103 protein-coding genes, 2 tRNA genes and 2 pseudogenes (1 of these 107 cut by a window edge) are annotated in these 113,944 nt (G+C 65.3%); 51 read left to right on the top strand and 56 right to left on the bottom strand.

Annotated features, from left to right (window positions below; genetic code table 11):
• The 4 genes in view from NGM29_RS02505 to NGM29_RS02490 are tightly spaced (at most 5 nt apart) and all read left to right on the top strand, a layout consistent with a single transcriptional unit that may run on beyond the window.
• Positions 1-156, top strand: the end of a protein-coding gene (locus tag NGM29_RS02505; RefSeq protein WP_254158687.1) for a glycosyltransferase family 2 protein. The gene continues 888 nt to the left of window position 1, outside the view; only the last 156 of its 1,044 coding nucleotides appear in the window; the start codon falls outside the window, past its left edge; its stop codon occupies positions 154-156.
• A complete protein-coding gene (locus tag NGM29_RS02500) occupies positions 157-1,224 on the top strand; it encodes a DUF354 domain-containing protein (RefSeq protein ID WP_254158685.1) in 1,068 nt (355 codons plus the stop codon).
• 5 nt (positions 1,225-1,229) lie between these two features.
• The gene (locus NGM29_RS02495) at positions 1,230-2,201 is read left to right on the top strand and encodes a glycosyltransferase (protein ID WP_254158683.1); all 972 of its coding nucleotides are present in this window, start codon (positions 1,230-1,232) and stop codon (positions 2,199-2,201) included.
• Positions 2,194-4,173 (top strand): hypothetical protein, encoded by a 1,980-nt coding sequence (locus NGM29_RS02490; protein ID WP_254158681.1) that lies wholly within the window; start codon positions 2,194-2,196, stop codon positions 4,171-4,173. Before NGM29_RS02495 ends, NGM29_RS02490 begins: the two co-directional genes overlap by 8 nt.
• 531 nt (positions 4,174-4,704) lie before the next feature.
• On the opposite strand, the gene NGM29_RS02485 is transcribed toward NGM29_RS02490, so the two are convergent.
• Both NGM29_RS02485 and NGM29_RS02480 read right to left on the bottom strand, forming a co-directional pair.
• A complete protein-coding gene (locus NGM29_RS02485) occupies positions 4,705-5,283 on the bottom strand; it encodes a metal-dependent hydrolase (protein ID WP_254158679.1) in 579 nt (192 codons plus the stop codon).
• Entirely contained in the window at positions 5,284-6,267 is a 984-nt protein-coding gene (locus tag NGM29_RS02480) for a DUF1616 domain-containing protein (protein ID WP_254158677.1), read from the bottom strand. It abuts the gene before it with no gap.
• A gap of 391 nt (positions 6,268-6,658) precedes the next feature.
• Here NGM29_RS02480 and NGM29_RS02475 point away from each other — a divergent pair, with 391 nt between their 5' ends.
• Positions 6,659-7,249 (top strand): DUF7344 domain-containing protein, encoded by a 591-nt coding sequence (locus NGM29_RS02475; protein WP_254158675.1) that lies wholly within the window; start codon positions 6,659-6,661, stop codon positions 7,247-7,249.
• A gap of 134 nt (positions 7,250-7,383) precedes the next feature.
• Here the strand turns inward: NGM29_RS02475 and NGM29_RS02470 are convergent, their stop codons facing one another.
• Both NGM29_RS02470 and NGM29_RS02465 read right to left on the bottom strand, forming a co-directional pair.
• Entirely contained in the window at positions 7,384-7,728 is a 345-nt protein-coding gene (locus NGM29_RS02470; RefSeq protein WP_254158673.1) for a hypothetical protein, read from the bottom strand.
• A gap of 431 nt (positions 7,729-8,159) precedes the next feature.
• Positions 8,160-9,887: an asparagine synthetase B family protein gene (locus NGM29_RS02465; RefSeq protein WP_254158671.1), complete on the bottom strand. Its 1,728-nt coding sequence runs from the start codon at positions 9,885-9,887 to the stop codon at positions 8,160-8,162.
• Between the two features lie 279 nt (positions 9,888-10,166).
• Here NGM29_RS02465 and NGM29_RS02460 point away from each other — a divergent pair, with 279 nt between their 5' ends.
• A complete protein-coding gene (locus NGM29_RS02460) occupies positions 10,167-11,531 on the top strand; it encodes a polysaccharide deacetylase family protein (RefSeq protein ID WP_254158670.1) in 1,365 nt (454 codons plus the stop codon).
• A gap of 241 nt (positions 11,532-11,772) precedes the next feature.
• On the opposite strand, the gene NGM29_RS02455 is transcribed toward NGM29_RS02460, so the two are convergent.
• The 3 genes and pseudogenes from NGM29_RS02455 to NGM29_RS02445 form a co-directional block, all read right to left on the bottom strand.
• Positions 11,773-12,261 (bottom strand): PKD domain-containing protein, encoded by a 489-nt coding sequence (locus tag NGM29_RS02455; RefSeq protein ID WP_254158669.1) that lies wholly within the window; start codon positions 12,259-12,261, stop codon positions 11,773-11,775.
• A 368-nt stretch (positions 12,262-12,629) separates the two neighbouring features.
• Positions 12,630-12,881: pseudogene (locus NGM29_RS02450) on the bottom strand (hypothetical protein); the annotation flags it as partial.
• Between the two features lie 262 nt (positions 12,882-13,143).
• Positions 13,144-14,145: a glycosyltransferase family 2 protein gene (locus NGM29_RS02445; RefSeq protein WP_254158668.1), complete on the bottom strand. Its 1,002-nt coding sequence runs from the start codon at positions 14,143-14,145 to the stop codon at positions 13,144-13,146.
• A gap of 140 nt (positions 14,146-14,285) precedes the next feature.
• On the opposite strand from NGM29_RS02445, the gene NGM29_RS02440 reads away from it, so the two are divergent.
• Positions 14,286-15,587 (top strand): polysaccharide deacetylase family protein, encoded by a 1,302-nt coding sequence (locus tag NGM29_RS02440; protein WP_254158667.1) that lies wholly within the window; start codon positions 14,286-14,288, stop codon positions 15,585-15,587.
• Between the two features lie 248 nt (positions 15,588-15,835).
• On the opposite strand, the gene NGM29_RS02435 is transcribed toward NGM29_RS02440, so the two are convergent.
• The 7 genes from NGM29_RS02435 to NGM29_RS02405 all read right to left on the bottom strand — a co-directional run bounded on the left by NGM29_RS02435 (position 15,836) and on the right by NGM29_RS02405 (position 25,337).
• Complete coding sequence (locus NGM29_RS02435; RefSeq protein WP_254158666.1) at positions 15,836-16,279, bottom strand: response regulator; 444 nt, start codon at positions 16,277-16,279, stop codon at positions 15,836-15,838.
• 239 nt (positions 16,280-16,518) lie between these two features.
• Positions 16,519-18,153, bottom strand: a complete 1,635-nt coding sequence (locus NGM29_RS02430; protein ID WP_254158665.1) for a flippase — start codon at positions 18,151-18,153, stop codon at positions 16,519-16,521.
• Positions 18,154-18,313: 160 nt separating this feature from the next.
• A complete protein-coding gene (locus NGM29_RS02425) occupies positions 18,314-19,795 on the bottom strand; it encodes a right-handed parallel beta-helix repeat-containing protein (RefSeq protein ID WP_425499246.1) in 1,482 nt (493 codons plus the stop codon).
• A 636-nt stretch (positions 19,796-20,431) separates the two neighbouring features.
• The gene (locus tag NGM29_RS02420) at positions 20,432-21,091 is read right to left on the bottom strand and encodes a helix-turn-helix domain-containing protein (protein ID WP_254158663.1); all 660 of its coding nucleotides are present in this window, start codon (positions 21,089-21,091) and stop codon (positions 20,432-20,434) included.
• An 85-nt stretch (positions 21,092-21,176) separates the two neighbouring features.
• Positions 21,177-22,865, bottom strand: coding sequence for an alkaline phosphatase family protein (locus NGM29_RS02415; protein ID WP_254158662.1), 1,689 nt, complete (start codon positions 22,863-22,865; stop codon positions 21,177-21,179).
• 273 nt (positions 22,866-23,138) lie between these two features.
• Positions 23,139-24,650 carry a sulfatase gene (locus NGM29_RS02410; protein WP_425499206.1) on the bottom strand — a complete coding sequence of 504 codons (1,512 nt, stop codon included), beginning with the start codon at positions 24,648-24,650 and terminating at the stop codon, positions 23,139-23,141.
• 63 nt (positions 24,651-24,713) lie between these two features.
• Complete coding sequence (locus NGM29_RS02405) at positions 24,714-25,337, bottom strand: HVO_2922 family protein (protein ID WP_254158660.1); 624 nt, start codon at positions 25,335-25,337, stop codon at positions 24,714-24,716.
• Positions 25,338-25,452: 115 nt separating this feature from the next.
• Here NGM29_RS02405 and NGM29_RS02400 point away from each other — a divergent pair, with 115 nt between their 5' ends.
• The 6 genes from NGM29_RS02400 to NGM29_RS02375 all read left to right on the top strand — a co-directional run bounded on the left by NGM29_RS02400 (position 25,453) and on the right by NGM29_RS02375 (position 30,213).
• Complete coding sequence (locus NGM29_RS02400) at positions 25,453-26,163, top strand: DUF2270 domain-containing protein (protein WP_254158659.1); 711 nt, start codon at positions 25,453-25,455, stop codon at positions 26,161-26,163.
• 107 nt (positions 26,164-26,270) lie between these two features.
• The gene (gene truA, locus NGM29_RS02395) at positions 26,271-27,257 is read left to right on the top strand and encodes a tRNA pseudouridine(38-40) synthase TruA (protein WP_254158658.1); all 987 of its coding nucleotides are present in this window, start codon (positions 26,271-26,273) and stop codon (positions 27,255-27,257) included.
• A gap of 68 nt (positions 27,258-27,325) precedes the next feature.
• Positions 27,326-27,565 carry a hypothetical protein gene (locus NGM29_RS02390; RefSeq protein ID WP_254158657.1) on the top strand — a complete coding sequence of 80 codons (240 nt, stop codon included), beginning with the start codon at positions 27,326-27,328 and terminating at the stop codon, positions 27,563-27,565.
• Between the two features lie 43 nt (positions 27,566-27,608).
• Complete coding sequence (gene eif1A, locus NGM29_RS02385; RefSeq protein WP_253431206.1) at positions 27,609-27,896, top strand: translation initiation factor eIF-1A; 288 nt, start codon at positions 27,609-27,611, stop codon at positions 27,894-27,896.
• A gap of 467 nt (positions 27,897-28,363) precedes the next feature.
• Positions 28,364-29,941 (top strand): Na+/H+ antiporter NhaC family protein, encoded by a 1,578-nt coding sequence (locus tag NGM29_RS02380; protein WP_254158656.1) that lies wholly within the window; start codon positions 28,364-28,366, stop codon positions 29,939-29,941.
• Positions 29,938-30,213, top strand: coding sequence for a DUF7513 family protein (locus NGM29_RS02375; RefSeq protein WP_254158655.1), 276 nt, complete (start codon positions 29,938-29,940; stop codon positions 30,211-30,213). The genes NGM29_RS02380 and NGM29_RS02375 overlap by 4 nt, the downstream gene beginning before the upstream one ends.
• Positions 30,214-30,267: 54 nt before the next feature.
• Here NGM29_RS02375 and NGM29_RS02370 read toward each other — a convergent pair whose 3' ends face one another.
• From NGM29_RS02370 to NGM29_RS02355, 4 genes are all read right to left on the bottom strand, one after another.
• Positions 30,268-31,380, bottom strand: a complete 1,113-nt coding sequence (locus NGM29_RS02370; RefSeq protein ID WP_254158654.1) for a pyridoxal-phosphate-dependent aminotransferase family protein — start codon at positions 31,378-31,380, stop codon at positions 30,268-30,270.
• 126 nt (positions 31,381-31,506) lie between these two features.
• Positions 31,507-32,541, bottom strand: a complete 1,035-nt coding sequence (locus NGM29_RS02365) for a DMT family transporter (protein ID WP_254158653.1) — start codon at positions 32,539-32,541, stop codon at positions 31,507-31,509.
• A 269-nt stretch (positions 32,542-32,810) separates the two neighbouring features.
• Positions 32,811-33,161 (bottom strand): hypothetical protein, encoded by a 351-nt coding sequence (locus NGM29_RS02360; protein WP_254158652.1) that lies wholly within the window; start codon positions 33,159-33,161, stop codon positions 32,811-32,813.
• Positions 33,162-33,341: 180 nt separating this feature from the next.
• Positions 33,342-34,568: an MFS transporter gene (locus NGM29_RS02355; RefSeq protein WP_254158651.1), complete on the bottom strand. Its 1,227-nt coding sequence runs from the start codon at positions 34,566-34,568 to the stop codon at positions 33,342-33,344.
• A gap of 166 nt (positions 34,569-34,734) precedes the next feature.
• On the opposite strand from NGM29_RS02355, the gene NGM29_RS02350 reads away from it, so the two are divergent.
• The 3 genes from NGM29_RS02350 (at position 34,735) to NGM29_RS02340 (ending at position 38,462) form a co-directional block, all read left to right on the top strand.
• Positions 34,735-36,084 carry an O-acetylhomoserine aminocarboxypropyltransferase/cysteine synthase family protein gene (locus NGM29_RS02350; protein WP_254158650.1) on the top strand — a complete coding sequence of 450 codons (1,350 nt, stop codon included), beginning with the start codon at positions 34,735-34,737 and terminating at the stop codon, positions 36,082-36,084.
• 4 nt (positions 36,085-36,088) lie between these two features.
• Entirely contained in the window at positions 36,089-37,330 is a 1,242-nt protein-coding gene (metX, locus tag NGM29_RS02345; RefSeq protein WP_254158649.1) for a homoserine O-acetyltransferase MetX, read from the top strand.
• Positions 37,331-37,421: 91 nt separating this feature from the next.
• A complete protein-coding gene (locus tag NGM29_RS02340) occupies positions 37,422-38,462 on the top strand; it encodes a hypothetical protein (protein ID WP_254158648.1) in 1,041 nt (346 codons plus the stop codon).
• Here NGM29_RS02340 and NGM29_RS02335 read toward each other — a convergent pair.
• Together NGM29_RS02335 and serB are read right to left on the bottom strand one after the other, a co-directional pair.
• Positions 38,459-38,869, bottom strand: coding sequence for a hypothetical protein (locus NGM29_RS02335; RefSeq protein ID WP_254158647.1), 411 nt, complete (start codon positions 38,867-38,869; stop codon positions 38,459-38,461). The two genes, NGM29_RS02340 and NGM29_RS02335, sit on opposite strands and share 4 nt — an antisense overlap.
• Positions 38,870-39,063: 194 nt before the next feature.
• The gene (gene serB, locus NGM29_RS02330; RefSeq protein ID WP_254158646.1) at positions 39,064-39,714 is read right to left on the bottom strand and encodes a phosphoserine phosphatase SerB; all 651 of its coding nucleotides are present in this window, start codon (positions 39,712-39,714) and stop codon (positions 39,064-39,066) included.
• A 275-nt stretch (positions 39,715-39,989) separates the two neighbouring features.
• Here serB and NGM29_RS02325 point away from each other — a divergent pair, with 275 nt between their 5' ends.
• The 3 genes from NGM29_RS02325 (at position 39,990) to NGM29_RS02315 (ending at position 42,636) form a co-directional block, all read left to right on the top strand.
• Positions 39,990-40,850 (top strand): ParB N-terminal domain-containing protein, encoded by an 861-nt coding sequence (locus tag NGM29_RS02325; RefSeq protein WP_254158645.1) that lies wholly within the window; start codon positions 39,990-39,992, stop codon positions 40,848-40,850.
• A gap of 61 nt (positions 40,851-40,911) precedes the next feature.
• Positions 40,912-41,015: transfer RNA gene (locus NGM29_RS02320), tRNA-Arg, on the top strand.
• Positions 41,016-41,544: 529 nt separating this feature from the next.
• Positions 41,545-42,636, top strand: coding sequence for a putative sulfate/molybdate transporter (locus NGM29_RS02315; protein WP_254158644.1), 1,092 nt, complete (start codon positions 41,545-41,547; stop codon positions 42,634-42,636).
• Between the two features lie 104 nt (positions 42,637-42,740).
• Here NGM29_RS02315 and NGM29_RS02310 read toward each other — a convergent pair whose 3' ends face one another.
• Positions 42,741-43,853 carry an aminopeptidase gene (locus tag NGM29_RS02310; RefSeq protein ID WP_254158643.1) on the bottom strand — a complete coding sequence of 371 codons (1,113 nt, stop codon included), beginning with the start codon at positions 43,851-43,853 and terminating at the stop codon, positions 42,741-42,743.
• 190 nt (positions 43,854-44,043) lie between these two features.
• Between NGM29_RS02310 and ltaE the strand changes: the two genes are divergently transcribed.
• Entirely contained in the window at positions 44,044-45,060 is a 1,017-nt protein-coding gene (ltaE, locus tag NGM29_RS02305; protein WP_254158642.1) for a low-specificity L-threonine aldolase, read from the top strand.
• Positions 45,061-45,179: 119 nt separating this feature from the next.
• Here ltaE and NGM29_RS21120 read toward each other — a convergent pair whose 3' ends face one another.
• Complete coding sequence (locus NGM29_RS21120) at positions 45,180-45,311, bottom strand: DUF7859 family protein (RefSeq protein ID WP_256498863.1); 132 nt, start codon at positions 45,309-45,311, stop codon at positions 45,180-45,182.
• Positions 45,312-45,853: 542 nt separating this feature from the next.
• Positions 45,854-46,369 (bottom strand): metallophosphoesterase, encoded by a 516-nt coding sequence (locus tag NGM29_RS02300; protein ID WP_254160382.1) that lies wholly within the window; start codon positions 46,367-46,369, stop codon positions 45,854-45,856.
• A gap of 104 nt (positions 46,370-46,473) precedes the next feature.
• Between NGM29_RS02300 and NGM29_RS02295 the strand changes: the two genes are divergently transcribed.
• From NGM29_RS02295 to NGM29_RS02275, 5 genes are all read left to right on the top strand, one after another.
• Positions 46,474-47,034 carry a metal-dependent hydrolase gene (locus NGM29_RS02295; protein ID WP_254158641.1) on the top strand — a complete coding sequence of 187 codons (561 nt, stop codon included), beginning with the start codon at positions 46,474-46,476 and terminating at the stop codon, positions 47,032-47,034.
• Positions 47,035-47,091: 57 nt separating this feature from the next.
• Positions 47,092-47,460 (top strand): universal stress protein, encoded by a 369-nt coding sequence (locus NGM29_RS02290; protein WP_254158640.1) that lies wholly within the window; start codon positions 47,092-47,094, stop codon positions 47,458-47,460.
• A gap of 2 nt (positions 47,461-47,462) precedes the next feature.
• Positions 47,463-48,050: a GNAT family N-acetyltransferase gene (locus NGM29_RS02285; RefSeq protein WP_254158639.1), complete on the top strand. Its 588-nt coding sequence runs from the start codon at positions 47,463-47,465 to the stop codon at positions 48,048-48,050.
• 55 nt (positions 48,051-48,105) lie between these two features.
• Positions 48,106-49,002 carry a decarboxylating 6-phosphogluconate dehydrogenase gene (locus tag NGM29_RS02280; protein ID WP_254158638.1) on the top strand — a complete coding sequence of 299 codons (897 nt, stop codon included), beginning with the start codon at positions 48,106-48,108 and terminating at the stop codon, positions 49,000-49,002.
• Between the two features lie 200 nt (positions 49,003-49,202).
• The gene (locus tag NGM29_RS02275; protein ID WP_254158637.1) at positions 49,203-49,961 is read left to right on the top strand and encodes a hypothetical protein; all 759 of its coding nucleotides are present in this window, start codon (positions 49,203-49,205) and stop codon (positions 49,959-49,961) included.
• On the opposite strand, the gene NGM29_RS02270 is transcribed toward NGM29_RS02275, so the two are convergent.
• Positions 49,955-50,455, bottom strand: a complete 501-nt coding sequence (locus tag NGM29_RS02270; protein WP_254158636.1) for a DUF7344 domain-containing protein — start codon at positions 50,453-50,455, stop codon at positions 49,955-49,957. The genes NGM29_RS02275 and NGM29_RS02270 overlap by 7 nt on opposite strands.
• A 289-nt stretch (positions 50,456-50,744) precedes the next feature.
• On the opposite strand from NGM29_RS02270, the gene NGM29_RS02265 reads away from it, so the two are divergent.
• Positions 50,745-51,230 carry an Lrp/AsnC family transcriptional regulator gene (locus NGM29_RS02265; protein ID WP_254158635.1) on the top strand — a complete coding sequence of 162 codons (486 nt, stop codon included), beginning with the start codon at positions 50,745-50,747 and terminating at the stop codon, positions 51,228-51,230.
• Entirely contained in the window at positions 51,227-52,426 is a 1,200-nt protein-coding gene (locus NGM29_RS02260; protein WP_254158634.1) for a pyridoxal phosphate-dependent aminotransferase, read from the top strand. Before NGM29_RS02265 ends, NGM29_RS02260 begins: the two co-directional genes overlap by 4 nt.
• A gap of 99 nt (positions 52,427-52,525) precedes the next feature.
• On the opposite strand, the gene NGM29_RS02255 is transcribed toward NGM29_RS02260, so the two are convergent.
• Positions 52,526-52,975, bottom strand: a complete 450-nt coding sequence (locus NGM29_RS02255) for a DUF1467 domain-containing protein (protein ID WP_254158633.1) — start codon at positions 52,973-52,975, stop codon at positions 52,526-52,528.
• A gap of 206 nt (positions 52,976-53,181) precedes the next feature.
• On the opposite strand from NGM29_RS02255, the gene NGM29_RS02250 reads away from it, so the two are divergent.
• The gene (locus NGM29_RS02250) at positions 53,182-53,580 is read left to right on the top strand and encodes a hypothetical protein (protein ID WP_254158632.1); all 399 of its coding nucleotides are present in this window, start codon (positions 53,182-53,184) and stop codon (positions 53,578-53,580) included.
• Positions 53,581-53,586: 6 nt separating this feature from the next.
• Here the strand turns inward: NGM29_RS02250 and NGM29_RS02245 are convergent, their stop codons facing one another.
• Complete coding sequence (locus NGM29_RS02245; protein WP_254158631.1) at positions 53,587-54,393, bottom strand: mechanosensitive ion channel family protein; 807 nt, start codon at positions 54,391-54,393, stop codon at positions 53,587-53,589.
• Between the two features lie 431 nt (positions 54,394-54,824).
• On the opposite strand from NGM29_RS02245, the gene NGM29_RS02240 reads away from it, so the two are divergent.
• Positions 54,825-56,042 (top strand): GNAT family N-acetyltransferase, encoded by a 1,218-nt coding sequence (locus NGM29_RS02240; protein ID WP_254158630.1) that lies wholly within the window; start codon positions 54,825-54,827, stop codon positions 56,040-56,042.
• 37 nt (positions 56,043-56,079) lie between these two features.
• On the opposite strand, the gene NGM29_RS02235 is transcribed toward NGM29_RS02240, so the two are convergent.
• The 6 genes from NGM29_RS02235 to NGM29_RS21395 all read right to left on the bottom strand — a co-directional run bounded on the left by NGM29_RS02235 (position 56,080) and on the right by NGM29_RS21395 (position 62,447).
• Positions 56,080-57,150, bottom strand: coding sequence for an ABC transporter permease (locus NGM29_RS02235; protein WP_254158629.1), 1,071 nt, complete (start codon positions 57,148-57,150; stop codon positions 56,080-56,082).
• Positions 57,147-58,367, bottom strand: a complete 1,221-nt coding sequence (locus tag NGM29_RS02230) for an ABC transporter permease (RefSeq protein ID WP_254158628.1) — start codon at positions 58,365-58,367, stop codon at positions 57,147-57,149. The genes NGM29_RS02235 and NGM29_RS02230 overlap by 4 nt, the downstream gene beginning before the upstream one ends.
• The gene (locus NGM29_RS02225; protein WP_254158627.1) at positions 58,364-59,956 is read right to left on the bottom strand and encodes an ABC transporter ATP-binding protein; all 1,593 of its coding nucleotides are present in this window, start codon (positions 59,954-59,956) and stop codon (positions 58,364-58,366) included. The genes NGM29_RS02230 and NGM29_RS02225 overlap by 4 nt, the downstream gene beginning before the upstream one ends.
• 14 nt (positions 59,957-59,970) lie before the next feature.
• A complete protein-coding gene (locus NGM29_RS02220; RefSeq protein ID WP_254158626.1) occupies positions 59,971-61,026 on the bottom strand; it encodes a BMP family lipoprotein in 1,056 nt (351 codons plus the stop codon).
• Between the two features lie 104 nt (positions 61,027-61,130).
• On the bottom strand, positions 61,131-62,108 hold the full coding sequence (locus NGM29_RS02215; protein ID WP_254158625.1) for a nucleoside hydrolase: 978 nt from the start codon (positions 62,106-62,108) through the stop codon (positions 61,131-61,133).
• Between the two features lie 174 nt (positions 62,109-62,282).
• A complete protein-coding gene (locus tag NGM29_RS21395; protein WP_425499205.1) occupies positions 62,283-62,447 on the bottom strand; it encodes a DUF7576 family protein in 165 nt (54 codons plus the stop codon).
• Between the two features lie 516 nt (positions 62,448-62,963).
• Here NGM29_RS21395 and NGM29_RS02210 point away from each other — a divergent pair.
• Together NGM29_RS02210 and NGM29_RS02205 are read left to right on the top strand one after the other, a co-directional pair.
• On the top strand, positions 62,964-63,446 hold the full coding sequence (locus NGM29_RS02210; protein ID WP_254158624.1) for an Lrp/AsnC family transcriptional regulator: 483 nt from the start codon (positions 62,964-62,966) through the stop codon (positions 63,444-63,446).
• A gap of 373 nt (positions 63,447-63,819) precedes the next feature.
• Complete coding sequence (locus NGM29_RS02205) at positions 63,820-65,697, top strand: sensor histidine kinase (RefSeq protein ID WP_254160380.1); 1,878 nt, start codon at positions 63,820-63,822, stop codon at positions 65,695-65,697.
• Between the two features lie 21 nt (positions 65,698-65,718).
• Here NGM29_RS02205 and NGM29_RS02200 read toward each other — a convergent pair whose 3' ends face one another.
• Both NGM29_RS02200 and NGM29_RS02195 read right to left on the bottom strand, forming a co-directional pair.
• Positions 65,719-66,876 (bottom strand): MFS transporter, encoded by a 1,158-nt coding sequence (locus NGM29_RS02200; protein ID WP_254160378.1) that lies wholly within the window; start codon positions 66,874-66,876, stop codon positions 65,719-65,721.
• Between the two features lie 135 nt (positions 66,877-67,011).
• The gene (locus NGM29_RS02195) at positions 67,012-68,103 is read right to left on the bottom strand and encodes a methyltransferase domain-containing protein (RefSeq protein WP_254158623.1); all 1,092 of its coding nucleotides are present in this window, start codon (positions 68,101-68,103) and stop codon (positions 67,012-67,014) included.
• A 164-nt stretch (positions 68,104-68,267) separates the two neighbouring features.
• Here NGM29_RS02195 and NGM29_RS02190 point away from each other — a divergent pair, with 164 nt between their 5' ends.
• The 3 genes from NGM29_RS02190 to NGM29_RS02180 all read left to right on the top strand — a co-directional run bounded on the left by NGM29_RS02190 (position 68,268) and on the right by NGM29_RS02180 (position 70,027).
• On the top strand, positions 68,268-68,828 hold the full coding sequence (locus NGM29_RS02190; RefSeq protein ID WP_252700267.1) for a TATA-box-binding protein: 561 nt from the start codon (positions 68,268-68,270) through the stop codon (positions 68,826-68,828).
• A gap of 92 nt (positions 68,829-68,920) precedes the next feature.
• On the top strand, positions 68,921-69,313 hold the full coding sequence (locus NGM29_RS02185) for a DUF7473 family protein (protein ID WP_254158622.1): 393 nt from the start codon (positions 68,921-68,923) through the stop codon (positions 69,311-69,313).
• 309 nt (positions 69,314-69,622) lie between these two features.
• Positions 69,623-70,027 carry a DUF7344 domain-containing protein gene (locus tag NGM29_RS02180; RefSeq protein ID WP_254158621.1) on the top strand — a complete coding sequence of 135 codons (405 nt, stop codon included), beginning with the start codon at positions 69,623-69,625 and terminating at the stop codon, positions 70,025-70,027.
• 106 nt (positions 70,028-70,133) lie between these two features.
• Here NGM29_RS02180 and guaA read toward each other — a convergent pair whose 3' ends face one another.
• The 6 genes from guaA to NGM29_RS02150 all read right to left on the bottom strand — a co-directional run bounded on the left by guaA (position 70,134) and on the right by NGM29_RS02150 (position 75,561).
• The gene (guaA, locus tag NGM29_RS02175; protein ID WP_254158620.1) at positions 70,134-71,051 is read right to left on the bottom strand and encodes a glutamine-hydrolyzing GMP synthase; all 918 of its coding nucleotides are present in this window, start codon (positions 71,049-71,051) and stop codon (positions 70,134-70,136) included.
• Positions 71,051-72,736: a glutamine hydrolyzing CTP synthase gene (gene pyrG, locus NGM29_RS02170; RefSeq protein ID WP_254158619.1), complete on the bottom strand. Its 1,686-nt coding sequence runs from the start codon at positions 72,734-72,736 to the stop codon at positions 71,051-71,053. Before pyrG ends, guaA begins: the two co-directional genes overlap by 1 nt.
• A gap of 76 nt (positions 72,737-72,812) precedes the next feature.
• The gene (locus NGM29_RS02165; protein WP_253431094.1) at positions 72,813-73,025 is read right to left on the bottom strand and encodes a DUF8149 family protein; all 213 of its coding nucleotides are present in this window, start codon (positions 73,023-73,025) and stop codon (positions 72,813-72,815) included.
• A gap of 59 nt (positions 73,026-73,084) precedes the next feature.
• A complete protein-coding gene (locus NGM29_RS02160) occupies positions 73,085-73,321 on the bottom strand; it encodes a HalOD1 output domain-containing protein (protein ID WP_254158618.1) in 237 nt (78 codons plus the stop codon).
• 163 nt (positions 73,322-73,484) lie between these two features.
• Complete coding sequence (locus tag NGM29_RS02155; RefSeq protein WP_254158617.1) at positions 73,485-74,594, bottom strand: pyridoxal-phosphate dependent enzyme; 1,110 nt, start codon at positions 74,592-74,594, stop codon at positions 73,485-73,487.
• Between the two features lies 1 nt (position 74,595).
• Positions 74,596-75,561 (bottom strand): succinylglutamate desuccinylase/aspartoacylase family protein, encoded by a 966-nt coding sequence (locus NGM29_RS02150; RefSeq protein WP_254158616.1) that lies wholly within the window; start codon positions 75,559-75,561, stop codon positions 74,596-74,598.
• 139 nt (positions 75,562-75,700) lie between these two features.
• On the opposite strand from NGM29_RS02150, the gene NGM29_RS02145 reads away from it, so the two are divergent.
• Positions 75,701-77,098, top strand: coding sequence for an MFS transporter (locus tag NGM29_RS02145; protein WP_254158615.1), 1,398 nt, complete (start codon positions 75,701-75,703; stop codon positions 77,096-77,098).
• Positions 77,099-77,147: 49 nt separating this feature from the next.
• Here the strand turns inward: NGM29_RS02145 and hmgA are convergent, their stop codons facing one another.
• Positions 77,148-78,380: a hydroxymethylglutaryl-CoA reductase (NADPH) gene (hmgA, locus tag NGM29_RS02140; RefSeq protein WP_254158614.1), complete on the bottom strand. Its 1,233-nt coding sequence runs from the start codon at positions 78,378-78,380 to the stop codon at positions 77,148-77,150.
• A gap of 207 nt (positions 78,381-78,587) precedes the next feature.
• Between hmgA and NGM29_RS02135 the strand changes: the two genes are divergently transcribed.
• Complete coding sequence (locus NGM29_RS02135; RefSeq protein ID WP_254158613.1) at positions 78,588-80,234, top strand: amidohydrolase; 1,647 nt, start codon at positions 78,588-78,590, stop codon at positions 80,232-80,234.
• Between the two features lie 39 nt (positions 80,235-80,273).
• On the opposite strand, the gene NGM29_RS02130 is transcribed toward NGM29_RS02135, so the two are convergent.
• A complete protein-coding gene (locus NGM29_RS02130; RefSeq protein WP_254158612.1) occupies positions 80,274-80,945 on the bottom strand; it encodes a class I SAM-dependent methyltransferase in 672 nt (223 codons plus the stop codon).
• Positions 80,946-81,065: 120 nt separating this feature from the next.
• On the opposite strand from NGM29_RS02130, the gene ygfZ reads away from it, so the two are divergent.
• Positions 81,066-82,199, top strand: a complete 1,134-nt coding sequence (gene ygfZ / locus NGM29_RS02125; protein ID WP_254158611.1) for a CAF17-like 4Fe-4S cluster assembly/insertion protein YgfZ — start codon at positions 81,066-81,068, stop codon at positions 82,197-82,199.
• A gap of 94 nt (positions 82,200-82,293) precedes the next feature.
• Here ygfZ and NGM29_RS02120 read toward each other — a convergent pair whose 3' ends face one another.
• Positions 82,294-82,641, bottom strand: a complete 348-nt coding sequence (locus tag NGM29_RS02120; protein ID WP_254158610.1) for a nuclear transport factor 2 family protein — start codon at positions 82,639-82,641, stop codon at positions 82,294-82,296.
• A 189-nt stretch (positions 82,642-82,830) separates the two neighbouring features.
• Here NGM29_RS02120 and NGM29_RS02115 point away from each other — a divergent pair, with 189 nt between their 5' ends.
• Positions 82,831-83,190, top strand: a complete 360-nt coding sequence (locus NGM29_RS02115) for a hypothetical protein (protein ID WP_254158609.1) — start codon at positions 82,831-82,833, stop codon at positions 83,188-83,190.
• A 127-nt stretch (positions 83,191-83,317) separates the two neighbouring features.
• On the opposite strand, the pseudogene gfo6 reads toward NGM29_RS02115, so the two are convergent.
• A pseudogene (gfo6, locus tag NGM29_RS02110) lies at positions 83,318-84,396 on the bottom strand (D-xylose 1-dehydrogenase Gfo6).
• 182 nt (positions 84,397-84,578) lie between these two features.
• On the opposite strand from gfo6, the gene nadA reads away from it, so the two are divergent.
• Positions 84,579-85,712: a quinolinate synthase NadA gene (gene nadA, locus NGM29_RS02105; RefSeq protein ID WP_254158608.1), complete on the top strand. Its 1,134-nt coding sequence runs from the start codon at positions 84,579-84,581 to the stop codon at positions 85,710-85,712.
• Positions 85,713-85,715: 3 nt separating this feature from the next.
• Positions 85,716-87,230: an L-aspartate oxidase gene (locus tag NGM29_RS02100; RefSeq protein ID WP_254158607.1), complete on the top strand. Its 1,515-nt coding sequence runs from the start codon at positions 85,716-85,718 to the stop codon at positions 87,228-87,230.
• A gap of 39 nt (positions 87,231-87,269) precedes the next feature.
• Here NGM29_RS02100 and NGM29_RS02095 read toward each other — a convergent pair whose 3' ends face one another.
• On the bottom strand, positions 87,270-88,409 hold the full coding sequence (locus NGM29_RS02095) for a mechanosensitive ion channel family protein (protein ID WP_254158606.1): 1,140 nt from the start codon (positions 88,407-88,409) through the stop codon (positions 87,270-87,272).
• A 192-nt stretch (positions 88,410-88,601) separates the two neighbouring features.
• On the opposite strand from NGM29_RS02095, the gene nadC reads away from it, so the two are divergent.
• Positions 88,602-89,450: a carboxylating nicotinate-nucleotide diphosphorylase gene (nadC, locus tag NGM29_RS02090; protein ID WP_254158605.1), complete on the top strand. Its 849-nt coding sequence runs from the start codon at positions 88,602-88,604 to the stop codon at positions 89,448-89,450.
• A gap of 32 nt (positions 89,451-89,482) precedes the next feature.
• On the opposite strand, the gene NGM29_RS02085 is transcribed toward nadC, so the two are convergent.
• Positions 89,483-89,998, bottom strand: coding sequence for a GNAT family N-acetyltransferase (locus NGM29_RS02085; protein WP_254158604.1), 516 nt, complete (start codon positions 89,996-89,998; stop codon positions 89,483-89,485).
• Positions 89,999-90,051: 53 nt separating this feature from the next.
• Entirely contained in the window at positions 90,052-90,315 is a 264-nt protein-coding gene (locus NGM29_RS02080; protein ID WP_254158603.1) for a hypothetical protein, read from the bottom strand.
• A 177-nt stretch (positions 90,316-90,492) separates the two neighbouring features.
• Between NGM29_RS02080 and NGM29_RS02075 the strand changes: the two genes are divergently transcribed.
• Positions 90,493-92,451 carry an ATP-binding protein gene (locus NGM29_RS02075; RefSeq protein WP_254158602.1) on the top strand — a complete coding sequence of 653 codons (1,959 nt, stop codon included), beginning with the start codon at positions 90,493-90,495 and terminating at the stop codon, positions 92,449-92,451.
• A 27-nt stretch (positions 92,452-92,478) separates the two neighbouring features.
• Here NGM29_RS02075 and asnB read toward each other — a convergent pair whose 3' ends face one another.
• From asnB to NGM29_RS02060, 3 genes are all read right to left on the bottom strand, one after another.
• The gene (gene asnB / locus NGM29_RS02070; protein ID WP_254158601.1) at positions 92,479-94,347 is read right to left on the bottom strand and encodes an asparagine synthase (glutamine-hydrolyzing); all 1,869 of its coding nucleotides are present in this window, start codon (positions 94,345-94,347) and stop codon (positions 92,479-92,481) included.
• Between the two features lie 123 nt (positions 94,348-94,470).
• Positions 94,471-95,787, bottom strand: a complete 1,317-nt coding sequence (locus NGM29_RS02065) for a cytochrome P450 (RefSeq protein WP_254158600.1) — start codon at positions 95,785-95,787, stop codon at positions 94,471-94,473.
• Positions 95,788-96,087: 300 nt separating this feature from the next.
• Positions 96,088-96,171 (bottom strand) — tRNA-Leu (locus NGM29_RS02060).
• Positions 96,172-96,323: 152 nt separating this feature from the next.
• Here NGM29_RS02060 and NGM29_RS02055 point away from each other — a divergent pair.
• The 3 genes from NGM29_RS02055 (at position 96,324) to NGM29_RS02045 (ending at position 99,794) form a co-directional block, all read left to right on the top strand.
• Complete coding sequence (locus tag NGM29_RS02055) at positions 96,324-98,021, top strand: DUF255 domain-containing protein (protein WP_254158599.1); 1,698 nt, start codon at positions 96,324-96,326, stop codon at positions 98,019-98,021.
• Positions 98,022-98,100: 79 nt separating this feature from the next.
• Positions 98,101-98,904, top strand: coding sequence for a TrmB family transcriptional regulator (locus tag NGM29_RS02050; RefSeq protein ID WP_254158598.1), 804 nt, complete (start codon positions 98,101-98,103; stop codon positions 98,902-98,904).
• A gap of 83 nt (positions 98,905-98,987) precedes the next feature.
• A complete protein-coding gene (locus NGM29_RS02045; RefSeq protein WP_254158597.1) occupies positions 98,988-99,794 on the top strand; it encodes an ABC transporter ATP-binding protein in 807 nt (268 codons plus the stop codon).
• A gap of 18 nt (positions 99,795-99,812) precedes the next feature.
• Here the strand turns inward: NGM29_RS02045 and NGM29_RS02040 are convergent, their stop codons facing one another.
• Entirely contained in the window at positions 99,813-101,477 is a 1,665-nt protein-coding gene (locus tag NGM29_RS02040) for a hypothetical protein (RefSeq protein ID WP_254158596.1), read from the bottom strand.
• Positions 101,478-101,691: 214 nt separating this feature from the next.
• Positions 101,692-102,627: a GTP cyclohydrolase MptA gene (mptA, locus tag NGM29_RS02035; protein WP_254158595.1), complete on the bottom strand. Its 936-nt coding sequence runs from the start codon at positions 102,625-102,627 to the stop codon at positions 101,692-101,694.
• A 423-nt stretch (positions 102,628-103,050) separates the two neighbouring features.
• Here mptA and NGM29_RS02030 point away from each other — a divergent pair, with 423 nt between their 5' ends.
• The 3 genes from NGM29_RS02030 (at position 103,051) to NGM29_RS02020 (ending at position 107,772) form a co-directional block, all read left to right on the top strand.
• Positions 103,051-104,502: an ATP-binding protein gene (locus tag NGM29_RS02030; RefSeq protein ID WP_254158594.1), complete on the top strand. Its 1,452-nt coding sequence runs from the start codon at positions 103,051-103,053 to the stop codon at positions 104,500-104,502.
• 185 nt (positions 104,503-104,687) lie between these two features.
• Positions 104,688-106,778: a CocE/NonD family hydrolase gene (locus NGM29_RS02025; RefSeq protein ID WP_254158593.1), complete on the top strand. Its 2,091-nt coding sequence runs from the start codon at positions 104,688-104,690 to the stop codon at positions 106,776-106,778.
• Positions 106,779-106,947: 169 nt separating this feature from the next.
• Positions 106,948-107,772, top strand: a complete 825-nt coding sequence (locus NGM29_RS02020) for an MBL fold metallo-hydrolase (protein WP_254160376.1) — start codon at positions 106,948-106,950, stop codon at positions 107,770-107,772.
• A 58-nt stretch (positions 107,773-107,830) separates the two neighbouring features.
• On the opposite strand, the gene NGM29_RS02015 is transcribed toward NGM29_RS02020, so the two are convergent.
• The gene (locus tag NGM29_RS02015; protein ID WP_254158592.1) at positions 107,831-108,847 is read right to left on the bottom strand and encodes a DUF5787 family protein; all 1,017 of its coding nucleotides are present in this window, start codon (positions 108,845-108,847) and stop codon (positions 107,831-107,833) included.
• A 57-nt stretch (positions 108,848-108,904) separates the two neighbouring features.
• Entirely contained in the window at positions 108,905-109,237 is a 333-nt protein-coding gene (locus tag NGM29_RS02010) for a BsuPI-related putative proteinase inhibitor (RefSeq protein WP_254158591.1), read from the bottom strand.
• A 148-nt stretch (positions 109,238-109,385) separates the two neighbouring features.
• On the opposite strand from NGM29_RS02010, the gene NGM29_RS02005 reads away from it, so the two are divergent.
• The 3 genes from NGM29_RS02005 (at position 109,386) to NGM29_RS01995 (ending at position 110,998) form a co-directional block, all read left to right on the top strand.
• On the top strand, positions 109,386-109,562 hold the full coding sequence (locus tag NGM29_RS02005) for a hypothetical protein (protein ID WP_254158590.1): 177 nt from the start codon (positions 109,386-109,388) through the stop codon (positions 109,560-109,562).
• Between the two features lie 46 nt (positions 109,563-109,608).
• Positions 109,609-110,487, top strand: a complete 879-nt coding sequence (locus tag NGM29_RS02000; protein WP_425499203.1) for a DUF2797 domain-containing protein — start codon at positions 109,609-109,611, stop codon at positions 110,485-110,487.
• A gap of 91 nt (positions 110,488-110,578) precedes the next feature.
• A complete protein-coding gene (locus tag NGM29_RS01995; RefSeq protein ID WP_254158589.1) occupies positions 110,579-110,998 on the top strand; it encodes a hypothetical protein in 420 nt (139 codons plus the stop codon).
• Between the two features lie 145 nt (positions 110,999-111,143).
• Here the strand turns inward: NGM29_RS01995 and NGM29_RS01990 are convergent, their stop codons facing one another.
• Together NGM29_RS01990 and NGM29_RS01985 are read right to left on the bottom strand one after the other, a co-directional pair.
• A complete protein-coding gene (locus tag NGM29_RS01990) occupies positions 111,144-111,980 on the bottom strand; it encodes a phosphatase PAP2 family protein (RefSeq protein WP_254158588.1) in 837 nt (278 codons plus the stop codon).
• Entirely contained in the window at positions 111,980-113,788 is a 1,809-nt protein-coding gene (locus NGM29_RS01985) for an ABC transporter substrate-binding protein (RefSeq protein ID WP_254158587.1), read from the bottom strand. The genes NGM29_RS01990 and NGM29_RS01985 overlap by 1 nt, the downstream gene beginning before the upstream one ends.
• Positions 113,789-113,944 lie beyond the last annotated feature (156 nt).

Genomic DNA, 113,944 nt, shown 5'->3' with positions numbered 1-113,944 from the left:
TTCGCCGGTAGCGCGAGCGCGAGCGCCCTCGAGGGCGAGACGTCGCTTCGCGATCTCTTCACGACCGGGCTCGCGTTCGTCGCGAGCGCAGTCGTCTTCCTGGTTGCGATGGTGACCGACGCCGGTGAGAACGAGGGGAAGGAGGTGCGCCGTTAGATGCGCGTCATCGTGACGATCCAGCACCCCGGACACGTCCACTTCTTCAAGCACGCAATCGCCGAGCTCGAGTCGGACGGCCACAGCGTCCACGTCTTCGCGCGTGAGAATGAGGTCGTGACGGACTTACTCGAGTCCTACGACATCGACCACGAGATCCTGGCCGGCGAGTCGAACTCGCTGCTCTCGCTGGCGGCGGTCCAGGCGACCTACGAGGCGAAACTGCTGGCGCGAGCGCGTCGCATCAAGCCCGACGTCATCACCGCGATCGGTGGCGTCGCCGCCGCCCACGTCGCGAAACTCGTCGGTGCGAAGAGCGTCGTCTTCTACGACACCGAACACGCGACGATCATCAAGGCGCTCGCGTACCCGTTCGCCGACATCGTCTGCACGCCGGAGTGTTACGACGGTGACATCGGTTCGAAGAAGGTCGAGTACCCAGGCTATCACGAACTCGCGTACCTCCACCCCGACCGGTTCGAACCCGAACCCGGGATCCTCGAGGAAGCCGGGCTGGAACCCGACGACACGCTCGTCGTGATGCGCCTGAGCAGCTGGGACTCCTCACACGACATGGGACAGGGCGGCTTCGACGATCCGGTCGAGGCCGTCGAGCGACTCGAGGACGCCGGCGCCGAGGTCGTGCTCACGTCGGAGGTCCCCCTCCCCGAGGAACTCGAATCGAACCGACTCACGACGTCGCCCGACCGGATGCACGACCTGCTCGCGTACGCCGACTGTTTTGTCGGCGAGGGCGCGACGATGGCCGCCGAGGCCGCGGTGCTCGGCACCCCAGCGGTGTACGTCAACTCCCTGTCGCTCGGGTACACGACCGAACTCGAGGAGACGTACGGCCTCGTGTTCAACTTCAACGGCTTGGATCGCCACGCTCGCTCGCTCGAGAAGGCGATCTCGGTGATCGAGGAAGACGACACCGAGAAGTGGGCCCGTCGACGTGAACGGCTGCTCGCCGATCGGATCGACGTGACCGACGTCATCGTCAGGGAGGTAGAAACCGTCTCCGGGACCGGCCCCGAACGGCCGACGCTCGCTGCCAACGCTAACTGACACGAATGCACGTACTACACCTCATCACCTCTACGCGTTCGTTCTTCGAGCAACAGATTTCCGTCCTCGAGGAACGTGGCGTCGAGTGCACCGTCATCGGCGTCCCCGGCGAATACACTGCCGATTCGCCGCGGACGCCCGTCGACTACCTGCGGTTTTATCCGAAGGTGCTCTCGCACGTCTGGTCGGGCGAGTACGACCTGATCCACGGCCACTACGGCCTCGTCGCGCCGTTCGCACTCGCCCAGCCGACGCGCCCGGTGGTGATGAGCCTGTGGGGAACTGACCTGATGAGCGACATGCGCTGGCTCGAGTCGATTAGCCGCTACGGCGCCCGCTTTGCGGACGCCACGATCGTTCCGAGCCCCGCGATGTCGCGCGAACTCGACACCGACCACGTCGAGATCCCGTTCGGCGTCGACACCGAGCAATTCAGACCCGTCCCACGTGCGGACGCCCGCGAGCGCGTGGGCTGGAACCCCGACGAACGCATCGCGCTCTTTCCGTACGATCCAAACAGGGATGAGAAGGACTATCCGCGGGCCGAACGCATCGTCGAGCGCGCTGACGCCGACCTCGAGTTGCGAACGATCGACGGCGTCCCCTACGAAGAGATGCCTTACTACATGAACGCCAGCGACGTCCTCCTCGTGACCTCGAAGCGCGAGGCCGGCCCGATGGTCATCAAGGAGGCCGCCGCCTGCAACGTGCCTGTCGTCTCGACCGACGTCGGCTTCGTTCGCGACACGATCGGCGAGGTCGACAACTGCGTCGTTAGCGACGACGACGCCGACCTCGCCGCGGGCCTCGAGACCGTCCTCGCTGGCGACCGTCGTTCGAACGGCCGCAAAGTCGTCGACGGACTGAGTCTGGACGCCATGGGCGACCGTCTGCTCGAGTGCTATCGCGACGTCCTCGGACGACGGGCCCGACCCACGGGCCAGCACCGCGACCTCGAGGTGACGGAGAATGCGTAACTCGTCGTTTCTGTCGAGGATCCGGCCGTTGCGCCTCGATACCGTCGCCGCGATCCTCGGGCTCCTCCTGGCATCGGCGATGTTGCCACTCCGATTGCTGGCTTCCCAGATATTCATCAAAACCGTGCCAATCGTTCTCGGGTTAGCCTGTGGGTTGTATCTGCTGTCGCTGTACGCCGAGACCAACAATTCGGCGATGCCGACGCTGTCCAGACCAGCCCTGATGACGCTGCCGACGCTCGTGTTGTTCGGCCTGTCTGCCCTCGTCGTGCTGTCGTTCGTGCAGGGCGAGCGGACAATCGTGTTCTTCGTGTTGTCGGGTCTCGTCGGCACGCTGTTGATCGCCCAGATCGTCTTCTCCGAGGACGAGACGTTCAACACGGGGATCGTCTTGCTCCAGCTCGTCCTCTTCGCGTTCGTCTTCCGGTTTACGGCGCTTTACGCCACACCGGGGTTCATCGGCATCGACATCTGGACGCACATGGAGTTGGCCGATGCGATCTTCGAGGAACGGTCGCTGAGCGCCATTTCCAACAACAAACACTACGGCTCACCGCTGTATCACCTGCTCGTGGCGTCAAGCGCGCTCGTCTTCGACGTTCCGCTGCGGGCAGCGCTGTACCTGACCGTCGGCGTGGTAATGCCGCTCTCTATCCTGCTCGTCTACGCGACGGCGAACCTGTTGATCTCGCCGCGCTGGTCGGCGCTCGCAGCCGGCCTGTTCGCCATGGCGAATTACGTCGCCCAGTGGGGAATGCACCTGATCCCGACCAGCATGGGGCTCGTATTCTTCCTCGGTGTTCTCTACGCACTGATTCGCGTCATGCGGATCGAGTACACGATCAGGGACTTCATGTTACTCCTGGTGTTGAGTCTCGCGGTCATCCTCACCCACCAGGTGTCGACGTTCATCATGCTTGTGGTGCTCGTAACCGCGTTCCTCGCCCAGATCGTGTTCATGATCGGCCCGTTCGGCCTCAATCGCCTCGATACGAACACGTTCCGGACGAAGAAGCCGGTCAACCTGATCGGCCTGGTCGTCTTCAACTTCGGGCTGACGATCTTCGTCTGGTCGCTCACGCCGTATCGCGAGGATTCGTTCCTGAAGACTGTCCTGAGCTTCCTTTCCCAGACGATCGAGGAGAGTGCCGGCTTCCTCAACATCGCCAGCGGAACGGGGAGCGAAGAATCGGCTGGCGAAGTTGCGGCGCCGACGCTTCTCGACCAGGTCGTCCCGTACGTCGACGAACTCGGATTCTTGATCCTGCTCGGACTGACGTTCGCGGGTTGTCTGTACGTCATCCACCGACGACGGGCGGAGCAGTCGGTCTTCACCCTGTTGCTCGCGTCGGCGATCATGCTCTTCTTCGTGATGGGGCTGCCGATGTTCGGCATTCGGAACTTCATTCCGACGCGCTGGTTCGCCTTCCTCTACGCGCCGATGGCGATCCTCGGAGCGATCGCAATCCGAGTGTTCGTTCGTGACCTCGATCCTCGCCTCGCGATGGTCACCATACTCCTGGTGGTCCTGGTCTACCCCGGGGCAATGGCCTTCGCCGCCGAGAGTAACACCGAGAATCCGATCTTCGAACAGCAACACGAGCAATTGGCCTACGACGAGTCGGAACTCACCGCCGTCTCCTCGATCGGCGAGATGACCGGCTCCCCGGCTGGTTCCGAAATTCGAGCCGACCAGCAACTACACACCGACCATCCGTACTTCACGGTCTTCGATCGGACGGGCGCCTACTCGTCCTCGTCGTACGTGACGTTACCCGAAGACGGCGTCGCCGACCACGACTACACGGTCTACCGGACCAGCCAGACAGAGTCCGTGGCCTACTTCGTCGACGAGAACGGACAAGCGCAACTCAAGTCGGTCGACCGCGCACAGATCTGTCGTCCGACCCAGGCGACGGTGTACGATAGCGGCGACGTCAATTTCTGTACGCCGTCGCCAGCTTCGAACTGACGGGGCGGTCACACCGTCTGCGCGCAGCGGCTTTTCACTCGAGTACGACGTCACGAGCGCTCGAGTCGCTTCGACTGAGTCACTACCGCCCGAGTAACCACTACTCGAGCGAGCGCAAACGTGTTGTGTGTACGTGCCCAGGGTGAGAGAACCGCACAGCCTGCTCGAGTGGAACTCGTCCAGGAGCGAGTCATCCTCGAGTCCATGAGCGACGGTATGACTGGTGTGGACCCGCCCACAGATCGTGCCACGAGCGCTTCGGACGGCTTCGGACGAACCTCATTCGAGACGTGAGAAGCGTTTGGCCGCTTCCATCTCCCTCGCCCAGTACAGGTGTCGATCTTCGTTCTGATAGACGAACAGTGTGACCTCCTCACGCATCGGACGTCGTTGCAAGGTGGATCCGTTCGTTTCCGTGGGGCGTCATCTCGAGCGCTTACCCGTCGTCCCTATACTGTGTGGACGACGAGTGTCGAACGTGAGCGGACGACGACTGAAGACGCTCCGAGCGTGTGTGGTCGGATGATCGAACTACGTTCGCCGGGACACCCACCGCCAGCAGTCGGCGGCGACCGGCGCCCCGTCGTACACCCACAGGACGACAGTGAGGGCCAACAGACCGAGCAGCACCGTCAACTCCTGGGGGGTCTCGCCGCTGAGAAACAGCTCGAGAGATCGGTGGCCGTAGATGACGACGTGATCGAGGAAGCTCCCCTGATCGACCGCCGGGGGTGAAGCGACCGGCCACGTGACGGCTCTCGGCTTCAAGTGGCCACCCGTGAGCCACGGATAGACGATGTCCCCGGCGAGGTGAGACAGAATCGCGATCGAGAACGCAGTCGCCTGTCGGACCGATCCACGCTCCCAGCGATGAAGGAGTACGTATACTGCCAGGCAGACGAACGGAACGACGAAAATCGAGTGGGCGACGGAGAGCCCCGTCTGTGTGACGTCGAACGTCCAGGCCAGCGGCTTGTCGACGAGATCCGGCAGCTGTGAGCCAATGGCGACCGCGAGCGTTTCAGGCCCCGACGGACTGCGTCTCCGAACGACGTTGGTGTAGAGCGAGTACAGCAGGTACGCGAACAGCAAATGCTCCCACGGCCACATTCACTCCACCACGATCGGTGCATGCACCGCCCGGTAGGCATTTTCGGTCGAGGGGTTGGACGGCGGCTCGCCCTCGTACAGCAGCACTGTCAGTCGGAGGTCGTCTCCTTGCATCGATGGTGTCATCTCGAGCGTCTGGTTTCGCTGTTCGCCGTCGGCGACCGTAACGGATTCGCTCGTGAGCTGTGTCCGTTCTTGGACGGTTGCGTTCGACTCCCCGTAGCTCACCCGCTCGAGAAGAACCACGGTAGTGTACGTTTGTTCCGTTCCCTCGTGGTTCGTGATCGAAACGGTCACGTCCGAGGCCTCGCCCGCTGCGTAGTTGGTCTGGTACACCGTGTCGCTATCGGCCGTGACCGGTTCGGTTTCCAACGCGAACTCCGTGAACGACTCCGAAGTCGGTGGGTTGGCGACCGCGAAGCCGGTCGTCGCGACGAGAACCAGGAGTGCGATGACGATTGCGATGTTGAATGGCCGCGTGGACACGCCAGTGGATCGACTCGGTCGACTGAACAGGAGACCGGACGTACCGACCGTCAACGCGAATCGGCGATCGGGTGCGCATCGGTACCGTGCGACGATCGCGAAAAGCGTCAATAATCCTGTCAATCCTGCAATACCGAGGATGGCCGTTTCCGGAGCAATACCCCCAGGGGCTACGCTCGCAATGAGGGCAATCACGGGAACGAGGAAAATACTCGCAACGATTGATAGGATAATCCGCTCCGTGGACGCCAGGCCGCCAGAGACTAAAAGCGGGTTTCGAAGCCCAGTACGGTCGATATCGAACGGTTGGTAGTCGTCGCTCGGCGCGTCCGGGAACAGTACGGCGATCAGCGCGTACCCCGGCAAGAATAACACGAGCGGCAGGGCGAGTGCCACTCGAGCGACGCCTGGAACGCCGAGCAGGAGGCCGAACGAGAGGAATCCGGTCGCCGCGACGACGGCGGCCAGATCGAGAAACCACCAGTTGTTGTCGCTCATTGCTTCTCGAGAGGTCCTCGCGGCCATTTATTATCTGGACGGTAATTCTCGGGGGTCACAGGCGGAAAAAACGGGGAATGTGACCCGGAATGTAACGTTCCAGACACTGTTTTGCTATCTTCGGCCCTCTCTCGAGACTGGCCTCTCACATGGCCAAAAAATGGTATTGAACAGTGGCTAATATCGTCCTACACTGGATGAAATCAATAATTAGTTGAATATCTAATATAAAGGCAATTCTGGTGTTATGGGGCCTATTGCTGCTGGTAATGCGGTAATGAAACGACAAAAAATGTCTGGGACGGCCCGTGAACTCAACTAAAATAAATCGTTCACTGGTGGACGGTTTCTATCCTTTATTACCCGGAACTGTTTCCAGAAGACTGGTGCGATGAAGTCCGAATATATCAGCCCTGAAGAAGAGGACGAGCAGTCGACTGATGGGAGCGCCGATGCTCCGGAAGAGGACGTCCCATTTTCGAAGGACGAACTCTTTCACCTGCTGCAAAACGAACGTCGCCGGCTCGTGCTTGAGTATCTGCGCGATGCGGAGGGGAGTGTCCGCATGCGCGACGTTGCAGAGCAAGTCGCCGCGTGGGAACACGAGACGACTGTCGACCAGCTCACGTCCGCACAGCGCCAGCGCGTGTACATCCCGCTTTACCAGTCACACCTGTCGAAACTCGACGAGGCCGGTATTATCTCCTACCAGAAGAACCGGGGGGTCGTCGAGCGAGAGCCGCTGGCCGATTACGTCGACCAGTACCTCCAGGTTGGAGAACCGACGGACGAGGAGTCCGCAGAGCCCACCGCGAGCGGCGGATGGGACGATTACTATCTGGGAGCGACTGCGCTGTGTTACCTGGTCTTCCTGGGCGCGATCTTCGAACTGCCGTTCGTCTCGCTGCTCTCTGGCATCGGCCTGAGCGCATTGATCTTGTTGTTGTTCACGGTGCTCACGGCCGGGCGATTCGTTAACTGAGCTCCCTGTTGATCGGACGACGGTCGTCTCACCGTGCTGACGACGGCCCTCCTTTCTGTGACAGCTCCTTTCCCTCGAGAAGACCGCCGCTATCACCTTGAGGCGGCCGTCAGATGCGACGAATACTACGGACGTTAGAACGGGGTCGCCGTGACGACGACGGTCGAGACGAGAAACAGCATCGTCGCGAGCAAGACGAGCGAGAGTAATCCGAGGACCGGCCGAGAAAACCAGACTTCTTTGGCGTGATCCTCGGTCTCTCGTACGTGTTCGATCATTCCTTTTTCCGAATCGAACGCCAGCAGTCCACGTGCTTCGAGTGTGGGAAGCCGTTCGTCGTAGAGGAGTTCGTGGACGTCGGCCCACGTTTCGATCGGCGGATCAGCCGGCCAGATGAGGTGGTCCGCGAGTTCATCGACCGTGACAGGTGCTTCTAACTCGGCGATTTCCTCGAGGAGCGCCATATCGGATTCTGGCACGAACGAGGCGGCCGAGACCGACGGAGTCGACGACGAATCCGTCGACTCGTCGGTCGCGTAATAGATTGGTACCTCGGGTGCGGGTGAAGCGCTGTCGTCGGGGGCGGACCGATTGCCCGAAGACGCGTCTCGCGACGAACGAACCCAAGACGGCGTCAGACGCATATTCCAACCAAACAAGTGATGGGTTATAAGTATTCTCCTCATTTTTCGATTCTGAACAGTACTACGAGTCCATTAGAGAGCGTTGAGACGAGCAAAACCGAGTAATGAATCATGGTTCCGTACGTTCACCAATTCGGACACCTTCGCGAACGAATGTGTGTGAAAGACGGTGACAGAACCATTGTTGAGTAATGTGAAACCGACTGCGGAGCGTCTGTCGGGTATTACTCACCGAAACGGTCCACTACTGTCACACGTGTGCGTCGTTACAGGGGGAGTGGCCGCGTCGAACGGTCGCCGCTCCCGTCTCCCGCGACCGACTCCCGGTAAAGCCACGAACGGGCATTGTTGGCGTCGTCGGTCGAAGCGCCGATCCATCGGTTGAGATCGTTCAATCGTAATTTGTGTCTCACCGGTAGCCCGTGTACGTGCTCGAGATCAGGGAGGAGCTTTTGGTCGAGCCCGTAGTGTTCGAAGATCCACCTGCGGTCCGGCCACGGCGGTTCGAACGGCTCGAGCAGCGGCGTCTTCCGGCGGACGAACCGCTCGGCCTCGTTGAGCAGGGTCACGTCGTGTGGTCGATCGGGTGGACGGTGGTGGAGAATGTCGGGATCGAGGCGTTCGCAGGCCTCGAGGAAGGTCTCGGTCGTTCGGTGGGCCGGCGGCGTCTCGAGGTGCCACCGGACGAGTTCGATGTCGGCCGCGAGGAACGACGCGAAGAAGTTGTCCGCGAGGTGATTGTGAAACGGGATCGACGGCTGGTTAGCGATGCCACAGCACGTCAGCGAGTTCTGGGTCGTCACGGCGCGGTCGCCGACGGCGTCGAACTCCGCCGCGATCGCGTCCCGGACGAACGGCTCGGGATCCTCGTCGAAAGCGATGCGCTCGGCGAGGGCTTCACTCGACTCCCGGTCGTACCCGAACTTTCCGAGGAGGGAGTCGACTGGATTGGGGTCCGGATCGAGTCTGTTTCGCGGCACTTCCGTCCCGAAGAGTTCGATCGTGTCCTGTGCGGTGAAGTGACCCCGGAAGAACGTATCACAGAGTAAGCCGTGATACATCGTATCGACGTTTATTTCGTCGGTGTACCCGGCGTGGTGGATGTGGAGCGACTCTTTGATCCCCTGTCCGTACCGGGTCTTCGACTCGTCGGCCAGCAGATATCGCTCGTCGGGTTCGAAGGCGACGTGGTCGGCCCCGTACTGGGTCGCGACGCGCCGTGCGCCGGTGACTTCCTGGGCTGACGACGTTCCGACCGTGTAACAGCGCTCGATGTCAGGTATCGTCGGCAGGAAAATGCGGGAGTCGTAGCCAGCTGATAGGAGCAGCCCCTTCCGTCCCGGGAGGATCGACCGGCGTTCCAGTGCCCGTTTCAGCCGATTAGCCAGCTCTTCGACGTAATCGAACTGGTGGGGTCGGTAGACGAAGCGTTCGAACGATTCTACCCCGGATTGGGTCAGTCGGCTATCTATCGGCAGTCGCGAGAGCTCCTCGAAGGCAGCCTTTTCCCCGAGCGTCACGCCCAGGTGGAGGTACTCGAGGACGGCGTTTCGATTCACCGACGGTGCGTCGACCGTCTGAGCGACGCTGGCCGCGTCGGTCCCGAACGTTCGGACGCCGGGCTCGTCGGTGTAGAAACACTCTCGCGAGCGAACCGGGTCGGTCGCGACGAACGCGTCGTCATCGACTGGGTCGACGACGGCGAGGTAGGATCCGTTCAGCACGTCGAACGCTGCCTCGCCTTCGGAATCGTACTGCTCGAGCAGCCAGCGAGCCGCGTTGGTTTCGTCGCCGGGAACGTAGGCTTCCCCCCAGACGACGCAGATACCGCGTTCGTCGGCGTATCGGGCGCTCCAGCCGGGAGTGACGAGATCGTGGTCTCTGATACCGACGGTAATCTCCGTTCCTGTGAGTACGTCGTCGAACGCCTCGACCGACCGGTAGCGTTCGAACACCTCGATGCTTCCAAACACGCCGAATAGTTCCTTGTTCATCGTCGAATGTCTCCCTCGAACGAACCATCGACGGCGTCCTGACGATCGTGGTGGGGCCGTCGCGCGTTCGCCTGTGTACCTACCAGTAGCTGACGCCGCGTCGTTTACTATGGCGTCATTAAGCATCGAGCGAGCGGCGGGCTCGGTTCGAGTCGCGCCCGATTTCGGGGACTCTGGGGCCAGAGCCTGCTGTGGTGGTCTGATGCGGTATCGGATGGGTGCTCGAGGGGTCTATCGCGTCTATAATAATGGGGCCGTTGCCGGTACTGCCGGGTACCAATGACGCGAGACAATACGACGCGGCGACGCTTCCTGGCCACCTCGGGTGCGGCTGCGATGGCGGCCGGGCTCGCGGGCTGTACTAATCGCCTGAACTCCGTGAGAGGTAACGGGGACGGGAACGGGAACGGGAACAGCACTGGCAATGGTAACGACACCGATTCCGACTCAGACGGCGGTAACGAGTCCGAGGGAGACGAGAACGGAAACGGCGTACCCGCGCTCGAGACCGAGTACAACAGCCGCGAGGAGTACCGCCAGGCGGGCGACTCCATCGACGACTTCGAGGACCTCGGACCGTGGGAAGTCGTACAGGGGTCGGGCGAAGCGGACACGGAGATCGCCTTCGACGGGTCACAGAGCCTCCGCCTCACGGGGGGAGAGGGCGAAAACATCGTCGTCGAACGTGAACTCTCGGACGTCGACCTGACCGATCTCGACCTGTCGTTCGCCGTGCGAACGACGACCCCGGACAAGATCACCATCAACATCCGTGTCGTCGACTCCTACGGAAGCGAGCGAATCTACTCCCTTCGGGAGATCACCTACCGCACACCCGACGTCGGGTGGTTCCGCTCGAGCCCCGGCGTGTTCGAGGAGAGCTCGATCGAGCCGATGATGAACGACATCGCCACCCTCCAGATCCAGGTGCTTCACTCGATGCCGGAGGCGGAGGTGTGGGTCGACGACCTGCGTGCAGTTCCGACGGCAGACAGTGGATACGTGATGTTATCCTGGGACGACGGGTCCCTGGACTTCCTCGAGAAAGCGAGCCCCCTTCACGACGAGTACGGGTTCAATGCGGTCCAGGCTGTCGTCCCCCGGTGGTCCGAGGAGGCTCGCGAGGGGATCATGTCGACCTCGCAGCTCAAAGAGCGACAGGAAGCGGGCGACCAGATCGTTACCCACGGGAGACACGACCGGATGGCCGAGTACGAGAGCGAGGACGAACTGGACGGTCGCCTCAAGGGGGCCAAGAACTGGCTCATCCAGCACGAGTTCACGGGCGCGGATTTCATCGTCTACCCACACAACAGCTACGACGCCACCAGCCTCGAGTACATCTCGAAGTACCACTACTGTGGCGGCTTCAACCAGGCCGGAAACGTGAATACCACGAACGTCCACGGCTTCGATCCGCTGGCACTTCCCCGGACGATCGGCCACGACCTCGACATCGCCAAACGCTGTGTGGACCTCGCTGGCGCGTACAATCAGTGTACGATCCTGAACTTCCACGAGTTCTCCGCAAACAACACCATGTCCGAGGAGGACTACGAGGCGTTGCTCGCGTACATCGACGAGTCCGACGTGGAGGTCATCACGTTCGACGAACTCTGGAAGATGCGCACGTCCGGAAACTGATCCAACCGAATCGCCAGGAGTCACTCGTCTCGCCGTTTATCGTTTGACGACGCTCGAGCGAGTACCAGTCCGTCGAGAGCGATTGTGTGAGAGAGCCTAGTTCTCCGAGAGCTATCGTGTGGAGGGTCCTGCTCGATAGCGAGTACTATCCCGTCCGAACGAACCGTCTCGAGGCACCAGACCGCGCCACCTCACCACACGACCGGAGGTGGTGCAGCCAGTCGCTCTCTTCGAGTGGAACTCAGGAACTCTCCGCCGAGAGCGTGATCTCCGCGGTATCGGTTCGTCCGCCGTCATCATCGACGCGGAGGACGATTGGGTAGTCACCCCCGCCGCTGATGGTTACGTCGATCGTTCGTCCGGTTTTGTCGAAGCTACCCTCGCCGTAGATACTCCACTCGTAGCGAACGATCTCACCCTCCGGCGCACGCGAACAGGAGGCGTCGAGCGTGACGGGATCGTCGACCGAGAACGTCCGCTCGGTCGCATCCTCAGGCGTCGTTCGGATTTCGTCGATCGGATCGCGACCCGGTTCGCCCGCATCGGGCTCCGGTTCGGGTTCGGGTTCCTCCGCCTCGTCGACGTCAGGGTCCTCGACGTCGGTCTCGTCGTCTTCGCCACCTTCGTCGTCGTCCGCAGCGAAGAGCCCGTCTCCGACGAGCGACTCGACGATCGCCAGATGCCACTGGACGCGCGTCTCGAGGTCGACGTCGACCCAGAGCGTCTCCACCAGGAACGCAGGTATCTCCAGTTCGCGCGCCGCCTTCTAAGCGACCAGTCCTGACGGCGAGGCGTCCGGCCCCGCGAAGCCGTCCGTCTGGAACGCGAGGTCGGCGTCGTCGACGTAGTCCTGGTTGACGAGGTCCGCCGCTTCCTCGGTAGTGGCCGCCGCCCCGTCGTCGCTCGGTGGAAAATTGCCTGCTCGACCCCGTCGACGTCGTCGCCGGTGTAGATCCCGACCGACTCGTGGAGGTCGACGAGGGCGTCGGGTTCGTACTCGAGGAGTACGTTCCAGACCGCGCGGGCGAGGTCGGTTCGTGGCTCCCCACCTTCGGGGAACTGCTGGTTGAGGTCGACGCCCGCCTCGTCGGTTCGCGTCCCGCGTTCGATCGCGGCGGCGTTCACTTCGGGGATCGACACGAGCGTTCCAGCCGTAATCTCCCAGTTGGCGATCTCGGCGGCGGCCGTGTATCCGGCAACCTCGTTCCCGTGTATACCGCCGAGAACGACGACCGTCGGCCCGTCGGCCGCCGCCTGCGCGACGTACCCGGTCGTCTCCCAGTCAGTGCCAGACAGGATAGTGAAAGGTGTCTCGAGTGACAGCCGTTTCCTCGGTCGTTGTGCTTCCATCGTTCGCGGTACCTTTACTCCGCGTATGCGACGCCGGCACTCGCCAGCGCACAACTGCCAGCAGCAGTCAGTAGCGATCGGCGTGAGAGTGAACCTCGGTCCATGCTGGCCCGGACTCACGCTCGAACTGGCTTTACCTAAATCGAGGCGCTAACGCTACCGAGCGACCAGGCCACTCGAGACGTCCATTTCCGGGAAAAATCCTACCTCGTGAAACCTTTGCCGTATCGTTCCCAACGCGTGGGCTACTCGACGGTAGACGTTACCGCGACGACGACCGATCGAGAACGCGGTTCGTGAGCGTCCGTCGGCCGAGTGCGCTGGCAACGAAGATTAGCGCGAGCGAGGCGACGATTGGAAGCGGCCGTCGTCGGACACCAGATCCCGTCGCCCAGAGGAGGCCAGGATAGTGCCGGGCGGAGACGGCGGCCTTTCGCAGGTGCCAGGCTCCCCGGAGCAGTCGCCCCTCCGCGAGGTACCGCTTCGCAACGACGAGTTCGTGTCTCGAGCGAATCTCGTAGCCCTCGGCCTCGTAGCGCTCGACCAGGTCCTCGTGTTTCGAGAGGTACTGCTGGTCGGCTCGACGGACGACGTCCGCTGGCGGGTGGCCCGTCTCCTCGCGGACGACCAGCTTTTCGTCCACGTACGCGAGTTTCCCCTGCTCGAGGACGCGGAGACAGAACTCGGGATCCTGGAAGCGATCCAGGTCCTCGTCGAAGCCGCCGATCTCGCGGGCGACGTCGGTTCGAACGAGGAGCGTCGAGCCGGCACCTGGCTGGACGCCGTCGGACAGGATCTCGCCGATCAGGTCGTCGTTGCCCTCCATCGTCGGCTGTTCGTCCGTCCGCGAGAGGAGACTCGCGGCGACCCCCCGGAGTCGGCCGCTGGTCCCCTCGAGGTCGAACGCCGTGTCGCAGTAGGTACCGATCCAGTCGTCGCCGCGGTCCTCGATCGCCGCGAGCTGTTTCTCGAGTTTGGTGGGGTCCCACTCGTCGTCAGAGTCGAGGAACGCGACGTACTCGCCGCGAGCGTGCTCGATGCCGGTGTTGCGAGCGACGTTCGCTCCTTGGTTCGTCGCGTGGACGACCGGACGAACCCGTGGGTCGTCGTAGTCGGCGAGGACCAGTCCGGTGTTGTCCGTCGAGCCGTCGTCGACGACGACGACCTCGAGGTCGTCGACCGTCTGCTCGAGCGCGCTGTCGATCGCGCGTACGAGCGAGCCGGCCCGATTGTACGTCGGGATGATAACGCTAACGCGTGGCATCTACCCCGGATAGCGACGCTGCGTCCATTATTATCAGGTGGATAAGCACCGTATACGGCGTATTTCCACCACATAAGGTGTTTCGCCCGAGCCACCTATTACCTCTATAAGAAAGGCGCAACGTGTTGACGACTCTGGTGATGACGTACCGAAATCGACGATCGTTCATTCGTACTGCTGGGACGGTTGGTGCACTCGGACTGGCGGGCTGTCTCTCGAACGACGGGGGCTCGTCTCCGTCCGACTCGAGTGACAACGAGACGAACTCGTCGGACGGCTCTGACACCGGCAACGGTAACGAGACCGAGTCCCCCCAGGACAACTCGAACGGCGAACTCGATCACCTTCCGGGCGAGACGCTCGAGGACTTCGAATCCCTCGACAACTGGGCTACGTTGCTCGACGGCGGCTCCATCGAGGCAACGACTGACGACCCCTACGCGGGATCTCAGTCCGCCCGGCTGCACGCAGGTGAGAACAACGAGTCCGCTGGTTCCTCGTTCATGCTCCCCGAGAGCATGGACCTGTCCAACGCGGCCTTCTCGATGGCCGTCAAGTACTCGGGCCGAGAACAGTTGATGATCACGCTGGAAGTCCTCGCACCGAACGCGCGGAACAAGGTTGCGTTGCGTCGGACGCTCACCGGACCGGTCGACCGCTGGGTCCGCGTCGACTTCGGGACGACGAACGTCGATACCTCGCCCGACCTCACGGACGTCCGCGAATTCCGGGTCATCGCTCACCGACGCGGCTCGAACGAGGGTCCGATCGACTTTGCGATCGACGACCTTCGCGTGACCGAGCGCCCGGACCAGGGATCGGTGCTGTTCCTCTTCGACGGCACCCTCGAGTCACACCACGTAAACGCGTTCGAGCACATGGAGTCGTTCGGCTTCGCTGGTGTCGAGGCTGTTATCCCCGAAGCAGTCGGCGAGACCGGACGCCTCACCCACGACCAGATGCAGGACCTCGAAGAAGCCGGCTGGGACATGGCCGCTCGCCCGCGAACCGGCTCCAGAAACATCAACGAGTTCACGCGCGAGCAACAGGAGGGCGCGATGGAACGGACGAAGAAGTTCCTCGAGCACCGCGGGTTCGAAGACGGAGCCAACTACTTCGTCACGCCGCGTAACATTATGGGACCGAACACCTACGACCTGGTCCAGGACCACTACAAAGTGGCGTTCCGCTACGGAGGCGGCCCGAACGGACTTCCGCTCACCGACCCGCACAACGTCGGTACGTTCTCGGGAACGGCTGGCTCGGAAGTGACTCGGTACATCGACTACGCCGCCCAGTACGGTCAACTCGCCGTGATCCGCTTCGAGGAGATCGGCGGTGCCGACGGGATGTCCGAGGACGCGTTCGTCGACCTGCTCGAGTACGTCGATTCGACCGACGTCCAGGTCGTGACGGCCTCGGAGCTGTCCGGTGACGCGTGATGGGAGGTGCGGACCATTTGTCCAGGGTCGGAGTGAGACGTCGAGTTCGACCGCGAGCGTGATCTCACCTCGACCACGACTACGACCACGACCACGATCCTCCTGGTGACCGCAATCGGCACGGCACCCGTGCTGTTCGCGATGATTTTCACCGTGTTCGTGCTCGTACTCGTGTTCGTGTTTATGCTAATCTCGTGCTCGAGAACGAACTCCTCGAACACTAGATCGAGTGACTGCCGCGTTCTCCCTCAACTGTCAGGGAGTCTAGCGGTCGACAGCCAGAACTCCCTGACTGACTCGATAATCTCGAGGAACGCGCTGGGGTCGATCGGCTTCGTGAGAAACGCGTTTGCACACTTGTCGTACGTCCGCAGCACGTCTTCGCGCGCCTGTGAACTGGTGAGCACGACGACCGGAATCCGCCGGAGCGTCGGTTCGTTCTTCATCTCCTCGAGGATTTCGTCGCCATTTTTCCGCGGGAGGTTGAGGTCGAGCAAGACGAGCCCCGGGGTGGGACTGTCGGCGTACTCCCCACGTTGAAAGAGAAAGTCGAGCGCCGCGATACCGTCGTGGACGACGGAGAGCGTTACGTCCTCGCTGTGTGCCCCGAAGGCTTCCTCTATCAGGCGGATGTCGCCAGGATTGTCTTCGATCAGCAGCACGTCGGTGTGTTCGTTCCTGGTAGCGTTCATTGCAATCTCTTCACGGTGATGCGTCTGCGGGTAATCGGGACTTCCCATCGATCCGGCCCGCCAGTCGCCGCCCCTGTCGCGTCTCGATCGGTGGTCCCACCGATCACGGGCACCACAGCCGCTTCAGCCGAATGTCCATTGTGGAAACTAGGAACGTCCCTCTTGTAAACCCTTCTTCCAAAAATATTCGTGTTAGCTGTCTACGGCTGCAGTCGCGGGCCTGTGAGAGCGCCTGCCGATCAGGGGTGGGCCATCCCGATTCCCGGGCCGACCAGGCTGAGAACGAGGCCGGAAACCAGCAGCGATAGTCCGATCGCGACGAGCAGACTCTGTCCCATCGCGATCGGTGACTCACCCGGCGTCGTCTGGAGGCGCCGACAGAGCTTGCCCGCGACGGAACCGATCGGATCTGGCGCGATCGCGAGAATTTCGAACGGTTCGGAGGGCTCGAGTGCACCGAGCAGAATCGCGAACCCGACGAATATGGCGAGTCCGACCGGCGGAACCACGACGAGCGCGATCCACGGGTTCTGGATGGCGGTTGCGAGCGCGAAGATCGGCAGCCCTGCGAGTCCGGCGGTCGCCATAGCCTGACTGAGTCGTGCGTCCGAGAGCGGGTTGAATCCGATCGTTCGAGCACTCACGATGTGGAAGGCGAACATCGATCCGTACCCGATGCTCGTCGCGACCGCCGCGCCGTGCATGCCGAATCTGGGAATCAACAGGAAGTTGAGGACGACGTTGATTCCGGCGGCGACGCCGGTCGAAGCAACGGGATACCGGAGCTGTCCGTTCCCCTGTGAAATCGCGAGGATTGGGCGTGCAAGTGCGAATCCGAGTGCGCCGGGCAACAGGAGTATGAGTGGTTCGACGGCAGGTTCCGCGTCGGACCCGAAGTAGAGCGGTACGGCGACGTCTGCCAGCGCGGCGAGGCCGATGGCCATGACGGCCGTCAGGAGGAACGTGTACCGAGTCGTTCGGGAGGCGAGCGACGATATCTTCTGGTACCGGTTTTGTGACCAGAGTTCCGACGTCGAGTGAACGTACACCGTCTGCAAGGCGAGCGGGACGAACCAGAGGAACTCCGCGAGCGTGAGCGCCGCTTTGTAGTTCCCGACCTCCGAACTGACCCTGAATCGCTGTAACATGATGATGTCGACGTGATACAGCGACATCAGGAGGAAGACGAGGACGATGCTCATCGAGTTGAACGTGAGCATCTCGCGCCGGGGAAATCGCGACGACGGCGTGGTGAACACACTCGACAGCGACTGTCGTCGATTGATCACGTACAGCCCGGCGAGCCCGACCGACAGACTCGCGATCAGGTGGCCGGCGAGCGCCCCCGCCACGCCGAATCCGAGAGCCGTGAGCGGAATCGCGATGAGGACGAAGCCGACCGTATCGAGGACCTTCAACGGTTCGGAGTAGCGCTCGAGGCCAAAGCCCATGAGCGTCTTTCGAGCGTAATCGCGGAACTGGGCCGTGATGACGAGGAGGGCAAGTACGTAAAAGTACGGAACGAACCGCTCACCGAACGCTGCCGAGACGAGGCCGAACCTCGCTGCGACGACCATGAGTGCGGCGCCCGTAATGGCGAACACGATTGCGAGTCGAAAGTAGAAACCGACGACGTGGGCTTCCCAGTTATCGGCACCTCGATCCTCGGCGAGGAACTTTCGAACGCCGTCGGTGATTCCGGAACTCACGAAGATCATGTAGATGGCGAACACCGAGAGCAGGAACGAGTATTCGCCGAACTGGGAGACTCCGAGTAGTCGGTACAGAAGCGGGGTCGAAATGGCCGTCACCACGAGAACGACGACCTTGCCGCTGACGACTGAGAGGACACCGCTGGCAATACTCCGGTTCATGGCTGCCTCCGGAACCTGAGACGTGGTTCCACCGCCCCACCTCGATCGATATCCGACACAGTCACTGGGTGGACAAACAGCCTGACAGCGTGTTATTATAGGGGGACTAAGTAGCGTTTCCCGGCAGCTATTACGCCCGAACCAGGCTCCCGTCTGGCGTTCAGGATGACGTGTTCGAGTAGGTGTAGACGTTACTCGCGCCGAAGTCGCGGATGCCGTTGACGAGACGGTTGTACTTGAACGAGACACCGTTCACCGAATCGTACAGGCAGGCCGCCTGTTTGCCGCCGGTCGATTCGAGATCGGAAGACATGACGAGATTGTCGTCTCCGAGGTCGACGTAGGGGTACTTGCTCGCGCGAAGGGTACTCTTCCAGACCGTCAGGTCGTCGGCGGTCGACGTGATCGCGTTTCGGGTGGCGCCACTGCGCGCGGACTGGTTGACCTCGGTCACGTTGAACCGGCAGTTGTCTCGCTCGACGCGGATGCCGTCACGGAATCCGGAGGCGTCGCCTGCCTCGCCGGTGATCGTGAGGTATTCGGCGAGCACGCGGTCGGTCGCGTTCGTGTTGCGGATCCACAGCGGGTAGCCGCCGGCGGTTTCGTGGTTGATCTGCGTCTCGACGATGATGACCTCCCCGCAGTTGGGGGAGACGACGATGCCGTGATTGACGTCGTTGCCCTGCATGTCAATGCGGACGCGCTCGATTCGAGTGCTGTCACAGGTGGGCATCACCGAGATCGCGTGACTGGTCGGCATCGGGGAGGTGGTTTCGACGGCCGCTCCCTTGATACGCAGGTTCTTGCCGTTCTCGATCCGGATTCCGCGCTGGCCCTCGTCCTCCGGACGGGTGTCGTCGATTTTGACGCTTGGCCAGTTGATCTCGCTGCCGTTGCCACCGACGCGGATGTTCGCGCCGTTACTGTTCCGGTAGGTGCCACCACTCACGATGATTTTCCCGCTTCCGCCGGCGGCGTAGAGACCGTTGTCGGGGAAGGCACCGAGCGTACAGTGTTTGAACTCGAGGGTGCCGGCGTTCTGGTTGGCCAGGATGCCGGTCGGCCCGCGCCAGCGTTCGCCGGCGGTCGGGGTGTTGTCGATCCACTCGCCACCCTGGGGGGCGCGGAAGCGCTCGACGATGCCGTAGCCGCTCGAATCAGTGACGTTGAACAGGCCTGGTCCCCACGTCCCGCTGTCGTGCTGGCCTTTGATGTTGATGTCGCGCACCTCGAGGCGATCGGAGACGTGGGCCTCGATGACGCGAATCCCGGTGTCGGGGGCCGTCTGGTCGATGTCGAATCCCTCGAAACGAAGACGGCGTCCTGGTCTGTAGCCGACGCCGAGACGGAAGAGCCGGTACTGCGGGCCGTCGAAGTTGTAGTAGTTCGCGGGCACGAGCGTCGCGTTCTCCCCAACCATGCCGAAGTTGTCGAAGCCAGTAAACCGGAGCTGTTCGTCGATGTAATACCGGCCCTCGGGGAAGACCAGCAGCGTATCGTCCGCGCGCAGTTTCTCGAGCACGGGGGTGATCGATTTCGATCCCGTGTTATCAGCACCCGCGTCGGTGACGTCGATGACGTTGCTGTACTCGTCGTAATAGTGACTGTACGTGCCCGTTGCTGCGCTGGCACTCGCGGTCATTCCCACGAGAGAAGCGCCGGCAGCGGCGACCCCGCCCATAAATGCGCGCCGCGAACGTCCGTCGTTGTTCGATGAGTTGTGCTCGTCTCCTGCCTGGGATTCGTTTTGGAAATCCAAAGGTTGAGTACCCGAATATTTTGCACCACTTCGTTTCGCCATTGATATTCACTTTGTTTAGAGTAACGTCCCGGGCCAATATCTATGGATTCGGATATCCAGCCTTTAAGACGGGTCGGATTATCCGAGTGATAATCTCGGAAATATCGTGTTATGATTGTTTTACCAGATGCAACATGGCTCTAAACGGTGTTCTGGGTCCTTATAAGGCCCGTATTCTGTTTCAGGAGCGAAGACCGTCGAACCATTGTCACTGCCGGGTGGGAACGTCTAACAACCGTGGGTCACCCACTGTCCCACCCAGTCCCACCGACTTGCAGGGGCAGGCGAGATGCGATTCTGTGCTCGGAACCCGTGGGACGGTCAGATACGGGTAGACGCGCGCGTCGCTCACGAACGGGCGCGTTCTCAGGTGCCGAGAATCGCTGGTACTGGAACTGAAGGTGGATCGCGACACCACATTGTCGGGGTGGTGTTGTCGATGAGCCTATTTAGCGGACGAGGCGGTCAGTTCGCGACTTAGCGATCGGGCGTTCGATCGTTCTCGAGGGTCGACTCGATCAGCTCGGCGACGGCACGGCGAATCCGCTGAGAGACCGCCGAAGTCGAGATTCCGAGCTGATTCGCCAGGTCGTTCTGGGAGGCACGACGCGGGATCTCGAAGTATCCGGAGTAGTACGCTTTCGAGAGAATCTCGTGTTGCTGTTCTGTGAGAAAGTAGGTGTCGTCGTCGTCCTCGGCCGTCGACTGGGACAGCCGATTAACTCGAAACGTGATCGACCAGGACCGACAGTACTCGCGAAACGCTGATAGCGCCTCCCGGTCCGGGACGTGTATCCGGACTGTCCACCCCTTCTCGTTGCTGATCGTCTCGAACACGAAAACGCCCCTGGCAGCACATCGGTACGGAACGATCTCGAGGTTCGTCTCGATGGATAGCTGGTAAATCGCTCGCCCTTCGAACGTCGCTACCCGGACCGGATTCGAAATGGTGTGGTCGTCGGCCATTCTCTCCTCGACTCGTTCGAGGTCGTCGCCAAACACCGAGACAAAGCACCGTTCACCCCCGTCGGTCACGACACCGTACTCGTATCGTATCGTCACATCCGGCTTTGCCCGTATCGTGGGTACGAGAACGAGGTCCGGGTGCAACAGTGAAACGTGTGCTACGAAGCCCATGTGCCAGTATACCTGTCCTATTGGCGACGGGGACAATACTTATGAGTAAAATAAGACCGAGCGACTGTTCCACTGGCTGAAACGGTCAGTTCATATACCCGAGGTCGGCGAGACGAGCGGTTACCGTCTCGTCTGCACCGTCGCGATTTGCCGGCGTCGATTCGGCGGCAGTCGGATACGCCTCGGTTCCCAGCGAGTCAACGATTGGAAGTACCGTCCCGTCCATCCGATCGCTCTGGGGAATCCCCAGTGCGGCTAGCACGGTCGGTGCCACGTCGTAGATGGATGGGTATCCAAGCGCTGCGTTCTCGTCGATTCCTGCTCCGCTCGCGGCGAAGACGCCGTCGAGTTTGTGATTCCACGGTTCGACGGGACCGAACTGTTCGCCAAGCAATTCCTCCGAGAGCGCGTGTTCGAAGTCGGCAGGAATCGTCACGATGTCGACGGCGTGTTCCTCGTAGGGTCCGTGGAAGTACTCCTCTCGAGGGGCGACCGTCTCGAAGACTGGCTCCCCGTCGGGCGTCTCGACGCTTCGAAGATCCGCCATCAACGACTCGCGGAGGGCGTCGTACTCCGACGGCGAGACGACGCCGTTGGGCTCTCGCCCCTCGAGGTTGATCCGAACGCCGAGTTCGGTTCGAGCGCGGACGTACGCCTGCGAGGCGGCGAAGTCGACCTGCCGGTTGGCCGTCCGAGCGACGTTCTGCGGGGCGTACTTGATAACGTGGTCAGCGAGACCGACCCGCTCGAGGGCAATTCGAGCCCGTCTGGCGGTAATGCCGAACCTCGCGGCGACGGCGGCCGCTCGCTCGGCCATCGTCGGTTCCCAGCTGTCACAATCTTTCCCTTCTCGAAGCTGGTGGCGCATGGGCTGCCACGAGGGCATCCCCTTCCCGCTGGTCGTCGTCTCGAGGTATCCTGCCTCCTCGAGAAATTCGTTGATCCGGAATTCGTAGCCCTCGTACGGCCCCATCCCGTGATCGCTCACGACGAAGACGGTGTCTGGGTCACACTCCTCCAGAATCTTCCCGATCTGGTCGTCCGTCGCCTCGTACACCGTCTCGACCTTGTCGGGGTCACCCGCGAACTCGTGAAAGACGGTGTCGGTCTTCTGGAACTGGACGAACCCGAAGTCCGGCTCGTGCTTGCCGACGAGATACCGGAACGCTTCCCCGCGCATGCGAATGAGGCGCTGGTACTCGGCCATCTTCTCGCGGTCGGAGACCGACTCGTCGCCTCGAGTGTAGCATGGATAGACGCGGTACTCGCCGATGGCTTCCCGAACGTCCTCGAGCGTTCCTTCGGGGTGACACTTCGGGTTCTCCGGACCGATGAACCCGGGGATGATCGCGCCGTCGAATTCGTCTGGGGGGTGGGTCACCGGTACGTTCACGACGACGCTCGAGCGATCGTGGTGATCCAGGAGTGACCAGAGCGAGCGTTCCTGGACGTCGTCATTGCTGGAGACGTGCCAGTCGTAGCCGTCGTAACCGACGAAGCCGACGACGCCGTGTTTGCCGGGATTGACGCCGGTGAAAATCGACGGCCACGCGCTCGGCGTCCACGGCGGAATCTGTGACTCGAGCGGGGCCGAGACGTTCCCGGGCCCGGTACAGAGTCGCTCGAGGTTCGGAATGCGTCCTTCCTCGTAGAGTCGTTCGAAGACCGGTAGACAGCCAGCGTCGATACCGATTAGTAGTACGTCGAGGCCTGAGTCGTCGGTTGTTCGGTCCGTCGTCGATGTCCCATTCGATCGATTGTGTCGTCCTGTCATCCTCTCACCGCCTCCCCATGAGTTGGTGTTTCCGGCCGTCCACATCCACTGAGTCTGGACAGGGGTCGATTCGGAATGGCTTCATACGGATTCCAATACACGGGTCGCCCTTCATTATCGTGGCGTTAAACCCTGAAATTCACGCTCCAAACCGATCTGGCCGAGAGCTCGACCGGGTTAAACACCCACGCTGGTTGACTGTTTCACTGGTTGATGCGTCTCCAAACGCCGAACAGCGCTTGTGCTCGCCTTCGCTGATCCGGGCCGAGCCAGCTAGAGATACCCGAGGTCGGCTAGTCGATCCTTCGTCGAGTCCGCCATCTCCGGAGCGGCTCCCTCGGCGGGGTGTTCAACGGTATCGACGCCCTCGAAGTGTGCCTCGAGTCGCTCGCGAAGCGCCCCGACGCGGTCGCGATTCTGGTCGGACAGGTCGACCGTCTCGGCCGGATCGCTCGAGATAGCGTGCAGGCACTCGAACCCGTCGTCGCCACAGACGTACTTGTACTGGTCCGTGCGGATCGCTCGTAGCCGACGGTCGTAGGTGTAGACCTGCTCTGGAAGCGATCCGAACCGGGCCTCGAGGCGTTCGATCGACGGCTGGGGGGCGACGTACTCGGCAAACACCGCGTCCCTCGTCTCGGTGATCGCGTCGGGATGGAACGACCGCCCCCGGCTCTGAGCCTCGAGGTCCGGATCCGACACGCCAGTCGCCTCGAGTACCGTCTCGGGCAGGTCGAGCAACTGAACGAAGTCCGTCCGTCGCCCGCCGTCGGTGAACGCCCCGCCGTGAACGACCAGCGGGACGTGGATCAGGGTGTCGTAGAGGTTGTACTGGTGGCCGAAGAAGCCGTGGTCCCCGACGTTCTCGCCGTGGTCGCCACAGACGACCAGCAGCGTCTCCTCCCAGACGCCGGCCGACTGGAGCGCGTCCCGGAGGCGCTCGAGCTGGCTGTCGACGTAGGCGAGTTCGGCACGGTAGAGGCCGTGGAGGGCGGCGAACGCCGATTCGGAGAGATCGTAGTCCTCGCAGTCGTAGGCCCGGGGGTCCTGGCGGATATCCGTCGCCGCCTCGTAGTTCCAGCCGTCGGGCAGGAATCGCTCGGCGAATTCTCGAGGGGGATCGTACGTGATGTGGGGTTCGATGTAGTTACAAAACAGGAAGAACGGCCGGTCGTCTTCTCGCGAGTGGAGCCAGTCGGCGATCCACGCCGTCGTCCGGTCGGCGCCGTCGTCGCCGCTCGGCTGGAGGACTTCACTGTAGAGGACGTTCGCGGCGTTGATCAGCGGGTTTCCCTCGAAGAGGCGGTCGCGCGTCGCCTCGAGTTTCTCGCGGAGGTCCTCGCCGCGAACGACGGTGCCCATGTCGACATCGGACTGGATGTACTGCCAGCCGCGACGGAGGTCGTCGAACCCCCGGTCGAAGCCGAACTCGTCGGTGATCCAGGTGTTGTTCGAGACGCCGACGGTCTCGTAGCCGGCGTCTCGAAAGGCCTCCGGGAGTGTCCGGAGGTTCTCATCGAGGTAGGTGTGCCCGCCGTGGGCGCCGTGTTCGCTGGTGTAGGTGCCGGTAAACAGGGACGCGTGCGATGGGAGCGTCCAGGGGGCCGTCGCGAACGCGCGTTCGAACGTCGTCCCCGCTTCGGCGAGCTGGGTAAGCGTCGGCATCGTCTCCCGCGAGACGCTCGTCTTTCGCGCCGTGTCGAGAACGACGAGAACGACGTTCCGCGCGGTTCGATGGGTCTGTACATCACGCTCGTTAGCGTCGCCCGTTACCATACGACTCATGCGCCGCAGATGGGGAAGGCCATCGGGCCAGCGTATGCAGGTCCTTGAGCACCCGAACCGGGGTTACTCGGGGCGCTCCTCGAGCACGCTCGCGCCCGGCGCGTTCCGTACGACGCTTCGAATGCCGTTGCGGGCGCTCTGCTTCGACGTGTATCCCTCGCCGCTGTCCGCAATGATGTTCCCGTTCTGGTGGCGGAGGTGCCAGCGCCACTCGCCGGCCCGGTCCTCGAACAACCGGAACTCGGCGAGTGATTCAGGTGGCGAGGCGATGGCGACCACTTCGTGGGGGCACTCGGCGTCGATCCGGTCCGTCTTGACCGTCGATTCCACCTGCTCGCCCGACTTGGCCGTCGATACTACCTCGGCGGCGTCCGCGTCGGTCACCGGCCACTCGAGTTCGATCTCGAGTTCGAAGTGCGTCTCCTCGTCCCCGGCTTCACCGCTGTCCTCGCTTTCGCTCCCACGGTCGGTTTCGTCTCCGTCCTCCTCTTCGCTCTCGTCTACCCCCTCGAGTTCCAGTCCCACCTCGAACGCGACCGAGTCGGGAAGCGGAACGGCTACCTGTCTATCGGTTCCCTCAAGACGAAGCCGGTCACCGCGCTCGAGCTGGTCGGCGATCGCTCGCAACGTTCCCGCGACAGCGGTCAGCGATCTCTCGTCGGCCACGGTCAGGAGGTCCTCGTCCATACGCATCGTCCACCAACCCTGCGTAAATAGGTGTCACCGGGTGAGCGTTCGTCGAAGGTGATAGTCGGATCGACGGCCAATAGCCCGTTACCCGTCTGGGGATCGAACGACGTCTATGAGAGGCAGTGATCGCGCCGATCGCGCGAACTCCCCGCTCGACCGGGAGGATCAGGAGATCGCCGCCGAAATCGCCGACGAGAGCGACTCCCTCCTCGCGCTCTTACCGCACTATTACCGGGGCGAGGTCAGCCAGGCCAACAACGCACAGGACCGGATCGATCAGACGACCAACTGGGCGATCACGGTCATCGCGGCGCTGCTGTCGCTCGTGTTCTCGAGCCGTGAGATGCCCGCCTACCTGCTATTGATCGGCCTCGTCGTCCTCTGTATCTTCCTCTCCTACGAAGTTCGACGCTACCGCTTCTACGACATGTACCGGGCTCGAGTCCGGTTCGTCCAGGAGAACGTCTTCGCGAACGCCCTGGAGCCGGTCGGCGTCGAGCACCCGCGGTGGCGCGAGGAACTGGGCACCGACCTGCGCGAGCCGACGTTCAAAGTCTCGCTCCTCGAGGCGCTCTCCCGCCGTATACGACGCATCTACGGGCTGTTGTTCGTCATCGTCGGACTCGCCTGGATCGCGAAGGTGACGCTCTTCGCCCCGGAGACGCAGTGGACCGAAGCGGCCGCACTGCCGGGTGCCAGTGGGGTCGTCGTCGTGGGGGTGCTCGGGGCGTTTTACCTCGCGATCGCGTTACTCGCAATGTGGCCGAGCAGGCGGAAGGCGAAGGGCGAAATTCACGGCGAGAACACGGGCGACTGGAAGTAGCCGTCGACACCTGGCGCTCGAGCGGCCGATTCGGCACTGGGTGCTGGAATTGGAACCGGAACCGACGGGCCTAACCACCACAGGACCGTCTCGACGCTCGAGAACCGATGCGCGCCTACCGGATCGCCTACGACGGGACCAGCTACTACGGCTTCCAGCGCCAGCCCGACGTCCCGACCGTCGAGGACGCCATCTTCGACGCAGTCCGGGAGCTCGAGGTGCTCGGCGACGACCCCAAACCAGCGGGGTACGCGGCGGCCGGGCGGACGGACGCCGGGGTCTCGGCGCTCGCCCAGACGGTCGCGTTCGAGGCCCCCGGCTGGCTCACCCCGCGGGCGCTGAACTCGGCGCTTCCGGGCGACGTACGGGCCTGGGCCAGCGCGGACGCGTCGGCGGATTTCCACGCGACCCACCACGCCACGCGCCGGGTGTACACCTATCACCTGTACGCGCCTCGAGCGGGTTCTGGCACCGGCTCCGGCCTCGATGCACCGGCCGAAACCGTCGAAACGACCGAATCCGTCGACGACAACCGCTTTCACGCCGCCCTCGAGGCCCTCTCCGGACCCCACGACTTCCACAACCTCACACCCGACGAGGAGGGGACCCGCCGGTCGCCGACGCTCGAGGCCCAGCGAGACGGGCCGTTCCTCGAAATCACCGTCAGCGCGCCCGGGTTCGCGCGCGAACTCGTTCGCCGGCTCGTCTCGCTCGCTCGCGCCGTCGGGAGCGGTGAGGAACCCCTCGAGAAAATCGACCGCGCGCTCGACTCCGAACCGCTCCCCGGCCACGAGGGCATCGCCCCCGCGGCACCGGAGTCGCTGGTCCTTTCGCGCGTCGACTACTCGAATACGACTCTCGAGTTCGCCGTCGACGCGGAGGCCGCCCAGCGGAGTCGCGAGATTCTCGAGGGCCGACGGATAGATCAGCTAGTGGGGGCTCGCGTGGCGAGACAGCTTCGGGACGGACTCGAGATGGGTGTGTCAGGTGCGTCGGGTGAGTCGAGTGCATTGGGAGAGTCGGGTGCATCGGGTAGGTCGGAAGAGTCGAGTTCGTCGGGCGACTCGAGTCAGACCGGACCCTCGACACAGTAACGGCGTCGACGACCACCGGAAGTTATCACCCGTGAGCGCCACCTCGAGCCAGAGGGACAGACACGAACATGGAGGTCTCACCCGAGGAGTACGGCGCGTACTGGCAGGCCGCCATCCGAATCGCCGTCGGCGTGATCGTGCTCGTCTTCGGCTACCGCTTCACCGCACCCTTTCTCGAGTACACGGCACTCGGGGCTCGAGCGCTCGGCTTCGTCCTCTTTTCGGGACTCATGCTCGTCGGCTCGGTCGCGATCACGATGGGCCTGGCTCGAGTCGTCAGAACCGCGGTACGGGCCGAACGGCGGTGAGAAACGATAAAACCTTAACCGTACCGGGAGCAAACGCCGGCATATGAGCGACGACGAGGGTGGGCGCAAGAACCTCCGAATGCCCGACGACGACGAGGTCTTTGCGACCGTCACGAACATGCTCGGGGCGAACCGCGTGAAAGTGCGGTGTGCCGACGGCGAGGAGCGCACGGCCCGCATTCCGGGGAAGATGCAAAAGCGGATCTGGATCCGCGAGGACGACGTCGTCCTCGTTTCCCCCTGGGACTGGCAGGACGAGAAGGCCGACATCACCTGGCGCTACGAGAAGGCCGACGCCGACCAGCTCAGGCGGGAAGGCCACATCCAGTAAAACGACCTTTTACGCTGCGTTCTAGCTCACGGACGGCAGCAATGCTGCCGTCCGGTTCGCTGTCACTCGGTAAAAGCTCGGCCAAAAGCTACGGAAGACGATTTCGTTCGCTCCGCTCACGGACTGCGACTTCCGAGTTCTCACTCGCGTTGCTCGTGAGAACACTCCTCCTTCCCCTCTCCTCACTCCGTTCGTTCCGGGTCAGTCGTCGGCCCGCTCGGTCGGCCGTCAGCCTCCCTCGCGGTGAGCGTCAGTGGAATGCCTGCCTTCCCCCGGGGAACACGCCTCTCGCGTTGCTCGAGTCGTGTTCTCGGCCACTGCACCGAGGTTTCGTCCGAAATCCGATAGACGACACCTCGGTTCGTTCGGTGCTCAAGGCGGCTATGGCTCTCCCGTCCCGTTGAATGTCGACTGACGACTCCGTGAATTATATTGTACATTGGTAACAACGTACGCGCGGTGATGAAATGTCACGTAGAGACGATCCACCAGACGAGGAAGGCCTGGCCGACGAACAGTTCGTAGACCCGAGCGATACGGAACCGGCGATCACGTTCTACGGCGGTCGAGGAATGAGCGCGCTTCCGATCGCGTTCTTCGTCCTCTGGGCGATCGTCCAGACCGCGTTGTTGCGCATCTCGAGCGAAGAGGGGCTCGTGCTCGGGATCCTCCTGGGACTCATTCTCGGGATGTTCTTCGTGAAGGGCTCCTGGAAGGGGTACGCGAACACCATCTTCGAGGGGATGACCCAACCGGTCGCGGTAACGGCGATCGTCGCCTGGGTCTGGGCCGGGATGTTCGCGGAGACGATGCAGACCGGTGGGTTCGTCGAGGGGCTGGTCTGGCTGGCTGACCTCACGGGCGTCGGCGCGGCACTGTTCCCCGCGATCACGTTCGTGCTGGCGGCGCTCCTCGCGACCGGCATCGGGACGGGTTACGGGACGACGATCGCGTTCGTCGCCCTGTTCTTCCCGGCCGGGGTGCTCCTGGGAGCGAACCCGGTGTTGCTGTTCGGTGCGATCCTGTCGGGCGCAATTTTCGGCGACAACCTTGCACCAGTCAGCGACACGACGATCGTCAGCGCCGTCACGCAGGACGCTGACATCGGCGGCGTCGTCGCGTCTCGGTTCAAGTACGCGATCATCGCCGCGGTGATCGCGTTCGTCGGGTACATCGTCGCCAGTTCCGTGCTCCCAGGCGCCGAGATCACCAACGGGGCCGAAGCCAGACAGCTCTTCGTCGAGGAGAGCACTCCGCTCGGACTCGTACACCTGCTCTCGATGGGTGTCGTCATCGTGACGGCGGTCGCCGGGCGACACATCGTCGAGGCCATCTCCTGGGGGATCGTCTTCGCGGTAGCTTCGAACCTCCTGTTCGGGCTCACGGCGCCGAGCGCCATCGTCAACTTCGAGGCGCCCACCGATGCACCGGCGGTGGACCAACTGGCGGTCCTGCCGATCGTCGAGATCGTCGCTCAGGGCGACGATCCGGCCGTGACCGGCAGCCTGGTCGAGGGCGCCGCCGGTTTCTTCACGCTGTCGATCCTCGTCCTGTTCATCATCGGCGCCGCCCAGATCATGATCCGCGGCGGCGCGTTCCAGGCGGTACTCGACTGGTCGCTCGACACGCTCGCGACGAACGTCCGCAACGCCGAACTGACGATGGTTGGATCCGCCGCGCTGATCAACGCGACGATCACGATCAACACCGCCGCCGAGGTAGCGATTGGTCCCTACATCTCGAAGGTCGGCGAGCGCTTCAACATCAATGGCTACCGGCGCGCGAACATACTGGACGCTCAGACGGCCGCACTCGGCTACATCTTCCCGTGGTCGGGCGGGGTCCTGGTGGGCTACTCCGAGATGCAGGATTTGCCGGATACGTACGACTGGTTCGGCGAGTCGCTGATCGTCAATCCGATCGACGTCGTCCCGTTCGTCTTCCACGGCTGGCTGCTGGTGGCGGTGTTCGTCCTCGCGGCGATCACCGGTTTCGGCCGGGAGTACGTCATCGACCGCGAATCGGAGGAGGTGGCCCGCGTATGAGCGTCCTCGAGAAGTTCCTCAGCGGGTGGCACTTCCGAACGACCAGGCCAACGCTCACCCCAGGAACCGAGGTGGACGTCTTCCTCTCGGAATTCGACGCGAACAACACCGGCGTCGCCCGCATCGGTGACACCGTGCTGTACGTCGAAGGGGCCAGCCCCGGGCACGTAGAAAAGCGCGTCCGCGTCCGCATTACCGATTTCGACGACTCGGGGTCGACCGGTCGCGGCGAGTACGTCGAAACCGTCGGCGAGAGTTCCTACACGCAGTAATCGGCCGCGGCGACTCAAGACGACGGCTGCGAGGCCGTCCGTCCCGCCGCCGGCTCACAACCCGGCGACGTCCTCGATTGCGTCGGTCAACGCTTCGATGGACTCGAGATCGTGTTCGCCCATGTGACCGATGCGGAACGTCTTCTCGCCCAGTGCCGAGCCGTAGCCGTTCGAGAAGACCATGTCGCACTCCTCAGAGACGGCCTCGATGGTACCGGCGACGTCGATGTCCCGGGTGTTCTCGATGCAGCTCACCGTCTGGGACTCGTAGCCCTCTTCGGGGAACATGTCGAAGTGCTCGCGGGCCCACTCCTGGGTGTACTCGGCCATTTCCCGGTGGCGCTCGTTGCGTGCGTCGTGACCCTCCTCGAGCATGTGTTTCATCTGTGTTCGGTACGCGAGCATGACCGGGATGGCAGGCGTCGAGTGGGTCTGGCCCTTCCGGTCGTAGTAGTCGATAGTTCGCTGGAAGCCGCCGTACCAGGACGCGGAATCGCTCTCGAGTTCGCGCTCGTAGGCGTCCTCGCTGACGACGCAGACGGCGAGTCCGGGCGGCATGGCGAACGCCTTCTGGACCGAGGTGAAGATGACGTCGATGCCGTGGGCGTCGATGTCGACGTAATCGCCTCCCAGCGCGGAGACGGCGTCGACGACGAAGTAGGTGTCAGGGTACTCGGCGACGACGTCGCCGATTTCCTCTACGGGATTGCGGACGCCGGTCGAACTCTCGTTCATTACGCAGGTGACGACGTCGTAGTCGGTGTCGCTCTCCTCGAGGCGCTCGCGCACGCCCTCTGGTTTCACCGCCTGCCCCCACTCGTACTCGAGGGTGTCGACGGTCTTGCCGAGGCGTTCGGCGACATTGGCCTGGCGCTCGCTGAAGCTCCCGCAGGTCGTGACGAGGACGTGCTCGTCGACGAGGTTGAGGATCGAACTCTCCATGAACTCGGTTCCCGACCCCGTGAGGACGATCACGTTGTTGTCGGTGCCGAGGAAGTCCTTCGTGTCCTCGACGATGGTCGTGTAGAGGTCGGTCATGCGGTCCATCCGGTGGCCGAACATCGGCTCGCACATCGCCTCGATGACGTCCTCGCGCACTTCGGTCGGACCCGGAATGTACAGCGTCTTGTCGGGGTAGTCGTCTCTGTATTCGCGTTTCTCGGTCACGGGGCTCACCTGATAGGCGGTACTGGGTCACGTGAGGCTATGGTCCTTGTGAATGGCACAATTCCACAACGGGTGGCCGACCAGGTGTGACGGTCGCGACAAGGTACTCGAGCCGCGTGTCGGTTGCTAGTCCGCAGCGACGGCGTCGCCTCGAGTCGCCCGCGTCGATTCGGGGGTTCGGTCCTGGCCTTCGTCCACGAGGTAGACGTTCCCTCCGACGACGACGCCGTCGGTGTCGCTCGGACGGTAGGGACCGTAGCCGATCGCGGGCGCGGCCGTCTGCCAGAGGGCGCCGAGTTTACACAGCGCGAAGCCGACGATGATCAGCGTGAACCCCGCGACCGTCCCGACGGTGAGCGACTCGCCCAGCGCCGCCCAGCCGACGGCCGCTGCGACGACCGGCACGGCGTAGTTGACGAGACTGAGCTCCGTCGCCCCGATGCGCTCGAGGAGGACGAAGTAGACGAAGAACCCGCCGCCGGTGGCGACGACGGCGAGGTACGCCAGGGCGAGCACCGCGTCGGTCGTCACCTCGAGGCCGACCAGGGTCTCGGCGGGGTGGAGGCCGCTGAGGGTGTGCAGGACGAGTGCGCCGAGGCCCATCGCCCAGGCCTGCTGGGAGACGATCGGCAGCGTTCCCCGGGTACGTTCGGTCAGCACCGAACCCAGGGCGAAGACGACGGCGGAGACGAACAACAGGCCGACACCGAGGGCCTGGCCGCCGAACGAACCGCCCTCGAGGGCGATCGTGCTGACGCCGACCAGTCCCAGCAACAACCCGACGACGGCCTGTGGGCGAATCTGCTCACGGGGGAGCAAGGCGAGCGCCAGCGGCGGCGTCACGATGGGCGTCAGGCTGAGGACGACCGCCGCGACGCTGCTCGAGACCATCGACTGGCCGAGAAAGAGCAGCGCGAAGTGGGCGCCGACGAGGAGGCCGCCGCCGACGGCGATCAGGAGCCAGTCGGCTCGAACGCTCGGCCGCCAGGACGCACCGGTGAGGGCGACGGCGGCGACGAAGAGGAGTGTCGCGACGTCGAATCGAAACGCGGCGAAGAGGATCGGAGGCACGGTCGCCAGGCCGATCTCGATCGCCGCGAACGAGGTGCCCCAGACGAGCGCGAGCCCGAGAAAGAGCACGATATCTCTCGTATCAGTCATTATCCACCAAATGACTCGAACGTATATCTATGTTGCTATACGCGCTTCTCGAACCTCAGAAGCTCGCAAATCGAAGGGGTGTGATAACACTTGACAATGATGGTGGTGAGCGTGTTACTAGTTCACGTGACAGCTATACGGAGTCGAGACGGCCGGTTTCGTCCGCGGATGGCAGCCACGAGACGCTGCCTCGTGGCTCAGCGGCTCGTCAGTCCGTCGTCTCGAGCGGTGCTCTACCAGGTCGATAAAACCGGTTGATGCGCGAAGGGCTATTCGTCTTCGGTTTCGTTGTCGTCGGTTTCGTTATCGTCGCCGATGTCGGTTTCGTTGTCGTCGGTTTCGTTATCGTCGCCGATGTCGGTTTCGTTGTCGTCGGTTTCGTTATCGTCGCCGATGTCGGTTTCGTTGTCGTCGGTTTCGTTATCGTCGCCGATGTCGGTTTCGTTGTCCTCCTCGTCGCCAGCGCCGGTATCAGTTTCGTTGTCGTCGCCAATACCGGTCTCGTTCTCTGGCGCACCCTCCTCGTCGCTCGGCCCGCCACATCCAGCGAGGACAGCCGAAAGCGCAACGCCTGAAATACCGAGTATTCGTCGTCGTGAGTAGGGTTGTTTTGATCCCATACTCATCGGTTCATCAAACGGATGGATATAACGATGACCTGCAACTGCCGGTTTTTTGTTACGAACCAACACGTCAACTGACCGATTCTCGACGGCTGAAGCACCGAAAATAGGCCGATCTCGACGTTATTAGACAGTAATACGACGAGAACTCACTCCGCTAGAGAGGGTTCCGTCTGCCTAGACGTCTCGACCCTCGAGCGACAGCGATCCCCGGCCGAGCGAGAGGTGTACGAACGCGGGTGCGGCGACGATGGCGATCGCGATCTCGAGGCCGCCGACGACGAGGAACGCCAGCTCGTAGCCGTACTGGCTGGCGACCGTGCCTCCGATGAGGAATCCGCCGAGAAAGCCGAGGCTGCCGGCCAGGTTGAACCCGGCCATCGCCAATCCGCGCTCGCCGTCGGCCGCGAGGTCGGTGACGAGGGCCATCGTCGCCGGCGAGATGAGCGCCCCCAGGATGCCGACGACGACCATCATCGCCGCGGCGAGGGTAACCGATGGAGCGGCGCCGACCGCGAGAATGCCGACGCCGTAACAGAGCGACCCGACGACGATGGGGACGGTCCGGCCAATGCGATCCGAGAGCGCGCCCATGGGGTACTGCAGGAGGGCGAACGGGGCGAAAAAGCACGCGAGCAGGAGGCCGGTCGTGGCGGCGTCCACCTCGAACGTCGCCTGAAAGTACAGCGTCCCGACCAGCGCGAAAAAGCCAGCCGTCAGCCGGTCGATGAAGCCGAACGCGTAGGGGATCGACAGCGTCGGTCGTCGTCGGACGCCCTCCAGGATCGCGCTCGCTCGCCGGCGCGTGCTGGGTGCGCGGTCGGTCGCGAGGGTCACGAGGAGGCCGACCAGACCGAGCAAGACGGCTGCGGCCGCGAGCGGGGCGAGGGGGTCGACCGCCGTGAGTTGCCCGCCGACCGGGGCACCCATCGCGGCGCCGAGACCGATGGCGATCCCGGCCGCGCCCATGTTCCGACCGTGGCCGCCCTCGAGGTCCATGAGCATCGTCATAGTGAGCGAGAGCGCGCCGACGGTCATCGCTCCCTGGAACGCGCGCAAGAGGAGAACGCCCCCGAAGGAGAGCGAGGCGAACGCGCCGATGAGCGCGAGGACGGCGTAGCCGGCACTCCCGGCGAGGGCGCTCGCGACGATGAACGGCGTCCGCTTGCCGGTTGCGTCGCTGGCGATTCCCCAGAGTCCGACGAAGACGACGTAGGCGGCGAACTCCGCGACGAGGAACCACATACTGGCGTCGAGTGCGGTCGACGTCAACGGTGAGGTGGTTTCTCCCGCCCCGAGAGCCTCGACGAGGTCCGCGATGCCCGGGTAGAGCAGTAGCTGAGAGAAGAGCACGGCGAAGACGACCGTCGCGAGGACGATCCGATCCCGGTCGTTCGAGTGCACGCGCACGTGTTGGCACTCGAGACCTATGAAACCGTCAGTTCCGGGTCGGCTCGAGTCCCCTCTAACACACTCGTTCGACCTCCGTGCAAGCGAATCGCTCTCACTCGATGGCCGTATTTGCCGTTACTGCTGTGCATAAGTCTGCGCAGAAGTATGCATATGAAACATGAGCAACGACGAGAGCGACGGCCCCTCGAGCCCCGGGCTGGCCACCCGGAGCGTCCACGCCGGCTACGACGGCGATCCGGCCACCGGTGCGGCCGCGGTACCGATCTACCAGACGACCTCCTACACCTTCGACGACGCGGATACCGCCGCCGACCTGTACGCCCTCGAGCGCGAGGGTCACATCTACTCGCGGATCAGCAACCCCACCGTGAACGTTCTCGAAGAGCGCCTCGCCTCGCTCGAGGGCGCGAGCGGCGCCGTCGCGAGCGCGAGCGGGATGGCCGCGCTGGACTCCATCGTCCTCGTCCTCGCCGAATCCGGCGACAACGTCGTCTGTTCGACGGACACCTACGGGGGGACGACCGCGTACTTCGCGAAGACGGCCGCTCGGCGCGGGATCGACACCCGATTCGTCCCGACGCTCGAAGCGGACGCCTACGCCGAGGCCATCGACGAGGACACGGCCTTCGTTCACGTCGAGACGGTCGGCAACCCCTCGCTCGTCACCCCCGACTTCGAAACGATCGCCGACATCGCCCACGGCAACGGCGTCCCGCTGGTCGTCGACAACACGTTCGCCTCGCCCGCGCTGTGCCGGCCGCTCGAGCACGGTGCCGACGTGGTCTGGGAGTCGACGACGAAGTGGATTCACGGCTCCGGAACGACGGTCGGGGGCGTCGTCGCCGACGGCGGGTCGTTCGACTGGGGCGCCCACGGCTACGAGGAGGTCGCCGGCCCGAACGACGCCTACCACGACGTCGACTTCTCGCGGGACTTCGCGGACGCGCCGCTGGCCGCCGCCGTCCGCTACCGGTCGACGCGCAGCCTCGGCAACCAGCAGTCGCCCGTCGACGCCTGGGAGACGCTCCAGGGACTCGAGACGCTTCCTCTCCGAATCGAGAAACACTGCGAGAACGCCGCCATCGTCGCCGACTACCTCGCCGACCACGACGACGTGGCCTGGGTCACCTACCCGGGGCTCGAGAGCCACCCCACTCACGACAACGCCGCGACCTACCTCGCGGATTACGGGAGCATGATCGCGTTCGGCCTCGAGGGCGCCGGGGAGCCGGATTCGGACGACGCGCGCGGGGGCTACGCGGCCGGCAAGCGGTTTTGCGAGTCCGTCGAGGTCGCCCAGTTCCTCGCGAACATCGGCGACGCGAAGACACTCGTCATCCACCCCGCGAGCACGACCCACGGCCAGCTCACGCCCGAGGAGCAGGCCGACGCCGGCGTCACGCCCGACCTCGTCCGTCTGTCGGTCGGCATCGAAGATCCCGAGGACATCCTGGCCGACCTCGAGCAAGCGATCGAGCAGGCGACGACATCGGCAGGAGGCGAGTGACCTGATGACCACCAGGGACACGGTCGACCTCGGGTCGTTCACCTTCGAGTGCGGGGAATCCACCCCGTCGCTCGAGGTCGCCTACGAGACCTACGGCGAGTTCGACGGCTCGAACGCGGTCCTCGTCTGTCACGCACTCACCGGGAGCGCTCACGTCGCTCGCCGTCCCGACGCTGGCGACGAGACCGCCGGACAGGCCCGCGCCTGGTGGGGCGACGTCGTCGGCCCCGGAAAGGCGATCGACACGACGGAGTACTACGTCGTCTGTGCGAACGTTCCGGGGTCGTGCTACGGCACGACCGGCCCCTCGAGCGAGAATCCCGATACTGGACGGCCCTACGGAACCGACTTTCCGCCCGTGACGGTCGGCGACTGGACGCGCGCCCAGCGGCGACTGCTCGACGAACTCGGCGTCGGTCGCCTGCGAGCGGTCGTCGGCGGCTCCGTCGGCGGGATGAACGTCCTCGACTGGCTCCGGCGCTACCCCGACGACGTCGAGTGTGCAGGCGCCGTCGCGACCGCACCTCGGCTCGATCCGCAGTGTCTGGCCCTCGACGCGGTCGCTCGGCGGGCGATCACGAGCGACCCGGACTGGAACGGCGGCCACTACTACGAGGTCGAGGACGATGGGATCAAGGCTGGCGACGGATCACTCGAGGCCGGCCCGGCGAACGGCCTGGCTCGAGCCCGCCAGATTGGCCACATCATGTACCTCTCGAAGGCCTCCATGGACCGAAAGTTCGGTCGTCGAGCGGCCGGCCGCGAGGCGACTCGAGACGGGCCGACGGACCCGGCCGGTGCGTTCTTCCCGTATCGCGAGGTCGAATCCTACCTCGACTACCAGGCCGAGCGCTTCGTCGACCGGTTCGACGCGAACAGCTACCTCTACCTGACCCGGGCGATGGACGACTTCGACCTCGCCGCCGGCTACGAGTCCGACGCCGACGCGCTGGCCGCCTTCGAGGGCGACCTGTTGCTCCTCTCGTTTACCGGCGACTGGCACTTCACCGTCGAACAGGCCGAAGCCCTCGCCGAGACCTGTCGAGAAGCCGGCATCGACGTCGCCCACCACGTCGTAGACTCCGACCACGGCCACGACGCGTTCCTCGTCGAACCCGAGAAGGTCGGCCCGCCGCTGTCGGGGCTGCTCGAGGCCGGCCTCCAGGGGCGAGCGATCACGGACACCGTCGAACGGGCGGAGTCGAGTCCGTTCGCGCCCGTCCACACAAGTCTCTTCTCGCGGTGAGTACGCTCGTCCTCCTGTTCGCCGCAGGGTACAGCGTGAGGATTGTCTTACTGATCAAAAGACTAACTAGTGTTGGGTTCGTCGGACCGGTATGGCCCCCGAGCGCCGCCTCGAGTACGAACGGTCCTCTGCATCTCCTGACTCCTCCAACGACGGAGCGGGAACGGATCAACGAACGTTGGCGAACGAGCACGATGAATCGACTTCCGTTATCGGCGTGGCGCGTTCCAAGGCAGTACAGTTCGTCGACAGGGTCCCGCAGTACGTCAAAATAGGTTCGCTCACCGGCGTGACCGTGTTCGCCGTCGTGTATCTCGTTGCCTATCAGCTCACTCTGGCCACCAGAAGCGGGATGAGTCCCGGCGAGGGCGAACCGGGTGCGTGGGTGTACGCGGGCATCGTCACGCTCGTCAGTTACGGTGGATCGCTCGCCCAGGAACCAGAGGGTGCGCCCTACCTGATGATTCAGACCCTTCAGATCGGACCAATGCTTCTCGTTCCGATCGCGATACTCGTACTGGTGACCGCGGGCGCCGTCGTCGGCAGGCACTTCGAGTCAGAGACGACCGCCGTGACCGCCGTCGCCGTCAGTGTGGCCAGTGTGGTGTACGTCGGCGCGCTCGCGTTGCTGACCCGATTCGCGAGGTACTCGCCGGAAGCAGCCAATTCGAACGTCAGGCGGGAGACCGACGTCGAAACAATAGCCATCGGGCTCGACACGTCGTTTCTCCTCACGTCCATCGTCCTGGTTCTCGCATTTACGTCGCTGGGCGCTATCCTCGTTCGCTCCTGGACGCGCTTTACGATGTCCTCGCGGGTCGATGCCGACTCGAGTGAGGAAGAACCGTCGGAACGCGACAACCCAGCCGAACTGGCTCCGCAGTCACGAATCGCGGATGGAACTTCGTCGATGGTACCGAACGTCGAACCGAAGGACGAGCACCCAGACGACACCGGGACCAGATCCGAGAACGCGAAGGAATTGCCTTCGGAAACCGGTCAGGGCCACGATCACAATCGCTACAAACCCGATGATTCGCCGACCGAACCTGCCGATGGCCACGACCATGACCACAATCGCAACCGAGACCGCGGTCGCGACCACGACCGGTACCGCCCGTCGGACGATTAGTCGTCGGCGGTGTGTGCGTGATCGAACCCGATACTGGTATCGACAGGCCCGTTCCCGTACGCCGATCCGGCGTACTCGCCGTCGACGACGAATTGGTCGCGCACGCTCGTTCCGCCCATCAGGTCCTCGAGCCAGCGTTGTGCATCTCGAGCGAAGAGCGCGAGACCGTCGACGCGAGTAATCGGCGCCGCCTGGCTCCCGGGAGAGCGGAAGAGTGCGATTAACGCCCACATCGAGCCGGCACAGAGCGCGCCCATCGCCGAGAACGTCATTCCCATCGTCGAAAACGTGAGACCGTACACCATTCCGATTCCCATCGAGGGGAGGCTCGTTCCAAGCGGTACGCGCGCCGTCGCATCCCGTAGCGTCGGGGCGAGGAAGAATATCGACAGGCCGCTACCAACCATGAAAACCAAATCTTGCCACATCGTTACCGGTCCTCTCTCGGGAGTGGGTAAAAGTCCGTTGGTATCATAAATGGCTGGTTGGAATTAAGTTAGTGAGAAATTGACTATCATTCGAGTTAATCTGTATTCTCCCCGAGGTCAGAACGATCTTCGCATCGCTTGCACCCACTTTCGAGGGGAGAGTATCCGAACATTCACTCGAGTATGCCCGCCTTACGGAGTTCCGATCGAACACCGTCCATGGTCGTGACGACGACGTCACAGTGGGGCTCGACGGCCGGCTTGGGATCGAAGCCGATGGCGAGGCCGGCTACCCGGAGCATCGGCAGGTCGTTCGCACCGTCGCCGACCGCGACCGTCGACTCGAGGGGCACGTCGACGGTCTCGGCGAGATCGGCAAGCGCGTCGTCTTTCGTCCCCTCGATCAGCGGGCCCTCGACGTCGCCGGTCAGCGCCTCGCCGTCGGCGTCGAGCGGTAATCGGTTCGACACGACGTGATCGACCCTCGTCCCGTCACGCTCGAGCGCCGCTTCGACGCCGCGCTGGAAGCCGCCAGTGAGAATCGCCGTCGTGATCCCGGCTTCGTTCAGATCCTGTATCAGGTCCGCCGCCCCCTCGCGGAGGATCACGTTTGCGTACGCGGCCTCGACATCGTCGCGCTCGAGTCCCTCGAGCAGGGCCGCTCGCGAGCGCAGGCTCTCGGCGTAGCCGATCTCGTCGTTCATCGCTCGCTCGGTAATCTCGGCCATCTCGTCGGCGACGCCGAGTCGGTCCCCCAGCAGGACGGTCATCTCCGAATCGGAGAGGGTGCCGTCGAAGTCGAACGCAACGATCGTTTCGCGCATCACTCCTGGATTGCCAGTCCCGGGATAAACCAGTTCAGGTTCCCGCGAGTCTGGTCGCCACGAGAAAAGGACGCCAGTGATGTGGCCGTTGGCACGAGTACGACCGACTCGAGTGACGCCGTTTGGTGCTGGCTCGTCGAACGAACTGAGGAGTACGCGCCCGACGATCCGATCTAACCGTCGACGCTCGTAGTGTGGCTCGCCCGACGGTACGAACGTGCTACCGGCGCCTATCACCCGATTACTTACGCCCCTGCTCGAGGCCGATGTAGTCGATGTGGTGGGCCGACTCGGTGTTCGCTTTTCGATTCGTCGGTGAGCACACTGCAACCTCGATCGTTCGTCGGTACCACCGACAGCGCATTCGTCTACAGACCTGGTGGACCTGCGGACGGCACTACGCGGCCCCGATCGACCCATCTCGCGTCGTCGACATCGCTCCGGATCGGATACGATACGCGCTCGAGCCACGCCAGCGCAGCTCACTCGAGTCGAAGTCGCCGACGCACGTGCCGGCCGTCGTGCCCGGGACGTGGGACCTCGAGAGCGCTCGGGTCCGGGAAATCGATCGCTATCGTCGCATCGTCCAGTGGTTCACTGACGAGGGGCGTCCGTCGTCGGCACGCGCGGGTGAACCGCTCGCCGTAGCCGCGGATGGCGGCCCCCGACCCGGAGGCGGCCAGGGTGCGAACCCACGAGCACTCCCGGTGCTCGAGCGGACAGTCCCGTCCGGCGACAGGAGCGCACTCGAGTGGTACCTCGCCGACCTCGCAACCCGGGGGTGTCCGCGGATCAGCGCGCGTCGCGACGAACGATCGACGGTTCTCGAGGCTGGGTCGGTCGTCGACCCCTACCCGTCGTTTCCGGCCGCGACAGGCGAGATTCGGGTCGACGTCGGTCGCGACGGTCGGTGGATTCTTCACGACGGGCTCGAGCGCCTGGCCGTCGCGCAGTTTCTCGGACTCGAGACGATCCCGGTTCACGTCTACGTTCGCCATCGACGGTGGCAACGTCGGCGCGACCGGGTGGTCCTGACGGGAGTCGATGCGGGTAATCATCCAGATCTCCCGGATCTCGACTCGAGGTCGGAGAGTCGACCGGAAGGGTCGGTAGGCGGTCACAAGTGGGCTCGATAGACGCGTTTTGTCCGTCGAAATCCCCACTGCTTATACTGGTTGACAGACGACAGGGACTCGAGGGCACGTAGCTCAGTCTGGATAGAGCGTCGGACTTCTATCCCTGTCGCGGTTGCGGTGGGGGAAGACATCCGACGGTCGTGGGTTCGAATCCCATCGTGCCCGTGATTCTGCGACGAACGGACGTGAGGAGCGAATCACGAACGCCGATGGATTCGAATCAGGGAGCAGCTTTGCTGCGACTGTGGTTCGAATCCCATCGTGCCCAACATCCACGAGAGGAGAGAAGAACGGGAGTGACGCGACGGTGTGTCAAGTGTCGTGCCTCTGATCAGTGGCGGCACCAGTACCTCGCGTAGCCAACTGCCTATACCGCCAGTGTTGCGGCAACATCTTCCGATGGCGTAGTCGTGGAGGGTCGATTCCGTTCAATGGAGAACATTGGCTGGATCGATACACTAGAACTGCTGACTCAACTCGACGGCAGGGCCAGGAAGACCATCGACGCCCGTCACCCCGAACTCGCGACGGACTCTCTCGAGTCAGTCCCGTGGTCGAAACCGACATTGTGTGCGGCTGGCAGGAGATAACGGACGGTAGCGAATGTAACCGAAATAAGTTATCTACCCGGCCCGAGACGACCGCGGGGAGTTACTGAACACGTATACAAACATCGGGCCCATACAACCTCGAAATGGCCGTTCGTGCCCGTCATTCCCGACTCGAGTTCACGTCGAACGAGGTGACGGGAGCGATAGGGGATTCGATTACGGTCCTCCCGCTGGTCGTCGCGCTGGCGCTCGTCACGTCAATCTCGTTGCCACACGTCATGATAGCCTTCGGCGTCTTCCAGATCGTCTGGGGACTCAGGTACGGCCTCCCAATCTCCGTCGAACCGATGAAAGCGCTCGCGGCGCTCGCGATCGCGGGCGCGATGACCTACGGCGAGATTGCCCTCGCGGGGTTGCTTCTCGGCGTCGTCCTGCTCGCCATCGGCGTCACGGGTACGCTAGCGAGCGTCGAGCGGTGGATCGGCGAACCGGTCATCCGCGGGGTCCAGTTCGCAGTCGGGTTGCTCCTCCTGGAGACCGGCGTTCACCTCGCACTCGAGGACGTCGTCCTCGCCGGCGTCGGCGTGGCGATAGTCGCAGCGGCCGTCGTGCTCGGATACAGACGATCCAGCGCACTCGTTGTGTTGATCGTTGGACTGGGACTGGCCCTCGCCGTCGCCGGCGTGCCCTCGCCCCGGTGGCCCGGCCCGCCGCCCGTCCCGCCGCTCGGCGAGTCGGTCTCGAGAGCCGTGCTCGACGGGGCGTTCGCCCAGCTCGCGATGACCATCGGCAACGCAGCGCTGGCGACCTCGTTGCTCGTCGCCGACCTCTTCGACGAAACGGTCTCGCCGGACGAACTGGCGACGAGCATGGGGGCGACGAACCTCCTCGCGATTCCGGCGGGCGGCATCCCGATGTGTCACGGCTGTGACGGCGTCGCCGGCAAGTACACGTTCGGCGCGCGATCCGGTGGGGCGAACGTCATTTTGGGCGGGTTCTACCTCGCGGCCGCCGTCTTCGCCTCGGCAACCTTGCTCGAGGCGTTTCCGCTCGCGATGCTCGGGGTCTTGCTGGTCGTCGTTGCCGTCACGCTGGGCTCGAGCGTTCGCCAGTCCGAACACCTCCTGCTGTCGGTCGGGATCGGTCTCCTGGCGCTGGCGACGAACATCGGACTCGCGTTCGTCGTCGGAATCGTCGCTCACCTGGGCTATCGGCGCGTCTCGAACGAAGACTGATGGTCGTCTCGCTCGAATGAAGCCGCCTTCTGTTTCGCTCGTCGCTCCCGCGACGCACGTCCCTTCGTGACTCGCTCGCAAAATCTGGACCAAAAAGTGCTAGCTTACGCCTCGAAACCGTCCTCGAAGACGAACGTCCCGTTCCGCTGAACAATCTTGCCATCCACTTCGATGAACGACTCCTCGCTCATGTCGACGATCATGTCGACGTGAACCGCCGACTCGTTCGCCTCGTTGCCCTCGCCGACCGTCTCGTCGTAGGCGCGACCGACCGCCATGTGTACCGTATCGCCCATTTTCTCGTCGAACAGCATGTTGTAGGTGAAGCGATCGATGTCGCGATTCATGCCGATACCGAGTTCGCCCAACCGACGGGCGCCGTCGTCCGTCTCGAGCACTTCCGTCAGCAGGTCCTCGTTCTTCTCGGCCGCGTGAGAGACGACCTCGCCGTTCTCGAACTCGAGATGGGCGTCGGTAATCTCTCTGCCCTGGTGGTACAGCGGCATGTCGAAGAGCACCTCGCCCTCGACGCTATCGGGGACGGGCGCGGTGAACACCTCCCCGCCGGGGAGGTTGTGCTCGCCGTAGTCGTTGAGCGTCGTGTTCCCGGCGACGCTCATCGTCACGTCCGTCGTGTCGCCGCTGACGATACGGACTTCGTCGGCGGGGTCGAGAATCTCGACCATCTGTTGCTGGTGTTCGCGCACGGCGTCCCAGTCTTTGTTGACGGCATCCCAGACGAAGTTCTCGTAGCCGTCGCGGGACATTTCGGCCAGTTGTGCGTTCGCGGGCGCGGGGAACTGCGTGAGACACCAGCGCTTCGAGAGGCGCTCGTCCTGGACGGGACGGTAGGCCTGTGTGTAGGCCGCGCTGACTTCGGGAGCGACGTCGCTGGTCTCGGTCGCGTTGTCGCCCGCGCGGATCGCGATGTAGACGTCCGTGTTCTCGATCAGTGCGAGTTCGTGTGACGGGGTGTCGAACTCGAGGTCGTCACCGTTGCCGTCTGCCGCCGCGCGAAGGAACGCCCGGTGCTGACGTTTGCCCGCCCGCTTGCTCGTCGTGAGGGGGTTCGCGCCGGCGTCACCGACGACCTCGTGGAGGGCGACGACCAGGTCCTCCGCGACGGGGTGGGCGTCGATGACGACGTTGTCGCCGGGCTGGAGGTCCACGGAGTGGTCGGCGATGATCTGTGCGTGCTCGCGGATTCGCGGATCCATATCCGGCTATTTCGATTCGGCGTCGAATATCCTTTCGTTCCGGACGCCACTCGAGGCACTGATAATCGAACCAGCGAGACGCCACTCGAGACGCGGGCAGCCGAAACCGACGAGTCGTGACGCGTTCGCTCGCCCGGTATCGACCGGGAGCGTCGCCTATTTCTTCGGCGAGACGAAACGGACACCTACCATGATCGATCTGCGCTCGGACACGGTCACGAAACCCGACGACGCAATGCGCGACGCCGCCCGCGAGGCCGACGTCGGCGACGACGTCTACGGCGAAGACCCAACGGTGAACGAACTCGAGGAACGCGCCGCCGACCTCGTGGGCAAGGAGGCGGCCCTCTACGTGCCGACGGGGACGATGGGCAACCAGATCGCCGTTCGCGAACACACCGAGCGCGGCCAGGAGGTGCTCGCCGACCGGGAGAGCCACGTCGTCAAGTGGGAACTCGGAGGGATGGCCCAGCACGCCGCCGTCCAGGTGCGGATGGTCGACGGCGAGCGCGGCGTTCCCTCCGCCGACCAGGTCGAGGCGGGCTACGTCGCGGAGGACCTCCATCGCCCCGAAACCGGGCTGCTCTGCCTCGAGAACACCCACAACGCGCGCGGGGGGTTGGCGATCGAACCGGCTCGGATCGCCGAGGCCGCCAGCGCCGCTCGCGAGCGCGACGTGGCGGTTCACCTCGACGGCGCGCGCGTGTTCAACGCCGCGACGGCCCTCGACGTCGACGTCACCGACGTCACTCGGCACGTCGACTCCGTGATGTTCTGTCTCTCCAAGGGGCTCGGCGCACCCGTTGGATCGATGCTCGCGGGCGACGCCGACTTCGTCGAGCGCGCGCGCCGAACGCGAAAGCTCTTCGGCGGCGGGATGCGCCAGGCCGGGATCATCGCGGACCCCGGCCTGCAGGCCCTCGAGAACGTCGACGACCTCGAGGCCGACCACGAGAACGCCCGCCTCCTGGCGTCGGGGCTGGACGACGTTGCGGGCCTGTCGGCGCCCGAACCGGAGACCAACATCGTCGTCGTCGACGTCGCCGGAACGGGGCTGGACGTCGAGAGCGTCCTCGAGCGCCTGCGCGAGCACGACGTGCTGGCGACCGCATTCGGTCCGACGACGATTCGGTGCTGTACCCATCGAGACGTATCGCGCGAGGACGTCGAGCGAGCGGTCGAGCAGGTTGCCGGAGCGCTCGTCTAGGTCGCGTTCACCCATCCGTCGGTATCGGTGTCACTCTCGACTCTCGAGCACCAGTCGCTCCGCGGTCTCATCTCCGTGGCGAATCAGCTACCGACGCCGGTCAGTCGTGAGAAACGGCGCTATCGTCGCTCCATCCCGTCTCGAAACTCGAGGACGGTCCGGCGGAGCAGGAGGTAGAGGAAGAAGATGAGCGACAGCAAAATGACTACCATCGCGATGATGACCGGATCGTCGGGGATGAGGTCGAACATACGTCGTGGTTACACGGGCGGTCGCAAAACCGTTTCGACGCCTCGAGGACGGTGAGACTCGAGGATCTGTAGGCCGAGAACTGGCTTCGGGGCTAGGAACCGGATAGCTAAAATCGATTTTTTAGCTTGCGGTGAGTCTTTTTATACCCGACACGTAGGTGATGATGGACTTCGGTCGCACACGTTCCCGTGACATCCACTGGTGCGACCGGTACAGTCCACCCACCGTCCGGGGCCGACCCAGCGCTCTCCCCCAGCGCGGAAGTCACAATTGACCAACCGATCGACCGACCACTCACGGTCGGCCCCCACTCGTCCCCTCTGATGCTTCGGCGGTCGCCCGAACCGCCATCCGTTACAGTCGCGTGCCCTCCCCCGTGGTCGTTCAGGTTTTCTCACGTACGTCGCGTCCTCATCAGTTCCTGGTCCCGCTCCTTCCTTCGTTTCCGTTCTTCCCCTCGCTCCCGGTCTCATTTCTCCCCTCGCTCCCGTTTCCGCTTCTTCCCTCACTGCCGTTCACACTACTGTTCCCGTTCTCACGTTCACTCCGACTCGAGCGTGAACGACTCGAGCAGCGTACCGCCCGGCTCTCGAAGTTCGCCACGAACCGTCCCGTCCTCGCCTCGCTCGAGCGTCGCGAACCCCGGCCGGTTTCCGCGCGGCTGGGCGTGGCTCCCGGGATTGAGCAACAGGACGCCCTCGGCGTCGGTGACCGACGGGCGATGCGTGTGTCCGGAGACGACGACGTCCGCCTCGCGCGAGCGGCCGAACATCGCCAGGCCAACGTCGCCGCCGTCGCGACGGTGCGTGACCGCGATCCGGATTCCTTCGCAGTCGACGATTCGAACGGGCGGTAGCTGTTCGGTGACGGTCGCGTCGTCGGCGTTGCCGTGAACGGGATAGAAGACGGGACAGAGCGAGCGAAACGCCTCGAGAGCCTCTACGTTGGTGAAGTCGCCGGCGTGAATCACGGCGTCGGCCTCGCGGGCGGCCTCGAGTGCCGCACCCTCGAGGTGGTGACCGCCGGTGCTGTGCGTGTCGGAGAAGATGGCGAGCATCGGGACGCGGTAGGCCGCGAGAGAGTACCACTGTTTCGACATCGGCCGGACGCGTGCAGTCACATCGTTTATACTCGTTCCTGCCTTCGAACGAGACAGTACGTATGTGGCCACTCGGACACGCCGCCGTCGCCTACCTCCTCTACTCGCTCTGGACGCGCCGTCAACCGGCGCGGGTCCCGGGAGCGGTGGCGGTCGTCTGCGGCCTCGTCGGCAGCCAGTTTCCCGACCTGATCGACAAACCGCTCGCCTGGTACGCGCCCGTGCTCCCGACGGGCCGGTCGCTGGCACACTCCCTGCTGTTCTTGCTCCCGGTTTCGCTCGTCGTCCTGGCCGTCGCGAGCCGGTACGAGCGTCCGACCTACGCGATCGTCTTCGCCATCGGTGCGTTCTCACACCTCCTCGCCGACACCGTGCCAGCGCTCTGGGGCGCCGAAGAATACGGGTATCTGTTGTGGCCGATCGTCCCGGTCGAGCCTGAGGAGGGCGCACCGAGCATCCTCGAGCTGTTTTCCAGCTCCCTGGGCGACCCCTACTTCCTGCTCGAGTTCGTCCTCGCCGCGGCGGCCCTGGTCGTCTGGCGCGCGGACGGCTATCCAGGACTTGACCTCGTGACGGACCGGCTCGAGCCGGGTTCCGACGAGCGCGAACACCCCTCGCGCTGACGGGACCGCCGATGAACCGGCGCAACGGTTTTCCTCCGGGGCGTCGCACACGAACGCATGCACGTCCTGCTGGGACTCGACGGAAGCGACGAGTCGGTGAAGACGCTCGACACGACGATCGAGCGCGTCACGGAGGTGGGCGACGACCTGCTCGTCGCCGTCCTCGACAAGCCGGAGGCGGACCGAACGGCCGAGGCGATGCACGATCTCGCCCAGGAACGACTCGTGGCGGCGGGGATCGACGCCGAAATCCGGACGCTCGAGGGCGATCCCGGGAGCTCGCTGGTCGCCCTGGCCGAGCGCGAGGACGTCGACCAGCTGGTGATCGGCGGCGGGACCAGGAGCCCGATGGGGAAAGTTCGCCTCGGGCCGATCACCGAGTTCGTCCTGTTGAACGCGACGATGACCGTCAAACTCGTTCGATAACGATGACGGAGAGACAACGACGAGTGTACCCGGACGAACCGGCCGGCCCGTTCCCGACGCCGCCGACGACCTACACCGATCCGGAGGGGCGAGACATTGAAATCGGGCCACTCGACGGCGGTGCCGGACCCGAACCGGCCGACGGAGCGCTCGAGGCGCTCACCCGAATGTACGTGCAGTTCGACCCCGCCGACCGCGCCCAGGGGATCCCGCCGACCGGCGAGGAGCGCATCCGCCAGTGGCTCGAGCCGTTGCTCGAGGACGGGATCAACGTCGTCGCGCGACACGAAGAGGGGGTGATCGGGCACGCGACGCTGGTTCCGGACGTCGACGACCCGGAGACGGTCGAGGACCTGAGCGAGATCGAGTGGGAGCTGGCGATTTTCGTCTTGCAGGCCTACCAGCGCGGCGGCATCGGGACGCAGTTGCTCGAGCACCTGCTCGGGGAGGCCGCCGACCGCGGCGTCGAGTGGGTCTGGCTCACTGTCGAGCGCTGGAACGGCCCGGCCATCGCGCTGTACGAACGTGTCGGCTTCGAACTTTGCGGGGCCGAGAGCTTCGAACAGGAGATGTCGATCCACCTCGCGTAGCCTCGCTCGACGGGAAACCGCAACCCCTACCACGCCCCTGCGCGCACGGCTATCCATGCAACTGGGTGTAATTGGACTCGGACGAATGGGCCGGATCGTCGTCGACCGGGTACTCGCCGCGGGCCACGACGTCGTCGCCTTCGACCTGGACGAGGACGCGGTCGACGCGGTGGCCGCCGCGGGGGCCAGCCCCGCCGACTCGATCGACGACCTGTGTGACCATCTCGGCGACGACAAGCGGATCTGGCTGATGGTTCCCGCGGGCGCACCCGTCGACGCGACCCTCGAGACGCTCGAGCCCCGCCTCGAGGCCGCGGACGTGGTCGTCGACGGCGGCAACTCGAACTTTCACGACACGCTTCGGCGCGCCGACGCGTGTCCGGCGGCGTACCTCGACTGCGGCACCTCCGGGGGTCCCGCCAGCGCCGAACTCGGCTTCTCGCTCATGGTTGGCGGCCCCGAGTGGGCCTACGAGGAACTCGCCCCGGCGTTCGACGCCGTGGCGACGGGGCCGGCGGGCCACGCCCGGATGGGACCGTCGGGGTCGGGTCACTACGTGAAGATGGTCCACAACGGCGTCGAGTACGCGTTGATGCAGGCCTACGGCGAGGGCTTCGAACTGCTCCACGAGGGTCGGTTCGACCTCGACCTCGAGGCCGTCGCCTCGGTGTGGAACAACGGCGCGGTCATCCGGTCCTGGCTGCTCGAACTCTGTGAGGAAGCGTTCCGCGAGGAAGGATCCGACCTGGGCGACGTCGCCGACCGGGTCGAGGGCGGCTCGACGGGAACCTGGACCGTCCAGGAGGCCCTCGAGCAGGAGGTCCCCCTCCCGCTGATCTACACGGCGCTCGCCGAGCGGCACGGCTCGCGGGCGGACGAGGGTCGGTTCTCGAGGCGGCTCGCGAACCGTCTTCGGTACGGGTTCGGTCGACACGAGGTCCAGCGGCAGTAGGCGGTTCGTGATATGTGTGGGTCGCCAACGCGGCGTCCCTGGCTTTGGTGAGTTGGCGAGTTGATACCCTTGCGTTCTGGTGAGCTGGCGCCCTTGCGCCCTGATCTTCCGGCGTTCTGCCGATCTGTCAGCCTGACAGCTCGATATGCCTACCGACAGACGCACCCACCTATATGTACCCCTCGACACATCAGTCAGGTATGAAGACAGTCGAGGTCACGGACGAACAGTACGCGGTGATCCAGCGATTGCGAGCGGCCATCTCCGAGGACGTCGTCGGCAGGTACGGCTTCGTACGCGAACGCGACGCGATCCAGTTTCTGATCGACAATCTCGAGGCAGGCGAAGATGGTGAGGACGCCCTCGACGTCGACTTTGAGGCCGACACCTCGGGTCGAACGGCGACGGACGACGTGGCGGCGGCCGTCGAGTCGGCGATCGAGTCGGGCTCCCAGGTCGACGGGGTGGAAGAAGTCAGTTACGACGAGGAAGCGGAGACGAGCGCTGCCGACGACGAGGGTGACGGCGACGCCGATGCGGACTCGGCGAAACCCGAGTCGGATGGTGATGCGGATACTGATACCGGGGACTCGAGCGAGGACGACACCGGGGGCGACGAGAACCCAGCCGATGCCGACACCGACGAGGCCGACGGTGAGAGCGCGGGCGAGGACGAGGGCGAGGGTGAGAACGAAGACGAGGATACCAGCGAGAACGAAGACGAGGCGGACGGAGACGCAGACGACGAAAACGAGGACGAGGACGCAGACGACAGCGGCGGCGCCGCCGACGACGACGACATGCTGAACAAGATGATGAACCTCCTCGACACCCACGACGACAAGTGGGACGAATCACCCGCCGCGGACTATCGCTACCGGGTCACGCTCCCCGATGACTCCACCGAGGACGTGCAGACGAAAGACGACGTGCGCGCACTCCTGTTCAAGAACTACTGACCCGCGTTAGCGGTGGCCGCCGGTTCGCCTGCCGACGCGCCGAGGTGAGGACGGAACTGCTGTAGCTGGTCAGTCGGGTACACAAGCCCACGGGATTTGTCGTACTCGAGGAGCCCGAGCCGGTCCAGTTCCGGGAGAACCGACGTAGAGAGCGAGACGTACACTCGCTTGCGCTGGCCGTCCTCGAGGTCGGCGACCGCCGTCTCGTGTTCCCGGGCGGCGACTCGTTCGGCGAGGGCCCCCATCTTCACGGGCCCGTTCGTTCCGTGCTCAAGCAGACAGGTGGCGGTCTTTCGCTGACGTGGCGTCTCCAGAACTCGTCCGCCGGCGTTGTGTGGACCGTCCGGGCTGTCGGTGGTGGCCGGTCGGTCGTCCGTCGAATCGCTCCGCTGGGGTCCTTTCACCAGGGTGACTGGATTGGAACGACGCACCGACGTTTCGACGTGGTGTGCAACTCGCTTGATCGTCTCGTTCTTGGGTACGGTATCTTTCATTGACAGCATGGTGGCCTCTGACGATGTAGTGGGCTTCGTGCCCGATTCGGTGAGAGTGCCGTATCGTCAACGGTCTCGCGTATGGAATACTCAAATAGTCCTGTCGTTATGCACATTGTCCCAAAACACGTTGGGTAAATATTGGATTATTAACACGCTGACGAATGTGTCTTTCTTCCCTCGAGTGCTGATTCCGGCCCGCTCGAGGACGCATTCGGCGAAACTCGTCGAGCCGTCAGGTGTTGCACGTGGCACAACGCTTTTGCCGGCGCTCGCGCTTCGGAGGGATATGAGCGAACGCGAGGTGCTCGAGTTGCTTCGTGAGAACGCGCGATACGAGACGGCCGACATCGCGCGAATGACCGACCTCGACGAGGACGAGGTAGCCGACGCTATCGAGGCGCTCGAGGCCGCCGGAATCGTTCGGGGCTACCAGGCTGTCGTCGACTGGGATCGCCTCGAGGACGAACGCGTTCGTGCCGAGGTCGAACTCAACGTCACCCTCGACCGCGAGACGGGCTACGACGACATCGCCGAGCGACTCGCTCGCTTCCCGCAGGTGAAAGCGCTGCGGCTCATCAGCGGCGACTACGACTTCGACATGGAGGTCGAGGGCGACTCGATCCGCGAGGTCTCCCGGTTTATTAGCGAGAAGGTCGCCCCTGTCCCCGAGATCACTCAGACGGTCACGCACTACGTGATGGCCTCCTACAAAGAGAACGGGATCGAACTCGGGGACGGCGAGGACGACGACCGACTCTCTGTGTCGCCATGACCAGGAGCCTCGAGCCAGCCGAACGCGTCCAGGCGGTCGGCCCCTCGGGTATCCGTCGCTTCTTCGAAATCGCGGAGGAGCGCGACGACGTTATCTCGCTGGGCGTCGGCGAACCCGACTTCTCCGCGCCGTGGGCGGCCCGGGACGCTGCCATCCAGTCGCTCGAGCGAGGGAAGACCTCCTACACGGCCAACCGCGGCATGTACGACCTTCGCGAGGCCATCTCGAGCTACGTCGCCGACCGCTTCGGCCTCGAGTACGGCCCCGACGAGGAGGTTCTCGTCACCGCGGGCGCGAGCGAGGCCGTCGACCTGGCCTTTCGGGCGTTCGTCGACCCCGGCGACACCGTCGCCATCGCCCAGCCGGCGTACATCTCCTACGGACCGGGCGTGACCTTCGCGGGCGGAGAGGTACTCCCCGTACGGACGCGAGAGGAGGACGACTTTCGGCTCACGGTCGAGGCACTCGAGGCCGCCGGGGCCGAGGCTGCGGACCTGCTCGTCATGTGCTATCCGAACAATCCGACCGGCGCCGTGATGACGCGCGCGGATCTCGAGCCCATCGCCGAGTTCGCCCGCGAGCACGACCTCGCGGTCCTCTCGGACGAGATTTACGCCGAGTTGACCTACGACGAGCGCGACGCCGACGCGAGTCCCGGCGCCGCCACCCACGCGTCCATCGCGACGCTGCCGGGCATGCGCGAGCGTACGATCGTCTGCAACGGGTTCTCGAAGGCTCATGCGATGACCGGGTTGCGACTGGGCTACGCGCTCGGTCCCGCCGGGGCGACCGGCGCGATGAACCGCGTCCACCAGTACGGCATGCTCTCGGCGCCGACGACCGCCCAGTACGCGGCCCTCGAGGCGCTCGACTCCTGTGCGAACGACGTCGAGGCGATGGTGGACCAGTACGGCCGCCGCCGCCGATTCGTCATCTCGCGGTTTCGCGAGATCGGAACGCCGTGTTTCGAGGCGAAAGGGGCGTTCTACGTCTTCCCCGAGGTGCCCGACGGGTGGGACGGGAGCGCGAACGACTTCGCCGAGCGACTGCTCCGCGAGTACGGCGTCGCGGTCGTCCCCGGTGACGTCTTCGGCGTCGGTGGCGAGGGCCACCTCCGGGTCTCGTACGCGACGGGCCTCGAGGACTTACGCGAGGCGCTGGCGCGGATCGAGTCGTTCGTTGACGAGCACGTCTGAAGCCCGTTTCGTATACGGCATTCTGGCAGCTGCGCGAGGAGTGTGTGAAACGCCTTGGAAAATTCGTATCCGACTATCGGATCGCGACGGCAATTCGAGTCAGTCGTCGCCCTCGGCCAGAATCCGCTCTTCGGGCCGTGGCCGTCCTGGATGAACGCCGTAGCGCGCCATCGCGTAGAGCGTCGTTACCGCAATCGCACACAGGAACGCGCTCCCGGCACCGACTTCGAACGCGACGAGCGGTATCGTGCCGGACAGGGAATTGGCGACCGCCGTCGCTCCCTCGCTCGAGGGCGCCGCCACGAGTCCGTAGGGGAGGAAGGCGACGAAGGCGACCGCCCACCAGCGAACTGCCGCCCGATGAACGCCCTCGAGCGGGCGTTCGCTCACCTCGATCGCGACGCCGGCGAGTCCGACCGAGACGAGACACAGCGCCGCGAGCGACCGTACCGAGGGCGTCAAACCGCTGCTGATGGCGACGCCAGCGGCGACGAGTGTCGCCGACATGACAGTCACGAACCGCGTCGACTCGAGGAGACGAGTGGGCATCGCGTGGCGGTAGTGAGCAATTACACATAGCTCTCTCGAATCAGCCATCATCACGAAAAACAGACTTTCAGGGTATCGAGACCGACGAACAACAAAGGACGTATTACCGGTGGCGAGAAGTCACGGCCAAGGATGGCGAGCGTACGTGATCGGAGGAGGGATGGGGCCGGGTCCGGCTCCGACGCTGGACTCGAGGTGACCGAACCGTGCTGAAACGCCTGTGGAAACGGTACGTCGCGGAACGGCCGGACGAATATCAGGCGTACATCTCCCTGCCGACGGAATCGTCGGCACCGACGATGGGCGCACTTCACGACCTGATCCAGGACGCCGAGTTCGCGTTCGAGGGTCGACTCGACGTCTACGCGCGGCGCCGACGCCTCGCCGTCGTCACCGACCGCGTTCCACGTGAGACGTTCGACACCGCCGCGTTCGACGCGGTGATCGAGACGCTCGAGTCGCTGTACGACGCCCACGCCGTCGCGCGCGTGGAGAAGTGGCGCTCGGTTAACGGTCGATTGGTAAAAACGTACGTCGTCGTTCCGGTCAAGCCGCTCTTCTCGAAACTGGCGGAACCGAAAGCGGCGCGGCCGGCCGTCCAGTGACCGAGCTCAGTCGTCCGAGTCCGCGCCAGGACCGGGTTCGCGGTCCGTTCGAGCGCTGGACCCGCTCCCCGTTCCAGCACTACTCTCGCTCCGTCGCTGATCGGACGACTCATCGGACGGCGTCATCGAGTTCGTCCGGCGCATCCAGCCGTCGATGTTCTCGGCGACGTAGTCCTTGCCGCCCCAGCCGAAGGCGACGCCGGCGCCGATCGCCACGGCTGCGGCCAGGCCCCACGCGAGCGCTCGCGCGAAGACTAACAGGATGCCGACGTCGATGCCCATCGTCCCGAGGCCGATCACGATGGCCGTGAAGTAGAGGAACACCCGAGCACCGTCGGCGAACCAGGACGTGTAGACCGTCTGGGTCGCTGCTCGAGTCCGCTCGATCATGTCGCCGACGAAGTCAGCGACGATGAACCCGAAGACGATGACGAGCAGGCCCGCGATGAACGCCGGCAGGTACGAGACCGCGGTCGAGATCCACTCCGACAGGAGTGCGATCGCGAGGGCGTTCGCGGCCGCGAGAATCGCGAGGGCGTACACGAACCACTTCGCCAGTTTGCCGAACGTTCTCGAGACGGCCTGCTCTGTTCCACCGAGAATGCGCCCGAGCGGCGTCTCGAGTACCATGCGGTCGAGTTCGATGCCGTCGGCGATTCGCATGACGACGCGGCCGGCGAGGCGGCCGATGATCCAGCCGATGGCTAGGATCACCAGCGCGCCGACGAGTCGCGGCAGAAACGTCACCAGTTCGGCGATCGGATCCTGAAGCCAGTCGGGAACCGTTACCTGTGCGGGTTGTGTGTGAACCATACCCGAACGATGGTCCCCACCCGACTTTACGCTAGACGTTGCTCTCGGTGGAAATATCCTGTTTCCGGCGACGTCGTCCACTCAGCAACCAAGACGTACCTCTTCGAGAGCGCGCGTCCTGAATCGGAGCGAGCGAGACTGGCGCTGGCCGTGTCGTCCTCGATCCACGACTGTCGTCGGACGATGCGGACAGTGATTGCGGATTTCAATCGCCCTATCGCTGCGTCACCAAACCGGGATGCGGCGTGCCGTTCGGATGGGGGAACCGGTTCGTACTCGAGCCCGAAGCGGTCATTGATTGGTCGCTCGGTAATCAACCATTAGCGTTTGGACGGTTTCCGGGGAAACCTGTAACACCACAGAAACGATCGCGTGTTATCGTGACACATGGGACACAAACATTCTTCGAACTGGCCTCTCGCTCATCGATTATGACGATCTATCGGGCACTCTCCGAGGACGAGCGCGATCGATTTCACGAGTACGTCTCCTACGCATTCACACCCACCGACGGCCCGCCGGCGTACGATCCGGCGGAACACGACCGGCCGCGAGCGCTCCTCGGCGACCGACGGGGGCTGTTCCCGGACGGGGGTGGAGATCCGTTCTGTGTCTGCAAACACTACTGGTTCGACGTTCACGTCCGCGGCGACGAACACTCGGTGGCTGGCCTCGCCTCCGTCGCCTCGCCGCCGGAACACCGCCGGAGCGGCTACGTCCGGGACCTGCTGGCCGCCTCGCTCGAGGAGTACCGCGACCGGGGTGCGACGCTCGCGGCCCTCTGGCCGTTTCGCCACCGGTTTTACCGTCAGTACGGCTGGACGACGGCCAACCGCCAGCTTCGAGTCGAGTGCGACCCCGCGGACCTCTCGTTCGCCCGGACGCGGCTCGAGGCGGGAACCATCGAAAACGGCCGATACCGTCGGCTCGAGGCCGACGACTACGAGACCCTCGACCCGGTATACGGACACCACGCCGCGCGCTACGACCTTTCGATCAATCGCGACGCCGACTGGTGGCGCTACCGCGTCTTCGAGAACTGGGAGACGGACCCGTTCGTCGCCGTCTGGGAACGCGACGGGGAGCCGGCGGGTTACCTCGAGTACACGATCGACGGCGACTGGGGCGATCGGACGATGGACGTCGCCGAACTCGCCTACACCGACGTCGAGGCGTTCCTGGCGCTCCTGTCGTTCTGTCGCGACCACGATTCACAGGTCCAGACCGTTCGCTTTCGCCTACCAGTCGACACGCCACTTCTCGACGTCGCGAGCGATCCGGACGACCTCGAGACCGAACTCGAGGGTGGCCCGATGGTCCGGATTGTCGACGTCTCGCGGGCGCTGTCGGTGCTCTCGTATCCGACCGTCGACGCCAGCGTGACGCTCGCCGTCGACGACCCGCTGGCTACGTGGAACGACGGTGTGTTCGAACTCTCGGTCGAGAGTGGCGATGGTACCTGCGAACGCGTACCCGTGCCGGACTCAAACATCGCGCTCGACGTTGGAACGCTGTCACAACTCGCCGTCGGCGTCCGTCCGGCTCGGGCGCTCGAGCGTGCGGGTCGTCTCGATGTATCTCCGGGGACGCTCGAGACGCTCGAGACGCTGTTTCCCGCGCGGTCGGTGTTCCTGCGGGACGGGTTCTGACCGAAACGTGCAACTCGAGACTTGAGTTGGAGAACGACTACTCGTCGGAGTCGTAGTGTTCGCCCGCGGCCGACGGCATCCGAGTGCGACCGACGAACGTGAGCACGACCAGGACGGCGACGTAGGGGACGATGCCGACGAGCGTCGAGGAGATGGTGATCGTGGAGATCTGCTGAAGTTCGAGCTGGAGCGCGTCGAGGCCCGCGAAGAGGAACGACGCGAGGAACGCCCCGACGGGGTTGTAGTTCCCGATCAGGTACGCAGTCAGGCCGATCCAGCCCCGGCCGTCGATCATCGTGTCGCCGGTCCCGACGAACGTGCCCGTGTTGAGCGCCAGTCCGGCACCGCCGATTCCGCAGTAAATACCCGACAGGATGACGCCAGCGTAGCGCACTTTTCGGACGTCGACGCCGGCCGTATCGAGCGATTTCGGATCCTCACCGCTGGCCTCGAGACGCATCCCGAAGGTGGTCCGGTTGAGAAGGAACCACGAGAACGGCACCGCTAGCAACAACAGGAGCACCGGAGGCGTGATCGAAAAGATCGCACCGATGCCAGGAAGCGCGGAGAGACCTGGAATCGAAATCGATGAGAACATCCCGACTCGCGGGCTGTTCCGTTGCCCCCAGATGATGACGCTGACGAACGGCGCGGCGCCCAGGGCGATCAGCCAGACGGCGAGTCCGGCGATGATCTGATCGGCCTTGAACTCGATACAGACCGCAGCAAACAGAAACGCGACGAACGCGCTCGCGAGTACGGCGGCCAGCAGCGCCAGCCACGGGTTTGCATCGATCGGCGTAGACTCGAGCCCGAGGGCGTAGTTGGTCGCGATGGCACTCAGCGCGCCGATGATGAGGAGGCCCTCGAGGCCGATGTTGATGACGCCGGACTTTTCGGCGAAGATGCCGCCCATCGCGGCGAAGGCGATTGGGACGGTGAGTCGGAGCGCCGATCCGAGGTAAGAGGCGGTGAAGACGCCGGCGACGTCGACCGCGATTTCGCGGCCGCCGTCGACGAGGAGGAGGGCGACGGCGAGGACGAACAGGCCGCTGACGACCGCCCCGAGGGCGAGTCGCTGTCGCCCGGTGATCGTCGACGCGCTCACTGGCTCTCACCTCCGTCGGTTGCCACTGGGTCGGTGCCGTAGCCGTAGCGCTTGCCGATCATGCGGAAGAACTCCGGCATCGCGATGAAGAGGATAATCAGCCCCCTGAGTACTTCGATGAGTTCGTTCGGAACGCCGAGGGAGATGTCCACGGCCAGGCTCCCGCTCTTCAGCGTGCCGAACAGGAGGGCGGCCGGAATCACGCCGATGGGATTGTTTCCGGCCAGGATGGAGACCGCGATGCCGTCGAAGCCGAGCGACGGAATGCCGGCCTGCCAGCGGTACTGGACCATCATGACGTAGACGGCGCCCGCGATGCCGCCCAGGGCGCCCGAGAGCGTCATGCTCGTGACAACGTTGCGTTTTGCGTCGACTCCGCCGTACTCGGCGGCAGTCTCCTGGATGCCGCTCGTCCGCAGGTCGTAGCCCAGGACGGTCCGCGTGTACAGGAGGGCGATACCGACGGCGACGGCCAGCGCCGCGAGCAGGGCGATGACCGAGAACCGGCTTCCGGCGATCGACTCCGGGAGCCTGGCGATTGCCGGGATCGAATGCGTCTGGACCGAATCGCTCGCCAGGTCGCCGATGTGGACCTGGACGAGCCAGTAGGCGACGCCCGCGGCGACGAAGTTGAGCATGATCGTCGTAATCACTTCGTGAGCGTCCGCGTAGGCCTTCATCAGGCCGGGAATCATGCCCCAGATCCCGCCGACGACGGCGCCGACGGCGACGCCGAGCGGGATCACGACGAGCGAACCCAGCAGGTTCGCTGGGAGGAACTCGCCGACGGTGAGCACCGTCATCGCCGTCGCCAACCCGCCCAGCACCATCTGTCCCTGCGTGCCGATGTTGAACAGCCCGGCTCGAAAGGCCACTGCGACCGAGAGTCCGGTGAACAACAATAGCGTGGTCTCTAACAGCGTCTGTCCGAGGTCGCTGAAGGAGCCGAACGAGCCGGCAAGGATCGTCCAGTAGACCTCGAGCGGGTTGTAACAGCCGTACCCCAGTCCCGGCAGGTAGATGAAGGGACTCGAGCAGTCGGCGACGAAGCCGGAAACGAACACCAGCACTGCGCCGACGACGATGGCGAAGACCAGCGCCGTGAGACTGATCGCGATGCGCTCGGCGGCCGAGGCGTCGACGAGTCGGTCGAGGGTTGCGCCGCCGCGGTCGCGCCAGCTGCCGTCCGTGCCGTCCGTGCTGTCGTCACCGTTCATGCGACGGACCTCCCAACTCGAGCGCCGTCGACGTCGAGTCCGTCTGGCCGTTCGCCGGCCATGAGCAGGCCGAGTTCCTCCTCGCTGACGGCGTCGGGGTCGACAACCGCGACGATTTCACCGTCGTGCATTACCGCGAGTCGATCGGAAAGCTGGGTCACCTCGTCGAGTTTCGAGGAGACGAGCAACACGGCCTTCCCCGCCGAACGGAGGTCGAGCAGTCGGTTGTGGATGAACTCGATGCTCCCGATGTCGACCCCTCGAGTCGGTTGTGCGGCGACGACCAACGAGGGGTCGCGCTCGAACTCGCGGCCGACGATGAACTTCTGCTGGTTCCCGCCTGAGAGCGAGTGCGCGTCTGCCGAGGGATCGGGCGGGCGCACGTCGTACTCCGCGATAATCTCGTCGACGTAGTCGTCGGTCGCCCCCCAGTCGATCACTCGACCGTCCGAGAACGGCGCGAGGTGCTGACGGCCAAGCAGACCGTTTCGTCGAAGGTCGTAGTCCATCACCAGACTTCGCTTTTGCCGGTCTTCGGCGACGTAGGCCATGCCAGCGGAGATGCGGTTGCGACGCGGCGCCGAGGTGATATCTCGTCCCTCGAACGTGATCGTGCCGTCGTCGGCCGTGCGAAGACCCGTGATCGCCTCGATGAGTTCCGATTGGCCGTTTCCGTCGACGCCGGCGACGCCGAAGACCTCGCCCTCGTGGACGCGGAACGTCGCTTCGTCGACCGCGACGACACCTCGCTCGTCCGTGACCGTCACGCCGTCGACGTCCAGGACGACGTCTCCGCGCGTGGCAGCGGGTTTGTCGACCTCGAGGAGCACGTCCCGACCGACCATCATGCGTGCGAGTTCCTCGCGGGTGGCGTCGGCCGCCGGGACCGTCCCGACGAGTTCGCCGTTTCGCAAAACGCTGATTTCGTCGGCGACCTCGAGCGCCTCACCGAGTTTGTGCGTGATGAAGATGATCGTCTTGTCCTCGGCGATGAGTTCCTCGAGGACGTCGAACAGGGCCTCGACCTCCTGAGGCGTGAGAACGGCCGTCGGCTCGTCGAGGATCAGGACGTCCGCGCCGCGATAGAGCGTCTTCAGAATCTCGACGCGCTGTTGCTCGCCGACGCTGACGTCCTCGATTCGTTCGGTCGGGTCGACGTCGAAGCCGTAGCGGTCGGCCAGCGCCTGCGTCTCCTCGTTGGCCCTGGCCCGGTCGGTTGCGAGTCCGCCCCACTTGGTGGGCTCGTTACCGAGGACGACGTTCTCGGCGACGGTCATGGTGTCCACGAGCATGAAGTGCTGGTGGATCATGCCGATGCCGACGGCTATCGCGTCGCCGGGGTCGTCGAACGTCCGGGGCTGGCCGTCGATACGAATCGTCCCCTCGGTCGGCTCGTAGAGCCCGTAGAGGACGTTCATCAGCGTCGTCTTCCCGGCCCCGTTCTCGCCGATCAGGGCGTGGATCGAGCCGCGTTCGACGGTGAAGTCGACATCGTCGTTCGCGACGACACCCGGGAATCGCTTCGTGATCCCCTCGAGAGCCACCGCCGGCGGTGTCTCGCCGTCCGTCCTGCGGTCGTCAGTAGCCATTGCGTCTTAAAGGGTTAGAGGTCGTCGGTATTGTCGGGAACCTCGATGTCGCCGTCGATGATCCCCTGGCGGGACTCCTCGAGCGCGTCGACGATGTCCTCGGGAAGTTCGCCCTCGAAGTCCTGGCCAATGGTTGCGCTCACGCTGCCGTCGTCGTCAAGCCCGAGGTCGTTCATGCCGGACTCGAACTCGTCGTTGACGACGGCCTCGACGGAGTCGAAGACGGCGTTGTCGACGCGTTTGACCATGCTAGCGACGATAACGTCACTGAATTCCTCGGCGCTGACCGACTGGTCGTCGTCGACACCGATGGCGAACCGACCGGCCGACTGGGCGGCCTGGAAGACCCCGCCGCCGGTGCCGCCTGCGGCGTGGTAGACGACGTCGGCGCCGCCGTCGTACATGCCGCCGGCAATCTCCTGACCGGTCGAGGGGTCGGTCCAGCTCCCGGCGTAGGCTGCCGGCGTCTCGATATTCTCGTCGACGTGACGGACGCCGGCTTTGTAGCCCGCCTCGAACCGGTCGATGAGGGCGGTCTCTTCGCCGCCGACGAAGCCGACGACCGTATCTTCGGTGTTCGTCTCGCCGGCGCCGTGGGCGTACTCCCGCGTCGTCAGCAGGCCCGCGAGGTGGCCGACCTGGAACGAGCCCTCGTGTTCCCGGAACGTGTAGTTGGCGACGTTGTCCGCCTCGACGACGGCGTCGACGAGCACGAAGCGCTGATCGCTGTACTCCTCGGCGTTCTCCCCGAGGTCCTCCGCGTGATCGAAGCCGATACAGCAGACGAGGTCGATCTCCTCGTCACCCGCAAACTCCTGTTGCATCTGGTTCATGTCGGCAGGCGAGCCCGGTTCGGCGTCCTGATAGGAGATCCCGAGTTCCTCCTCGGCCCGCTCGATGCCGTTGTAGGCCATGTCGTTGAACGAATCGTCGTTCAGGCCACCCGTCGAGTAGATGATGCCGACGGTGACGTCGGACTCGTCGCTGCCTCCACCGTCCCCGACCAGACACCCGGCCAGTCCCGCCGTTACCCCTGCACCTGCGGTCGTGAGAAACCTCCGTCGTTGCATACCCGTGCAAGTGCACGCGACCGGTTTATAGATTCGGTTTCAAAAGGAGATAGCGACTTTACGTGAATTACCTGAAGGTTCGGTCGAAGAGAGTTACCGATCGGTCACTCCGCTCGATGGGGATCACCGTGCCGGAACGCGTCGAGCAGCAGCCGCTCGAACCGGTCGCCGTCGACTGACTCGATTACCCGCGTCTTCGCCTCGCGGTCGGTCACACTGAGTTCGTCGACCAGGCTGTACCCGCGGGTCATCCCCTCCCGGTCGTCGACGGCCACGTAGTACGTGCTCGCCGCCTCGACGATGTCGGGCTCGAGCACCGTCGCAATCGCCAGCGAATCTGGCTGGGTCGTCACGTCCGCGCCGAGGGCGTCGTGGTCGGACTGGCGGTTGAACGCGCGGACGGCCTCGGTGACGGTCAGGTAGAAGTCCGCGAGCGGCGTGTCCATCACCTCGACTGCCTCGAACACGTCGGTGTCGAACGTCGAATCCCGGAGCGTCAGCCCCCAGTCGATCAGCGTCGTCTCGAAGGCGTCCATCACGACCGCCGCGGCGTCGGGGTCGACCCAGAAGTTGTACTCCGCCGCGGGTGTGATGTTCCCGAGCGTATTGACCGCCCCGCCCATGATCACCACTTCGTTGAGCAGCTCCGGCAGGTCGGGTTCGCGCTCGAACGCCAGGGCGACGTTCGTCAGCGGGGCGATGCAGGCCAGGGTGATCTCGCCGGGGTTCTCGCGGGCGGTCTCGACGATGAAGTCGACGGCGTGTGCCTCGGCCGAGGGGATTCCCGTCTCGGGGAAGAGGTCGCCACCCAGGCCGCCCTCGCCGTGGATGTACTCCGCGAATTCGTGGTCCTTCTCGAGGGGTTCGCGAGCGCCCTCGTAGACCGGTACCTCGTCGGCTCCAGCGAGGTCGAGGGTGTACTTCGCGTTCTCGATCTGGTACTCGAACGGAACGTTCCCCGCACAGATCGTCACGCCCTCGAGGGCGACGCGATCCGAGCAGGCCGCGAGCACGAGCGCCTGCGTGTCGTCTCCCGCGGTGTCCGTGTCGACGATCAGCCGTGTCGGGTCCGAATCACTCATCGACGGACGGTTCGAGTCGGACGAGGAATACCCTGTCGACCCTCTCGAAGTCGGGTGGTGTCTGCTCGTCGGACTGGTGCGAGTAGAAGGCGCGCACACAGCGCGGACGCCGTCCGAATAGAACGAACGAAGAATCGGCCACCACGGTGCTCTCGGCGGCGAAACTACACTGAACTAGTCGCTGGCCCACGACCCTCTGCACTCGTCGCTACAGAACGAGATCGGAGAGGTGGTGTCGTCGTCCGTGACCACGCCGACGATTGGTGGAGAGGCAGCGGTGCTGTATTCGATTCCGCACTGAGCGCAATAATTCCAGAAATCCGGTCTGTCGTCACTCATTGTCCCCTCCCGTCGTGACTCGCCCGTCACCGGAATCACGCACCTGGTTGCCGCCATTGGCACCCTCGTCAGTCACATCATCGACAGCTCGAGCGAGGGCGCGGTGGGCATTCAGGTCAGTTACCGTGGCCAGCGGTGGCGACGCAGGTAGTGGCCTCCCTTCCGTTTCAGCAACGGCTCTGACAACGGCTGCTGTGGCCGTATCAGACCCGTGGGAGTTCACCGTCGAGGACGGAGCAGGTAGGCCCGGTTTCACAGTCGTTCAATAGCGTCTACGTATAAAAAACCCAGGTTGCGTGATTCGATACTTCCCGAGAAAGTGAGATATAGTGTGGGACTTCGAGGTTATTTGGGTATATTATTCGATATTCTCTTGCCCTCTCCACTCCCCTTAAATGTACGAAAACGTATTTCGATAATGCCCTGACAACGCCTACTTCTCGAACTTCTCGAAAACCACTCTCGGAAACTGTGGAGTATCGATAGTATCATGGAGGCGGCCCGACAAGCTCGATTGTGACCGAGTACGAACTCGACGACGTAGACAGGCGTTTGCTCAATCTGCTTCAGGAGAACGCTCGGTCCAATGCGATCGGACTGGCCGAGGAACTAGAGGTCTCCGACAACACCGTTCACAATCGGATGGAACGGCTGGAAGAAGCCGGCGTCATTACCGGATACACGACGAGCGTCGACCACGACCGGACAGGCCTCCGCCTCTACTTTCACTTCAGTTGTACGGCCCGCATCAGCGAACGCTCCGACGTGGCCGAGAAGGCGCTGGCGCTCCCCCAGGTCACAGAAGTGACCGAACTGATGACCGGCCAGGAGAACCTCCACATCAAGGCGGTCGGGGCCGAAAACGAGGACATCACTCACGTTGCCGAACAACTCGACGACCTCGACCTCGAGATCAACGACGAGAATCTCATCCGGACCGAACACGCTACACCCCTCGACTACGTGACGGTGAAGGAACTGCTCCCGATCGAACGGTGAAGCGCCGAGCATCGGACTGCGAGGTGCTCTGTGGTCAGCACGACGGGCATCGCACCGCAGAGCGCCTCCGCGGTTAGCCGCGGTATTCTCGACGAGAACCAGGTAGAATACGTCCCGTCACGTACCACCGGCCGCCTGTTCCAGTCGGCCGTTTCTCGGGTATTTCCGAATAGCAGTCCCGACAGCGCCGAACGCCGCCTCGAGCCCGAACTGGACGCCCATCGGCCACGACACTGAAATACCGGGTGGGGTAACTATGAGTCAACGGAATGAGAGACAGGCGTGTTCGGTCGGTGTGGCGGGGGAGTCGGCCAGCGCCGCGAGCCACGACGCTTCGCCGCCGATCCGTCGCCCCCAACGCGGGTGGTCGCCAGTGACCCTCCGCACCGTTCCCATGATCGACCGCGTCCGCGACGCCTTCTTCGCCCTCGACACGGACTTTCGATTCACGTACCTCAACGAGCGCGCCGAGGCGCTCCTCGAGCGCTCCCGGGAGGACCTCCTCGGGCAGGTCATGTGGGACGAGTTCCCCGAAACAGTCGAGACCCAGTTCCCAGACGGCTTCTACCAGGCGATGGACGAACAGGTGCCAGTCTCATTCGAGGTGTACCACACCCCGCTCGAGACCTGGTTCGAGGCCCGGGCTTGGCCCGCCGAGAACGGCCTCTCGGTGTCCATGCGCGATATCACCAAGCGAAAGGAACAGGAGACGAAACTCGCTCGGAACACGGCCGTGGTCGAGGCGATCCAGGACGGCGTGGTCACCCTCGACGACAACAACCGAATCCTCTCGGTCAACGCCACGGTCGAACGCGCCTTCGACACCGACGCGCGGGAGCTGCGTGGCGAACACGTCGAGACCCTCCTGGACCTCGCCGCCGTCGACGCCGACGACGCCGTCCGCGTCGGCCGCGCGCTCAGCGACGTCGACGTCGGCAGCACGGCTCAGCGGACGATCGAGCTGGCCTACACCGACGCGACGGGCGCCGATCGGATCGTCGAGGTCAGCGTGGTGTCCGTCGACCACGGCTCTGCCAACCTCGCGTGCATCGCCCGCGACGTCACCGACCAGCGCGAGTACGAACGGGTCGTGACCTCGCTGCACGAGGTCACGCGCTGGCTCCTGCAGTCGAGCGACCCCGAGGAGATCTGTGCGATCGCCGTCCACGCCGGGAGCGACCTCCTGGACCTCCCGATCAGCGGCGTCTGGTTGCTCGACGACGAGTACGGCTACCTCGATCCCGTCGCCGGCACCGCGGGCGCGCACGACGAATTCGGGGGGCTCCCCCGATTTCACCCCGGCGAGGGCCTCGTCTGGGACGTCTTCGAAGCCGGCGAGACCAGACACATCGAGGACCTACAGGAGGTCGAGGGCCTCTACAATCCCGACACGCCGATCCGCTCCGAAATCATCGCCCCGATCGGTACTCACGGCATCCTGATGACGGGCTCGAAGCGGGTCGCGAACTTCGAGAGCACCGACGTCGAGTTGCTCTCGACGCTCGCCGAGAACACTCGTGCGGCGCTCGACCGGGCGATCCGCGAGCAGGTACTCGAGGATCGAACGACTCAACTCGAACACCAGACCGAACGCCTCGAGAGCGTGGCGAACGTGCTCTCGAGCGACCTCAATCGCCACCTCGAGGCCGTCGCGACGGCGCTCGAGGAGGAGCCCGACCGGCCCGGCGAGTGGGAGTTTCCGCTCGCCGAAGACGCCGTCTCGACGACGCTCGACCGCACGGAACGACTCGTCGACGACATCCGTGAGTTCGCCCGAAACGCGACGGCGGTCGGCCCCCGGACGCGGATCGACCTCGCGTCGGCGATCGAGCACGCGGTCGAGGACTCCCGCCTCGAGCGCCCCGCCGTGGTCGTCGACGCCGACGCGACCCTTCGGGCCGACCGGGAGCGATTCGATCACTTCCTCCAGACGATCTTCGACGACGCGGCCGCCCGTGCCGACGGATCGGTCACGATCCAGGTTGGGCTGCTCGGCTTCGACGATCATCGCTCGAGCGAACGCGGCTTCTTCCTCATGGACGACGCCGCCGAAATCCCGCCAACCGATCACGACCGGGTGATCGACCTCGAGTCGCGCGGCGAGGACACTGACGAGGAGCGCGGCCTCGGTCTCGCTCTCGCCCGGGCGATCGCCGACGCCCACGGCTGGTCGCTGACGGTGACCAACGGCCAGCACGGCGGGACGCGAATCGAGGTGTCCGACGTGACGACGCTCGAGCGTCACCCCTAGACGCCGGCGAGGGCGGCGATCTCAACTCGGGAGCTTTCCGACCCGCTCGAGGACGACGAGGGCGACGACCGTCGCGCCGAGAAACAGCGCGGCGACGGCGAACACGTCGTCGTACGTGTAGTTCCCTTCGACGAAGACGCCGAGGACGTACGAGCCGAGCGACTGTGAGAGCATCCAGACGGAGCTGAACACGGCGTAGGCGCTCCCTCGAGTCGAATCCGGGAGCGTATCGAGGAGGTACGTGTCGACGGCTGGAAACAGCGCGTGGATCACGAACCCGACGACGATGGTGAGCGCGACCAGCGGGATCAACCCCTCGACGAGCGTCAGCGCGAACAGGCCTGCGGCGAACGTGCCGACGATGCCGAGCAGGTACGGGATCTTCGGGAGGCGATCGGCGAGGTCGCCGCCGAAGAAGAACGCGGGGACGCCGGCGGCGAAGACGACGGTGAGCATCATCCCAGCCGCTCGGTCTGAGAGTCCCTTCGACTGCATGTACAGTTCGTAGAAGTTGAACACGCCCTGCCAGATGAACACGGCGACGCCCGCGATTGCCAACGCGGTCACGATGAGTCGCCACTCCGAGAGCGCGCCAGCGACGAAGGCCCGATCGGACCGCCCCGCGTCCGGCATCTCGGTTCGCCTCGCGGTGAGCCACGTGTAGGCCGTGACCACGGCCCCGCCGACGGCAATCGCCCACAGCGACAGGCGCCAGTCGACGAAGAGGGTGAGCGCCACGAACGGGGCGGCGATCACCGCGGCGACCTGATTCGCCGCCCCGTGGATTCCCATGACGCGCCCGACGCGATCGGGGTACAGTTCGCTCAAGAGCGGGTTCGCCGAGACGAAGTACACGCCCGAAGCGATCCCCATGAGGAAGGCACCGCCCATGAGGTGGGTGATCGAGGTGGCGGTCGCGGCGATCCCGGACGAAATCGCGAGAATAACGCCCGAGGCGAGCACGACGTGGTGTCTCGGGACCTTCGTGAGCACCCACCCGGTCGGCAGACGGGGGAACGCGCTCCCGACCCACACGAGGGTGACGATGAGGCCCGCAGTCGCTTCGCCGATCCCGAACTCGCCGATAAACACGTTCAGCAGCGGTGCGAAGACGATTCTGGCGAGATTGATGAGAAAGACGAGTCCACAAAGGGATCCGAAGAGACGAGCGCGGGCCACGGTCAGTCTTTTCTGCATACCGTCTCAAGGCTTCCGAAAGCGGAATCTTCCGCCTCAAGTGGCGGCGCTGTACCGGCGGAACCAGGAACCAGGGCCCTCGAGCCACCCTCGGCGCCCTCGAGCCGACCCCACCCCTCAGGAGAGAACCAGCACGTATCGCGTCAACGACCGGTGCACCCGGCGTTCGAATGCCGCCTCGAGCGTCCAGCCCGCATCTCGAGCCTCGTTCGCCCACGAGCGATCGGCGACGACGACGGCCCGGTCGGCCACTCGGCGAGATTCCGTGAGCGCGCCCGAGACCAGATCCGCTAACCGGTGGGTCTCGATCTTCGACTGGCGGCCGTAGGGCGCGTCGAAGACGACGGCATCAATGGCGCCGTCTCGGAGCGGAAGCCGGGTCCCATCGCCGCGGGCGACGTGCCACGACCCGCGCGGGACGCCGGTCGGCGACGGATCCTCGCGGTCGAGGAAGTGCGCGAGGTTCGTCCGCGCGCCGGCGACCATCTTCGCCTGGGCGTCGGTTCCGACGACGTCCGCCCCGACCAGTCCCGCCTCGACGAGGACGCCGCCGGTTCCACACATCGGATCGAGGATCGTTCGCCCGGGTTCCGCGCCGGCGATGTTGGCGACCGCACGTGCCAGGAGCGGGTCCATGCTTCCGGGCTGGAAGAACGGCTTGTCGGTCGGTGCTCGCGAGCCGAAGTCGCGGACGCTCTCGGCGGCGAGCCAGCCGAGGGCACAGACCGAAACCCGTTCCCCTGATTCGCCGCTCGCGACCGACTCGATGAGGTCGTCACGGCCGTCGTCGGCGTTGGTGTTCGCGTCGGATTCGAGGCGCCCCTCCGAGAAGACCGCGCGGAGGGCGTGGTCGGGGTCCTCGAGGTCCACGGCGAACCCGCGGTCGACGAGGACGCTCCCGAGTTCGCGTTCGGCGTGCGTCGTGGAGACGCCGCTCGAGCCGTGGACGTCCGTCGCGCGAACGGCGACCGTTCCCTCCCGATCGATCGAAGCGGCCTCGAGCAGGGCTCGCGCGCTCGCGACGGAGGCGTCGGTTCGACCCACGAGGTCGCTCGCGGCGCGGGTGTAGGCCAGTCCGCGGACGCGCTCGGGGACGAGGGCGTTCGCGACGGCCAGCCCCGGCGCGACCCGGGTGACACTGGTGGCGGCGTGGCGGCTCTCGACCGCCGCGAACGCATCGTCTTCGCCGCCGTACTCGAGGAGATACACGTGTCTCGAGTGATGCTGGACGAGCAATGATCCTGTCGGTCGACTCGCGGGACGGTTCCTGGGCCGCGACCGTCATCCACTCGTCTGACACACTCAAAGAACCGGACAAATCAGCACGCAGTACCAAGCTTTATAAACCTTAAATACGTCTTTTTAAGCGACTTATGACGGATCCGAAGGACACCATCAACATCGAAAACGTGGTGGCGTCGACCGGCATCGGGCAAGAACTCGACCTCCAGAGTGTCGCGATGGACCTCGAGGGGGCCGACTACGACCCCGAGCAGTTTCCCGGTCTCGTCTACCGAACCCAGAATCCGAAATCCGCCGCATTGATCTTCCGCTCGGGGAAGATCGTCTGTACTGGCGCGAAGAGCACCGACGACGTCCACGAGAGTCTACGGATCGTCTTCGACAAACTTCGCGAACTCCAGATTCAGGTGAACGAGGATCCGGAAATCGTCGTCCAGAACATCGTCACCTCGGCTGACCTCGGCCGCAATCTCAATCTCAACGCGATCGCTATCGGCCTCGGCCTCGAGAACATCGAGTACGAACCCGAGCAGTTCCCCGGACTGGTCTACCGCCTCGACGAGCCGGAAGTGGTGGCGCTGCTGTTCGGCTCGGGCAAACTCGTCATCACCGGCGGGAAGAAACCGGCCGACGCCGAACACGCCGTCGACAAGATCGTCTCCCGACTCGAGGACCTCGGTCTGCTCGAGTAGCGGTCGACTCGCAGACCCGACTTTCGATCAAATCTCCCCCTCGAGCGACGCGAATTCGGCACACACAAACCACGTGATATCGTCTCTCGAGTATGCACGCTCCACCGTTTCTCGCACAGATCCCCAGCGGGATCGATCCGGCCGGGGGTGGCCCGCTGGCGTACCTCGGGACCTTCCTGCTGGCGACCGTCTTCTACGGCGTTACGCTCCACATCGCTGCTCGGTACGTGCTCGGGACGGTCCGGGTCAAACGCGCGTTCACCATCGGACCGGTACTGGCGCTCGTCTCGGTCGTCCTCCAGCGGTGGGGCCCGCTGGTGGTCGTCCCGTTCATGGTCGCCGTCGCCTACACCGCGATCCTGATCGTCTACGACCTGGACTACAAACTCGCGGCGCTGGTCGCGGTGGCGTACTACACCGTCGCCGTCATCGTCGGATTCACGATTTTGAACCTCTGGCTGTTGCTCGGGACGGCACCCGCGTGATCCGACTGTTTCCCGAAACGATACCCGGTGTCTGGCCGTTGCTCGGAACGGCACAGACGTGACGCCAACGAGCGTTCGCTTACCCTCGAGATAACTGATCAGTGTTCGTGATACTCGAGGCGAATTCAGCCCGAATTTGCGATCTGCGCGTCGATTTTCACGCGTGGCAATGGTCCCCCAGACGGGCCCTTGCAGCGAGTAATATCGTTTTACTGCCGGCTAAACGATTCGACCGAGTTGCGATCGGTGACGAACGACGAAACGACTACGGCGCTTTATACCTCCTACTCGAGTGAGTGGTTATCACCCATGACGTTCCGCGTCCCGACCAAGACGGCGAACTCGAGCGGTCGCGGCACGACCGCCGCTACGCACCCTGGCGCTGGCAATCGCGACACTCTCGCTCGTACCGAGGTCACTCGCGTGCTGTCGTCGGACCGTCGCCGGACGCTCCTCGAGCACCTGCTCGATGCGGGGACGGCACTCGACGTCCACACCCTGATCGGCTGGCTCGCCGACGACGAACACGAGCCGACGGTCGAGACGTCGATTCACCAGCTCCGCCAGCGCGTCCACGTCTCCCTGCGTCGGACGCACCTCCCGCTGCTCGAGGAGTACGGGCTCCTCGTCTACAATCAAACGGAGGAACTCGTCGTCCCGACGTGGCGTCTCGACCTGTACGAATCGGTGCTCGAGTCGGACGAACAGTCGTAGGAGCGAGCACCGATGTACGAACGCTCCGTTCGCGGAGCGTACGGGTCGTCGCTCGAGCCGCGAAAACCGATTGTTCGAGTTGACGACTCCGGAACCGCGGCCGCCGTTACTCGTACTCGATCGTCGCCGGCGGCTTGTGCGTCACGTCGTAGACGACGCGTGCGACGTTCTCGTTTTGCCCGGTGATTCGCGACTGGATGCGCTGGAGCGTCTCCCAGTCGAGTTCCTGGGCGCGAGCGGTCATCCCGTCTCGCGAGTCGACCGACCGCACAGAGACCACCCAGCCGTGGACGCGGTTGTCGCCCTTGACGCCCGTCGCCTTGCCGATGACCGCGGCGAGGGCCTGCCAGGGGTCGTACTCCTCGAGTTCCTCCTCGACGACGTGACAGGCGTCGCGGGCGACCTCGAGTTTCTCCTCGGTGACCTCGCCGATGACGCGGACGGCGAGACCGGGACCGGGGAAGGGCATCCGCTCGGCCACCAGTTCGTCGAGGCCGAGGTGGCGGGCGACCTCGCGAACCTCGTCCTTGTAGAGGTCGCGAACGGGTTCGACGATGCCGTCGAAATCGACGACTTCGGGGAGGCCGCCGACGTTGTGGTGGGACTTGATCCCACCCTCGCTCTCGATCCGGTCGGGGTAGATCGTCCCCTGGACGAGGTAGTCGGCGTCGGCCTCGAGGGCCTCGCGCTCGAACTCGCGGATGAACTGCTCGCCGATGATTTTGCGCTTCTCCTCGGGATCAGTGACGCCGGCGAGCGCCTCGAGGAAGCGGTCTTTCGCGTCGACGATCTCGAGACTCTCCATGAACGAGAACGTCTCGCGGATCTGGTCGGTCTCGCCCTTGCGCATCAGGCCGGTGTCGACGTAGACCGGCGTGAGTCGGTCGCCGATGGCCTCGTAGGCCAGTGCGGCGGCCACCGAGGAGTCGACGCCGCCCGAGAGGGCGATGACGGCGTTCGCATCGCCGATTTCGTCCTCGATCTCTGCGACTGCTTCGGGAACGAAGGTGTCGGTGTCGACCATCAGTGAGTCACCTCGGTTTCGTCTGCGTCGCCTGCACCGCTCGGTACGTCTCCGCCGTCCGTTCGACCCGCCTCGAGTACGCTCTCGACCAACCCCACGAACGGCGGGCTCGGGTCGCCCGGTCGCGAACTGTACTCGGGGTGGTACTGCGTCCCGAGGAAGAACGGGTGGCCCTCGAGTTCGAGGATCTCCATTCGGTTACCCGCAGTCCCCGAGAAGGTCAGGGGTTCGTCCGCGAACGCCTCGAAGTACTCGGGGTTGACCTCGTAGCGGTGGCGGTGGCGCTCCTGACACGACGTATCCTGGTAGAGGTCGTAAGCGAGCGTCTCGGGTTCGATGACGGTCGTGTGTTCGCCCAGGCGCATCGTTCCGCCCAGGTTCTCGACCTCGTACTGTTCGGGCAGGATGTCGATGACGGGGTGGGGCGTCTCCGCGTCCATCTCCGTCGAGTGTGCGCCCTCGAGGCCGAGGACGTGGCGGGCGTACTCGACGACGGCCATCTGGAAGCCCAGACAGAGGCCGAGGAAGGCCACGTTGTGCTCGCGGGCGTACCGAATCGCCTCGATCTTGCCTTCGGTGCCGCGCATTCCGAACCCGCCAGGGACGATGACGCCGTCGACGCCCTCGAGCTGGCCGTCGTGGCCGTCAGCGAGGTCGTCGGCGAACACCCACTCGACGTTAACCTCGGCGCCGAGTTCGAACCCGGCGTGTTTCAGCGACTCGTGGATCGACATGTAGGCGTCCTCGAGGTCGTACTTGCCGACCAGCGCGATGTCGACCGACTCGGTCTTCTCGGTGGTGACGACCTCGCGCCACTCGCGAGTACGCTCGGCGGGCGGGAGCGCCTCGTCGGCCAGGTCGAAGTGCTCGAGGACGTACTCGTCGAGGCCTTCTTCCTCGACGGCCAGCGGGACGTGGTAGACGTCCTCGACGTCGGGGTTCGAGAAGACGGCCTCGGTGGGAATGTCACAGAAGAGTGCGATCTTCTCTTTGGTACTGGGCTCGAGTTTGTCGTCCGAACGGCCGACGATCACGTCCGGCTGGAGGCCGATCGATCGAACCTCCTTCACCGAGTGCTGGGTCGGCTTCGTCTTCTGCTCGCCGTTTTTCGAGTACGGAACCAGGGTCACGTGGACGAACAGGACGTTCTCCTCAGGTTCCTCGTGGGCGAACTGGCGCAGGGCCTCGAGGTAGGGCATCCCCTCGATGTCTCCGACGGTGCCGCCGACCTCGACGAGGCAGACGTCGGTTCCCTCGGCGGCCTCGCGGATGCGCCGCTTGATGTCGTCGGTGATGTGCGGGATGATCTGGACCGTCTTCCCGAGGTAGTCGCCCGCGCGCTCCTTCTCGATCACGTGCTTGTAGGTCTTGCCCGTCGTGACGTTGTGATCGGAGTGCATGTCGATCCCAAGGAAGCGCTCGTAGTTCCCGAGGTCGAGGTCGACCTCGCCGCCGTCCTTGAGGACGTACACTTCCCCGTGCTGGTAGGGGTTCATCGTCCCGGCGTCGACGTTCAGGTACGGGTCGATCTTGACCGCGGTGACGTCGAAGCCCGCGTTCTTCAGGAGCCGGCCGGTGCTCGCGGCCGTGATCCCCTTCCCGAGACCTGACATCACCCCGCCGGTGACGAAAATGAACTTGCTCCCCAGCGAGGAGTCGTATTGGGTGTCCGGTTCCGTCGGCATACCGAGTGTCCGGGTGAGGGGATCAAAACCATTTCGGGACGGACCTGCCGCGGCACGGACTGGCAGTCGTCGCCGATCAGCCCTCGTCCTCGAGCAACCCCAGGTCCTCGACCACGAGGTCGGCCAGTTGCGCCTTGAGGTCCGGGTCGACCTCCGCGATCGGTTCGCCGTCGTGAACGGTCTCGTTGTGGCGCTCGATCGATTCGGCGAGTTCCGACAGCGGCACGCGGGTTCGCGTCTCGCACGCGGAACACTCCACCGGAACGCGGGCCTCGTCTGAATCCGTCATCACGTGGACACTCGAGGGGCACCCTCAAAGTGGTATCGTCGCTCGCGAGGGCTTCGAGGCTATGCCCGCTCGGTCAGGCGAACCTCTTCCAGCGTCACATCGACGTCGAAGCCCGCGAACTCGAACCGGACGCGAACGTCGCCACCACCCTCGAGAACCCCGTCCAACGCACCCCCATCGATGGAGTCGTACAGCGGCTCGAGGTCCTCTGGCTGTCGACCCGCAGCGGTCGCAACGGCCTGGACGACCGCGAGCGTCGGCGATTCCCCATCGACCGGCCTGTAGTGGCTCCCCATGTCTATCTCCGTTTCTCAGGAGTCGCTCGATACTGACTCTCGCGTCGGTTCCCATCTCGTGGGAACGATCGAGCGTGACGTTGTCTGGCTAGTCGACAGTTGCTGGTCCTCAGGTACCCAGACACCCGGGGACTCGGACACTCGAGGGCACAGGTACCCAGGCCTACATCGTCTTCAGGCCGCTTCCCGTGAGCGGGACGACCACGTCATCGTCGTCGTCCAGGACGCCCGCCTCGCGGTACCGGCGGAGGGCCGCCGGGGCCGCCGCGCACGTCGGCTCGACGTAGTAGCCGTTCCGGTGGAGCCGATCCAGGGTCGTCTCCAGGACGTTGCTCCCCAGGGCGATGGCGTCGCCGTCGGTCGCCTCGATGGCCTCGAGGATCTGGGTGCCGCGGGCGGGTTCGGCGATCTGGATGCCGTCGGCGATGTCGGTTCGTTCCCCGTCCTCGCCGGTGGTGTCGCCGCCGAGGGCGGCGACGATGGGCGCGTAGCCCGCCGCCTGGGCGCCCAGCAGGCGGGGCATCGACTCGACGATCCCGGCGTCGTTGAGCAACTTGAATCCCCGGTAGGCGCCCAAGAAGAGCGTCCCGTGGCCGATCGGGAGCACGAGCGCGTCCGGGACGGTCCACCCGCGCTGGGCGGCGATTTCGAACGCGAAGGTCATCGTCCCTGCGTAGAACGCCGGGTTCCAGGCGTGGGAGGCGTACCACCCCTCACCACTCTCGACGGCGTCGAGACAGGCTGCCGTGACGTCCTCGCGACTCCCTTCGACGCGGACAGGGCGTGCGTCGACACGCTGGATCGCCATCAGCTTCGACTGCTTGACGTCCGCCGGGACGTAGATGTCGGCCTCGAGGCCGGCTCTCGCCGCGTAGGTCGCGATGGCCGCCCCGGCGTTGCCCGAGGAGTCCTCGACGACCTTCTCGACGCCGAGTTCGACCGCGCGCGAGAGGGTCGTCGTCGCACCGCGATCCTTGAACGAACCGGTGGGAAAGACGTACTCGAGTTTGAACTGGGCGTCCCACTCGGGAGCGTCGACGAGCGGGGTGAACCCCTCGTGGAACGTGACGTGTTTCTCGATGGGGAGGAACTCGAAGAACGTCCACAGCCCCTCGGTGGTGTCGAGCTGGGAGAGCGGCAACGGGTTCCCCTCGGGGTGGGGGCGAGCCGCGAACTCGAGGCCGTGTCCGCAGGTACAGCGCCAGGGTTCGTCCGGGCCGGCGGCGTACTCGGCCCCGCAATCGGGACAGACGAGGTCGCTTGGTGTACCCACGTCAGATCACCTCGAGGTCGGTCCCGACCGAGCAGACGTACTCGCCGGTCGCGACCTGCGGGAGGCGCCGACTCCGCCAGAAGATGCCGTCGTTGTCGGCCGTCACGGTCGCCTTCGACTCGCCGAAGGGCGTCGTCACCTCGAAGAGGGTGTCGCCGGCCGCGACGCGCTCGCCCAGCGACGGCTCGAAGCGGACGAGGCCGCCGACCGGCGACCCGTACTGGTCGAACCCGGTCGCTCGCGTCTGCTCGACGAGTTCGCCCTCGTCCTCGAGGAACCCGTAGTACCGGAGGACGTTGAACAGCCCCGCGACGCCCTTCTCGATACTGCCCTCGTCCCAGCCGACGGCTCCGCCGAGTTCGGGGTCGATGGTCGGGATACCCTCGTTCGGCGCCGCGCGGGCGAGTTGTCCCTCCGGCCCCTTCTGGTCGAGAATGTGCCCGCATTCGAGGGCGAACACGCGCGCGAGTTCGAGGCACGACTCGTGGAGGCGGTGGCGGTGGCCACAGCGGACCCGCACCTCGTCGATCATGCGGCTGGTCGACCCCTGGTGGAGGTCCACGATGAGGTCGGCCTCGCGGGCGATCTGGAAGGTGGCGTGGGCGATACGCTCGCTCGAGGTGCCCGACTCGTTGCCGGGGTAGGTCCGGTTCATCTTCGTGTCGTCGATCGGGTTTCGGTGCTCGGCCACCTGGAAGGCGTGGTAGTTGACCAGTCCCACGGCCAGGATGGTTCCCGACAGTTCGGTAGGATCGATCCGTGGAACGGCGCGGCTGAGCACGCCGACGCCGTTCAACTCGTCGCCGTCACTGGCTGCCTGCACGTAGAGCGTCTTCCCCGGTTCGGCGCCGTTGATCACGGCGACCGGGAGGCCGAACGGGCTGCCGTCTCGGGTTTCGCCGACCTCGAGTCGGCCCGTGTCGATCTCACCGGGTGACGCGCTCGCCGTCCCGAGCGTCGTCGTCATGTGCCCGACGAAGCGCCCGCCTGCCTTTACTGGTTCGGTCTTTCGATGCGGGCGGGAGACGGCGTGACGCCTCGCGTGCGCGGCGTTCGACTCGTCGGGACGGAAATGTCCTTGTCGGTAGAGCCAGAACCGTGACCGTATGAGCCTCGAGGACTCGCAGGCGGACGCGGCCGACCCGCTCGACGCCTGGCGCCAGTTCTTCGCCCTCGAGCGGGACGTGATCGTCCTCTCACTCGCCATGTTCGCGTTCAGCCTGAGCTTCCAGATGACGAGTCGCTACATGGCCGAGTACATGGTCGCACTGGGGGCGACGGGCGTCGCCGTCGGACTCTTCGGAACCGCTGGGAACGTGATTAGCGCCGTCTATCCCTACCCCGGCGGGGCGATTTCGGACCGTATCGGTTCCCGGTACGCGCTCACCGCGTTCGGCCTTCTCGCCACCATCGGGTTCGGCGTCTGGCTCGCGGCGCCCCTCCTCGCCGACGTCGCCGTCGGCCCCACCAATCTCGCCATCGTCGGTATCTTCCTCGGACTGATCCTCGCCCAGGCCTGGAAGTCCTTCGGCCTCGGGGCCACCTACGCCATCGTCAAGCAAGCCGTCCCGCCCTCACAGCTGGCGGCGGGATTCGCCAGCACCGAGAGCTTCCGGCGCACCGCCTTCCTCGTCGGCCCGCTGATCGCCGCAATCGTCTTCGCCCCCTTCACCAGCGCCAGCGACGAGGTGATCTTCGCCTTCCAGGTGATTCTCGTCGTAGCCGTCGCCTTCGGAATCTTCGGGACCCTTGTACAACACCGGCTGTACGACTCGAGCGATGACTCCTTCGGCAAGGAGTTCGAGGGGGTCTCCCAGCTCCTCGCGGACCTCCGGAACCTCCCCGACCCGCTACGGCCGCTGCTGGTCGGCGACACCCTCGTCCGATTCGCCAACGGGATGGTCTACGTCTTCTTCGTCCTCGTGGTCACCGACTTTCTCGCGGTGGGCCTCGCGCTCCCGACTTCGGTACCCGGGGTCGGCGACTCGCTCTCCCCACAGGCGTACTTCGGTCTCCTCCTGAGCCTCGAGATGGCAGTCGCCCTGCTGGTGATGATTCCGGCCGCGAAAGCCGCCGAGCGCGTTGGGCTCAAGCCCGTGGTCGCGCTTGGCTTCCTCGTTTACGCGGTGTTCCCGATCATGCTAATTTCGGTGCCCGAGGGCGGGGTCGGTGCGCTCTCCACAGCGGGGGTCCTCGCGGTGCTGTTTGCCTTCTCCGGACTCCGATTCGCGGGTCTGCCGGCCCACAAGGCGCTGATCGTCGGCCCCGCGGAGATGGGCGCCGGGGGGCGAGTCTCGGGCGCGTACTACCTCCTGCGGAACGTGATCGTCATCCCCAGCGCCGCCCTCGGAGGATTCCTCTGGGCGGGACTGTCGAATCCCCTGACGGGGGAGACGATCCTGGCCGGCGATCCGGTCCTCGCCTTTACCATCGCGACCGTCATCGGCCTCGTTGGAACAGGTTACTTCCTCGTCTTCGGCGAGGAGTTCGAGGCGTACGCCTGACTCGAGCGGAGAACAGAATCCCGACCGAATACTGAAGCGCTTCGTCCGACTACCGACCCAGATCCGCGTGCGCGCTCGCGAGATGCCGCGAAGCCAGCGCCGCCAGGAGCGAGAGTTCGCCAGCCAGCGCACCGACCGCGATGACCTCCGCGAGCGCGTCGGCGTTGCTCCCCGCCGGATCGCCGCCCCCGCGCAGGCCCAGTACGTCGAGCGCCTCCGACTGGGTCGGGAGTTTCGTGCCGCCGCCGACGGTGCCGACCTCGAGGGAAGCGAGCGAGACGGAGGCGTAGAGGTCGCTCGAGCCGTTCTCGTCCTCACTCGGGCGGGCGTCCATCGTCGTAATCGCGTTCGCGCCCTCGACGACCTGGGCCTCGTCCTGACCGGTCGCGAGGAAGGCCGCGCCGACGACGTTGGCCGCGTGGGCGTTGAACCCCAGGCTGCCCGCCTTGGCGCTCCCGATCAGGTTCTTCCGGGTGTTGGCCTCCGCGATGGCGTCGGCGGTGGTGTGCAGACGCTCCTCGACGACCTCGCCGGGGATGACGACGTCGGCCGTGACCGAGCGACCGCGGCCCTCGACGGCGTTGATCGCCGCGGGCTTCTTGTCCGAACAGAGGTTCCCCGAGAGGGCGACCAGCGAGGCGGGGGTGTGCTCCTCGACGACTGAACACGCCTCGCCCGTCGCGATCGTCGCCATGTTCATCCCCATCGCGTCCTTGGTGTCGTAGGCGAACCGCAGGAAGACCGAATCGCCGACGACGTACGGCTCGACGTCGAGCAACTCGCCGTGACTCGTCGTGGACTCGGCAGCCTCGCGCAGGGCCTCGAGGTTCTCGCCGACCCACTCGACGGTCTCGGCGGCCTGGACGACGCCCTCGACGCGAAACACGGGAGCGCGGGTCATTCCGTTTTTCGTCACGCGGGCGCTCGCGCCGCCGGCCGACTCGATCACTGAGAGGCCGCGGTTGACCGAGGCCAGGAGCGCGCCCTCGCTCGTCGCCAGCGGCAGGCGGTACTGCCCGTTCGCGGCGCCGCCGTCGACGGTGACGGGGCCGGCGACGCCCATCGGCACCTGGGCCGCGCCGATCATGTTCTCGATGGCCGAGTCGGCGACCTCGGCGTCGAAGGCGTAGTCGCCGACCGTCTCGAGGTCGGCGTCGGTCTCGGCCTCGAGCAAGACCCGGCGGGCCGCGGCCGCGGTATCGTGGTCGGCGTGCTCCTCGAGTTCGTGCAGTCGCAACTCGCCCGTCCGGACGCGCTCGGCGAGGGTTTCGGCGTCGGTCATGTGCGGGGAATCGAGGCGGCGGGTGCTAAGGGTTGCTGATTCGTCACCGCGAGCGCTCGACTCGAGTCGCCAACGAACTGGTCTCGCTCGACGTGCGATAGCCGGTCCAGAACTCGTGACCCATCACCTCCTCTGACCCGCTCGCTGGTCGCGACGAGGTCGCCCGCTTTCCCAACCGTTTTGCCCTCTCCGCGCGCGCACTCGAGCATGACCGACGCTGCCGACACGGTGCTCGTCGACGCCCGCGTCTATTCGCTGGCGGACGTAGATGGGACCGACCCCGACGCACCCGAACCCGATCCGGCGGAGGCGCTGGCGATCCGCGACGGCGAGATCGTCCGCGTCGGCCGCGAGTACGAGGTCCGCTTCCTCGAGGGCGTCGAAACTGACGTGATCGACTGCGAGGGCCGCCCCGTTCTTCCGGGCTTTATCGACGCGCACACGCACGTAGAGAATCTGGGCCAGTACCTCGTCCACGCCGACCTCTCCGCTGCCGAGACGCTCGAGGGCGCCCTCGACGCGCTCGCGACCCATGCCGACGACGCGAGCGACCGCGAGTGGCTCCTCGGGTTCGGCTACGACGAGAGCGAGTGGCCCGAGAACCGCTATCTCACCGCGACAGATCTGGACGCCGTCAGCGAGGACCGCCCCGTCGTCGCGATGCGCGTCGACATGCACACCGCGTCGCTGAACTCGGTCGCGCTCGAGCGCCTGACAGGATCGATGCCCGCTGCGGACGTCGAAACCGAGGGCGGCGAGCCGACCGGCGTCGTCGTCGAGGAAGCGACCGAGGCCGTCTGGGACGCCATCGAACCCGACTACGCGGAGACGCACGACCTCGTCACTGCCGCCCTCGAGCACGCGAACGCGCTCGGCGTGACCGGGGTCCACGACAAGGTTCGCCAGTCCCACGCCCCGCGGGTCTACCGGGACCTCGAGGCCGCGAGCGAACTGACCTGCCGGGTACGACTGGATTACTGGAGCGACCACCTCGAGAGCCTCCTAGACGCCGGCCTCGCGACGAACGGCGGGAGTGAGTTCGTGGAGATGGGCGGGATCAAGTCGTTCACCGACGGGAGTTTCGGCGGCCGGACGGCGAAGCTGTTCGAGCCGTACGCGGATCTGCCGGGTGGTGGGGGCGACGGCCACGGTGACGGCGACGGCGACGGCGACAGCAACGACGACAGCCCCGAAGCGGGCCGCGGCCAGTGGGTCGTCGACCCCGCCGAACTCGAGGAAACCGCCACGAAAGCCGCCAACGAGGGCGACTACCAGCTCACCGTCCACGCCATCGGTGACGAAGCCATCGAAGAGACGATTTCGGCGTTCGAGGCGACGCCCAACACGGAGACGGCACGCCACCGCGTCGAGCACGCCGAACTCGCGACCGACGACCACCTCGAGCGGATGGCCGAGGCGGGCATCGTCGCCTCCGTCCAGCCGAACTTCCTCCAGTGGGCGGGCGAGGGCGGCCTCTACGACCAGCGCCTCGGCGTCGAGCGCCGCGAACGGTCGAACCGCTACCGGTCGATGCTCGAGGCGGGCGTCCCGCTGGCGTTCGGTTCGGACTGCATGCCTCTCGATCCGCTGCTGGGGGTTCACCACGCGGTGAACGCGCCCGTCGAAGCCCAGCGGCTCTCGGTGACGGCAGCGCTGCGGGCGTACACCGCGGGCGCGGCCTACGCCGGGTTCGACGAGGACCGACTGGGGACGCTCGAGGTCGGCAAGAAGGCGGATATCACGGTTCTCGAGGCGTCGCCGTGGGATCAGACGGTGCAAATCGACGAGATCGACGTTGCGATGACGCTGGTCGACGGGGAGGTGGTCCACGACGCGGGGCTCAAGTCGAGCTGATCGCGGATTTCAGAGGGAGGGGACGGACAACCCGACGGCTCAGTCCCGCTCGAGTCGTGCGACGAAGAACGTCCACGGGTGGTCTTCGTCCCCGTTCTCGCTGTCGTCCCCGTCTTTCCCTTCTTCCTCGTCGTCGGCGAATTCCTCCGGCACACCCCACTCCTCGAGCACCGCGAATCCCGCCTCCTGCAACTGATCCCGTGTCGCCTCCGCGCCCGCGATCTCCCAGGCCATCTCGACGCCGCTCTCGAGCCAGTCCGGGTTCTCGCCGGTCCAGGCGTTCGTCCCCTCACACAGGAGGAGTCGCCCGCCTGGACGGAGGACGCGTGCGAAGTCGTCGATCACCGCCCGGTGCTCGTCGAGCGGGACGTGGATCAGCGACCAGTAGGCGACGACCGCGTCGAACGCCGACCGCTCGAACGGGAGTGCCGTCATGTCGCCTTGTACGTGCCCGGCTTCTGGCGCGTTCGCCGTCGCCAGTCCCAGCTGCTCGCGCGAGAAGTCGAGCCCGACCGCGGTCGTCGTCTCGGCCAGCCGCGACAGCACTGGGGTCCCCTGGCCACACCCTGCGTCGAGAACGCGTTCGGGGTCCTCGAGCGAGCCCAGGAAGCGCTTGAGGACCCTCGTCCCGGGGCCGTCGTCCGATCGCTTGGCTGCGTAAACCGGGGCCAACTCGTCGTAGCTCCGGCGAACGGCATCTCTCTCGACCATTTTGCTGGTATCTCGAGGCTGACCTGTTGAAACTTTTCGTGCCACGCTAGCACCGACCATTCGCCCCTCGAGTGCGTCCGAGACCGAAACGGCCGTAGGGCCGCGCCGCCTCGTACCGGTATGCACGCGAGCGTCATCGAGTCGATCCACGAAGACCACGGCGCGACGTTCACCGAGCGCGGCGGGCGCCAGGTCGTCGACCACTACGGGCGACCCGAACGCGCCCACCGTGCCGTCAGGAACGGCGTCGGGCTGATCGAGACCGCCTCCGGCGTGATCGTCGTCGAGGGCGACGACCGCCTCGAGTACGTCGACAACGTCGTCTCGAACCGGGTCCCGGGCGCCGACGGCGAGGGGTGCTACGCCCTGTTGCTCGACCCCCAGGGCCGGATCGAGTCCGACCTCTACGTCTACAACGCGGGCGAGCGCCTGCTCCTCGTTACGCCGCCCGGCCACGCCGCGGACATCGCGGCCGACTGGTCCGAGAAGGTGTTCATTCAGGACGTCGAAATCCGAGACGCAACCGACGAGTTCGCCATCTTTGGGGTTCACGGCCCGAATGCGACCGAAAAGATCGCGAGCGTGCTCAACGGGGCTGCCGCCCCCGAGGACCGGTTTACGTTCGTCCGAGGCTCGATGGGCGACGCCGGGGTGAGCGTCGTGCGAACCGACGACCTCGCGGGAGAGGAGAGCTACGAGGTCGTCTGCGGCGCCGACGTCGCGTCCGACGTCTACGAGATCCTCTCGATCCAGGGGCTCAACGCGGCCCCGTTCGGCTACCGGACCTGGGACACCCTCACGCTCGAGGCCGGCACTCCGCTGTTCGAGTCGGAACTCGAGGGGACGATTCCGAACGTGCTCGGCCTGGACCTGGCGCTGGACTTCGAGAAGGGGTGTTACGTCGGCCAGGAGGTCGTCTCCCGGGTCGAGAACCGGGGACAGCCGAGTCGCAAGTTGATCGGGTTGGTTCTCGAGGGCGACGTCGATTCCGGACCCGAGCCCGAATCGCCGACCGACGCCCTGCCGACAGCGGGGGCGACCGTCTTCGACGGCGACGCCACCGTCGGCGAGATCACCCGAGCCGGGGTCAGCCCCGTGCTCGAGGAGCCAATCGCACTCGCGCTCGTCGAATACGACCTCGAGGACCCCGACCTCTCGGTTCGGGTGGACGGCGAGGAAGTAGACGCGACATCGACGGCGCTCCCGTTCGTGGAGGGATCGGAACGATCCGCGCGCGTGCCGACCTACGAGTGAGTCTCTCGGAGTGAGCGCGTTGGAGGGGGCGTCTCGGAGTCAGCACCTCGAGAGGCGAGCAGGACAGATTCGACGAGCGACCGACCGCACCGCGTCACCGAAGCCGCGTCTCGAGGTGGACGATCGACCCGTTCTCGATCGTGAACGTGTCGACGAACGCGAACAGCGCGTCGCCGTCGCCCTCGTCCTCGAGCACGCGTCCCTCGGCCACGACGGTGTTCCCGTCGCCGGTACTGTCGTCGATGACGTGCGCGGTGCCAGGGCTCGGTCGCTCCTCGCGCATGAACCGAACGAAGGCGTCCCGCCCCTCGAATCGACGGTCGGGCCGCCCCTGGACGAACGATTGGCTCAGGATCGACTCGAGGGCGTCGTACTCGTGGTGGTCGAGAGCATCGTAGTAGCGCTCGACCGGCGTCGGCGTGGGTGGGTGGCTCGAGGGCATGTGGACGATAACGTGTCGGTTGGATGCCGAGGTCCGACGAACCCCTGGCACCTCCTGTGCCCGATTCGCCGTTGTGGGCGATTCGTCGATGTGAACGGTTCGTCGTTGGAGGCGATTCGTTGTAGTTCCACCGACGTCCTCGACGGCGGGCCGAGAGGATCAAGAACCTTCGACTCGAACGTTCGAGCGATGAAAAACCCGGGCATCCTGTGGATGCTGCAGGTCGGCCTCGGCCTCTCGCTCTCCGGACCGATGTTCGTCGCCGGCGCTATCTTCGTCACCGACGGGCGATACCTGTTCGGCGGCTTCGTGTTCGTCTGCGGACTCGCCGCACTCTTTGCGCCGAATCTCCTCCTACGACGGGTCGGGGGCCCGCGAACCTGGATCGGGCGACTCACTGGTGGTTCGCGAACCTGGATTCGGCGCCGAACTCCTAGTCGCACCGACGAATCTTCCGTCGAGAGCGAGGGGGGCGACTCAAGGGCGGAGTCGGCCGAGGACGGAACGACCGAGACCAGCGGGGTACTCACACGACTTCGAAACCGCTGACTGCGGATCGTCGACGGCCCGTGCCGGCTTCGTTCGGCGACTCGAGCCTGAGCGTCGACGCGACATGGTCAGTGAGCGGCTGAGCTTCGCTCACGATCGCAGTCGTACGTGCGCTCGAGTGACGGATTCACGACCGATCGACGTCGACCGGAACCTCACACCGCTCGTCCACGGACTCGTAGGCCGCCTCGACCACCGCGAGGTCGGCCACGCCGTCCTGGCCGTCGGGTTCGGGCGTCGTCCCGGTGAGCACGCAGTAGCCGAAGTAATCGAACTCCTCGCGAACCTCGTCGGTGGGTTCGCCGGTGTACTCCATGCACACGTCGTCGTACTCGACGCGAATCTCGTGGGGGACGACGCCGCCGAACGGCGAGGAAACCAGGACCATTCCGTCCGTGCCGACCAGTTTCAGTTGACTGCTCGCGTGGGCGTCGTAGCTGGCGCTACAGGAGGCCGTCGCGCCGGTCTGCAACTCGAGCTGGAAGGCCACGTCCCGGTCGACGGGCTCGAACGGGGGCTCGGTGTAGGTGTTCGCGTAGACGCAGACGGGTTCGCACTCGAGCAGGAACCGGATGCTGTTCAGCGGATAGATGCCCAGATCGACGAGTGCGCCGCCGCCAGCCAGGTCCGGGTCGAGACGCCAGGTGTCGGGCTCGGCTTCCTCGAGCAGCGGGTGAGAGAAGCTGGCGTGAATCTGGACGACGTCGCCGACCACCCCGTTGGCGACGACTTCTCGAGCACGGCGAACGATCGGCTCGGTCTGGTGACGGTAGGCGGTCATGAGCGTCACGCCGACGTTCTCGCAGGCGTCGACGACCTCCTGGGCGCGCTCGACGCTCGTCTCGAGCGGTTTCTCGCAGATGACGTGAGCGCCCTGCTCGGCGCCCGGACGGCGTACTCGCCGTGGAGTGCGTTGGGCGTCGAGACGTAGACGGCGTCGTAGGCGTCAGCGTAGTCGCCCGACTTGAAAGCGTCGTAGTCGATGCAGTGGTCGACGTCGGCGGCGATCGGTTCCGTCGCCACCGTCTCCGGCGAACTCGTGACCAGGACAGTCGTCTCGCAGTACTCGCCAGCCTCGATTCCCGGGAGGGCTCGGTTGCGCGCGAACCCGCCCACGCCGACGATAGCGATCCTGACCGTACCGTCGACCGATTCTTGCTCCCAGTCGCGACGGGTGATCCCTCTGAAGTGATCCTCGAGTTCCATGGCGGGTGTTGGTGAGCCAGGGAAATAGGCGCAGTGCCCTCGTGTCCGGTCGACGCCTGATCAGTCGCCGGGGGTGGCGAACGCTATCGAAACATCGGTCTGCCGGTCTGCATCCGACCGGTTTGAAGGAAAAATATTTTCAATACTTGGGTATGAGCTCTATATAGATACGAGAGACGACTATGGTTACACTAGATGCGGCGGATCTCGATACCGAACTTAGCCTGTTCAAGTACGACAACCTCGAGCAATTACCACCGAGGTATCGCGACCTCGAAGCCGACGAGCGAACGGCACGGATCGAGGCGGCGCTCGAGGAACTGGGTGACGACGTGGTCGTTCTCGGGCACAACTACCAGCGTCGAGAGATCGTCGAACACGCCGATTTCGTCGGCGATTCCTACCAGCTATCGGTCGAGGCCGCCGGGAGCGACGCGAAGTACGTCGTCTTCGGCGGCGTCACCTTCATGGCCGAGAGCGCGGACATCATTACCGACGACGACCAGACTGTCATCCTACCGAGCATGGAAGCGTCGTGCCCGATGGCCGGGATGGCAGAAGCCCTCCAGGTCGACGCCGCCTGGGCGGAGATCACCGCGGCCGCGCCCGACGCCGACATCGTGCCGATCACGTACATGAACTCCTACGCCGACCTGAAGGCGTTCTGCGCCGACCAGGGCGGCCTCGTCTGCACATCCTCGAACGCCCACCGCGCCTTCGAGTGGGCGTTCGAGCGCGGCGACAAGGTGCTCTTCCTGCCGGACAAGCACCTTGGGGAGAACACGACCCACAGGCTAGGAATGGAAGACCGGATCGCCGAGTGGGACCCCTGGGATCCTGAGGGGAAGGATCCGGCCGAGGTCGCCGAGAGCGACGTCATCCTCTGGGAGGGCTACTGCCAGGTGCACGAGCGCTTCCGGGTCGAGCACATCGAGCACGTTCGCACAGAGTACCCGGATGCGAACGTGATCGTCCACCCCGAGTGTCGCCGCGAGGTCGTCGAGGCAGCCGACAAAGCGGGCTCCACGGCGGAAATCTGCCGGACGGTCGAAGCGGCCGACCCCGGCGACACCTGGGCCATCGGGACCGAAATCCACCTGACGAACCACCTCCAGCGCTGGCACCCCGAGGTAAACGTCGTCCCGCTGTGTGGCGAGGCCTGCATGGACTGCAACGCCATGCGCCAGATCGACCCCAACTACCTCGCGTGGGTCCTCGAGGAACTCGTCGAGGGCCGCGAGCGCAACGTCATCGAGGTGGCCCCCGAAGAGAAGGACCTGGCGAAGGTTGCCCTCGATCGGATGCTCGAGGTGTGAGCGATGGGTGACGAACCAGGGACACCGGACGCCGCGGACGTCCTCGTCGTCGGCAGCGGTATCGCAGGCTGTGCGGCCGCCCTCTCCGCAGCACGGGAGGGTGCCGACGTTTTTCTCGTGACCAAGGCCGCCCGTCCCGACGAGGCCAGCACCGACCGGGCCCAGGGCGGTATCTCGACGACGCGCGGCGACCCCCGGGCACTGAAAGCCGATATTCTCGAGACCAGCGACGGCACCGCCGATCCCGACGCGGTCGACGTGCTGGTCGAAAACGCCGACGCCGCGGTCGAGGACGTGCTGCTCGAGACCCTGGAGATTGGCTTCGACTCGACGGGCGACGGCGCGTTCGACTACGCTCGCGAGGCCGCTCACTCCGAGGAGCGGATCCTGCACGTCGACGCCGCGACGGGAACGCACATCCTCCGGCCGTTCCTGCAGTACGTCGACGACCACGAGCGCATCGAGGTCCGGGACGACACCGCCGCCCTCGAGCTGCTCACCCACGAGGGGCGGGTCCACGGCGTCGTCACCGACAGCGACCCCGAGGGCCACCCGGTCTACGCCGGCACCACGATCCTCGCCACCGGCGGCATCGGCTCGCTGTACGCCCGCTCGACGAACCCCGAGGGGGCGACCGGCGACGGCATCGCGATGGCCGCCCTCGCGGGGGCCGACGTCGACGACCTCGAGTACGTCCAGTTTCACCCGACGGCGTACGCGGGAAGTGGGGAGCCGTTCCTCCTCTCTGAAGCCCTCCGCGGCGAGGGCGCACTGTTGCGAAACGGCGACGGCGAGCGGTTCATGCCCGACTACCACCCCGACGCCGAACTCGCGCCACGAGACGTCGTCGCCCGCGCCATCGCCACCGAACGCGAGGCCACGGGCGAGGTCTTCCTGGACGTGGGTCCGATCGCGTTCGAATCCGAGTTCCCCGCACTCGCCGCGGCGTGTCGCGACCGCGGCATCGAGGCCCACGAGATTCCCGTCGCCCCCTGCGAACACTTCCTCTGCGGCGGGATCGACGTCGACGACCGCGGGCGAACGTCGCTCGAGCGCCTCTACGCCGCCGGCGAGTGCGCCAGAACGGGCGTCCACGGCGCGAATCGACTGGCGAGCACCAGCCTGCTCGAGGGACTGGTCTGGGGGCTCCGGGCGGGCGAGCACGCGGCGGGGCTCGACGTTGACGCCGAACCGGAAACCGTCGAGGCACCGACCCTCCGCAACAGCGACCCCGACCTCCCGCCACGGTTCGCCGCCGAGAAGTTCGCCCGCCTACAGCGGACGATGGACGAGTACCTGGGCCTCGAGCGCGACCTCGAGGACGTCGCCCGCGCCGCCGGCGTCCTCCGGCGGCTCAAGGGCGAGGTCGACGCCTACGTCCGGACGCGCACGGCACGAGACCTGTACGAACTCCGGAACGCGAGCGTGACCGCGCTCCTGATCGCCCGTGCGGCCCGGGAGAATCCCGAGTCGGCGGGGTGTCACTACGTCGTCGACGACGCACCGCTCGCACGGTAGTCGACGCGTTCTCGAAAATCTCTGCCTCGAGTCCGACGCCTACCGTTCCGAAGCGACCGCCCTGGAGCCGCTCGCGGCCGACGATGGCTCCGGCACGTCGCCGTCGTCTGGAACGGCGGCCGTGTGGACGGTGACATCGCGCTGGGGGAACGGAATCTCGATCTCCGCCGCGGTCAGCGCCTTGTACATCGCTCGATTGAGTTTGTGTCGGGCCTTGTTGGCGCGAGTCGGTGACGCCACCCAGCACAGGAGTTCGTACTCGAGCGCCGAATCGCCGAACGATCGAAATCGCATCCGCGGTTTCGGCGACTCGAGGACGAGCGGTTCCTCGTCCGCCAGTTCCAGGACGAGTTCCTCGAACGCGTCAATGTCCGTCCCGTAGGCGACGCCGATCGGGACTTTGAGCCGTCGCCGACGGCTGGGGGCCGACTGGTTGATAACCTTCGCGGCGTTCAGCGCCGCGTTCGGCACCGTGACCAGCACCTCGTCGCGCATCATCAGCGTCGTCGACCTGACGCCGACTTTGACGACGGTGCCGGCCTCGCCGGTATCCAGTTCGATGTAATCGCCGAGCTTGTACGTGTCGTCGAAGTACAGCGCGATCCCGCCGAAGAAGTTGGCGACGGTGTCCCGGGCGGCGAACCCGACGGCGATGCCAGCGACGCCCGCTGCACCGAGCAGCGGCGAGATGCTGTACTCCCACAGCGACAGCAGGATGCCGATGGTGCCAACGAACACGATCAGCGTCCAGACGTTCGAGAAGACCGGCGCGAAGTCGAATCGCGAGCCCTTGTCCTTGACCTCCTCGACGAACCGGTTGACGAGGCGATTCGAGGCCAGCGCCCAGGCGACGACGATGACGGACAGCGACGGCTTCCCGAAGAACGTGTCGAGTTGTGCCGTCGTGAGCAGGACGTTCTCAGTGACCGACGGGATCTGCGTGAGCACGTAAACGCCCGCCATCGCGGCCGTCAGGACGACCGGTGCCCGGAGTTCCTGGACGAGGATGTTGTCGTACTGGGTCTTCGTTCGACTGGTGTACCGAAGGAGCGTCCGGAGGATCACGACCTCGAGGAGGGCGGCGATCCCGAACGAGATGCCGACGAGCAGGAGGGTCGCCTGCCAGGCGGGGACCTCCTCGAACAGCGCGGCGAGCGAACCGAGGAGCGCGTCTATCATGACAGAGACTGGGCGGTAATGGACGTAACTGTTTCCCTACCCTGAACGTCAGGGTTCTCGAGTTGTCGACGGGGTCGTCGGCTCTGAGATAGTGATGGAATCGCCAATCCTCGACCTGTCGACGAGACTGCCGACCCGCCGAAAACGGGCGCATTTATTCGCCAGGAACGCGCAGCCGCGAACGACACTCGCATGATCTCCGACCTGCAGATCGAACGCTGGCTCCGCGAGGACCTCGGCCACCACGACGTGACGAACGACGTTCCGGGCGAGACGACCGGTCGTCTCGTCACCAAGGAGAAGGGGACCGTCGCGGGGCTCGAGGCCGCGTGCGCCGTGTTCGAGTACCTCGACGTCGACGTCCTCGAGGCTCTCGAGGACGGCACCGAGGTCGACGTCGGCGACGTCGTTCTCCGCGTCGAGGGCTCGGCACGGGACGTGTTGCGCGGCGAGCGAGTCGCCATCAACCTCGCCGGTCACGCCTCGGGAATCGCCACCCGAACGGCCGGGGCCGTCGCCGCCGCTCGCCAGGAATCCGAGCACGTTCGGGTCGCGGCGACCCGGAAGACGACGCCCGGCTTCCGTGGGCTCGAGAAACGCGCTGTCGTCGCCGGCGGGGGCGACACCCACCGCCTCGACCTCTCGCACATGGTCATGGTCAAGGACAACCACGTCGCCGAGATGGGGCTCGAGGCGGCCGTCTCCCACTTCCGCGAGCGCGTCTCCTTCGCCACGCAGATCGAGGTGGAGGTCGAGTCACCTGCCCAGGCGGTTCGGGCAGCCGAGGCTGGGGCCGACATCGTCTTGCTCGATAACATGGCACCCGAAACCGTCGAGGAGGCGCTGGCGGCGCTCGAGGACGGCGAGTTCCGAGCTAGCCGTGACAGTACAGGTGCCGACCGCGTGCTAACCGAAGCGAGCGGCGGGATCACCCTCGAGACCGTGCCCGCGTATGCGACGACGGGCGTCGACGTGATTTCGATGGGGTCGCTGACGCACTCCGCGCCGTCGCTCGACCTCTCCTTTCGGACCGGCCAGTAGGGCCGGTTCCAAAACGGGTGGCCCGCAAGCACTCACTCGAGGGACTTTTCCATCGAGACGAACGCGTAGTCGTGACGCGAAGACTCGTGATACTCGGTTGGCTCGTATCCGCGTTCGCGGTACCACTTCAGGAGGAACGGGTGTTCGTCGAACGTCGTCAACTGGACGCAGTCGTACTCGCGCCCGCGTGCGAGTTCCTCGACGCGGTCGACGAGCGTGGTCGCCACCCCTTCGCCCTGCCAGTCGGGGTGGACCGCCAGCCGCTCGAGGTACGGTTCGTCGCGCTCCTCGAGGAGACGGACGGTGCCGACGAACTCGTCTTCGTCAGTAGCGGTTTGAACGTCATCGATGGCGACTCCCGCGCCGTCGGCGCTCGCGACCAGCGTCACGGCCTCGCGCTCGAGCCACTCCGCGACGGTTTCGGCGTCGATCTCGGTCATTCGCGAGGGGTAGCCGAGCTGGGCGGCGCTCGCGTAGGCCTGCCGATAGAGCCGCGCGATGGCGGGGGCGTCCGCGCCCGTCGCCCGTCGGATGTCGAGACGGGACATACTCGAGGTACGGTCAGGAGTGCAGAAAGAGCCGTCGAATCGCCCCCGGGCGGTCACCTGAGCTCGAGTATTGATCCGAGCCGCCAGAGGCTCCAGACGACTATCACGACGATGATGCCGCCGAACACGACGAGCAGCGGGAAGTCCTCGAGTCCTGGCGGTCGAAGGTCGGTGAGATCGAACACGCCGACCTGGTCGAGCAGCCAGCTCGCGACGACGACGGCGAGCGCGATCCCCACGACGGCGACAGCGAGTCGGTTGTCACGGATTCGATTCGCGCTCGCCGTCCGCTTTGATCCCCTGTTTCGGTCGGCCATGGCGTCTCGACTCGTTTCGGTGTGGAGATAGACACGGAGGCCGTGAAACCGTAGCCCCTGCAGGTTCCGGCTGCGGTCTCGATTTCCGATCCAGCGGTTCGCCTCCCGGTGCCCGAAACTGACAGGTTCTGTCGTTGATGCAAGTATTTTTACGCTTCGCGGCGGTCTCTAGGGTGAATGCCGCCATCTCCGTACGGAGACGCAGATCCGGCACTTGCCGCCTACACCCGCCAACAGGAAACCATCGCCGAACTCGGCCAACAGGGGCTCGAGACTGACGACCTCGATCAGCTAATCCACGACACGACGGTGACGGTCGTCGAGACGCTCGACGCCGACTACGCCAAGGTCCTCGAGTTGCTTCCTGACGAAGAGGCGGTCTTCCTTCGACAGGGTGTCGGCTGGGACGACGGGCTGGTAGGAACCGCGACGGTGCCGACCGACCAGGACTCACAGGCCGGCTTCACCCTCCTGACGGAAGAGCCGGTCGTGGTCGACGACCTTCGCACGGAGGAGCGGTTCTCCGGGCCCGACCTGCTAACCGATCACGGCGTCCGAAGCGGCGTGAGCGTCATCATCGGGTCGGTGGACGACCCGTGGGGTATCCTGGGCGTCCACACGACCGAAGCACGCGAGTTCACCGAGCACGACGCGACCTTCGTCCAGAGCGTCGCCAACGTGCTTGCAACGGCGATCGAAAACACGCGGACGCAGCGGCGATTCCAGGCGGTCTTCGAGGACCCCAACATCCTGGTCGGGCTGCTCGAGCCGGACGGGACGGTGATGGACATCAACCAGACGGCGATGGAGTACATCGACGCCGACCTCGACGACGTGACGGGCGAGATATTCTGGGAGACGCCGTGGTGGGGCGAGGGAGACGACGTCCGGGCCGACGTAAAGGAATGGACCGAACGCGCCGCAGCGGGCGAGTACGTCGAATTCGAGGCCGACCTCACCCGGCCAGATGGCGAGCGATACACCCTCAACGGGACCTTCAGACCGGTGACGGACGACGACGGCGACGTCGTCTCGATCATCGTCTCCGATCGAGACGTCACCGAACGGAAGCGACACGAACGACGGCTCAGGAAGTCCGAACAGCGCCACCGCACCCTCGCCGAGAACTTTCCGAACGGGATCGTCACGATGTTCGACGACGACCTCCGGTACACGCTCGCTGCAGGACTGGCCTTCGACGATCTGCCCGTCTCCTCGAGCGACCTCGAGGGACAGTTCGTCAGGGAAGCGTGGCCGGACGAAGTCGGCGAGACGCTCGAGTCGGCGTTCCGGGACGCCCTCGAGGGCGAGACACGAACGGTCGAAGTAGAGTACGCCCACCGGGAGTGGATTATTCGCGTCGTTCCGCTCACCGACGACGACGGCACAGTGTTCGGCGGAATGACCATCGCCCAGGACGTCACCGAACAGGTCGAGCGCCAGCGAAAACTCGAGGCTTCGAACGAACGCCTCGAGCAGTTCGCCTACGCCGCCAGCCACGACCTCCAGGAGCCCCTGCGGATGGTCTCGAGTTACCTCCAGCTGATCGAACGGCGCTACGGCGACGACCTCGACGAGGACGGCGAGGAGTTCCTCGAGTACGCCGTCGACGGCGCCGACCGCATGCGCGAGATGATCGACGGCCTCCTTCAGTACTCCCGGGTGGATACGCAGGGCGACCCGCTCGAACCGGTCGACCTGGACGACGTCGTCGACGACGTGATCGAGGATCTCCAGCTCCAGATCGAGGAGAGCGGCGCCGAGATCGCGGTCGGCTCGCTGCCCCGCGTCGAGGGCGACGCCAGCCAGTTACGACAGGTGTTCCAGAATCTCCTCACGAACGCGATCGCCTACAGTGGTGACGAACCCCCGAGCATTCGAGTGACGGCCGATCGACGCGGCCAGCGATGGCTGATCTCCGTTCGTGACGAGGGAATCGGCATCGATCCCGAGGACCAGGATCTGGTCTTCGAGGTGTTCCAGCGCCTCCACAGCCGCGACGAACAGGCCGGAACGGGGATCGGCCTCGCGCTCTGTCAACGGATCGTCGAACGCCACGGCGGGCGCCTCTGGGTCGAGTCCGAGCCTGGCGAGGGCTCGACGTTCTCGTTTACGCTTCCAGCAGCCGAGGAGTGACGAACGGGCCCTGGGGCCCGTTTCGGGTCAGACGATGGCCGTCTCCTCGTCGATGAACGTGTGATACCACGCGACGTAGGTGAGGATCAGCCAGAGCGTTCGCCCGACCGATTCCTCGCCGCGACGGTGGCGATCCCGCAACCCCGCGGCTCTGTCCGCGTCGACGTACGGCGTCCGCTCGAGGCGCCCGCGGTCGAACCACCGCTCGATCGCGTCGTGGTCCCCCCGGAACCAGTCCTCGACGGGCGGTCGCATCCCCATCTTCTCGCGCTCGAGGATCTCCCTGGGGAGCAGGTCACCGACGGCGCGTTTGAGCACGCGCTTGACGTCCTGGTCGGTCGCCTTGTACTCGATCGGGAGCGAGTGGGCGAACTCCACGATGTCGGCGGACAGGAACGGAACCCGGAGCTCGAGCGACTGGGCCATGCTCGTGTGGTCGGCCTTGAACAGGTGGAAGTTCGGAAGTGTCTGGCTCGTCTCGAACGCCGAGATGTGCTGTTCGGGCGTTGGATCCTCGACCCGACTCGTCACCTGGCTCACGCTCGAGCGAAGGCCCGACGTCTCGGCGGTTTCGCCCGTCGTGAGGAAATCGTCCGGCTCGGGACGGAACGGCATGAACCCACAGGTGTTGTGGAGGACGAGTTCGGTGTTGTCCTTCAGCCAGGAGTAGTACTGCAGGTGTTTGGAACCGACGGGCGCCACCGTGGCGACGGCGCCGGCGACGTCGTGGGTGAACTTCGGGAGGAAGTCGACCTTCCGCTTGTACTGGGGCGCCTGCTGGTACCGCGAGTAGCCGGCGAACAATTCGTCGGCGCCCTCGCCAGCCAGGGCGACCTTTACGTCTTCGCGGGCGCGTTGAGAGAGCAAGAAGAGCGGTAGCATCTGCAGGTGCCCGGTCGGTTCGCCGAGGTGGCGAATCATGTCGTCGAACACGTCCATCGAGGAGAGGTCGACGTGCACCTCGTGGTGGTTCGTCCCGAAGTGATCCGCGACGAGGCGGGCCTCCGCGCTCTCGTCGAAACGTTCGTCGCTGAATGCGACGGAGTAGGTGTCGAGCGGCTCGTCCCGGAGGTTCGAGGCGATGCCGACGATCGCTGAGGAGTCGAGGCCACCCGAGAGGAACGCCCCGACGGGGACGTCCGCCATGAGGCGCTGCTCGACGGATCGCTCGAGCAGAGTCGACAGTCGATCGGCAGCGTCCGCGAAACTCGTCGTCGCGCTGCCGGTTTCGACGTCGAGGAAACTCCAGTACTCGCGCTCTCGAACGCCGTCGGGGCCGATCTCTACGGTATGTCCCGGCTTTACCTTCCGGACGTCTCGAAGCAGCGTCTGGGAGCCCGGCGCGTACTCGAGCGAGAAGTGGTTGAAGACGGCCGCGGGGTCGATGGATCGATTCACGCCGCCGATCAGCAGCGCCGGGAGTTCGCTCCCCCAGACGTACCCCGTGTCCGTTCGCCCGTAGTACAGCGGCTTGATGCCCATCCGGTCGCGAGCCAGAAAGATCGTTTCCGATTCAGCGTCCCAGATGGAGAAGGCGAACATGCCCTCGAGGTGGTCGACCATTCGGTGGCCGTACGCCTCCCAGAGGTGGACCAGGACCTCGGTGTCGGACTGGCTTTCGAATCGGTGGCCGTCCTGCTGGAGGGACCCTCGTAACTCGTCGTGGTTGTAGATTTCGCCGTTGAAGACGACGCCCACCGTCTCGTCCTCGTTCCACTTCGGTTGGGAACCGCCCTCGAGGTCGACGATGGCGAGGCGTCGCGCCCCCAGCATTACTCCTGCGTCTCGGTCGATGTAGCGTCCTTCGTCGTCGGGTCCTCGATGTTCGATCCACTCGAGCATCAACGAGAGCGTCTCCTCGTCGACCCGACCGTACGCACCAACGATGCCACACATACGAACGGCATTCGGCGTTCGGGTCGTTGTTATGTCGTCGCTACCACGTCGTAGTGGCTTCCTGATATGTGTTCGAATGGTGACTGTCTCGCCGGGAGTTTCGATAGCTCGGTCTCGGCACCCTTATCGATGTCGAACGATCGCAGATATCTCCGCTTCGGGCCGAAGAGAGAGCGTCGGAGCGAAGGTCAACGTTTCGTCGATAGTTACGTCCAGTTCGACGCGGCCGATCATGGTCGCCAGTGCGAGGTGTAGTTCCAGCCAGGCGAAATGCATGCCGATGCAGTGACGCGGGCCGCCGCTGAACGGGAAGTAGGCGTATTCCGGCCGATCGCGTTCATCCTCCCATCGCGACGGTCGGAACGCCGACGGGGACTCCCAGAACCGTTCGTCTCGGTGGAGCACCCACTGCGAAAGCATGAGTTCTGCACCCTCCGGAAGCCGATAGCCGCCGAGCATAACCGGTCGAACCGCCTGGCGCATGGTGTTCCACGTCGGCGGATAGAGTCGCAGCGTCTCCGAGACGGCGTTTCGAAGTCCGTCGAGGCGTTCGCGGGACTCGGCGGTCGGTCGCTTCGACTCGACGTGTTCGTCGTACTCTGCAACGAGCGCGCTGTACGCGTCGGGGTGTGTACTCAGCAGGTACCAGCAGTAGGTCAGACCGAGCGCGGAGGTGTCAGAGCCGGCGAGCAACAGGGCGACGAGATTGTGACGAACCTCTTCTCCCGTCAACTCGCCACGGTCGTGGGCGTCGAGTAGCACCGAACAGGCGTCGTCCCCACGGGACCCCTCCTGCCTGGCGGCGAGACACCGATCGACGTACGAATCGAGCGCGGCCACTTTCCGTCGGAACCGGCGGTCAGTCGGGGTCGGAACCCAGTCCGGGAGGAGTTGAGCGGGTCGTCTGGGGTCGGCTCTATCCACGAGCGCGTCGGTGGCGTCCAGTACGACGTCTTCGTTCCCGCCGATGTCGACGCCGAGGAGCGTCTCGGCGAGGATGTCGAGCGTCAGGTATCGCATCTCGCGATGGAGATCGATCTCCTCGCCGTCGTCCCACGCCTCGACTCGTGAAACAGTTTGCTCGACCATCCCGTCGGCGTACCGATCGATCGTATTCCGGGCGAACGCCGGCTGGAGCGCCGTGCGGAGTCGCCGCCATCGATCGCCAACCGCAGTCGTCACGGCGTGGTCCTCGACGTCGGCGAACGCCCGGCGTTGTTGTTCCGCGATCACGAATCGACCGTCGGCGTCGTGGAGAACCCTCTCGATGAGCGCGGGATCGGAGACCAGGTAGAACGTCTCCCCCGGGAACTCGAGTCGCACGACGTCGCCGTGATCGGCCCACCGTTCAAGCGCTCCGAACGGATCGCGGGAGAACGCGCGCGTGTGGCCGAGTAGGGCCCCTCCGTCCGGAGTCGGCGGTGTCGACAGGTCGCTCATGATCGGTTGTTCAATCGGTCGTTCCATAATGGTATGTCGCGACTGCCGGGTTTACAGATCGTATTCGGTCCGACCGTCGAACTCCGACACTGCACGATGATCTCAACGAAACTGGGGACCGTGCTCTCCGATTCAAACCTGCGTTTCGCACTCGTCACTCGCCAGCGCTCGTGACGGGTGCGAGGGTTAGGATTTGAACTACGCAAAGACGGTCGCCCCGCGTTTCTCGGCGTTGAGACTTCTCTAATTCAAATCTCAACTGCTCAATCGCTGTTGCTCGCGGATTGCTCGCAACAGCAATGCGAGGGTTGGGATTTGAACCCAAGGACTCCTACGAGAGCGGGTCTTAAGCCCACCGCCGTTGGCCTGCTTGGCTACCCTCGCACAGAAGGCAACTCGAGGATTGCCACCGATGGGGGTTGTGCGTTTCGGTGTCGTTTTCGTCTCACTGGCCGTTCTCCGTTCGCTCGCTCTCCGCGAACGACCCGCCCACCCGCCTTCGAAGCCCTTACACGCACGACGGGCCACCCTCGAGTATGGAAACGGACGACGTCACGCGGGTCGAGTGGCGCGAGTGGGGAGCCGACGCCTTCGACGAGGCGGCCGACCGGGACGTCCCGGTCTTGCTCTCGCTCACGGCGACCTGGTGTGACCACTGTCACGAGATGGACGCCGAGACCTACGCCGTGCCGACGCTCGCGGCCAACGTCAACGACGGGTTCGTCCCCGTCCGCGTCGACGTCGACCGCCACCCGCGGGTGCGCGACCGGTACAACATGGGCGGCTTTCCTTCGACGGTCTTTCTCGCCCCCGACGGTTCCATCCTGACGGGCGCGGGCTACCTCGGTCACGACGGCCTTCGCCAGGTGCTCGAGCGCGTTCGCTCGGTATGGGAGACGAAGGGTGCCGAGGCGGGGTCGATTCCACGGCCGTTACAGGACACCGAACCGCCAGCGGGGCAGCTCACGGCGGATGTCGAACGACAGATGCTCGGCCAGCTCACCGACCAGTACGACGAGGTTGCCGGCGGCTGGGGCGAGGAACCGAAGTTCCCGTTGCCGGACGCCCTCGAGTTCGCGCTCAAGCGCGACCGGGAGATGGCGTTGCGGTGCTTCGACGCCGTCTCGGCGAACCTGCTCGACGAGTACGAGGGGGGCTTCTACCGCTTCGCGACGGGCCAGGACTGGTCGGGCCTCCAGCACGAGAAGCTCCTGGACTCGAACGCGGCGCTCCTTCGGGCGTTCGCCAACGCCTACCTCTACACGGGCGAGGACAGCTACCGAAAGCCGGCCGAGCGCGCGCTCGAGTATCTGACGACGACGCTGTGGGTGCCAGAAAGCGGCGAGGATGGAGACGACCGGTCCCACGGCGGCGCCTTCGCCGGGAGCCAGGCCCCCGGCGACCCGGAATCCCACGTCCTCGAGGCGAGCGACCGCGAGGCGGTCGACCAGCCCCCCGTCGACGAAACCGTCTTCGCGGGAGCGAACGCGCTCGCGATCGACGCCCTGTGCACCTACCGGGCCTACACCGACGACGAGCGCGCCGGGCGGTACGCCGAACGTGCCCTCGAGACGCTTCGAGACGCGATGCTCGAGGATGGCGTCGTCACCCACTATCGACCGGCCGGGGCCGACAGTGGATGGGCCGTCGAGAGCGAGCGCGGACTGCTCGCCGACCAGGCCCGAGTTCTGCAGGCGCTGACGAACGCGCGATCGATCCTCGGCGCCGACACAGTGGACGACGCGGTCGCCGTCGCGGACGCGACGATCGACCGGCTTCGGGTCGGCGACTCGTTCGTCGACGGGCCTCGATCCGGCGCAGGGCTGCTCGAGCACCCCCTGCGGCCGCTCGACGCGAACGTCGAACTCGCGGACGCGCTGCTCGACCTCGCGGCGATCACGGGCGAAGATCGGTACGAACGGGTCGCTCGCGAGACGCTCGAGGCATTCGCCGGGGCGAGCGATCGCTTTTCGGTACAGGTCGCCCGCTACGCGAGCGTGGCAACGCGCGTGCTCGAGGGCTCGCTCGTGATCAGGATCGGAACGCCGGCCGGGTCGGACCTCCATCGGGCGGCCTGTCGCATCGCGGATCACGAGAAGGTCGTCGTCCCTGGCGTCCAGGGCGTCTCGGACGTGCCCGAGGGAGCGGCGGTCGCCGAACGCGGGTCGCGAACGACCGAGCCCGCGACAACACCTGCGGAGTTGAGTGATCACGTCTCGAACCTCCTGGTGTAGGTTCTCGATCTTTTGGGGGAACTCGCCGTGCGGTCAAACTATCCAAGCGTTTATGGACGTCGCCTCTCGAGAGAGTAGTATGGCCACACTCAGGGACCTCGGCCTCTCGGAGTACGAGGCACGGGCGTACCGGGCCCTGCTCAACACCGGTCCCACAACGGCGAAGGAGTTGTCGCGCGCGAGCGACGTGCCGATGGGACGGATCTACGATGTCCTCAACAGCATCGAACAGTACAATCTCGTGCGAAGCCAGACGGCTAGTCGACCCAAGAAGTACGTCGCCGTCGAACCGGCGACAGCCCTCGACCGCCTGCTCGACGACAAGAAGCGCGAACTCGAGGAGAAGGCCGAGCAGTACGAGTCCATCGTCGACGATCTCGCGAACGAACTCGACGCGGCCGAACCCGTCGAAGAGCAGTTCTGGACGGCCGCGGTCGGTCCCGACGAGACGATCGACCTCCTGCTCGAACGCCTGGCTGCGGCCGACCGGGACATCGTGATGGTCGCCGCCGACCCCTCCCCGCAGGTGGACATCCGGACGATCGGCGACGAGGTGCTGGCTCACCTCGAGGCGGCCCTCGACAGGGGCGTCTCGGTGAACGTCCTGATGAGTCGGAGCCTGGTCAACGCCCTCTCGCCGACCGTCGGGCGTCGGTACCAGGAGGCCCTGCAAGAGCGCGAGGACTTCGCGGTGCGGACGAACGAGGACGTCCGCGGGTCGTTCAACGTCATCGACGACGTCGAGGTGGTGATCCAGGTGCCGAATCCGCTCGGATCAGGCGAGGCGTTCGGCATGATCGACCTCAAGGATCCGGAGTTCGCCGCCGACGTCCACGAGAAGTTCCTCCCTCGGTGGGAGGAGGCGACGCCGCTCTCGTTCTGAGTCGCGTGAGAGAAGCATCATTGCCACGTCGGAATCGGGTCACGGTAGCAACACTTTAGGACCGAACGCTCGAACCCCGGCGTATGTCCCCTGCGTCGCCCGCCGACTCGTCGATCTCTACCTCTGCCCCCGCAATCGAGGCTCGAGGCCTGACCAAACGGTACGGCGACGAGACCGCCGTCTCGGACCTCGACCTCGAAATCGCCCGCGGCACCGTCTACGGCTTTCTCGGGCCGAACGGGGCCGGCAAGACGACGACGATGCGAATGTTGACGACGCTCACCCGCCCTACCTCCGGGACGGCTCGCGTCGCCGGTCACGACGTCACCGACCGGAACGCCGTCACTCCGCACATCGGCTACCTGCCCGAGGAGCCGCCGATCTACGACGAACTCAGCGGCCGCGAGCAACTCGAGTACGTTGCGGGCCTCAGAAACCTCCCGAAAGCGGAGGCGAGCGATCGCATCGAGTCCCTCCTCGAGCGCTTCGACCTGCTCGAGGACGCCGACAAGCGCATCGACGCCTATTCGAAAGGGATGCGCCAGAAAGTCGGCGTGATCCAGGCGGTCCTCCACGAACCCGCCGTCGCCTTCCTCGACGAACCGACCAGCGGCCTCGACCCGCGGGCGGCCCGAACGATGCGAGACACCATCGCGGACCTGGCCGACCAGGAGATGACCATCTTCCTCTCGACGCACATCCTCTCGGTCGTCGACGAACTCGCCGACACCATCGGCGTCCTCCACGAGGGGACCCTCGTCGCCGAGGGCGACCCCGAGACGCTGAAGTCCCGGGCCGAAACCGGCGAGAGCGGGAGCCTCGAGGACGCCTTCCTCGAGATCACCGACGACAGCGAGGCCGCGGTTCGAGGTACCGAAAAACGAGTCTGAGCCTGGCCTCGACCGCGGTCAACGGACGTACCCGTCGAACGTACGAACCGCGTAGCCCGCCGACAGCGCCGGCCCGGCGAGCCCCACGAGGAGCGCGACCCAGGCGAGTGCGAGGACGGCGGCGCCCGGGATGGTGAACGTCACGACCGGTGCCATCGCGACCAGCGACGTCGCGACTGACGCGACCGGGTCGGCGGCGTCGGTGTAGATGATACCGAACGCCCCGATCGGAATCACGAGCGCGAGCGTGTAGGTGACGAACGCGGACTTGCTCGGCATGACCGCCTCCCGGTTCGAGGAGATGGTGACGCTGCCGAATCGGGGGAACAGCGAGCCGATGCCGACGGCTAACGCGGGCGCGGCGACGGCGCCGACCGCCGTCGCGGGAACCAGCATGGCGACCCGCTCGAGCGACAGCGGACTCACGAGACCGACGGCGAGGCTGACGACGACGGCGACGGGGACGGCGACGAGGGCGCTCGCGACGATTCGACCGGCGACCACCTGTCGACCCGAGACCGTCGACGTGAGGACGGCTGGCAGCGCCGGTCCGAGGTCGCCCAGCGGATTGAGCGAGACGAACGCGCCGGCGCCCCAGACGACGTACAGGCAGGTGAGCACGGCGATGTAGGACGGAATCGTCCCCGCTCGGGCGATCTCCTGGACGAAGAAGGCCGCCATGAACAGCGGGTAGGCGACGTACAGCAGGCGGATGGGCGCGCGTTTCGTCCGGCGAAGCGCTGTCACGGCGACGGTTCGAACCGGCTGGCTCAGGCCTGGCTCGAGCAGGCTCGCGAGTCGGCTCTCGCCGGCGTGTTCCGCGACGACGCGCTCGTCTTCGTCCTCGCGGAAGGGGTCGGACCGCCAGTGGACGGCGGCGAGACGGGTGCCGACGACGATGGCGAGCGCGGCGAGTGCCACCGAACCGACGACGCCGGCGACGGCGTGGGGCATCGAGAACGTGACGTTCGGGAGCCCCGCCAGCAGGAGGTGGCCGGGCCAGCCGAGAGGCGTCCCGTCGAGGAGGTCGAACAGGACGCCGGTGACCTGGTCGAACCAGCCGAGGGCGATCGACCCGAAGTAGGCCGCGCCGACGAGGACGAGAATCGGGGTGCGGTAGCGCGCGATCGGCTCGTAGACGGTGATGAGGTGGCGGATTCCGACGCCGAGAGCGAACCCGACCGGGAACGCGGACAGGAACAGCACGGCGACCGTCGCCGGGGCGACGAGGACGGGCCAGATCGTACCCGTCCCGTAGGCGAACGCGCCAGACAGCAGCAGCGAAACTGGGAGCAACCAGGTCCCGAAGGCCAGCAGCTCCGAACCGACGAGGCCGACGACGAGCGTTCGAATCGGGGTCGCCGTCAGGACGAGTGCGGGCTCGTCCAGGTCGGCCACCGTCGTGACGACGCGGATCGTCGCGAACGCGACCAGTCCGATCCACGCCATCGCGACGCCGCCGGTGACGACGTCCGCGACGGTGAACCCGGCGATTGGCTCGACCGGCCCCGCGGCCAGCGCTTCGCCCGCGACCGGTAACAGGAGGAGGCCGACGGCCATCATTGGGCCGAGCGCGACCAGGAGGATTCCGACGCTCAGGAGGAGCTTCGTTCGGTCGCCGACGACCGTGCGAACCGTTCGCCGGTACTCAGTCGCGGCGATCGTGGCGGGGACGAACCCCATCAGATCGTCACCTCGAGCGAACGGGGGCCCGTCTCGTTCGGATGAGGTCCCGGCTCGAGCGCACAGGGTCCTGCCTCGTTCGGGTGGGGTTCCGGACCGACCGACCGAGAACTCGCCTCGAGTGGCCTCCGGAGTGGGTTACGAATCAGGGGGCGGCACATAGGTCCCCCTGTGCAGGCTGCCCGCGTAAATCGTTCGGTCCGCTGTCACCTCGCTACTGACCGTCGCCGTTTGCTTCCGCTCGCAGGGTCGCGAAATCGACGACGCGCTCGGCATGAGCGTTGTGCTGGTGGATCGACTCGTCGTTCGACTGGGACATGCGGACGACCGCGTCGTCCGGCAGGTGGCCGAACTCCTCGAGGACGCCCTCGGCCATCGCGCGGACGCAGTCCTCGACGAACTTCGCGTCGCTGTGGGCCTCGTAGGTCATGTGATCCTCGTCGGGGCGCTTCGCGAGGTTGTAGATGTGCGCGCTCATCGAGTCCCGGGCGATGTCGATGACGTCGTTCAGGTCGACGTCCGGGGCACCCTCGGACTCGATCGTGAGCGTCGCGTGCCCGCGTTGGGAGTGGCCCGGCTGGGGCACCTCGTCTAAGAACTCCGTAATCTTCGCCTCGGGGACGTCGAGGTCCTCGAGTTTCTGCTTCGCCCGCGCGACGGACATGCCCTGGGAGCACGGGCAGACGGTCATGCCGACGACGCGGGCGCCGACCTCCTCGCGGGTTCCCTCCTCGGTGGCCGTCGCGGAGGCGATGACGTCGACGGTGTGCTGGGTCTCGCGGTCGCTCGCCGGCGTCTGTTCCCGGCGCATGAACTCGGCTTCCATCGAGACTTCCGCGCGGGAGGTGTAGTCGTGTTTCTCGAGGAGGCGCTCGGCAGCGTCGCCGCAGACGTCCTCGACGCGGTAGGCCTCCTCGCGGGTCGCCTCCTCGAGGGTCTCGTCGATGACCTCCATGTTTCGGCTCATGTCCGCGCCCTTGCGCCAGGCAGGGAGGTCGACGAAGACCTCGAACTCCGCCGTGAACACGAGCGGGCGCTTGTCCTCGCGGGCGATCTTGACGAGTTTCTCGACGCCGGTGACGCCGACCTGGCTCAGTCCGACGGTGACGTCGGGCGCGCTCGCCTGGACGTCGGGCAACTGGTGACTCATTGGTCGCACTCGGGCCAGAACGCGATTAGGCCTTTCGGAAGGGGCTCATCTGTCGAACTCACGGACGGGACTCCGGTACTCTCGACCCCTCGCGTTCGGGTGAGCGATGTCCCCGGTCGTTCCTTTAAGTACTTCTGGTCACAAGGTAGAGCTATGAAGGGCATTCTGCCGTCGTTCCGCCTCTCGAGCCACTGCGCCGGGCCAATCCGTGCACCTCGATAGCACCTCTCTCGCCTTTAAGTGGTTCTGGTCACAAGATAGAGCTATGAAGGGCATTTTGACACCGTCACGTTCCTCGAGCGACGGCGCTCGCAGGCTCTCGGACCGTCGACGACGGGAACGAACCGCCCGGGCCTCGACCACGACCGTCGCGTCGGAGCCGTGACGACGGGATTAAGGGCGTGTGGTGACTAGGTTCCGCGAATGAGTACTCCGGCGCTCGAGGTCGTCGAGTTCCTGCTCACGGCGAGCATCTACTCGAACGACCGTTCTCTCGACGAAAACGACCTCCCGCCGGCGATCCGCCGGGTCTTCTGGACGGGCGCCGCTGGTGGGACCAACGACGACACCGACGACGCGTCCGAAACGGGCGACGCCGCGAGCACAGGCGCGGGTTTCGGCCGCGGACGACGCCACCGCGGCGGCATCTCCCGCCCGCTGTCGGCGACCAACACGACCATCCGCGAAGCCACCGGTGTCGACCGCCCGTGGAACGCCGTCAGCGACCTCATGTTCACCGAGCGCGACGACTTCTCGGGGTCGATCTCGCTCACCGAGCGCGACCTGGCCGAGCGCTGGTACCTCGAGCGAACCGACGCCGACCGCATCCAGGCGAACCCGACGCTCGCGAAGCACTTCGAGGGGCACGAGGACCTCGCTTTCGACGTGGATTACGAGGCTGCCCGCGAGCAGAACCGCCCGATCCAGGCCGACCGCGTCTGGATCGACGGCCTGCTCCAGGAGTACTTCGAGGACGAGGAAGACGAGGAGATGCTCGATCTCGTGGAAGTGCGTGCGCCCGAGGAGGTCGACATCACGCTCGACGACCTGGTGTTGACGCCGAACCAGGAGTCCGAAATCGAGAAGATCGCCAAGGCGATCGAGCACCGCGACTACCTCGCCCAAATCGGGCTGCGCGAGATCGGGAAACTGCTGTTCGTCGGGCCGCCGGGTACCGGGAAGACGTCGACGGCGCGCGCGCTGGCTCACGACATGGACCTCCCGTTCGTCGAGGTCAAACTCTCGATGATCACCAGCCAGTACCTCGGTGAGACGGCCAAAAACGTCGACAAGACCTTCGAGGTCGCTAAGCGGCTCTCGCCGTGTATCCTGTTTATCGACGAGTTCGACTTCGTCGCCAAGACCCGCCGAAGCGACGAACACGCCGCACTCAAGCGGGCAGTCAACACCCTGCTCAAGAGCATCGACAACGTTTCGCTCATCCAGGACGATGTCCTCCTGATCGGGGCGACGAACCACCCCGACCAGCTCGACGCCGCAGCGTGGCGACGGTTCGACGAGATCGTCAACTTCCCCAAACCCGACACCGGGATGCGCTCGGACATCCTCCGGGTCATCACCCACGCGATGGACATCGACGAGTTCGACCCCGACGCCGTCGCCGACGCAACCGAGGGGATGACCGGGAGCGACCTCCGGATGGTCATGCGGGAGGCCGTCCTCGAGGCGCTAACCGAGAACCGGACGACGCTCACCCAGAAGGACCTGCTCGAGGCCGTCCAGGACTTCGAGGAACGAGACAACCTGAAGAACATGGATATGATCGATGGCGATCACGAGGCGCTGGTCGCAGGCGGGGACCTGGGTGCGGCGAGCGACGGTGGGCACTCGCACGATCACAACCACGACCACTGACTGCGACTGCGACCACAATTACTGACCGCGAACCTATTCCGACTCGAGATACCGAACCGCGTGTCGACGTGTGAGCGGCCGCTCCGGCGCGGTGCTCGCGGCCCCAATCGACCCTCGAGAATCGTCACGAACGTTTTGACGGGATTGTCAACACCCTCTTTAGAGCGACTGTTGTGCTCGAGCGTATGTCACGCCAGCCAGTTGATCGGCGATCGGTTCTGAAAGCGTCCGGCGCCCTCGCCGGAGCGAGCGTACTCGGTCTACTCGGGTCCACACCCGTCGCGACGACAGACGGGATCGAAACCACCAGCGGGGAGACCGAACCGCGCTACGACCTCGGCGACCCCGAGTCACACTCCATCGAGGTGGAGTTCACTTTCGAGAATCGCGACGGCGAGGAGGTGACCGAGTCGCCGTCGCTGTACGGCGAAGTCATTCGCCCCGTCGACGCGAGCGGCGAGCCCGTTTCCGACGTACCGGTGATCCTCACGTACTCGCCGTACAACGACCTCTACCAGGCGCTCAACGGCGGGGAGAGTCCAGCGAAAGGCGGCATCGCCGATTTCTTCGTGCCTCGGGGCTACGCTCGAGCCCAGTTCGACCTCATCGGGACGCGCAACTCGGGGGGCTACTACGACTACGGCGGCATCCGCGAGCGCCTCAGCGGGCGGGAACTGATCGATGCGCTCGGCGAGGCGGACTGGACCAACGGAAACATTGGAATGATCGGCGGCTCTTACGACGGGACGACCCAGCTGGCGGCCGCTATCGAGGCCCCCGAGCACCTGCAGGCCATCGTTCCACAGGTCGCCATCGACCGCTGGTACGACTACCGCTTCCACGACGCCTGCCCGTGGGACACCTACGGGACGCCGACGCTGTTCGACTTCAGCTTCGGGCTCATCCCGCCGGCGGCCGTCGAGTATCCCGAAGAACTGCTCGACTCGCTCACGACCCGAATCGAACCCGGCGAGCGCCTCGAGCACGAGATCCGATCCTACGAGTACGATCCGAACTACGACGAGTTCTGGATCGAGCGCGACTACCGCCGACGCGCCGACAGCGTCGAGTGCGCCGTCATGATGGAAGCCGGCTGGGAGGACCGCAACGTCAAGCGCTGGGGATCGACCCGGTTCTACGAGGCGCTCCCCGACGACCACTCGAAACGGCTCGTGATCGGCGACTGGGGTCACGCCGCCGGACAGTACCCCGACAGCCCGGCGCTGTATCACGCCTGGTTCGACCACTGGCTGGTCGACGGCGTCGAGACTGACGTAATGGACCTGCCACCGGTCGACGTCCAGTCGGCGTCGTCTCCGCGGACGCAGTTCGACGTCTGGCCGCCGGCCGCCGCCGAGAAGACGGCGTTCCCGCTCGTCCGCGACGACCCCGCAGCCGGCGAACTCGAGTTGCTGGGGACCGGCGTCTCGAGTTTCGAGGACGCCTCGCCGCCGATCAGCGAGGACGAGATGTTCGCCGAACGGTCGTCCGGGCCCGACCACCTCATGTTCGAGAGCCCGCGCCTCGAGGAATCGGTGCGAGTCGCCGGGCACGTCACCGCGGACCTGCTGGTCGCCTCGAGCGACGACACCTGGTTCACGGCCGTCGTCTACGAGCGTCGATCCGACGGTAGCACCCGGCCTTTTGCTCGAGGCTTCTGGAACTCGCGATTCCATACCGGGATCAACGAGGAGTCCTCGACGCCGACCGACCGGGCCTACCGCGTCCCGCTCGCGTGCTGGGACATCGACTGGACGCTCGAGGCCGATTCCCGACTCGGCGTCGTCGTCGCCTCCGACAACGCCGACTGGGTCAGACACGACCCCGACAACGAGTCGACGAACCGGGTCGTCCTCTCGGAGTCGTGTCTCCGGTTCGACGCCATCGCCGAGGGCCTCGACGCGCCGACGTTCCCGACCGCAACCTTCTCGCGGGAGCAGGATTCGTCGGCCTACACCGCCGGTCAGACGGCAAGGATCGACCTCACCGTCGAGTCGACGACCGAGGCGACCCTGGTTCGCGACCGCCTCCCCGACGGCTGGACGGTGGTGGGCGGCGACGACCACTCGATCACCGAGGTCGAGGGGACGACGTACGTCGAGTTCGACGACTCCCTTGCTGGCGGAGAATCGGTGCGCTACTACGCGGAGGTCCCCGCCGAGACAGGCGAGCACGAGTTCGGACCGCTCGAGTACAGCGCGAGCGGCGACCTCTGGGCGAGTGCGGACGGGACCGCGGCGTCGGTCACCGTGGTTGGTCTCGACACGTCGCTCTGACCCCCTCGAGAGCGCTCGAGGCCTTCGGACCGGGTGCGCTCGAGGGTGCCCGGAGGCCGATCGACGAATCCCTGAACGGGAGCGGGTAACACCCTTATCCCCCACGGCCGTATCTCCCGCCAATGACGTTCCCTCCCTCGAGCGCCCGGTCCCGGAGGTGTCCCTGACCGTGGAGGTGACGCTGCTCGGCACGGGCGACACCACCGGAACGCCCACCGTCGGCTGTGACTGCGAGACCTGTCGGCTGGCCCGCGACCGTGGACTCGAGCGCACTCGATTCTCGGTCCACGTCGAAAACGAGCGCACGGGCGAGTCCCTCCTGATCGACGCCAGTCCCGACTTTCGCTACCAGTTTCTCCGCGACGAGGTTCTCCTACCCGATGCGGCGATCATCACCCACATTCACTTCGATCACCTTGACGGGCTGGGCAACGTCTTCCGCCTGCTCCGTCACCTCGACGTCTATGCGGCCGACGAAACCGACCCCGAGACCGGAAAGAGCGTCGCCGAGACCGTCGACGCGGACTACCACTACCTCGACGCGGTGACCGTCCACCCGCGGACGCCGCTCGAGTCCTTCTCGACCTGCGGGCTCGAGGTCACGCTGGTTCCAGTCGTCCATCCGCCGCTGGTCTGTTACGGGCTGGCGGTCGAGGACCCGGAGACGGGCGCGAAGCTGTCGATCACGGGCGATACCAGCTACGCGATCCCGGACGACTCGCGGGCCGTCCTCGCCGACCCCGACCTCCTGCTCGCGGAGGCCATCGTTCCGGCACACCTCGCCGACAAGCACCCCATCGGTGGCCGCCACGAGGGTCCGGACGGGGTTCCGCGGACGTTCGGTACGAAGCACATGACGCGCGAGGGGGCGCTCGCGCTGGCCGACGAACTCGCGGCCGAGCGTACGCGGCTGGTGCACCTCGCGCACTTCTACCCGGCCGAAGAGGCCTTCGAGGAGCCGCTAGCGGTGGACGGCGAGCGGTACTCGCTGTAGTCTTCCCCTCCTCGAGCGTCCGCGCTCACTCGGTGATCACCCGCCACCCGTCCAGTGATCAGGAGAACCGATCAAGTCCCGACTGTCGGCGCCGCTTGCCCGCCGGATCGGCCACCCACGCCGTCCGCTCGTCGCGCTCGGCCTCGAGGTCGACCCGGATAGTAGGCTCCTCGACCGGCTCGTAGCCCGGACACGCCGGCCCACACTCCGAACTCGCGTCCACGACGCGGTCGGCCCACCGGCAGTGGGGTAGGGTCGCACCGTCCCGCTCGAGCGGCGCACAGGCCGCACACGCGGGAAACTCGTAGGTTCGCCACCCCTTTCCGTACGCTCGCTCGGCAAGTCGACGCCTGGCTCGAGCCTTCCGTTCCGGCGAAACCACCGCGATGTCGGTCCGTCCGGGGTGATACTCGAGGGGTTCGATACCGGCCGTCATGTTCGGTAACGGAGCGGGATCGCGTATCACTTCAATTTCTATAGCATCGTCTACCGGGCCCGTATCGCCACCCGTTGGTGCCGTCTCGTCGCGGTGCACCCGCCAGACGCCCACCGCCTCGGGGATCCGGTTGAGGTGCGCTCGCGTCACGTAACTCTCCGTTGCCAGCACTGCCTCGTCGACCAGCGCGAGGCTCGCGTCGAGGCGCAACTGGGCCTCGAGGTCGCCCGGCCGCCCCAGATCGGGCTTGTTCTCGATTCCCACCAGTTTCCCGTACCAGTCGGGATAGCGAGCCACTTGCCGGACATACTCCCGCCCATTTCGACGCTCGGACTCGAAGAACCCGATCTCGACGGCGCGTTCGACCGCCCGACGAGCCCGTTTGGGGTGGCAGTCGAAGCAGTCCTTCCAGTAGCGCGCCCGGCCCGTACCCACGTCGGCCTCGAGCGCCGCGTCGGGGATCGAATCGGCGGTAATCGTCGTGCGCCGGTCGAACTCGGGGCCCGGCTCGATGTAGACGACGTCGAGGATACGGGAACCGGGACTGGCGACACTCCCGCCGAGCTGGCGGGCGAGAATTCCCTCTCGACGCGCCTCGAGGGCCGCACACAGCTCGAGCTCGAACGCAAACTCGCTCACTGTCTGGGCTGGGGGCGGAACGGGCATAAGCCTGTGGCGTCGCCCGTGTCCGTCGCCTCAGACCGAGAACTCGGCTCGAGCCGTACAGTCGTGGTTCGCCGCGTTCAACTCGCCGACGGCCGTGTACTTTCCGGGTTCGAGTTCGTCGCCCGTCGCCTCGAACGTGGTGGTCTCGCCGGCGTCGAGATCGGCTTGGGAGAGCACCTGCGTGAACATGCGGGTGTTCGTGAGTCGCCAGCGCTCGGTCTCGCTGTCTTCGACCGCGAAGTCGGCCTTGCAGCCGTTTCGAAACTGGAGCGTGACGTCGTCCGGACCGGTGTTCTCGACCGTCAGTTCGAACGTCGGAACGCCGTCCGTTACGGTCACGTCGAGCGTGCCCTCGAGTGTCATGACCGGTGGTTCCGCCCCTTGGACTATATTCCTTGTGCTATCGACGAAATATAGTCGTCCGTTCCGGCCTGGTTGTTGCGGGACGGCTGTCGGCTCCTGGCGAGTACGGCGGGGTAACACCTTCCTCTTCGCCGGTCGATGGATAGGTATGGGAACCGACTGCACCTACTGCGGCAGCGACGTGGAGCGCCACGACCCCGTCTTCGTGAGCGAGGCGACGGACGACGGCCGCGAACGGGCGGGCCAGTTCTGCAACTACGCGTGTCTCGCAGCGTACATCGACGAACAGGCGTTGACTGTCGGCGCCGCGTGCGAGTGGCCCTGACGAGGGCGAGCGTCACGGCTTTCTATCGTGGGTCCAAAGGACGACCGTGCAAGTCGTCGGGTACAGACCTCGCCGCCCGGTGTCGGCGGCGGTCGATGCAGAGTCGTCGGGCACGGCCTCGAGTGCAACCGACGAAACGACCGACACGACGCCCCTGAACGACGCCGTCTTGCTGCTCAGCGACCCCGAAGCGACCGTGGGGGACGACCGAACCGTCACCTCACTCACTCTCGAGCCGGGCACCGTCCTCGAGTACGCCCTCGGAACCCGCCACTGCGCCGGCTCGCTCGAGGGCGACGTCCACCACCCCTGTGACCGCCCGGAGGCACCCTACTGCGAGTACCACACGAACACCTGGGTCTGCGCCCGGTGTACCGGCACCTGCCTGAAAGACGAGATGGACTGCTACGAGGAGCACGCGGTCTACCTCGCGGCGTTCGCGCCGGCGACGTTCAAGGTCGGCGTCACCCGCTCGTGGCGCCTCGAGACACGGCTTCGCGAGCAGGGGGCCGACCGCGGCGCTCACGTTCACACCGTCTCGAATGGCCGCATCGCCCGCGAACTCGAGGCTCAGATCGCCCACGAGCAGGGGCTGGTCGACCGTGTACGGACCGACGCGAAGATCGAGACGCTGGGCAGCGCGGTCGACGGCGACGCCTGGGACGCGCTGCTCGCCCGCGACGCGTTCGACGTCATCGATCGGTTCGACTTCGTGTACGGCCTCGACCTCGATCATCGCCCCGTCCAGGAGACCATCGCCGCGGGAACCGTCGTCGGCACGAAGGGTCGACTGCTCGTCCTGGAGCGCGGCGGGACGACCTACGTGGTCGACATGCGGGATCTGGTGGGGTACGAACTCGAGGCCGCCGATACCGAGGGTCGGCGACTCCAGTCGTCGCTCGGGTCGTTCGCCACTCGGGGGTGACCGCACCAGTCGTGGTCGTGCTCGATCGGCGTTCCGGCGTCAAAACTCCCGAGATAACAATCCTTTTCCGCCGCGCTCGAGAAGGACGAGTATGGCAGACGATCACGACAACGACGCCGACGCGGGGGAGGAGGCCGACGTCGACGTCGATAGCAACGGAGACGGCGACAGCGACGGCGAGGAGAAATCCTTCCGCGAGCGCGTCGAAGAGATCCGCGAAAAGCGCGAGGCGGAGGCCGAAGAGGGTGAGGGACCGCCGGAGAGCCCCTTCGGCGGTGGCGGTGGCGGCGGCCCCGGTGGCATGGGCGGCAACCCCCTCGCCCAGATGATGGGCGGTATGATGGGTGGCGGACCCGGCGGGCCAGGAGCAGGAGCAGGCGGCCCCGGTGGTCGCGGCGGTGACGAGGTCGGCAACGAAGAACTCGTCCGCGAGGTTCGACAGGTCCGCGACGAGCTGCGCGATCAGACCCGCGCACTCAACCGTATCGCCGACGCGCTCGAGGACGACTGAACGCCGGTTTCGCCGGTTCTTTTGCGATTTCCGGTTCGAGAGCGACAGGTTCGACGTCGGCGTCAGCGAGATGTCGTCCAGGCCTCCCGATTCTCTGGAGTCGCCTTCCCGGATGCGCTTCCTGAACCCGTTCCCCTGAAGTCGCTCAGCGGCTCCGATTCCACAGCCCACGACGCTCGAGTCCGTCGTAGACCGACCAGCGACCCACGAGGTGCGTCGAGAGCTCGACGGCGAGCCAGGCGAGGCCGATGCCCGCGACCACGTCGATAGCCCAGTGGATGCCCAGGTACATCGTCGAGAGGGAGACGCTGACGGCCAGCCAGACTGCCAGCCAGAACCAGCCGCGGTAGACCTCGCGGGTTCGGTAGGCGAGCAAGGCGACCGTCGTCGAGAGCGAGGCGTGGAGCGAGGGGAAGACGTTGGTGTTGCGGTTGACCTGTCGGGTGAGGTGCTGGTACTGCGGGTACGTATCGTACAGTAGCGCCTGGATGAGTTCGGGCATCATGTTTCGGGGACCGTAGGCGATGACGAACACGTAGCAGACGAGGCCGAGGGTGTAGTTGAGGGTGTAGGCCGCGAGCAGTTCCCGGATCGGGCGCGTGTTTGGGAGCAAGAAGTAGGCGATCACCGGAAACACGAGGACGAAGACGTAGCCGTAGATGTAGATGAACGAGAAGTACGCCGTCAGCTCGGGGGTCGCCTGGGCTTGCAGCCAGACGATGAAGTCACCCTCGATGTCGTAGATCATCCCGGTGAGTTCCCAGCCGATCATCCAGGACACCTCGGGGGCGAGGTCCCTGGCGACGCTGTTGAACAACAACACGGACACGAGGACGAGCACTATCGGGAGGATCGCTGCCACCCGCCGGCGGAAGTCTCCGGTGGTTTCGACCAGTCGCTGGCGACCCGCGAACGCCGCCGTCGAGACGACGATCATGGCGGCGACGACGACGATCACCTGTGCGAGCGTCTGGAGGAACATTATTGCCTCACCACCAGGGCGTCGCCGTCGTAGTGGTACCCCGCGTCCTCGAACGCCGCTCGAGCGGCCTCGACGTCGAGATCGCCGTCAGAGCCGTGGAACGGGACGACGGGGTCTTCGTTTTCGTCGTCGAACGCCAGCGACGACGGCGTCCACTCGGGGGACAGCGGCGTCGCGATCGGGTCGGCGTGGCCGTGAAACACCGTCTCGGCGAGCCACGCCTCGTCGATCACGCCGGCGACCGCCTGACGGAAGTACGGGTCGCCGAACGGCGCGCGCCGGACGTTGAACCCGAGGTGGTAGAACGCCGCCGTCTCCGACTCGATCCGCTCGACGTCGCCCTCGGCCTCGAGGTCGTCCAGGACGTACGTCTCGAGCGGCGAAATCGTCACGTCGGCGTCGCCATCCCGGATCAACGCGATCGCGGAGGTACTCCGCGGGTCGATCTGGGCCCGGAACGACTCGGCGGTCGGCGCCGGCAGGTTCACGTCCTCGCGAGTCGTGAAGTGGTCGGCGTAGCGCTCGAGCGTGAGGTGCTGGCGATCCACGTGGTCGGCGTACTGGTAGGGGCCGCTGCCGATCGGCGGGAAATTGGTCGCGACGAGAGCCTCGGTCGTTCCCTGCGCGAGGCGAACCCCAGGGACGTTCGGCGGGTCGGATCGCGATTCCCAGACGTGTCGCGGGAGGATGGGTGCCACGAGCGCTCGTTCGGCGATGGCTTCGGTGCCGTCGACGACGAACTCGAGCGTTCGCTCGTCGAGCACGTCGATCGACTGGACGACCGAGGTCCGTCCCCGGTATCGCGGCGAGGGGGCCGGAACGTCGCTCGAGCCCATTGAGGTGTCCGCGAGGAATTCGTAGGTGAACCGGACGTCGTCCGCTGTCACCGGCTCGCCGTCGTGAAAGGCGTGCTCGCGGAGGGTGACCTCGAGGGTGCCGGTGCCGGTTTCGCTGTCGTCGCTATCGCCGCTGTCGTTGCCATTGCCCCCATCGTTACCGTCACCGTCGCCATCGCCCTCACCACCGTCCCAGGTCCAGTCCTCGGCGAGCCACGCCACGACCTCGTCATCACCCGGCGGCTCGATGGCGAGTGGATCGTACACGAGGTCGACGACCGGGTCCGGCCCTCGGTACGGTGCCGAGAGCGGGTTGACGTTCTGGGACGGGGCGGCGTCCATGATCGCACCGCGCAACGCTCCGCCCTCGCCGACTGGTTCGAGCCCGAGGTAGCCGAGGCGGGTCGTGATGTCCTCGGCGCGCCAGCCGTCGAATCGACTGGTGCGGACCAGCCGAACTTCGTCGGGCCGACAGATGGGGACGAACGGCTGTTCGCGGGCGACCAGCGTCGCCAGTTGCTCGACTACCTCGCGTCGGTCCGCATCCGCGACCCGACGCTGGCGCTCGAGCAGGTCGTCGATCGCTATGTTCGTGACGCCGAACGGGTTCTGCCAGCCCGACTCCTCGGCGTACCGGGAGTAGAGCGCTTCGTACAGGAAATCGGGGTCCGCGCCGCCGGGGTGGCGATCGACCACCAGGTCGAAGTCGTGGTTGACCAGGACTTGCCGGCGGAGTTCCTGGGGCGACCGGAGTTCGACGTGGACGTCGATTCCGACCGCCTCGAGGTTGGCGGCGATTTCCCGGCTGAGTCGAATCGACTGCCGATCGCCGTCGGCCGGCTGGGTCGTGATCGTCACCGAGAGCGGCTCGAGTCGGTCCCGGTTGACGGCGCTTCGTATCTCGCGGACGCAGCCACTCAGCGACAGCGAGCAGCCGGCGGCGGTCGCCGCGAGCAGGGAGCGTCGGTCCATCGCGGTCGCATCTCCGCCGTCGGCGGTCGCTGTCCCACTGGGAATCACGGTCTGTTCTCACGAGTAGTTCACCGGGGCCCGTATAACAGTATTGCGGCATCGACACGCGGATGCGGTCGTCGCCTTTCCGCCGCGACCGAAGTCACGGCCGACGCC

The sequence above is a fragment of the Natronosalvus rutilus genome, assembly GCF_024204665.1.
Lineage (GTDB): Archaea > Halobacteriota > Halobacteria > Halobacteriales > Natrialbaceae > Natronosalvus > Natronosalvus rutilus.
The sequence above is the reverse complement of the archived record's forward strand: the minus strand, read 5'-3'. Positions and strand labels throughout refer to the sequence as shown.

What these genes read in the sequence shown, in the direction of transcription:
- NGM29_RS02265 (WP_254158635.1), top strand. Translation starts at nt 50,745, where the DNA reads ATGAGCGAACGCGAGGTGCTCGAGTTGCTTCGTGAGAACGCGCGATAC.
- NGM29_RS02460 (WP_254158670.1), top strand. Translation starts at nt 10,167, where the DNA reads ATGACGCGAGACAATACGACGCGGCGACGCTTCCTGGCCACCTCGGGT.
- NGM29_RS02430 (WP_254158665.1), bottom strand. Translation starts at nt 18,153, where the DNA reads ATGAACCGGAGTATTGCCAGCGGTGTCCTCTCAGTCGTCAGCGGCAAG.
- NGM29_RS02380 (WP_254158656.1), top strand. Translation starts at nt 28,364, where the DNA reads ATGTCACGTAGAGACGATCCACCAGACGAGGAAGGCCTGGCCGACGAA.
- NGM29_RS02080 (WP_254158603.1), bottom strand. Translation starts at nt 90,315, where the DNA reads ATGGCCGACCGAAACAGGGGATCAAAGCGGACGGCGAGCGCGAATCGA.
- nadA (WP_254158608.1), top strand. Translation starts at nt 84,579, where the DNA reads ATGGTTACACTAGATGCGGCGGATCTCGATACCGAACTTAGCCTGTTC.
- NGM29_RS02215 (WP_254158625.1), bottom strand. Translation starts at nt 62,108, where the DNA reads ATGAGTGATTCGGACCCGACACGGCTGATCGTCGACACGGACACCGCG.
- NGM29_RS02445 (WP_254158668.1), bottom strand. Translation starts at nt 14,145, where the DNA reads ATGCCACGCGTTAGCGTTATCATCCCGACGTACAATCGGGCCGGCTCG.
- NGM29_RS02230 (WP_254158628.1), bottom strand. Translation starts at nt 58,367, where the DNA reads ATGAACGGTGACGACAGCACGGACGGCACGGACGGCAGCTGGCGCGAC.
- NGM29_RS02100 (WP_254158607.1), top strand. Translation starts at nt 85,716, where the DNA reads ATGGGTGACGAACCAGGGACACCGGACGCCGCGGACGTCCTCGTCGTC.
- NGM29_RS02050 (WP_254158598.1), top strand. Translation starts at nt 98,101, where the DNA reads ATGGCCACACTCAGGGACCTCGGCCTCTCGGAGTACGAGGCACGGGCG.
- NGM29_RS02150 (WP_254158616.1), bottom strand. Translation starts at nt 75,561, where the DNA reads ATGACGACGACGCTCGGGACGGCGAGCGCGTCACCCGGTGAGATCGAC.
- NGM29_RS02010 (WP_254158591.1), bottom strand. Translation starts at nt 109,237, where the DNA reads ATGACACTCGAGGGCACGCTCGACGTGACCGTAACGGACGGCGTTCCG.
- NGM29_RS02315 (WP_254158644.1), top strand. Translation starts at nt 41,545, where the DNA reads ATGGCCGTTCGTGCCCGTCATTCCCGACTCGAGTTCACGTCGAACGAG.
- NGM29_RS02030 (WP_254158594.1), top strand. Translation starts at nt 103,051, where the DNA reads ATGAGTACTCCGGCGCTCGAGGTCGTCGAGTTCCTGCTCACGGCGAGC.
- NGM29_RS02390 (WP_254158657.1), top strand. Translation starts at nt 27,326, where the DNA reads ATGGAGGTCTCACCCGAGGAGTACGGCGCGTACTGGCAGGCCGCCATC.
- NGM29_RS02290 (WP_254158640.1), top strand. Translation starts at nt 47,092, where the DNA reads ATGCACGTCCTGCTGGGACTCGACGGAAGCGACGAGTCGGTGAAGACG.
- NGM29_RS01995 (WP_254158589.1), top strand. Translation starts at nt 110,579, where the DNA reads ATGGCAGACGATCACGACAACGACGCCGACGCGGGGGAGGAGGCCGAC.
- truA (WP_254158658.1), top strand. Translation starts at nt 26,271, where the DNA reads ATGCGCGCCTACCGGATCGCCTACGACGGGACCAGCTACTACGGCTTC.
- NGM29_RS02420 (WP_254158663.1), bottom strand. Translation starts at nt 21,091, where the DNA reads ATGGGCTTCGTAGCACACGTTTCACTGTTGCACCCGGACCTCGTTCTC.
- NGM29_RS02375 (WP_254158655.1), top strand. Translation starts at nt 29,938, where the DNA reads ATGAGCGTCCTCGAGAAGTTCCTCAGCGGGTGGCACTTCCGAACGACC.
- NGM29_RS02040 (WP_254158596.1), bottom strand. Translation starts at nt 101,477, where the DNA reads ATGGGGTTCGTCCCCGCCACGATCGCCGCGACTGAGTACCGGCGAACG.
- NGM29_RS02340 (WP_254158648.1), top strand. Translation starts at nt 37,422, where the DNA reads ATGGCCCCCGAGCGCCGCCTCGAGTACGAACGGTCCTCTGCATCTCCT.
- NGM29_RS01990 (WP_254158588.1), bottom strand. Translation starts at nt 111,980, where the DNA reads ATGTTCCTCCAGACGCTCGCACAGGTGATCGTCGTCGTCGCCGCCATG.
- NGM29_RS02120 (WP_254158610.1), bottom strand. Translation starts at nt 82,641, where the DNA reads ATGCCCTCGAGCCACCCACCCACGCCGACGCCGGTCGAGCGCTACTAC.
- NGM29_RS02220 (WP_254158626.1), bottom strand. Translation starts at nt 61,026, where the DNA reads ATGCAACGACGGAGGTTTCTCACGACCGCAGGTGCAGGGGTAACGGCG.
- hmgA (WP_254158614.1), bottom strand. Translation starts at nt 78,380, where the DNA reads ATGACCGACGCCGAAACCCTCGCCGAGCGCGTCCGGACGGGCGAGTTG.
- NGM29_RS02360 (WP_254158652.1), bottom strand. Translation starts at nt 33,161, where the DNA reads ATGGGATCAAAACAACCCTACTCACGACGACGAATACTCGGTATTTCA.
- NGM29_RS02065 (WP_254158600.1), bottom strand. Translation starts at nt 95,787, where the DNA reads ATGAGCGACCTGTCGACACCGCCGACTCCGGACGGAGGGGCCCTACTC.
- pyrG (WP_254158619.1), bottom strand. Translation starts at nt 72,736, where the DNA reads ATGCCGACGGAACCGGACACCCAATACGACTCCTCGCTGGGGAGCAAG.
- mptA (WP_254158595.1), bottom strand. Translation starts at nt 102,627, where the DNA reads ATGAGTCACCAGTTGCCCGACGTCCAGGCGAGCGCGCCCGACGTCACC.
- NGM29_RS02300 (WP_254160382.1), bottom strand. Translation starts at nt 46,369, where the DNA reads ATGCTCGCCATCTTCTCCGACACGCACAGCACCGGCGGTCACCACCTC.
- NGM29_RS02180 (WP_254158621.1), top strand. Translation starts at nt 69,623, where the DNA reads ATGACGTTCCGCGTCCCGACCAAGACGGCGAACTCGAGCGGTCGCGGC.
- NGM29_RS02045 (WP_254158597.1), top strand. Translation starts at nt 98,988, where the DNA reads ATGTCCCCTGCGTCGCCCGCCGACTCGTCGATCTCTACCTCTGCCCCC.
- NGM29_RS02335 (WP_254158647.1), bottom strand. Translation starts at nt 38,869, where the DNA reads ATGGTTGGTAGCGGCCTGTCGATATTCTTCCTCGCCCCGACGCTACGG.
- NGM29_RS02160 (WP_254158618.1), bottom strand. Translation starts at nt 73,321, where the DNA reads ATGGGGAGCCACTACAGGCCGGTCGATGGGGAATCGCCGACGCTCGCG.
- NGM29_RS02425 (WP_425499246.1), bottom strand. Translation starts at nt 19,795, where the DNA reads ATGACCGCGAGTGCCAGCGCAGCAACGGGCACGTACAGTCACTATTAC.
- NGM29_RS02005 (WP_254158590.1), top strand. Translation starts at nt 109,386, where the DNA reads ATGGGAACCGACTGCACCTACTGCGGCAGCGACGTGGAGCGCCACGAC.
- NGM29_RS02400 (WP_254158659.1), top strand. Translation starts at nt 25,453, where the DNA reads ATGAGAGGCAGTGATCGCGCCGATCGCGCGAACTCCCCGCTCGACCGG.
- NGM29_RS02095 (WP_254158606.1), bottom strand. Translation starts at nt 88,409, where the DNA reads ATGATAGACGCGCTCCTCGGTTCGCTCGCCGCGCTGTTCGAGGAGGTC.
- NGM29_RS02115 (WP_254158609.1), top strand. Translation starts at nt 82,831, where the DNA reads ATGAAAAACCCGGGCATCCTGTGGATGCTGCAGGTCGGCCTCGGCCTC.
- ygfZ (WP_254158611.1), top strand. Translation starts at nt 81,066, where the DNA reads ATGCACGCGAGCGTCATCGAGTCGATCCACGAAGACCACGGCGCGACG.
- NGM29_RS02365 (WP_254158653.1), bottom strand. Translation starts at nt 32,541, where the DNA reads ATGACTGATACGAGAGATATCGTGCTCTTTCTCGGGCTCGCGCTCGTC.
- guaA (WP_254158620.1), bottom strand. Translation starts at nt 71,051, where the DNA reads ATGGTCGACACCGACACCTTCGTTCCCGAAGCAGTCGCAGAGATCGAG.
- ltaE (WP_254158642.1), top strand. Translation starts at nt 44,044, where the DNA reads ATGATCGATCTGCGCTCGGACACGGTCACGAAACCCGACGACGCAATG.
- NGM29_RS02285 (WP_254158639.1), top strand. Translation starts at nt 47,463, where the DNA reads ATGACGGAGAGACAACGACGAGTGTACCCGGACGAACCGGCCGGCCCG.
- NGM29_RS02410 (WP_425499206.1), bottom strand. Translation starts at nt 24,650, where the DNA reads ATGAGTCGTATGGTAACGGGCGACGCTAACGAGCGTGATGTACAGACC.
- NGM29_RS02500 (WP_254158685.1), top strand. Translation starts at nt 157, where the DNA reads ATGCGCGTCATCGTGACGATCCAGCACCCCGGACACGTCCACTTCTTC.
- NGM29_RS02485 (WP_254158679.1), bottom strand. Translation starts at nt 5,283, where the DNA reads ATGTGGCCGTGGGAGCATTTGCTGTTCGCGTACCTGCTGTACTCGCTC.
- NGM29_RS02325 (WP_254158645.1), top strand. Translation starts at nt 39,990, where the DNA reads ATGTGGTGGGCCGACTCGGTGTTCGCTTTTCGATTCGTCGGTGAGCAC.
- asnB (WP_254158601.1), bottom strand. Translation starts at nt 94,347, where the DNA reads ATGTGTGGCATCGTTGGTGCGTACGGTCGGGTCGACGAGGAGACGCTC.
- NGM29_RS02495 (WP_254158683.1), top strand. Translation starts at nt 1,230, where the DNA reads ATGCACGTACTACACCTCATCACCTCTACGCGTTCGTTCTTCGAGCAA.
- serB (WP_254158646.1), bottom strand. Translation starts at nt 39,714, where the DNA reads ATGCGCGAAACGATCGTTGCGTTCGACTTCGACGGCACCCTCTCCGAT.
- NGM29_RS02435 (WP_254158666.1), bottom strand. Translation starts at nt 16,279, where the DNA reads ATGAACGCTACCAGGAACGAACACACCGACGTGCTGCTGATCGAAGAC.
- NGM29_RS02270 (WP_254158636.1), bottom strand. Translation starts at nt 50,455, where the DNA reads ATGAAAGATACCGTACCCAAGAACGAGACGATCAAGCGAGTTGCACAC.
- NGM29_RS02145 (WP_254158615.1), top strand. Translation starts at nt 75,701, where the DNA reads ATGAGCCTCGAGGACTCGCAGGCGGACGCGGCCGACCCGCTCGACGCC.
- NGM29_RS02130 (WP_254158612.1), bottom strand. Translation starts at nt 80,945, where the DNA reads ATGGTCGAGAGAGATGCCGTTCGCCGGAGCTACGACGAGTTGGCCCCG.
- NGM29_RS02025 (WP_254158593.1), top strand. Translation starts at nt 104,688, where the DNA reads ATGTCACGCCAGCCAGTTGATCGGCGATCGGTTCTGAAAGCGTCCGGC.
- NGM29_RS02280 (WP_254158638.1), top strand. Translation starts at nt 48,106, where the DNA reads ATGCAACTGGGTGTAATTGGACTCGGACGAATGGGCCGGATCGTCGTC.
- metX (WP_254158649.1), top strand. Translation starts at nt 36,089, where the DNA reads ATGACCACCAGGGACACGGTCGACCTCGGGTCGTTCACCTTCGAGTGC.
- eif1A (WP_253431206.1), top strand. Translation starts at nt 27,609, where the DNA reads ATGAGCGACGACGAGGGTGGGCGCAAGAACCTCCGAATGCCCGACGAC.
- NGM29_RS02405 (WP_254158660.1), bottom strand. Translation starts at nt 25,337, where the DNA reads ATGGACGAGGACCTCCTGACCGTGGCCGACGAGAGATCGCTGACCGCT.
- NGM29_RS02240 (WP_254158630.1), top strand. Translation starts at nt 54,825, where the DNA reads ATGACGATCTATCGGGCACTCTCCGAGGACGAGCGCGATCGATTTCAC.
- NGM29_RS02490 (WP_254158681.1), top strand. Translation starts at nt 2,194, where the DNA reads ATGCGTAACTCGTCGTTTCTGTCGAGGATCCGGCCGTTGCGCCTCGAT.
- NGM29_RS02225 (WP_254158627.1), bottom strand. Translation starts at nt 59,956, where the DNA reads ATGGCTACTGACGACCGCAGGACGGACGGCGAGACACCGCCGGCGGTG.
- NGM29_RS02075 (WP_254158602.1), top strand. Translation starts at nt 90,493, where the DNA reads ATGCCGCCATCTCCGTACGGAGACGCAGATCCGGCACTTGCCGCCTAC.
- NGM29_RS02480 (WP_254158677.1), bottom strand. Translation starts at nt 6,267, where the DNA reads ATGAGCGACAACAACTGGTGGTTTCTCGATCTGGCCGCCGTCGTCGCG.
- NGM29_RS02260 (WP_254158634.1), top strand. Translation starts at nt 51,227, where the DNA reads ATGACCAGGAGCCTCGAGCCAGCCGAACGCGTCCAGGCGGTCGGCCCC.
- NGM29_RS02275 (WP_254158637.1), top strand. Translation starts at nt 49,203, where the DNA reads ATGAAGACAGTCGAGGTCACGGACGAACAGTACGCGGTGATCCAGCGA.
- nadC (WP_254158605.1), top strand. Translation starts at nt 88,602, where the DNA reads ATGATCTCCGACCTGCAGATCGAACGCTGGCTCCGCGAGGACCTCGGC.
- NGM29_RS02465 (WP_254158671.1), bottom strand. Translation starts at nt 9,887, where the DNA reads ATGAACAAGGAACTATTCGGCGTGTTTGGAAGCATCGAGGTGTTCGAA.
- NGM29_RS02475 (WP_254158675.1), top strand. Translation starts at nt 6,659, where the DNA reads ATGAAGTCCGAATATATCAGCCCTGAAGAAGAGGACGAGCAGTCGACT.
- NGM29_RS02295 (WP_254158641.1), top strand. Translation starts at nt 46,474, where the DNA reads ATGTGGCCACTCGGACACGCCGCCGTCGCCTACCTCCTCTACTCGCTC.
- NGM29_RS02165 (WP_253431094.1), bottom strand. Translation starts at nt 73,025, where the DNA reads ATGACGGATTCAGACGAGGCCCGCGTTCCGGTGGAGTGTTCCGCGTGC.
- NGM29_RS02135 (WP_254158613.1), top strand. Translation starts at nt 78,588, where the DNA reads ATGACCGACGCTGCCGACACGGTGCTCGTCGACGCCCGCGTCTATTCG.
- NGM29_RS02310 (WP_254158643.1), bottom strand. Translation starts at nt 43,853, where the DNA reads ATGGATCCGCGAATCCGCGAGCACGCACAGATCATCGCCGACCACTCC.
- NGM29_RS02245 (WP_254158631.1), bottom strand. Translation starts at nt 54,393, where the DNA reads ATGGTTCACACACAACCCGCACAGGTAACGGTTCCCGACTGGCTTCAG.
- NGM29_RS02190 (WP_252700267.1), top strand. Translation starts at nt 68,268, where the DNA reads ATGACGGATCCGAAGGACACCATCAACATCGAAAACGTGGTGGCGTCG.
- NGM29_RS01985 (WP_254158587.1), bottom strand. Translation starts at nt 113,788, where the DNA reads ATGGACCGACGCTCCCTGCTCGCGGCGACCGCCGCCGGCTGCTCGCTG.
- NGM29_RS02350 (WP_254158650.1), top strand. Translation starts at nt 34,735, where the DNA reads ATGAGCAACGACGAGAGCGACGGCCCCTCGAGCCCCGGGCTGGCCACC.
- NGM29_RS02185 (WP_254158622.1), top strand. Translation starts at nt 68,921, where the DNA reads ATGCACGCTCCACCGTTTCTCGCACAGATCCCCAGCGGGATCGATCCG.
- NGM29_RS21395 (WP_425499205.1), bottom strand. Translation starts at nt 62,447, where the DNA reads ATGAGTGACGACAGACCGGATTTCTGGAATTATTGCGCTCAGTGCGGA.
- NGM29_RS02085 (WP_254158604.1), bottom strand. Translation starts at nt 89,998, where the DNA reads ATGTCCCGTCTCGACATCCGACGGGCGACGGGCGCGGACGCCCCCGCC.
- NGM29_RS02440 (WP_254158667.1), top strand. Translation starts at nt 14,286, where the DNA reads ATGACGTACCGAAATCGACGATCGTTCATTCGTACTGCTGGGACGGTT.
- NGM29_RS21120 (WP_256498863.1), bottom strand. Translation starts at nt 45,311, where the DNA reads ATGTTCGACCTCATCCCCGACGATCCGGTCATCATCGCGATGGTAGTC.
- NGM29_RS02255 (WP_254158633.1), bottom strand. Translation starts at nt 52,975, where the DNA reads ATGCCCACTCGTCTCCTCGAGTCGACGCGGTTCGTGACTGTCATGTCG.
- NGM29_RS02055 (WP_254158599.1), top strand. Translation starts at nt 96,324, where the DNA reads ATGGAAACGGACGACGTCACGCGGGTCGAGTGGCGCGAGTGGGGAGCC.
- NGM29_RS02415 (WP_254158662.1), bottom strand. Translation starts at nt 22,865, where the DNA reads ATGACAGGACGACACAATCGATCGAATGGGACATCGACGACGGACCGA.